The following is a 112,952-nucleotide window of genomic DNA, read 5'->3' on the forward strand; positions in this document are numbered from 1 at the left end:
GCCGGGAAGATTTCGACCGTGTCGCCACGCACCCGGAAGGTGCCGCGCACGAAGCCGGTATCGCCGCGCTTGTATTGCAGGGCCACGAGCTTGGCGAGCAACTGGCGCTGGTCGATCTTTTCACCCTTCTGCACGTCGATGGTCATGGCGGTGTAATCTTCCACCGAGCCGATGCCGTAGATGCAGGAGACCGAGGCGACGATGATCACGTCATCGCGTTCAAGGATCGCGCGCGTCGCCGAGTGGCGCATGCGGTCGATCTGCTCGTTGATGGTGGATTCCTTCTCGATATAGGTGTCGGTGCGCGGGACGTAGGCCTCGGGCTGGTAATAGTCGTAGTAGGAGACGAAATATTCGACCGCATTGTCGGGGAAGAAGCCCTTGAACTCCGAATAGAGCTGGGCGGCCAGGGTCTTGTTGGGGGCCAGGATCAGCGCCGGGCGCTGGGTCTGGGCGATGACCTGGGCGGCGGTGAAGGTCTTGCCGGAACCGGTGACGCCGAGCAGCACCTGGTCGGTCTCGCCGTTTTCAACGCCTTCAATGAGCTCGGCAATGGCGGTGGGCTGATCGCCGGCTGGGGTGTAGCTCGTATCGAGGCGGAAGGGGCGCGAGGCACCGCTCTTGGTCGGGCGCTCCGGGCGATGCGGCACCCAGGGGGCGGAGCCTTCCACTTCCTTGCGGCCGTGCAGGATGATCTGCTCGAGCGCCTTGACCGTGGCGGTGACGCCGACAGTGGTGGCGCCGGAAACATCCTCGCCCTTCTTGGCCTTGTTCTTCCTGACCGAGGCATCGAGCGCCTCGCGCAGCTTGGCCTGGGTCTCGGGATCGGCAGCGGCGGCGCGGGAAATGTCGCGTGCGGTCATGGCCTTGGAGGGCATGTGGCCGAACCCGGCCTGCGGCGCCTCGCCCATGCCGTCGAAATCGACGCGATCGACCGAGTTGATCTTGGTCTTGCCGGTCTTTTTCGACATGCCGGTGGCGGTGTCGTTGTTCGACTTGGTGGTCCGGCGCTTTTCCAGTGCGGTTTTGGGTTCAGCTTTCTCAGCCGCCTCGGCGCGGTCGAGGGCCCGCTTGTTCTTCATCCGCTCGGCATAGAGCGGCTTGGACGCGGCAATATCCTCGGCCTTTTCGATTTCGGCAAAGAACTCGTCGATGGAGAATTCGGCCTTGCCGGGGCGAGTGGATTTGGGGGCCATGGCGCTGATCTCGGGGGCTGGGGAAGCGACTCACATGGGGAACGAGGCGCGCAGATGCAATGTTCCTGATCACACTAGCAAAGCCTGAACGGAGAGGGAACGGGGGCTACTGACAGCGCGAGTCAGGAACGTTCCGTCTCCGCCGTCGCCCTGTGCGGGGAGGCGCCTTTTGGTTCAGCGGCCCGGCTTGGTGGCGAACCAGATCAGGTGCCGTCCGCCCTTGCCATTGCTGCGTTCGCGGACCGGCACTTCTTCGACGGCCATGCCGGATTGGCGGAGGCGTTTGGTGAAGGGGGCGTCTGTATAGGCGGACCAGACCGCCAGGTGACCGCCGGGCGTGAGGGCGGCCTTGGCGGCGGCGAGACCAGTAGCGCTATAGAGGCGGTCGTTTTCGGGCCGGAACAGGCCATCGGGACCGTTGTCCACATCGAGCAGGATGGCGTCGAAGGGCTTGCCCGAGGTGATGGCGGTGGCAACGTCGCCGAGATGAATGGTGACACGCGGATCATCGAGGCTGGTGCCGTGAATGGGAGCCAGCGGGCCGCGGGCCCAGGCGACGACGGCCGGGACCAATTCGGCAATGACGATCTGGCAATCGGGGCCGAATGCCGCGAGGGCGGCGCGAAGGGTGAAACCCATACCCAATCCGCCGATGAGAATACGGGCCCTGGGGCGCTTGCCGATGCGGGCCGCCGAAAGGGTGGCCAATTGTTCCTCGGAGCCACTCATGCGGCTGTTCATCAGGCCGATATTGTTCGACATGATCGAAAACTCGGCGCCGCGCTGCATGAGTTTGAGCACACCGCCGCCCGGCATGGTGGCTTCATCGAGTTTTTGCCAGGGGATCATCATGGGTCCTGTGAGAAATGGCGGGCCAGCCTGACATAACTGCCGCGTGCCCCACCAGCAAGGCAGGCGGGCATCAAGCGATGAATGCGTCGCGATCAGGTGGGGCCAGGCGACGGCTTGTCCTGCTTGCCATCGATCAGCGCCGCAATGCCGTCGAGCAGGCGCGCCAGGCCAAATTCGAAAGCCAGGTGCGGGTCGCCCAGGCCGAAGAGTTCGCCGACTATGGGGCCGACCCGGTTGGCAACCCGAAAGGCCGAAAAATCCAGGGTCTCGAGGAAGGGGGCAATGGCGTACCACCATTCGTCGTCGCTCATGCCGGTCTGCTGCTTCACCATGCTGGCGCGGGCGGCGTCGCGGACGGCGCCAAAGACATAATTGGTGACGAGGGCGACGGTCATGTCCATTTCGACCTCGTCCAGACCCAGCCCATCCACGGCGCGCAGGATGGCCTCATAGGCGCGCATGGTCTTGGGGCCAAGGACCGGGCGATGGGTGGTCACCTGCAGGGTCCAGGGATGGGCCAGATAGAAGTCGCGCAAGCTCCGGGCAATGAAGCTGATATTGTCGCGCCACTGGGCCGGCTCGAACTCGGGGATGGGCGCATCGTCCGGGCCGCCGGAGACCATATCCAGCATCAGATCGATCAGCACCGCCTTGTCGGGGATGTAGGTGTAAAAGCTCATGGGCGAGATCCCCACGGCTTCCGCCACCCGCCGGGTCGACACGGAATCGATGCCTTCATCATCGGCAATGGCAATGGCCGCAGCGACCAGATCCGTCCAGGCGAGCCGGCTCTTCGGCCCTCGCTTTCCGGTTTCCGACCGGCCCCAGAGCAGGTTCAGGGACTTGAGCGGGTCGCCCTTGCCGGCAAATTCTTCGGCCATGCTGCCTTCCAAAAAATAACTCTTTACGCCGTACAAAGTTATGTTAAACGTTGTGCGGCGTATAGAGTTTAAGGCGCGCGGCAATAAATGTCGAGCGCGCCTGATCTGTCGCAATCGTCACAGGCAAGGGGAGCAAGGATGATACATGCACGGGATTTGACCCGCAGCTTCAAGACCAAGACCGGATTGGTGGAGGCCGTGCGGGGCCTGAGCCTTGACGTGGCTGAGGGGGAACTGGTGGCGTTTCTCGGACCCAACGGGGCGGGAAAATCGACGTCTGTGCGGATGCTGACGACATTGCTGCCCCCCAGCTCAGGCAGCGCCAGCGTGGCAGGCTCGGATATCGGAACCGACCCGGCCGGTGTGCGCCGAAAAATCGGTTATGTGGGCCAGGGGAGCGGCGCCGGACAGTATTACAAGCTGCGCGACGAGCTGCTGACCCAGGGTGCGGCCATGCGCATGGACCCGGCAGCGGCCCGGAGGCGGGCCGACGAACTGCTTGGCATGCTGGAACTGACGGGTATGGAAGATCGGATCGGCTCGACCCTCTCGGGCGGGCAGAAGCGGCGGCTCGACGTGGCGCTGGGGCTGATGCACAGCCCGAGCCTGTTGTTCCTGGATGAACCCTCAACCGGCCTTGATCCGCACAGTCGTGCCAATCTCTGGGAGCATGTGTTGCGGCTGCGGCGGGAAACCGGGATGACCATCTTTCTCACCACGCACTATCTGGACGAGGCCGACACCATGGCCGAGCGGGTCCTGGTCATGGATCACGGCCAACTCATCGCCGATGACACCCCTGCCCGTCTCAAGGCCAATCTGGCCGGCGACCGGATCAGTATAGGGTTGGCCAATAGCGACAAGGCCCTGGCCGCCGAGCTGGCGCAGAACCTGCCCCAGGCCCGGGATGTGGTGGTGGAGGATTGCAAGATCCTGGTCACGGTTCGCGAGGGCGAGGCGCTGCTGCCCGAATTCATCCGGCGGCTGCACGAAAAGGGCGTCGATGTCGCCACCGCCTCGGTACGCCGTCCGACGCTGGATGACGTGTTTCTGGGCCTGACCGGCCGGTCGCTGCGCGAAGCGCAGGCGGCAGCGGCCTGAGAGGAGAAGCAAGATGGACTTTCTTTATGACGTGAAGACCTCCTTCGTGCGGGAAATGAAACCGCTGATCTCCGGATGGGTCTGGCTGGCCTTCGGACTGGTGCAGCCGCTGCTCTATATCGGGCTGTTCGTGCCCCTGCTGGGCGATGTGGGCGGCGACGGCGTTTCGGCATTGCAATGGTTCATCCCCGGCATGATGGTCATGCTGACCCTGTTCGGGACCGCCATGGTGGGCTGGAGTCTGACCGAGGAATTGCTCTCGGGCGTACTCGAGCGCTTCCTCGCCACCCCGATGAGCCGACCGGCGATCCTGATGGGCCGGGCGCTCAAGGAGATGTTCCCGCTCTTCTTCCAGGCGGTGGTGATGATCGTGATCGCCGTGCCATTCGGGCTGCGGCTGTTTCCGGTCGAAATGCTCTATGGCCTGGTCCTGCTTGGACTGTTCGGCGTCGGCGTGGCAGCTTTGTCCTATGCACTGGCCATAGCCGCCAAGAACAACACCTCGCTGTTCTACATGGTCAGCCAGTCGGTGGCGCTGCCGCTGATGCTGCTGGGCGGGGTGCTGCTGCCGCTCGACGGCGGTCCGGATTGGCTGTACATCGCCTCGCGTTTCAATCCGCTGACCTATCTGATCGAAGCCGAGCGGGCCCTGTTCGTGGGTGAGCTTTTCAACGTGACGGTTCTATACGGCACGGTGGTGGTCGGCGTAACGCTGGTCGTCGGACTGGCCGTGGGCGCCACCGCGATACGCCGGGCCAGCCTATGACGGCCTTGAGAAAAGTCGCGCCGGGGTTTGTCGAAATCCCGGCCGGTGCTTCGTCATCTGGGCAGCGGGCAGCAATGGGCTGGCCCAAAGGGGGAATGAAAGATGAAAATTGCTGGTTGGGTTCTGACCGGGCTGATCGCCCTGTTCATGCTGGGTGCTTCGGTCGCGCCCAAACTCCTGCAGATGGACGTCGCCTATGACGCCATGGAGGTCATTGGCTGGCCGCCGAAATACCTGCTGCTGATCGGCGCGATCGAACTGGCCTGCGTGCTGCTGTTCGTCATTCCGCGCACGGCGCTGCTCGGGGCGGTCTTGTTCACCGGCTTGCTCGGGGCCTCGCTGGCGGCGAACCTGCGGGTCGACAATCCGATGTTCAGCCACACGCTGTTCTCGATCTATCTGGGTACGGCCACCTGGGTCGCGCTGTGGCTGCGGGACGAGCGGGTGCGGCGGGTCTTTCCGCTATTGAGCTGAACCCGCCGAAACGCAAACGGCGCCGCTCGAAAGCGGCGCCGGACTGACCAGGAAGCACTGACCTCAGAAGGTCTGATAGCTGGTAATCGTGTTGTTGTAGAAGCCCAGATTGGGGCGATCGGTCGAGACCGTCGCGCAACTTCCGGCATACCAGGCATTGGTGCAGACCGTGACCTGGGCGCCGCCATAGACGCGGATGGACGAGATGGAATTGTTCCAGCCACCGGCAATGGCAGGCTCGTTGACGCCGGCCGCGACGCAGAACTGGGCGCCGGTAAAATTGCTGTTCTTCCAGAAGCACACCTTGGGCGTGGGGGCCGGCGGCGGCGGGGGCGGCGGTGCGTCACCGATGCCGAAGGAGAAGCTGGGGCCACCCGGGCCGACGGTTACCCCGAAATTGAACGGGATATCGGACGACGAGCTGCCGCCGCCGCCACCGCCGGAGGTCGCAGCCAGGTAGTTCTTGGACACCCAGCCATCGGTGCCGCCGCTGCGGTCGACGAAACACCAGTTGCCCTGGCACTGCTTGACGTCGACAGCTTCGCCGGTGGAGAGCGTGCCGACCTTGGCATAGCCGGTGCCGGGACCGGTGCGGACATTGACATTGCCGGTGGCGACACCGGGGACGGCCCAGGCGGCCGAAGTGGAGATGATGGACACGAGCGCGACGGCGGTGCCCAGAGTGATGCGTTTGACGGACATTGTGGTTCCCTCTGTTTCTGCGCGGTGATTGTCCACCGCGTTTCTGAGGGGATTAGGCGCCTTTGGCCCTGAACTGGCGCTGAATGCACCATTTAGGCAGGGCGCCCGAAAGCGGCCGGAATCCGGCCACACCTATGAACAGATGCCCTGTTCTCAATAGACGCGGATCGAGGACAGGGACCGGCGCAGATATTGGTCGAGCACCGGCTGGTCGCTGATGATGCGCTCGCAATAGGATTGGAACTTGCGGTCGCGGCAGGCCGCGGCGGAGACATCGCCGGTGATGCGCACCGAGGAAAACACGTTGTCGAGCCCCCACAGCGCCAGGTCGTTGAACACCTCGCCCGGCCCGGCGCAGAGGGCGCGACCGCTAAAATGAGTGCCGGTATAGAAGCAGACTTCGCCCGGCCCGCCGGCCCCATAGTTGAGGCGCGGGCCGGTCCGCGGCCAGGCCGGGGTCTGGCCAAAGCCGATATGGTAGCGGTCGGCCCAGCCGCGGCCGCCCGGGCCATCGACCAGGCACCACAATTCCTGGCAGCGCAGGATATGGATGGCGACCTTGCCTTCGATCTCGCCGGAGCGGTCATAGGCCGGCCCCGGGCCGCTGCGCAATTCTAGCGTCTTGCGGCTCCAGCCATGGCTGCCCGGCGCGTCGTCGGCCTGCGCCGGAGCCATCAGGGCAGTGAAGAGGCTGGCGAGCAGCACGACAAAGGCAGCAAAGCGCATGGAGGCACCCGAATTTCTGGACCGGCAACAGGTTAGCCCGCCGCGCCGGGCATTGCAAAGCAAAGTGCCGCCCTTTTGGGGCGGCACCGAAGGTCTGTCTGTCGCGCGTGTTAGCGGATGCGGATCGACTGGATGTAGTCGTCAAAATCACCCAGCGAATAGGCGCTGGTCGCATAGGTGCGGCAATTGCGGAAATCGGGCTCGGTGCACACTTCCACGGCCAGGCGATTGTCATTGCCGATCGAAGAGATCCGGTCGTTCCAGCCGCCCAGATTGCGGACACGGTCACCCTGCTTGAGGCAGAAGCTGATGCCGCGCAGGTTCTGGTTGTCATAGAAGCAGGCCTGGGCAACCGGCTCGGGTTCCGGACGCGGCGGGCGCGGCGGCTGGGGTTGCGGCTGCGGCTGCGGTTGGTTGCCGACGCCGATATTGAACGAGGGACCATTGGGTCCAATGGTGAAGCCGAAGCTCAGGCCCGGCTGCTGCGGATTGACCGGGCGGCCATCGGCAGCCAGGTAATTGGCCGAAACCCAGCCATCGGGGCCCGAACGCACCACATAGCACCACGAACCCTGGCAGCGCTGCACATCGACGCGTTCGCCACGGGCTGCGGTATCGACGACCTGGAAGCCCGTGCCCGGACCGGTGCGCACGTTGACATGGGTGGTCACCGTGCCGGGAGCCGCCTGGGCGGCCGGCAGGAACACCACCACGGCAGCGGCCGCAACGGCGATACCGGTGACGACATTCAGCAGTTTCTTGCGCATTTGACGATGCATTTCTACGCTCCCTCTGCGGCGTTGGTCCGGCTCCGAACATTCGGAGCGACGCGATCGGCCACGCCGGCCTTTTGAAAATCTATGCCCAGGAACGGGGAAAGCAGACAAATAGTTCCTCGCACCAGGCGACGAACACAGGCTGCAGAGCCGCAGGGCAGTTCACATGAACAAAATCATCGTGAAGATGAATGCAGGCTGAACGGCCTCAGCCGGCTGGCGCGCCGCCAATGACCCGCTTGCGGCCCTGCTCGTCCAGCGCCACATAGACGAACCGCGCCTCGGTCACCTTCTGGCGGTCGTCCAGCCGATTGCGGCGAACCCAGGCCTCCAGGCCAACCGTGACCGATGTGGTCCCCAGCCGTTCGATCCTGGTATAGACGCACAGCACATCGCCAACCTTGACCGGGGCGATAAAGGTCATGGCCTCTACAGCCACCGTGACCACGCGGCCCTGCACCTTTTCGACAGCGGCAATGGCGCCGGCAATGTCCATCTGGCTCATCACCCAGCCGCCAAAGATATCCCCGGCCGGATTGGTATCGGCCGGCATGGCCAGAGTGCGGATGGTCAGCGTACCGGTCGGCTCGGCGGCATTAGGCTGCATGATCAGGGTCCTTTCACCGGCCAGCGGCCAACAGCTTCTTCCCAATGCTTGCGGCACAGGGACAGATAGACCGATTTTTCGATGGCGACCTGGTCGCCGTCGGTCAGCACGCGGCCGCTCAAGTCCTGGCGCACCACCATGGTCGCCTTGGCGCCACAGGTGCAGATGGTGCGGATTTCGCGCATGATGTCGGCCACGGCGAGCAGTTCCATCGATCCGGGAAACAGCTTGCCCTGGAAATCGGTGCGCAGGCCATAGCACATGACCGGGATCTTGAGCCGATCCGCCACCCGCGCCAGTTCCCATACCTGCTCGCGCGTCAGAAACTGCGCCTCATCGACAAAGACGCAATCGACCTGGGATTGCTCGTGCTCGTCGCGGATGACATTGTAGAGGTCGTCGCCGGCCGCATAGAGCTCGGCCTCCTCGGAAATGCCGATGCGCGAGGAAATCAGCCCGACGCCGCCCTCGGCATAGAGGGCCGAGGTGAACAGCAGCGGCCGCATGCCCCGTTCGCGATAGTTATAGGCCGCCTGCAGCAGCAAGGTGGACTTGCCGGCATTCATCGCCGCATAGGAAAAGTAGAGCTTGGCCATGGGTCCGCCTTCGTCCCTGGTGTTGTGACGCAGGCTGGCCCCCGGTGCGAGCCAAATTGTCGGCCGCTCCACAAAAAAGAGGCCGCCCTCGGGCGGCCAGGACCGACTTGTCGGTCGCGATGTTGCCTTGGCGGGGGAACATCGCATGGCCCTGCGGCGTTGGGGGACGCGGCTCGGGCGGTCCGGGCCAATGGGGACAGCCGGGACATGCCCAACCTATTGCCAGCATATGACGGGGCCGTGACGATCGTGTTCAGCCTGCGTTCATCCGTGCTAGAACAGGGTGCGCGCCACGGTGATCCGAGGAGTATTTCATGAACCGACTGAGCAAATGGGCCCTGGCGATGGTCGTCGGGCTGACCACGATCGCCCCGGCTTTCGCATCCCCGGCAGGAACCTGGGAAATCGAATATCGCGATTCCCGCTATGACGTGACCCTGTGCGGTGACGGCACCGAATTGTGCGCCAAGCTGATCTGGCTGGGCAACGGGGCCGATACCGAAGAGAACCTGCCCTATCTCAACACCTTCCTGATCAACCAGGCCAAGCCCGATGGCGAAGGCCGCTGGAAGGGCGACCTGCACCTTTATGGCCAGACCGCCTCCGGCACCATCGAGCAGGTTTCGGACGATGAGATGACCATCACCGGATGCCTCTTCCTCGTCGCCTGCCGTACTTTCCGCATGTACCGCATGGACTGACGCTTCGGCTCAGTTTGTGATCCGGGGCGCATGGGCCCGCCGCCGCTGCCAGAGCGGCGGCAGCGCCTCGACCAGGATGATGGCGGCAAAAATCAGCGTCGCCCCGGCATAACCGATGAGCGGCAGCCGCTCACCCAGCACCAGCGCGCCACCCAATGCCGCAAAGAGGCTTTCCGCCGACAAAACGATCGCCGCATTGGCGGGCGGCACATGCTGCTGCGCCACGGCCTGCAGGGTAAAGCCGACCGCAGTCGAGAGCACCGCAGCATAGGCGATTTCCACCCAGCCTGCCGAAATGGCCGCAAAAGTCGGGGCCTCGGTGCCCAGGGCAATGGCCGATGCCAGCCCGCCCGCAACGAGAAAACTGATGCAGGACACGAAGATCGGCAGGCCCGTGGCCCTGGCAACGTGCCCCAGAAGGATCACGTGCATGGCCCAGAAGACGGCGCTGCCAACGATCAGCCAATCACCGGAATTGAAGCTCTCGAGCCCGCCGCCATTGAGATAGTAGATGCCGATCAGGGCCAGCGGCACGCCGGCAAAGACGATCGGATGCGGGCGGGTGCGGAACAGCAGAAATCCCAAGAGCGGCACGAAGAACACGTAGAGCCCGGTGAGAAAACCGCCATTGGTTGCCGTGGTGGTGGCAAGGCCCGCCTGCTGCAGCCAGGAGCCCAGAAAGAACACCATGCTCATGCCGGCAATGAACAGCCAATGCGTTCGCGTCAGCGCGATGGGCCGGCGGCGGCGCTCGTGCAGGGCCAGTGGCAGCACCAGCAAACCGCCCAGGAGATAGCGCACACCCGCAAAGCTCAGTGGCCCCATGCTGTCCATGGCCGATTTCTGGGCAATGAAGGCAAAGCCCCAGAACATGGTGCAGATCAACAGAAGGAGGGTAGCAAGGGGACGCGGCATGGGACTTCCAGCTTTGGGACGCCATGCCATATCCTCCGACCCCCACGGCGCACAAGACATCTCGGCAGGAATGGCCTGCATTCCGGCGGACCAGACGCGGCGGATGCACGCCAAGGGATCACCTCGCAAATAAACGGGAGCGCCTTGCATTTGCCGTATGTGGGATGGAGGACAGACAAGCCCGAAGCGGAGAAGCCCATGCCTCGCTACAGTCTCGCCATGATCGCCCTGCTGGCCATGAGCCAGGCCGCGCTGGCCCAGCCGACCGCGCGGGCGAGCGGCACGGTCAATGTCCATGCCGGACCGGATAATCGCTATGAGGTCATCGGCCAACTTGCCGATGGCACCGAGGTGACACTCGAATATTGCACGCAGACCGACAGCGATTCCGATCGCGGCGGCATCGGCATGGGCGGGCATGTCCTATGGCCCGCCGGCTCGACCCAATGGTGCAAGATCACCGACTATGGCTGGGTGACCTATGGCTCGATCGTCGGCGAAGCCGCAAAAATCCACGTCACCCCGCCCGATTTCGCCGGGCCGGGCTGGTAGTTACAGCCAGCCCGAGAGCTCGCGGCGCACCATGGCCTCAATCATGTCCATGCCCGGCGCGCTGTCGTTGAGACAGGGAATATAGGCGAACTTCTCGCCACCCGCCTCGAGGAACGTGTCGCGACCGCCCATGGCGATCTCTTCCAGGGTCTCGATGCAATCGGCGGAAAACGCCGGGGCCAGGATCGCCACCTTCTTGATGCCCTTGCCGGGCAGCGCTTCCAGCGTCTTGTCCGTATAGGGCTGCAGCCACTCCGTCGGCCCGAACCGGCTCTGGAAGGTGACCATCAGCTTGTGCTTGGGCCAACCCAGATAGTCGCCGACCAGCCGCGTGGTCTTGAAGCACTGGCAGTGATACGGGTCGCCGCGCTTGAGATACTCCACCGGCATGCCGTGATAGGAGGTGATCACCAGGTCCGGTTCGAAATCGAGCGCCGCCACGCCATCGCGGATCGAATTGCCCAGCGTCTCGATATATTTCCGGTCCTCGAAATAGGCCGGGGCGGTGCGCACGGCCGGCTGCCAGCGCATCTTGCGCAGCGCATCGAACGCCTTGTCATTGGCGGTGGCCGTGGTCGTCGCTGAATATTGCGGGTAGAGCGGCACGAGCAGAATCTTCCGGCACCCGGCCTGCTGCATCCGCTCGAGCACCGATTGCGTCGACGGATTGCCGTAGCGCATGGCGAAATCGACCATGATGCCGTCGCCGGCCAAGCGGTCCGCCAGCTTTTCGGTCTGGGCTTTGGTGATCAGCCGCAGCGGGCTGTCATTGTGCTGCTTGTCCCAGATCTGCGCGTAGGCATGGCCGCTTTTCTGCGGGCGGAAACTCAGGATGGCGAGATTGAGAATCGGCCACCACAGCCATTTGGGGGTCTCGATGACGCGCGGATCGGACAGGAATTCCTTGAGGTAGCGGCGAACGCTCCAATAGTCGGTTGCGTCCGGCGTGCCCAGATTCAAAAGGACCACACCGATCTTCTGCTCGGTGACGGCGGGATGTTGGGCAGGCAGGTGTTGCGACATGGGGCCAGATTGGAAGCGTTCCAGAATGGCGCGCACCTTACCCATTTGCGCCCCGACCGCAAGGCGGCGATGGGTCGCGCCGCCTCCTGGGCTCAGAGGCTGGCGATCAGCAGCAGCACACCGAAGGCCAGGACCAGGACGGCGCCCAACAGTTCGGCCCACCAGACGATGGCATGGGCCGTGGCACTGTCCGCACCGCCGATGCGTCGCGCCAGCCCCTTGGCGCCGACGGCGATGCTGGCCAGGCTCGCCACCGTGATCGCCGTGCCCAGGGCCATCAGCAGCACCGAGACCACGCCCGCGGCCAGCAGGCCCTGCGACAGCGCGAACACCATGACCACCAGCGCGCCCGAACAGGGCCGCAGCCCTACCGCGAGCACCACGCCGAGTTTTTCGCGCCATCCACCCCGCAGGTCGGCAGGCGCAACGGCATGGTGCATGTGGTCATGGCCGTGGTCGTGGTCGTGGTCATGCTCATGGCTATGGCCATGCTCATGGTGGTCGTGGTGGTGATGGTGTTCGCCCTCATAGAGATGCGCATGGGCCTTGTCGGCCGCATGGTGATGGCCGTGATCGTGATGATGGTGATGCCCCCATCCGAACAGCTTGCGCAGCACCAGCCACAGACCCAGCAGCGCCACAAGGCCATAGGACAGGACGCCCACCCAGTGGGCTGCCTCGCCGATGGCAATGCTGGTCAGGTTGAGCGCGCCGGCCAGCACCAGCACGAAGCCGATGGCCACCAGCGCCTGGAGCAGCGCCGAAAGCGCGCTGAGGGCGATGCCCTGGCGCAATTGCTGCTCATTGGCCAGCACATAGGAGGAGATGACCACCTTGCCGTGGCCCGGCCCCGCCGCGTGGAAAATGCCATAGAGGAAACTCAACCCGCCCAGCAGCCAGAAGGCGGTCCAGTCGGTCCGCAATGCATCGAGCGAGGCGGTGATGGCGGCATAGAAATCGCGCTGCTGGTTCTGCAGCCAGCCGAAAAACCCGGTGCGCGGCAGGTTGAGACCCACCTCCGGCGGCGGACCGCCAAACGGCGCGGTCGTGCGTTGCTGGGCCATCTGCGTCACCGCTTCGACGGCAGTGGCGGCGGCGGGCTGGTCGCCGCAATTGATCACCACCATGCCCTGGGTGCCACGCATGGCGGCGGCCAGATCGGGCGGCAGTTCGAGCACTTCCGGTCCAAGGGCATAGAGCCGCTGCTCCACCTCCGGGCTCATCGGCACCGGCGGCTCCAGATGCGCCGAGCAATCGGCAGGGGCGTTTTCGAGGGTGACATCGGCTATGTCGGCCGTGGTGATGGCGACGTAATATTCGGGGTCATAGACCGCCAGTTCAAACCGCTCGCCCGGCGCCTCGGGCGTCACCGCGTCGATGGTAAAATCCAGCGTCACGCGATTATCCGCATAGACCATGTGCTGGTCGCCCGCCGGGGTGAATGCCATGTCGTCGCCGGCATAGGTGTAGAAGGCGAAATCGGCGAGGCCGAGCATGTTCTCGTCGGCGAGATCCTGCATTTCGGCGGACGTCACAGTGCCGTCGCCATCGGTATCGAGCCCCTGCACCATCCACACCGAAAAGGCGGTGTCGAAGGTCCAGCTATGGCTGAGCCGGGCCACGCGCCCTTCCGCGTCGAAACCGACGGTCACCTTGGCGTCGATCATGATATGGGGATGCGCCAGCGCCGGCTGTGCGCCGGCCAGAACGCACAGAGCCAAACCGGCCAACCCGCCGCGCCAAGCCGAATGTGCCAAGGATTGCCCCTAGGAGATGGGATGGGTGGAGAACCACGCCACCAGGTGATCGATCAAGGCCCGCACCTTTCCGGCCAGATGGCGGCGATGCGGATAGACAGCCTGCAGCGTCTGTCCGGTCGGCAGGAAATCCTGCAGCACCGGCACCAGTTCGCCGCTCGCCACCTTCGGATCGGCGAGATAGGACGGCAATACGACAAAACCGAGGCCCATCACCGCAGCCGTACGCGCCGCCAGCGGCGAATTGACCCGCAAGGGACCATTGACCGGCACCGAAATGGTCTTGCCATCTTCGATGAAGCGCCAGTTCGACTGTCCCTGCAGGTTGACGTCGACAATGCAGGGCAGATGCCGCAGGTCCTCGGGATGCTTGGGTGTGCCCACCGTCTTGAGCAGGGCCGGCGAGGCGCCCGCAATCACATGCATGTCGGCGATCTTGCGGGCGATCAGCGAGGAATCGGTGAGCGTGGAAATGCGCAGTGCGACATCCACGCCTTCATCCACCAGGTCCACGTAGCGATCCTCAAGCCTCAGATCGAGCGCGACCTTGGGGTGCTGGCGCAGAAACTCGAAGATCGCCGGCGCCAGCGTCGTTTCCCCGAAATTGCGTGGCGCGGAAACGCGCAGCAGGCCACGCGGCTCGGTGGTCTGGTCGGAGATCGAGGCATCGAGATCGTCGAGCTGCTGCAACAGCGCCGAGGATTCGCGGTAATAGGTCTCCCCGGCCTCGGTCAGGCTGAGCTTGCGGGTGGTGCGGTTCATGAGCCGCACGCCGAGATAGTCTTCGAGATCGGTCACATATTTGCTGAGCAGGGCTTTTGAGCGCCCATGCTGGCGTGCTGCCGCAGAAAAGCCACCGGAGTCAAAGACCTGTACGAAGGCACGGATGCGGGCAAGGTCCTGCGTCATCGGCGTCCTGGTTCGGGAAATGTCAGCCCCAGACGCATAACTCATCTGCGTAGGGTGAACAATAACGGGGCTTGGTCGGCGCCCGATTAACGATAGGATGCGAGCTGGATCGACGCATGCCCGGAGTTCGGACTATTTTCCCGCCTATGTCCAGACCTAGTTCCCGCTCGGCACTCTACCGGCTCATCGAAGCCGGACAACTGGCGCACAAGGCGCTGCTCGTGCCGGTTCTCGACAAGGGTCTGGAGCCGGGCGACGACGCCATCCTGTTCGTTCTGGGCCGCTCCGGCACCACCGAGACCGAACTTGCCGCCGAACTCGGGCTGGACGTGGAAGCGCTGGCCGGACGCCTCGACCGGCTGGCCGGGCGCGACTTCATCACCCGCCAGGCCGTTGGGCCCGAACTCGAACCGGGCCTGGCCCTGACCGAGCGCGGCGCCCGCATCCGCAATGCCCTGTCCGACCATTGGGAACAACTCGAAGAGGCGCTATTGGGCGAACTGAAACCCAAGCAGCGCAAGAAATTCTCCAAAACCCTGGGGCGTTTCGTCGAGCTGTTGCGCAGCTAACGCCCCCGCACAACCCTTAACAAAACGTTCAGCTTGGGTTCATCCAGGATCGGCTTAACTCTGCGCAAGTGTCGCAGAATGTGACCACGCCGATCGAAGGAGAACGCCCATGGCTTTCAACCGAAAAATCCTCACCGCCGCCCTGGCTGCGGCGACCGTCGTCGTCGGTACGGTTGCCGCCGCGGCGGCTCCTGCCGTCGCCACCACCAGTGTCAATGTGCGCTCGGGCCCGGGCACGGGCTATCGCGTCGTCGATACGCTCTATCGCGGCCAGCAGGTCGATGTTCAATACTGTCGCGGCAGCTGGTGCTTTGTCGAAAAGCGCGGCCCGGATGGCTGGGTTTCCGCCAATTACCTGCGCTCCGGCCGGCCCGGCTGGAATGATGACGACTGGACCCCGCGTCCGCCTCCGCGCCCGCCGCACTGGAACCCGCGCCCGCCGCATTGGGATCCTTATCCCCCGCGTCCGCCGGTCTATCCGCGGCCACCGCGCCCGCCCGTCTATCCCTATCCGCTGCCGGATGGCCCGGGCGCCAGCTTCTGCTTCAACGGCCCCAACGGCTACTTCTGCGTCAACAGCTAAAACGTAGCTCGCTCATCGCGCCGCCCCAACGGGCGGCGCTTTTCTTTTGGCTATTCCACGGTCAGCCTATCGACATCGATGCCGTCCCGCTCCAGCGGCGCGCGCATCCGCCGATCAAGAAACTCATTGGTGCCATAGGCGACGATAGCGCCGACGGCGGCGGCTATGGCGAAGCCGATCCAGCCCTCCTGGCTGCCGATCATGGAGGCAACGATCAGGCTGCCGGCGCCGATGGCCAACAGGGTCCAATGCTTCTTCTGCTCGGCAGCCTTGAGGTTGCGGGCGCCCGAATGCAGCAGGTCGCGCAATTCGGTATCGCTCATCGCTACCAGGGCCGGATTGGTGCGTTCGCGCCTGATGGTCTCGATATAGGCGTCGACCCGCCGCAGCGTCAGCGCCTCGCGCTTGTCCTTGTGGCGATTGCGGTTGAACATGGTCCACCCGCCGCCCACCAGCAGCAATACGAGCGCGATTTCCAGCAGCACGATCATGCCTGTCCCTCCCTGATCGTGTGAGACATGCCCTTTGCCTCCCCCGACTTCAACCGCCAAGTGTCGATTTTTGATCGCCGGAGTGATCCTGCGCGGCGATTCCGCCGTATCTCATCATGAGCCCTGAACGGAGACACGCCATGGCCAAGTACCTGATCCTCTATCTCGCCTGCGTCCTCGTGTTCTTCCCGCTCGACTTCATCTGGCTCAGCACCATGGGCAAGTCGTTCTATTTCCGCGAACTCGACGGCCTGTTGCTGGACCAGCCCAATCTGGTGATCGCGGGTCTGTTCTACCTGGCCTATGTCGCGGGGATCGTCATCCTGGTGGCGGCTCCAGCCGAGGGCGATGTGCTCAAGGCGCTGCTCATGGGCGCCGTGCTGGGCCTTGTCGCCTATGGCACCTATGACCTGACGAACCTCTCCACCGTGAAGGGATTTTCGCCGCTGGTGGCCGCCGTCGACATGGCCTGGGGCACCGCCTTGACGGCCGTCAGCGCCGCTGGCGGCGTCTGGATCGCCCGCTTTTTCGCCTGACCCTATTCGTGCCCGGCCGGTGGCGTATCGGTGACGATCGCCACCTTGCGCACCCGCTCGCGCGCCATGACCACCAGACCCGCAGCGACGATGACAGCGGCACCGAGGAGCGAAATCGCATCGATCCAGTGGCCGAAAACCACGATGCTGAGCACGATCGCCCAGGGCAGCGAGAAATAGTTGAACGGCTGCAACACGCTGGCCGGGGCCATGCCGAGCGCGAAGACCATGAGGCCATGGCCAGCGCAGGTGGTGACCATGATCACCGCGACAAGGGCAAAATCGCCCCAGGCCATGGGCTGCCAGAAGAACACCCCCACCGCGCTCGACAGCACCAATCCTACAAGGGCCGCATAGGCAAGGCTCGTCGCAGGCCGGTCCACGCCGGAGACCTTCCGGGTGATGACGATATAGAGCGCGTAGAACGCCGCCGACCCCAGCGCATAGACCACGCCCCAATCGAGCGGAATGCCACCCGGCCGCATGATGATCAGCGCGCCCAAAAACCCGGCCGCCACGGCGCCGAACCGGAATATGCCCACCTGTTCCCCCAGAACCGGAATGGCAAACAGCGTGACGAGCAGCGGATAGACGATGACGATGGCCTGCAATTCGCCGAGCGGCACGCTTTGCAGCGCCAGGGCAAAGCACCAGATATCGGCGATCAGCAGCACGCCGCGCAGCACCTGCCAGCGCGCCGCGCGGGACGCCAGGGCCTGGCGCAGCGGCGCCTGGCGCATGACCATGATCAGTGCGAACAGGGCAAAGCCCCAATAGCGCATCATGGTGATGTGGAAGGGCGAATAGTCCTGCACCAAAAGCTTGGCGATGGCGTCCTGAACGCCGAAGACCACGATGGTGAGGAGAGTCAGCGCGATACCGCGCCCGATCTGGTCCGCGCGCGGAGCGGCATTGGCAGTCGACATGGAGAGGGTTACCGGACAGGAAAACGCCCCGCGACCGGTGGTCGCGAGACGTTGATGTGTGAACCGAAAATCAGGATTTCGCCATGGCCGACTTGATCAGCCCGGCAATCGCGGTCAGCACGCCGCCGCCCACGAGACCAGAGACGCCCTGCCCGGCAAGCGCGCCGATATCGAGCGATCCGGCGGCACCCATGCCGCCCACCAATGTATCAAGCCCTGGAATCATGCCGGCCAGCCAGGTGCCCGCCAGGCCACCGATCGCACCAACGATAGAATTGCCCGCCGTTCCCAGGCTGAGTTTCTTGGCCAATTGGCCAATCACATTGCCGCCGGCACCGCCGCCGATAAGCTGCACGAGCAGCGAAACGACCATTTCCATGAGTATCCCCCTCTACATGAGTGCAGATTCTGCCTGCACATCATCACGCTACGCCTGAATTGGCGGAGACGGAAGTACAGCCCTGCTGCCATAATCTGGCGCCGCGACACCGCACATCTTGAGGCCCCGGCCTGATTGCAGTCAGGCGCCGATCCGGCCTAAGGTCCGGCCATTCCAGCCCGAATTTTTTGCGATAGTCATGCCGCCAGAATCCGCCCCACACGCCCAGAATATCGACCCGGTCGCCCTTGTGACCGGTGCCGGGGACCGAATCGGCGCGGCCATCGCCATGGCGCTGGCCCTGGAAGGCTATGCCGTCGTTATCCACTATCGCTCCGATATCGAGGGCGCCAAGGCCCTCAAGGCCCGCATCCGCAGCGAAGGCGGCCGGGCCCAGATCATTCGGGCCGATCTGGCAAAGCGCCAGCAGCGGGCAAGCCTGGTTGCAAAGTCTGCCGCCTTTTTTGGCCCGCTGACCGTCTTGGTCAACAATGCCTCGATCTTCGAGCCGGACAGCGCCACCGATGTCGACGAGGAATTGTGGGACGCCCATTTCGCCGTTCATGCCGAGGCGCCGGTGTTTCTCGCGCGCGATTTTTCCGCCCAGCTGCCCTCCGGGGTCGAGGGCAATATCATCAACCTTATCGACGAGCGCGTCCTGCATCAGACCCCGGCCTTTTTCAGTTATTCGCTCTCGAAGTCGGTGCTGTGGACGGCCACCCGCACCCTGGCGCAATCGCTGGCGCCGGCCGTGCGCGTCAATGCCATCGGCCCGGGCCCGGTCCTGCCGCACAAGGGGCAGACCCAGGCCGAGTTCGAGCAATCGGTGGAAGAACTGCCCCTGCAGCGCCATGCCGGCCCCGAAGCCATTGCCCGGGGCGTGCTGGCGATCCTCGCCATGCCCTCCTATACCGGCCAGATGCTGGCCCTTGATGGCGGCCGGCACCTCGAATACCTGCCCAAGCGCGGCCCGACGCCCAGACCATGACCGAGCAACCCGCCCCGCCCTCCGGACCCGACGTCATCCGGGCCTTCGTGCGCACCCTGCCCGCGGCGCCCGGCGTCTATCGCATGCTCGATGCCGCGGGCGAGGTCATGTATGTCGGCAAGGCCCGCAACCTCAAGGCGCGGGTGACCAATTACACCCGGCCCGACGGGCTCGAACTGCGCCTGCAGCGCATGATTGCGGCGACTGTCAGTATGGAATTCGTGCGGACCGAGACAGAGTCCGAGGCGCTGCTGCTCGAAGCCAACATGATCAAGCGGCTGAAACCCCGCTTCAACGTGCTGCTGCGCGACGACAAGAGTTTTCCCTATATCCTGATCGCCACCGATCACGAGGCGCCCGAACTCACCAAGCATCGCGGCACAAGGCGCCGGCAGGGCCACTATTTCGGCCCCTTTGCTTCGGCCACGGCGGTGGGGCGCACCATTGCCAGCCTGCAAAAGGCGTTTTTGCTGCGCAATTGCTCCGACAGTTTTTACGCCGCACGCACCCGGCCGTGCCTGCAATACCAGATCAAGCGCTGCGCCGGGCCCTGCACCCGCGAGATCAGCCTCGAGGCCTATGGCGAACTGGTCGAGGATGCCCGCCAGTTCCTTTCGGGCAAGTCCGATGCCGTGCGCGGGCATCTGCAGGCCGATATGAACCAGGCCGCCGAAGACCTTGATTTCGAACGTGCTGCGCTTATCCGCGACCGGCTTTCGGCTTTGGCACTCATTCAGAGCCAGGGCGACGCCACGGCCCGTTCGGTGGAAGAAGCCGATGTCTTCGCCATCCACCACGAGGGCGGCCAGTTCTGCGTGCAGGTGTTCTTCTTCCGCGCCTACCAGAACTGGGGCAATTATCCCTATCGCCCGCGCGCCGATGCCAGCCTTACCGATGCCGAAGTGCTCGAGGCCTTTGTCGGCCAGTTCTACGAGAACCGCACCCCGGCGCGGCTGGTGCTGATCAGCCATGACCTGTCCGAACACGGCCTGATGGAGGAGGCCCTGTCCTCCCGCGCCGGACGCCGCGTCTATATCGAGCAGCCCAAGCGCGGCGAGAAGCGCGACCTGGTCAACCACGCCCTCAACAATGCGCGAGAAGCACTGGGCCGCCAACTGGCCGAAGGCGCCTCCAATCGGGCGCTGCTGGAAGGTGTGGCCGAAACGTTCGGGCTCGAGGACATGCCCCGGCGCATCGAAGTCTATGACAACTCCCACATTTCGGGCACCAACCAGGTCGGCGCCATGGTCGTTGCGGGCGAGGAGGGCTTTTCCAAGAAGCACTACCGCACCTTCAACATCAAATCCGACATCGCCGCCGGCGATGACTTCGGCATGATGCGCGAGGTGCTGACCCGCCGCTTCACGCGCCTCGCCAATGAAACCGAAGACGAGGTCGAGGACGATGCCTCCGCCATGCCGGACTGGCCCGATGTCGTCTTCATCGATGGTGGCGCCGGCCAGCTCAATGCCGTGCGCGAGGTGATCGCGGCGCTCAACCTGCCGCGCGAAGTGACATTCATCGGCATCGCCAAGGGCGAAGAGCGCGATGCCGGGCGCGAAAAATTCTTCATGGAAGGCCGGGACGCCTTCATGCTGCCGCACCGCGACCCGGTGCTCTATTATGTCCAGCGCCTGCGCGATGAAGCCCACCGCTTCGCCATCGGCACCCATCGGGCCCGCCGCAAGAAGGATCAGGTGAAAAACCCGCTCGACGAGATCGAGGGCATCGGCCCCACCCGCAAACGCGCCCTCCTCAACCATTTCGGTTCCGCCAAAGCCGTCGGCCGCGCCTCACTCACCGATCTCGAAGCCGTCCCCGGCATTTCCAGCGCCATGGCCCAGCTGATCTACGATCACTTCAATCGCACGGACTGACGCCAGATCTACCCTGGAGCATTGGACGCGTTTTCGGTCCTCGGTTCGATGCCCGAAGCGTGGTGTCCACTTTTTCTGAAAACGCTCCCGGATAGTCCTCCTGCCCTGACGCCGCAGATGCTTGCGCATTTTGTCACACTTATTTATCTTGATGATCAAGATTATTGACGGTGTAGATATTTGAACCAGTCCCAGTCCCTTGCCGACGCTGTCACCGTCGCGCTCGTTCACATGATCCAGCGAGCCGAGGACGCCACCGAACGCGCTGCGCGCCAGGGCGGACTTCATCCGACAGACTTTCGCTGCATCGGCTTTCTGTATCGCTCAGATGGCCCCGCGAGCCCAAAGGACATCATTGCCTTTCTCGGCCTGACATCGGGTTCCGGCACGGCCCTGCTCGACCGGCTTGAACAGGCCGGATACATCTCGCGCATCCCCAATCCCGATGACCGGCGCGGCGTGCTGATCGTGCTCAATGCCGATAAGGCCGCAGACATAATCGCCCTGCACCTGCGCATCAGCGATCGCTACGTCGCAGCGACTGCCGACCTTTCGGATGAAAATCTAAGGGCAATCGCGACCTACCTCAGAAGCATTGAAGCGCTTTCCGAGGAGGTCAACCACGACCTCTACGACACCGCGCCCGCCGCGCAGAACGGCGTCGCGACACAAACTTCAACAAGACCAAACTCGGGGGAGAGAAAATGACCCAGGACCTGGGCGGCAGAAGGCCGCACGTGATCGAAAAGGGCCTGATGTGGCTGTTCGCAGTCGTATTGGGCATCATGGCGCTGATCTTTGTCGGCGCCGGCGGCTATCTGGCGGCGCTGGGCGGCTCGCTCTACTACGTCGTTGCCGGCCTGCTCTTCCTGGGCGCAGCCATTCTGCTCGGCATGGGCCGGCGCACCGGCGCCTGGCTGTTTGCCCTCGCCCTGGCCATCTCGGTCGTCTGGGCCCTGTGGGAGGTCGGCTTCGACGGCTGGGCGCTCATGCCCCGCCTGATGATCCCGGTAGCCTTCGGCATTTGGCTGCTGCTGCCCTGGAGCCAGCACGCTCTCAGCGGCAGGCTCGGCCTCGCGTCCAAAGTTCCTGCAGGCGGGCTTGGACTGCTCGTCGCGGGCACGGTCGTCTCTGTCGGCCTGGGCGCCGGCCTATACGCCGTGAATGCCCCGAACTTGCCCACCGACCCGCGATTCCAGACCGGCTTCGGCACCTTCCCCGAACCGAATGGCGCCACTCCGGCAGGGCAGACCGGCGCCGACTGGCCTTATTTCGGGGGCGATCAGGGCGGTCAGAAATTCTCGCCGCTCGACCAGATCACCCTCGACAATGTGCAGAACCTGGAAGTCGCCTGGTCCGTGGATGTCGGCCGCATTCCGGCCAACAATTCCACGCCCCTCAAGATCGGCGACGCCATCTATATGTGCAACCAGTTCAGCCAGGTCTTCGCGCTGGATGCGGCCACCGGCGCTGAACGCTGGATGTACGACGCTTCCGAAGGCCACGGCGGCACCTGCCGGGGTGTTGCCTTCCACGCTGAACCGGGTTTGACCAGCGAGTGCGCCGAGCGCGTCATTGCCGGCACCGGCACTGCCAAGCTCGTGGCCGTCAATGCCGCCACCGGGCAGCTTTGTCCCGATTTTGGCACTGGCGGCATGGTGGACCTGTCTGCCGGCATGGCCGATCACGAGGGCATGCTGATCGACGGCTACTACAAGATCACGTCCGCTCCCACGTATGTGCGCGGCAAGGTCGTCGTTGGCGGCTGGATCACCGATGGCCAATACTGGGGCGAACCCTCGGGCGTTATTCGCGCCTTCGATGCCGTCACCGGCGAACTGTCCTGGGCCTGGGACATGGGCCGCCCGAGCCAGACCGGCGTCCCGCCCGAGGGCGAGTTCTACACCACCTCGACACCGAACAATTGGGCTCCGGCATCAGCCGACGAGCAACTGGGCCTTGTTTACCTGCCTCTGGGCAATCCCGGTGGCGTCGACTTCTTCGGCGGCCAGCGCCGCGAATTCGACGAAGAATTCGGCTCCTCCGTCGTTGCCCTGGATGCGGAAACCGGTCGCCTGCGCTGGTCATTCCAAACCAAGCACCACGACCTGTGGGACCACGACGTCGCCTCCCCGCCCACCCTGCTGGACCTGCCCGACGCGACTGGCACCATGCGCCAGGCGCTGATCCAGCCCACCAAGGCCGGTGAGATTTTCGTGCTGGACCGGACCACCGGCGAGCCGATCTTCCCGGTCACGGAAACGCCGATGCCGCAGAGCGGAGCAGTACCCGAGGAACGGCCATCGCCGACCCAGCCGCTCTCCAACAGCCTGCCGTCCTTCCGCAATGCCGACCTCACCGAGGCCGACATGTGGGGTGTCTCCCCCTTCGACCAGCTCTACTGCCGCATTCAGTTCAAGCAGGCGCGCTATGAGGGCACGAACACCCTACCGGGCCTGACCCCGTCGATCCAGACCCCGAGCACCTTCGGCTCGATCAACTGGGGCGGCGTTTCGGTTGACCCCACGCGCGGCGTCATGCTGGTCAATTCCAATCGCTTTGCCAGCTATGTCGAGCTGTTGACGCGCGAAGAGGCCGACGCCAAGGGTGCAACGCCGCAGGGCGAATGGGGCGATCCGCGCGAAGTCGGCGGCCTTGTGGCGCAGGCCAACGTACCCTATGCCGCCGAGCCCTATTTCTGGCTCACCGCCCTCAACGTGCCCTGCATTGACCCGCCCTATGGTTATATCAGCGCCGTGGACCTCAACAGCGGCAAGCTCTTGTGGACCCACCCCTTCGGCTCGTCCAAGGGCAGCGGGGCCCTGGGCATCTCGGTGCCGTGGGAATTCCCCATGGGCACGCCGACCCATGGCGGCTCGATGATCACTGCCTCCGGCATCGGCTTCATCTCGGCAGCCAAGGACAGCATCCTGAGGGCCTATGATCTCGCCACCGGCGAAGTCGTCTGGCAGTACGAGCTGCCCGCGGCAGGCGGCACGCCGATCAGCTATACGCTCGACGGCGAGCAATATATTGCCATCGTCGCCGGTGGTCAGGGCGCCATCCAGTCGCGCTTCTCCACCAAGGTGGTGGCGTTCAAGCTGCCGGGCTAAATGCAGCCGGCCTCGCTCCGATCGGGCGAGACCACCATATTCGGGGGAGATCGGAGCGATCCGGACTCCCCCTTTTTCGTGCAAGAGGCGTAAGGTGTCGAAACCGCCATGCCCCGCCCGTCGCTCCGGCATCACCTTAGAGCATCTCTCGTTCTGATAGAATCAGAACGAATGCTCTAACTCTTTGATTGGTCGCGTTTTCGAACCAGAAAAGTGGCGTCCACTTTTCTTGAAAACGCTCTAGGAGACATCCGATGAAATTCCTCACCATGGTCACGACGCTCAACCCCGAAATTGCGACCAATCCGCCTCCGGCGCTGATGGGCGCGATCATGCAGCTGGGCATGGAAGCCGGCGCGAAAATGATCGAGACAGGCGGCATGGCGCTGGCTGGCAAGGTCACCACCCGCAGCGGCAAGATGACCACCGATGGTCCCTATGCCGAAGCCAAGGAAGTGCTTGGCGGCTATGCCATCTATCAGCTCGAAACCGAGGCCGAGGCGGTGCAATGGTCGGAACGCTTCATCGACCTGCACCGGCAGCACTGGCCGGAATGGGACGGGGAAGTCACCATTCTCGACCTGCAGCAATTCAACATGGGCGGCTGACTACTCTGGATCGACCCAGTTGTAGAACTCCTCGTGATAGCCCACGCCGCGATCGAGGCAATGGGCGATCATGAGCATGCCATCCGGCCGCCGCCGCGTGCGGATTTCGGCGTCCACCTGCGGTTTCATCGCGGCCAGCCGCGCCAGCATCTCCTCGCCATTGAGGCCCAGGTCGAGACCATGGCGGGCGGCGATATTGCCCAGCGACTGCATCCCCTCTTCCAGCGCCGAGCGGTATTCGCGCCGGGTTTCCGACCCCAGAACCCTTTCGAGGCCGGCCAGGCACCAGACGGCGTCATCGAATTCGGCCTCAGCGGTGGCGCGCAGGTCGGGCGCCACGTCGCCAAACATGCTGGTGAAGTCGACCCCGATATTGGTGCAGAAGCCATAGCCATAGGTCAGCGGCCGTTCCGCCCCCTCCTCGACGGGCCAGGAGAACTCGAAGGCGGCATCGTGATAGGCCTCGACTTCCATCTCCGCGACCTGCTCGGCGCTGAGGCCCAGTGTGGTGCCTTCCGCGCTCAACAGGTCATGAATGGTGCCGATCATCGCCTCTGCATCGTCCGGCGCGACCGTGGTTCCGGCCACGCTGCCCTCGGCCACCTGGTGCATGGCGCCATAGCACCAGGCATTGAAGCGGAAATCGAAGCTGAGCGGATAGTCCCATCCCGAGGCGATCTGCGCCGGCCGCTGCGGCGGAAAGGCTGGAATATCGATCCGGAACACGGGAGGAGTCAGCTCTTCCATCGGAAAGCAGATTTCGTAATCCTGCTCGAAACTGCCCTTGTCGCCTTGGGAAAACTGGAAGGCGTCCACCTGCACCAGCGAGCGGAAATAGTAGCCGTTTTCCAGCACGTCGCGGTCGGCATCGGCGATGGCGATATATTTGAATTCATGGCCCAGCCACGTATCCAGCGCCTCGAGGGCCCGCTGCGCCCGCGCCACCCGCTCGGGCCCGCCGCCGATCATCTGGCGCTGGTTGAAAATGGCCAAGGTGCTGGCGCACCAGATCTTGTCATGCAGGCCCTCCACCGGCGCGACGTGGAGCTCGGCATAGCGCACGCCGCGCACGCCCTTGGCACGGCATGCATCGTAAAGCGCAGTCTCCTCGGCGCTCGCTGTGCCGGTCGCAAGCCGTTCGGCCACGGCAATCGTGTTGTCGAACATGGCCTTGTCATAGGTCTCGCGCATGGCCGCGTCATAGCCGGCATCGGTGCTCAGCCGCAGGATGCGCTGGCTGGCATCGGCCATGGCAAAGCCGGCGAGATCGCGGCTATGCGTATCGGGAAAGCCATGCCGGACCCCGAAATTGGACAGGGTGTTGAAGCACCAGGAATTAAAGCCCATAGGGTCGGACGGCAGGCCAACCGGGACGGTGATGGGCGCCTGGGGTGGCGCCGCCGGTTCGTCCACACCGAGCAGCGGGATCGGCTCGAATGCGGTATAGGGCGCGTTGTCTTCCAGCGTCCGGTCGATATCCTCGATCATGCCATCGATGATCTCGAGATCGGCGTCATAGTCCCTTTCGCGCTGTTCGAGCTGTTCGATCTGCTGGTCATATTGCTCCAGCAACTGCTCGAGTTCCTCCACACTCATGCCATCCAGCGGGTTCTGCGCCCGGGGCGCGGAGACCGCGACCAGGGTTGCGATGATGAGGGTGAGCAGATGGCGCATCAGGACTCCAGATCGTGACAGGCATCGGGTTTGGCCGGCAAACACGCCCTGCGCCCTGCCGCGGCCAATTTCTTATCGGGTCGTGGGCCGGCAATTTCACCCCCCATAAGGGGGCAGAGATGACGGGTTCGCGTGCGGGCAGAATCGGCTAGCCTGCCGCGCCGGGGAGCCAGAGCCATGACCGCAATCATCGCCGCCGACGCCGTCTGCAAGACTTTCCATCAACTCAAGCGCCAGACCGGTTTGGGCGGAGCCATCCGCAGCCTGCTCTCTCGGCAATACACCGATATCCGGGCCGTGGACGGAATCTCCTTTACCATCCAGCCCGGCGAGGCGGTGGGTTATCTGGGGCCCAACGGCGCCGGCAAGTCCACCATGATCAAGATGATGACCGGCATCCTGGTCCCATCCTCGGGCACCCTATCGGTGCTCGGCCGCGAGCCCCATGCCAATCGCATGGTCAATGCCGCCGAAATCGGCGTGGTCTTCGGCCAGCGCAGCCAATTGTGGTGGGACCTGCCGGTGCGCGACAGCTTCGCGCTCAACCGCCATATCTACGATATCGCCGAAACCCGCTTTGCCGAAAACCTGGCCTATCTGACCCGGATGCTCGACATGGCGTCCTATCTCGACCGCCCGGTGCGCCAGCTCAGCCTGGGCCAGCGGATGCGCGCCGAGATTGCCATGGCGCTGCTGCACGATCCGAAAATCCTGTTCCTGGACGAGCCGACCATCGGCCTGGATGTCGTCGCCAAGGATGCGGTGCGCAAATTCTTGGCCGAGATCAACCACAAGCGCGGCACCACCATCATCCTCACCACCCATGACCTGGTCGATATCGAGGAAATCTGCCCGCGCCTGATCATGGTCGATGATGGCAAGCTGCTGTTCGATGGCGAGCTGACGCGCCTGCGCGCCACCCTGGGCTCGCGCCGCCGGCTGACCCTCGAATTCGACACCGATCCAGGCCCCTTGGCGCTGACCACCGCCACGCTCACCACCGATCTCGGCGCTGCCAAGCACTACCTGCTCGAGCGCGAGGAAACCTCGCTGCTCGACGTGCTCAACGAGGTGGGCCGTGGCCGCGGGCTCAAGGACGTCAAGCTCGAAGAGCCCGATATCGAGGAGGTCATCCGCACCTTTTATCAGAACAAGCCGGGCCTGGCCGGCACCGCGCCATGAGGGCCTTGTCCTATCCCGCCTTCACCGCCACCGCCTTCCAGTCGCGCCTGGCCTATCGCAACCAGGTCTGGGCCAATGCCTTTGGCGACCTGGTCAATATCTTTGCCCGCATCGCCCTGTGGACGGCCGCCTATGCCGGCATGGCGACGGTCGATGGTGTCACGCTGCCCGAGATGGTGACCTATGCCGTCCTCGTCGGTTCGCTCCTGCGCTGGGACCACTCCCAGTTGCTGCACGATATCGGCGACGCCGTGCGCACCGGCGATGTGTCCATCTACCTGCTGCGCCCCCTGCACTATCCGCTGGCGGTCATGGCCAGCCATGTCGGCCATTATGTATTCGAGCTGGTCACGATCGTGCTGCCCGTGGTCATCATCGTCGGGCTCACCGTTGGCGTTCTGCCACCGGCGAGCCTGTTTCACGGCGTCATGTTCGTGGCCTACTGGATCAATTCCTGGCTGATCATGTTCTGCCTGGCCGCGATCTGCGGGCTTCTGGCCTTCTGGCTGCTGACGGCATTTTCGCTGGAATGGTTCCTCACCGGCATCCTGCTCTTGGCCTCGGGCCTGGTGGTGCCGATGTGGTTCCTGCCGCCGGCACTGGCAGCGTCCTTCAGCTACCTGCCCTTTGCCTGGGGATTCTATTATCCGGCCGCCGTCTATCTGGGCAAACTCGATCCCATGGCGAGCGTGCTGCACCTCGGCATCGGCATCGGCTGGCTCGCCATTCTCGCGCTGTGCCTGGCCTGGCTGTGGTCGAAGGCGCGGCACCGCATGATCGTACAGGGAGGCTGACCGCATGACCCGCGCTCTGGTCGTCATCCCCCACCTGGTCCGCATGTTCGTGCGCACCCGCATGGAATATCGCGGCGCCACCATCCTGGGCTGGTTCTCGCAGATCGTCGCCTATGCCGCCATCTACTCGGCCATCGCCCTCATCCTCCTGCGCTTTGGCAATCTGGGGGGCTGGATCTGGCCGGAAATGGCGCTGCTGCTGGCCTTCCATCTGCTCGCCTATTCCCTCGGCGCGTCGCTCAGCTTCACCCAGTTCCGCGACATGGAAGAAAAGGTGCGCCTGGGCACCTTCGATGCCGTCCTGGTCAAGCCCATCGGGCCCTGGACCTATCTGGTCTTTTCGGGGATCAATATCGGCTATACCGGCCATGTGCTGCTGGCGCTCGGCCTGATGATCTGGGCCATTCCCAGCGTCGAAGCCGACTGGAGCCTGGGCACCGCGCTGTTCTTCGTCGCCGCGCTGGTGAGTTCGGCTTCCATGATCTGCGCCCTCATGACCATGATCGGCGCCACCGCGCTGGTGTGGGTCAAGTCCAATCACCTCTATTCGGTATTCTTCGGCTTCTGGGAGCTGGCGCGCTATCCGCTCAACATCTTCCCCCTGCCCCTGCAAATTCTCATGCTGACCTTTGCGCCCATGGCCTTTCTGGCCTTCGTGCCGGTCGCCGTGGTCCTCGGCAAGCCGGTGCCGCTCCTGGGCGATTGGGCCGGCGCGGCCTGCCTCGCGGTCGGGCCCCTCTTCGTGCTGATCGCCATGGCGCACTGGCGCTGGTGCCTGCGCAACTATCAGGGTGCCGGCGGCTGACCCCTACGAAAGTGGGGACTCGACAGCCCCGATTTCCTCGGCTAGCTTCCCCGCCATGATCAACGCAGCGACCTTTTATTGGTACTTTAGCTATCCGCTCCCGGCGGAGGCTATTGCGCGCGCGTCCTGATCCAAAAAAGACCAGACCCAAATCGCAAGCCAGCCGCCCGACTTCCGAGGCGGCTTTTTTCTTGGCCCCTCGACAACCAAGCGCTTCCAGAAAAAGTGGACACCGGTTTTTCGGTTCGGAAGCGCGACAAAGAGACCCCGAGGACCACGAAAATGCTCAAATCCACCGATGACCTGCGCATCACCGCAATCAAGCCGCTGACCACGCCCATCGAGGTCATGCGAACCCATCCGCGCACCGACGCCGCAACCCGCACTGTCATCGCCGCGCGCCATGACCTGCACAATATTCTCACCGGCCAGGATGACCGGCTGGCGGTCATCGTCGGCCCCTGCTCCATCCACGATCCCAAGGCCGCCATGGACTACGCCAATCGGCTGGCGGGCCTGCGCGCGGAACTCGGGGATCGGCTGGAAATCATCATGCGCGTCTATTTCGAAAAGCCGCGCACCACGGTGGGCTGGAAGGGCCTCATCAACGATCCGGATCTCGACGGCAGCTTCAATATCGACCACGGCTTGCACACCGCCCGGACTCTGCTGCTCGACATTGCCAATCTCGGCCTGCCGGCGGCCTGCGAATTCCTCGACATGACCACCCCGCAATACATCGCCGATCTCGTCAGCTGGGCCGCCATCGGCGCGCGCACCACCGAAAGCCAGATTCACCGCGAACTGGCCTCGGGCCTGTCCTGCCCCGTGGGCTTCAAGAACGGCACCGATGGCAATGTGAAGATCGCGCTCGACGCGGTGCTCTCCGCTGCCCAGCCGCATCATTTCATGGCCGTGACCAAGGATGGGCGCTCGGCCATCGCCACCACCACCGGCAATGAGGACTGCCACGTCATCCTGCGCGGCGGCAAGACCACCAATTACGATGCCCAAAGCGTCGATGCCGCCGCCCAGGCTGCCCGCAAAGCCGGTCTCAACGCCGCCATCATGATCGATGCCAGCCACGCCAATTCGTCCAAGAAGCCCGAGAACCAGCCGGCCGTCCTGGCCGAGATCGGCGCACAGGTGGCCAGTGGCGACCGCCGGATCATCGGGGTCATGATCGAGTCCAATATCGTTGCCGGGCGCCAGGACCTCGTGCCCGGACAGGACCTGGTCTATGGCCAGTCAATCACCGATGGCTGCATCGATTGGGACACCACGGTGAATACATTGCGAGCCCTCGCCGACACGGTGCAGCAGCGCCGCGCCGTCACCAATCAGGCCGTCGCGTGAGTTTGCCCTGAGGTCATCTCGCCTCGCCCTTGAGGGGAGGGATCAAGGGAGGGGTGAGAGCCCCGATATCGGGGCTCTCACCCCTCCCGGCCTCCCCCTTCAAGGGGGAGGTGTGCATCGTGCAACTCAAACCACCTTGACCCTCCGCCTGCCTTGCTGTTCTCTCCGGCCATGTCACGCAACCCGCTGCTGCTCGTCCCCAATATCATCACCATCATCCGCATCCTGGCGGTGCTGCCCATTGCCTGGATGATCATGCAGGGTGACCTCGTCCTGCGGCTGGTGGCGCTCATTTTATACATCCTCGCCGCCGCTTCGGACTGGCTCGACGGCTATCTCGCCCGCGCCTGGAACCAGTATTCCGATCTCGGCCGCATGCTCGACCCCATTGCCGACAAGCTGCTTGTCGGCATCCTGTTCGCCGTTCTCGCCTGGGACGGCAGTCTTTCCGGCGTCGACATGGTGCCGGTCATCGCCATCCTGTTCCGCGAGTTCTTCGTCTCCGGCCTGCGTGAGTTCCTGGGCAAGACATCGGTGGTCCTGCCCGTGACCCTGCTCGCCAAGTGGAAGACCACGCTGCAGATGGTGGCCCTGGTCGTCATCCTGCTCGAAGGCATCGTGCCCGGCCTGCGGCTTGTGTCCGATGTGGTGCTCTGGGCAGCCGGCGCCGTGACCCTGTGGACCGGCTGGCAATATCTCGCCGCCTCCTGGCCGCACCTGTCCGGCGCGAACCCCAAATGAAGGTGCTCTACTTCGCCTGGCTGCGCGAGCGGCTCAATCGCGCAAGCGACGAGGTCGATCCGCCCGCTTCCGTCGTCACCCTGGCCGATCTGGTCGCCTGGCTGCGCAGCCGCGACGAAGCGCTGGACCTGGCCATGGCAGTTCCGGCCATGTTCAAGCTGTCGCGCGACGCCCGCATCATGCCGCCAGAGACGCCGATCGCCGGGGCCAGAGAAGTCGCCATCCTGCCGCCGATGACCGGCGGCTGACCCACTCGCATAAGGTCAACTGGAGGCCGCGCATGCTTGTCATCTCCGACGCCCCCTTCGACCCCGGCGCCCTGGCCACCGCCTTTCAGGCCGATCACCCCCAAGCTGGCGCCGCCGTCACCTTTACCGGCATCGTGCGCTCGACTCCCGAGCGGCCCATCACCGCCCTGGTTCTCGAATGCTATCCCGAACTCGCCCGGAACGAGATCGCCGCCATGCGCGCCGCCGCCATCGCCCGTTTCGAGCTGATCGATGCCGCGGTGCTCCATCGCCATGGCCGGCTTGTGCCGGGCGAGCCGATCATGCAGGTGATGACCCTCGCCGCCCACCGCCAGGCCGCCTTCGACGGCGCCCAATATCTCATGGATTACCTCAAGACCGACGCGCCCTTCTGGAAACAGGAGGAAACCGCGTCCGGCACACAGTGGGTAGAGGCTAAGCCAGCGGATGACGCGGCGCGGGAGCGGTGGGGCAGATAGGGCCCCTCACCCGTCTCGCCCTTCGGGCGATCCACCCTCTCCCCAAGTGGGAGAGGAACAGTAGGGCATCCCTTATTCTTCTCCCACTCGGGGAGAAGAGCCTGCCCCGGACTTGATCCGGGGTGGCGCGCAGCGCCGGATGAGGGGGATACCTCCCCCCAACAGAAAAAAGCCGGGCATCACTGCCCGGCCTTCTCAATTTCAAATCCGCAATGCTTACTCGGCTGCGGCCTGTTTCGGGGTCACGGCCCGTGCATAGGCGTCGATCAGCGTGCGGCAGGCTTCGGCAGGAGCAAACTTGTACTCGCCAATCAGCGACACCGGCGTCACTTCCGCCGCCGTGCCGGTCAGGAAGCACTCGTCGAACTGGCTGAGTTCTTCCGGCTTGATATGGCGCTCGGTGACCGTATAGCCGTTTTCCTTGGCCAACCCGATCAGCGTCTGCCGCGTGATGCCGTTGAGGATGCAATCGGGGATCGGCGTGGTAATGTCCTTGCCCTTGACGAAGAACACATTGGCGCCGGTCGCCTCGGCCACATAGCCGCGATAGTCCAGCATCAGCGCGTCGGCATAGCCATTGGCCATGGCCGCGTCCTTGCTGAGCGTGCAGATCATGTAGAGGCCCGCAGCCTTGGCCGAAGACGGGATGGTCTCGGGCGACGGGCGCTTCCACTTGCTCCATTCGAGGCGAATGCCCTTGAGCTTTTCCTCGACGGAGAAATAACTCGGCCACACCCAGGCGGCGATGGCCACATGCACGGTGTTCTTGCGGGCCGGCACCGAAAGCTCTTCCGAGCCGCGCCAGGCGACCGGGCGCACATAGGCGTCGACCAGGCCGTTCTTTTCGAGCACGAGCTGCTTGGCGGCTTCGATTTCATCCACCGAATAGGGGAAGGGCATGTCGAGCGTTGCGGCCGAGCGGATCAGGCGCTCGGTGTGTTCGCGGGATTTGAAAATCTCCCCGCCATAGGCGCGCTCGCCCTCGAATACGGAACTGGCATAGTGAAGCCCGTGCGTCAGCACGTGGACCTTCGCGTCCTTCCAGGGTTTGAGTTCGCCATCAAACCAGATCCAGCCATCGCGCTGGTCCATCGGCAGGCCTGCCATGATTCCTCTCCAGAAACTTATTTACGCCGCATCGTCGCGGCTGCTTGCGCCAATCATGCATCAGCGCCAAACCCTTGGCAAACCAGAACGCCTTTGGGATAAGTCCTGAAGCTGTAGCGATGGGGTGACAATGCCAGCAGACGAAAAAAATGTCAACAAGGCTGACATAAATTCCGCCATCGCGGATCACGCCCATTTGCCGCTCGACATCATGGGCCTGTTTTTCTTCGCCTATCGCGACTTTACCGGCGACGCCGATGCCCTGCTCGACCGCCAGGGCTTCGGCCGGGCCCATCACCGCGTGCTCTATTTCGTCAATCTGCGGCCCGGAATGCCGGTGGCCGACCTGCTCGATATCCTGAAAATCACCAAGCAAAGCCTGGCCCGCGTGCTGCGCCAGTTGATCGATCACGGCTATGTCGAACAGAAAACCGGCCGCACCGACCGGAGGCAGCGCCTGCTCTATGCAACCGAAAAGGGCCGGTCCTTCTTTGCCAACCTGTCCGTGACCCAGGCCAGCCGCATCAATGCCTCGATGGCCGCCCTGCCACCGGAGGCCGCCGCCCAGGTGCGCCGGTTCCTCGTCGGCATGGTCGACCCCGCCGACCACGCCGTCCTCGATCGCCTGCGCCTGACAGATAAGCTGTAGAGCGTATCACCCTCAAACCGAACCATCACCTCCATCGCCCCCTCTCCCCTCAGGGGAGAGGATGGGGTGAGGGGTGAAAACCTCTCGGCAAGAACGCGAGTGTGAACCCCTCATCCGGCGCTTCGCGCCACCTTCTCCCCTCAGGGGAGAAGGGAAAGGCTCCGCCGTTTCAGTCCTATCCTGAGCGGCCTAACCCTGCCCCAGTTCCTCGCTGCGCTTGCGCGCGGCGGCCACGGCCCGCTCCATCAGCGGTGTCAGGCCATCGGGCGCCATCAGGACGTCGAGCGCCGCCGCGGTCGTCCCATTGGGCGAGGTCACGTTCTGCCGCAACACGCTGGCCGGGGCCGGATCGGCCTCCATCAGGGCCGCCGCCCCGATCACCGTCTGCCGCGCCAGTTGCATGGCGACATGCTCGGGCAGACCCTGCGCCACGCCGGCCGCCGCCATCGCCTCGACCAGGTTGAACACATAGGCCGGGCCAGACCCGGACACGGCCGTTACCGCGTCGAGATCGCCTTCCGCCTCGAACCACACCACCGGTCCAGCCGCCGACAACAGCGCCTCGGCCACGGCACGGTCCGCCTGCCCCACATCGGCTCCGGCCACCGCCCCGGTAATGCCCTTGCCGATCTGGGCGGGCGTATTGGGCATGGTGCGCACCACGCGCCCGGTCCCCAGGCCTTCGGACAGACGCTTCAGCGAAATGCCGGCGGCAATCGACAGGATAAGGGTTTGCGCCCCCAGTGCCGGCGCCAGCGTCTCCATCACCGGGCCGATGATCTGCGGCTTCACCGCCAGAACCAGCACATTGGGCTGCAGCCCGGCTGCCTCGGCATTGATGACCAGGTCGAAATCGGCGGCGAGGTGGCGGGCGGCATCGCCGGGCGAAGGGTCCACCAGGACCAGGCTCGTCGGCGGCAGGCCCGCCTCGAGCCAGCCGCGTGCCAGGGCCACGCCCATCTTGCCGGCGCCCACCAGCATGACAGGACCGATCGAACGCAGATTTGCCATCAGAAAAAGCCTTCCGGGAGTGTCGGGGACTTCGCGCCCCTGTTCACGCCAGCATGAAGACTGCACGCGGTGAAGGCAAGGCCCGCTCAGGCCTCGCCGACGGTCTCGAACATCACGTGGCTCAGCGCATCGGCTGCCGATTTTCCGGCCCAGACGACGAACTGGAAGGCCTGGTAATAGAGATCGCAGCTATCGGTCGCCGAACGCAGCAGCGCCTCGCATTGCTGCGGCGACACATCGGCGCCGCCGGTCAGCAGGTGCGAATTGCGGAACAGCACCACGCCTTCCTTGTTCCAGATATCGAAATGGCCGATCCACAATTGCTCATTGATCAGGCTGATCAACTGCTTGATTTCGGCCCGCCGCCCATCGGGCACCTTGAGGTCGAAGGCGCAGGCGATATGCAGGCTTTCCAGGTCCGCCATCCAGTTGAACGACACGTGATAGTCGCTCCAGCCGCCACGCACCGAAATCGAGATTTCGTCGGCATCCTGGCGCTCGAACGTCCAGTCGTTGATCGCGGCAATGTGTTCCACGAGGTCAACCGGATGGGAGCTGCGGTCGGGCTCGAATTCAATCAGAGACATGAACGGTTCCGTGCCTTTTGGGCGCTGGGAGAGTGCAGCGGCCGAGCCGCCAATACCGATGGAAACACGCACGAGCCGCCGTGGCGGCTTACGAATCGTCCTCCTGGTTGAACCGTACACCGCACCACTGATTCAGGGGACGCGACCGGCGCGGAGAACATCATTCTCTTGTGGAAGATGGTCGGCCCGACATGGTTAACGAAGTGTTAAGGCGACGCGCCTTGTCCACACCTGCCGTCTCGTTCCGGCACAGGGTTCCTGAAAGCGCAACCGCGCTAGACCACAGCGTCACTCCCGCGAAAGCGGGAGCCTATGGTTTCAGCAAAACAGGAGGTTCCCGCTTTCGCGGGAATGACACTGTGAAGGGTCACCGGCCCGGTCCATCAGTGAACCGAACTCGCGCCTCCATCGCCCCCTCGCCCGTCCGGGGAGAGGGCCGGGGTGAGGGGAGCAAACCTCTCGGCCACCACTCGCCCCCCATCTGACCAAAAAAGCGACCTAAAACAGCCCCTCGGCGTCGGTCCAGCCGGTCAGCAGCGCCTCGCGCCAGGCCGGAAATCCATTGGCCACCGCCATCCCGGCCGCGGCGGCGTGGTCATAGGGCACTGATCGCAGGCTGACGGCAAAGTTCCCGCCCCGCTGCTCGATCAGGCCATAGCGCGCATCGGGCGAGCCGTGGCCGAATTGCAGCCCGACACTGCCCGGATTGACCACCTGCCGCCCGTCGCGCAGCCGCACCGATCGCGGCAGATGCGTGTGCCCGCAGACGATGACCGGAAAATCGACGCCCTCGGCCTCGCGGGTCACCGTCTCTTCGTCGGGCAGCACCGTCTGCCGGTCATAGGAATAGCCATCGAGCCACATCTGCACATCGCTATTTGGCGTGCCGTGGCAAAGGAACACGTCACGCCCGAAACTGGCCGTGGCCGGCATGGCCGCCAGCCAGTCGATATGGGCCGGGCTCAGCCGGGCCCTGGCAAACCGGTCCACCGGGTCGAGCTCTTCTGGCCCAAGCTCCGTCAGCCAGCGATCGTGATTGCCGGCGATGATCGGGCCATCCAGCGCCATCAGCAGATCCGCCGTCGCCGCCGGATCGATGGGCCCGCTCACATGGTCGCCCAGGCACAGGACCGCATCGACATTTTCGCGTGCGATATCGGCCAGCACCGCCTCGAGCGCCGGCGCATTGCCATGCACATCGGAGATGACGGCGAGCTTCACCGCTGCTTACGGCTTGGCACCGCGCAACGCGGCGAGTTCCTTGCGCAAGGCCTCGATTTCTTCGCCCTGGACCTGCACCAGCTCGCGCAGCGCGTCAAAATCCTCGCGCTTGACCAGGTCCATGTCATTGACGATCCGCTGGGCCTGCGACTTGACCACGGTCTCGACCTCGCGGCGCACCCCATCGGCCACCCCCGCCGCGCCGTTCATCAGGCGTCCCAGATCGTCGAAAATCTTGTTGCTCTGGTTCATGGTCCGTCCGTTTCCGAAATCTCTGTTTGTGTTCGATATGTAGGCCAGTCGGCCCATGTTGACCAGTGCGGCGGATTGGCGGCGCAGACAGAACCGGCCCGGCCCTGTCGAACCGGGACCGGCCGGCTCGTCGCAGCATGGGAGCCGGCAAGGCTCCGGCTCAGGAGGATCAACATGCTTTTGAACAACAAGGTCGCCGTCGTCTATGGGGGCAGCGGGGCGGTCGGCAGCGCCGTCGCCAGGGCATTTGCCCGCGAAGGCGCCGTGGTTCATCTCGCGGCCCGCCGCGCCGAAGGCCTGCAGGCGGTTGCCGAAAATATCCGGGCCGCGGGCGGCCGCGCGCATATCGCGACGGTCGATGCCATGGACCGCGCGGCGGTGGCGGCGCATCTCAACGAGGTTGCCGCCGCGTCCGGTCCCATCGGCATCGTCTTTGCCGCCATTGATTGGGGCGATGCGCAGGGCAACGACCTCGTCGACCTAGACTATGAGCGCTTCGTGCAGCCGGTGCAAAACGGTCTCAAGTCCTGGTTCAACATCGGCACCGAAGCGGCCCGGCTGATGGGCGAGACCGGTGGCGGCGCCATTATCGGCTTCACCGCCAATGCCGCCCGCCAGGCCTATAACCAGATGGGCGGTTTTGGGGTCGCCGGTGCGGCAGTCGAGCATTTTCTGCGCCACCTGGCCGTCGAAGCGGGGCCGAAAGGCGTGCGCTGCTGCTGGGTACGCTCGCCGGGATCGCCCGACACACCCGGCATACGCGAGGTCTGGACCCTTCACGCCAAGGAGCGCGGCATGACCTTCGACGAACTCCATGCCGAGTTTGCCAAGGACACACCGCTGCGCCACATCGCATCGCTTTCCCAGGTCGCCGACGCCGCGGTACTGCTGGCCAGCGATCTGGCATCGAGCATGACCGCCACCCTCGCCAACACCACCGGCGGCGGACAACTGGATTGACCCGGGGCGCGGCGGCCATCCCGCACAAAAAGAGGAGAACGCGATGTTCAACGACATCACCATCGTGCCGGTGCGGACCGACCGCAAGGCCGCCTATCTCGCCTTTTCGGCCCGCATTGCCGAAATCTATCGCGAATACGGGGCCACGCGCATCACCGATTGCTGGCAGTGCCTGGAAGCCAGCAATGAGGCCGATTTCCATGCCGCAGACGCCATGGACACCTACGCCCCGGGCGACCTCCCCGACATGCGCAGGCTCGCCGGCGCCGCCCCCGACGAAACCGTCGTCATTTCCATCACCGAATGGCCCAGCCAGGCCGTACGCGACCGCGCCATCAAGGCAGTCCTCGTCGACCCGCGCATCCAGGCGACCATGAACGAGGACCCCGTATTCGACGGCAAACGCCTGATCGCGGCCGGCTTCGACGTCGAATACGATCTGCATTGAAATGGCGCTGGCGATCGCCGCGGCACGAGAATGCGGAAGCGCTGCGCCCTGGGCCTTTCAATCGGCCCCCAATGGAGCAAACTCGGCAGATATCCAGCGAATAGTCCGATTTACCGGTCCGCCGGCACCGTCTTGTGTAGCCCAGGACATGAACAGGTACTCACCTGAGCTCAACGGGCCTCGCCAAACTTCAACCAGCCGACCAGACCGGACTTCGTCGGCGACAAAGTAGTCGGGCGCGATTGCGACGCCGTGCCCGTTGATAGCAGCATCCAGGGCCAGAGCTGACCGATCGAAGTTCAGTAGGCTCATCTTCGCTTTTTGTCCTGCTGTCCCGCTCAGTCGTTCCCATCGACGGTGCGCGTCCTGCAACAGCGGCAGCAACAACAGAGCCTCTAACTTGAGCGGGCCATCTGGCCGGGCCAGTTCCGGACTGCACACGGCAACCAGTTGAAGTTCGGTCAGGCGATGCACGTGCTGACCCGGAGCGTTTTGAGACGTTCTTGCAGGCCAGATCGCTATTTCGTTTCGACCTAGCCGGCGCCGAAGAAGTTCCTCATGAACTTCTGTCGCGATCGAGACGTCTGGAACTTTGGCGGCAAAGCGCCTCATTCGAGGCATCAGCCACCGCGTCGCAAAGGATGCCCCCAGATGCAGGGTCACCTGATCGTCCCTGCGCTCAAGATCAGCCTGGGCGGTAGCGAGTATCGAAAGCGCCTGGTTGACAGCATCACGGTATTTTTCGCCGTTCGGCGTCAGACGGACGCCGCGAGCTTGCCGCTCGAACAATGCAACGCCAAGTTCTTCCTCAAGCTGCTTCATGCGCTGGGAAACCGCTCCATGCGATAGCCCCAGGCCCTCTGCCGCGCGTTGGAAATTGCCGTGTAGTGCGGCAGCGGCGAAGATACGCACAGAGTTGAGATTGACTGTCCGCGCCAAGACACCCTCAGACGTTAGATTTTCTATTGTCTCATGCAATTTTTCTGCTTTGTCAATTGCTTCTGGCACTGCGATCAACGCTTGAAGAAGGAGGGCTCATCGAAATGCCAGCCGAGGTGTTGGACACGACTGTAACTGTCAGGCCCGCGGGTCCACAGGACGTTGCGGCGATCGCAAATATTCTTCTGCTCGACGCCGGGGAGCGATGTGCGGCGGACCCGGGGCTATGGGGTCTTGTTGGCAACGCTCAAGAAAAAGTGGTGTCCAGCATCCGGTCAGCGATGAAGGCGGAAACACCGCCATTGCGTCAGCAGTGGCTCGTGGCCGAAGCCGAAGGACAGATCGTGGGAGTGACCCATTCGATTCTACTCCCGGTTCCACCAATTTACGCCGGTGAACTCGGGCCGCCGGGACTGATCATGGAAGACTGTCATGTTTCACCCGTGGCGCCTCCGTCCACTCGAGAGAAACTCTTTCAAGCCACACAAGCCGATTTGATCGGTGTCGGTGCCAGGCTGCTGCTGGCCTCCAGTGTTGCCGGTGGCAGCTGGGAAAGTGAGTATGTCGCCCAAGGCTTCGAACCAGTTACACTATACTATGCCAAGACCGGCCTTTGCCTATCGGCCGGACACGCCGACACACGACCGGCCACAGAAACGGACGTGACCAAAATCGTCGCATCGAGTGCATTGAACCGGCGAATCCTGCAGGACCTGCACCCCACTTTCTGGAAAACCCACAAGAACGCAGATGCACACTTCGAAGGTTGGATGAAGCACAGCTTATCCCTCATCGATCGGGACATGTTCGTGGCCGAAACCGGCAACAGATTCGAGGGCTACGCAATCTCGCAGCCGGCAACCTGGCTGCATTTCCCAAGTGCGCACGACATATCCGACATCGGTGTAATCGATGACTTTTTTCACGTTGACCTCATGAATCCTCCAGGCGCCAGCTCTGGCAATGCGTCGTCCATGGCGCTGCTGGTCGAGGCAGAGGCTGCTCGCCAGGAGCGCGGAGATCGGTCCGTCCTGGTCGTTTGCCCTGCCGCCTGGCGCGCGAAAATCGACCTGCTCGAGAAGGCCGGATATCGCAAGGCGATCACATGGCTCATCAAGATCATCGGGCAATAGCGGGTCGAACAATGCTAGCCGACAAGAACCGCATCTTTACCAATCTCTATGGCCGGCTTGATTGGACACTCGCCGGAGCCCGTGAGCGCGGCGCGTGGGACGGAACACAAGATTTCGTGCGAGCCGGTCGAGAGTGGATTACCAATGAGGTCAAGGTCTCCGGGCTTCGCGGGCGCGGTGGCGGCGGTTTTCCGACGGGCCTGAAATGGACTTTCATGCCGCCTGAGAGTAGTGGCCGGCCAAACTATCTCCTGGTCAATGCGGACGAGTCCGAACCCGGCACCTGCAAAGACCGGGAGATCCTGCGTCACGACCCCCACCATCTCGTTGAAGGTTGCCTGTTGGCCGGTCGTGCCATCGATGCGCACATGGCCTTTGTCTACATTCGCGGCGAGTTCGTCCGTGAGCGGCAACGCTTTGAGGCTGCTGTTCAGCAGGCCTATGACGCAAGGCTTATCGGCAGGAACAATATCCATGGATGGGACTTCGACATTCTCGTACATCACGGCGCGGGTGCCTATATCTGCGGCGAAGAAACCGCATTGATGGAATCCTTGGAGGGCAAGAAGGGTCAGCCACGTTTGCGCCCGCCATTCCCCGCAAACGCTGGCGTCTACGGCAATCCCACAACGATCAACAATGCTGAATCGATAGCGGTTGTACCGGAAATCTTGCGTCGATCTGGCGCCTGGTTCAACGCGCTTGGACGTCCCAATAATGCCGGAACCAAACTGTTCTGCGTCTCAGGACATGTGGAACGACCAGCCGTATTCGAAGAGGAAATGGGCGCGCCGTTTGAGGAAATGATCGAAAAACACTGCGGTGGAGTCCGTGGCGGTTGGGGCAATCTACTCGCAGTCATCCCCGGGGGCGGGTCCATGCCCTGTGTCCCAGCAGATAGAATTCGCCATGCCCGGATGGACTATGATGGAGTTCGTGAAGTCGGCTCATCGCTCGGCAGCGCCGCGATCATAGTGATGGACAAATCCACCGACATAATCCGGGCAATCTGGCGGCTGAGTGCGTTTTACAGGCACGAAAGCTGCGGGCAATGCACGCCATGCCGTGAAGGAACTGGCTGGATTGAGCGCATTATGGCCCGAATGGTGGAAGGCCGCGCACAGAAGTGTGAGATCGACATGTTGTTCGAACTCACAAAGCAGATCGAGGGACATACGATCTGCGGACTTGGTGAAGCGGCATCCTGGCCCGTCCAAGGCCTGATCAGAAACTTCCGGCACGTGATCGAGGACCGAATAGACAGTTACACCTATAGAGCTGACAACGACCTGACTTTCGCCAACTGACCTGCTTCTCCTCCGCTCCTGGACCCGCAGTTTCTCTGGGGCGGGTTATCCCGCACACGAAGACCTTTGGCGCTTGGTACGTTGTCACCGGATATCGGTTGGACTTCGAGCCTGTGGTCCAGAAACGAACCACTGCCCCCTCCCCTTTCTTCACCCGCCCCCTTGAGAGACGCGCGGCATCGGGTTACGGCACTCATGAAGCTGCCGTATTGTTTCGGCACTGCCGGTCGAACACTCGGAGCGCCCATTGCCCTTCCCCAATATCGACCCCGTCGCCATCGCCATCGGGCCCATCGCCATCCGCTGGTATGCCCTGGCCTATCTGTTCGGCGTGCTACTCGGCGCCGCCTATGGCTATCTGCTGCTGCGCAATGAGCGGCTCTGGCATCGCGGTGCGCCGCCCTTTGCGGCCAAGGACATCTGGGATTTCGCCTTCTGGGCCATGCTGGCCATCGTCATCGGCGGTCGCGCCGGCTATGTGCTGTTCTACAACCTGCCCTTCTACCTCGCCAATCCGGGCCAGATCATCAACACGCTCGATGGCGGCATGTCCTATCACGGCGGCATGCTGGGCCTGATGCTGGCCGCCATCCTGTTCACCCGGTCCAGGGGCGGCAATTGGCTGTCGAGCCTCGACCTTCTCGGGGCGGTCGCCACCATCGGCATCTTCCTCGGGCGCCTGGCCAATTTCATCAATTCCGAACTCTATGGCGCGCCGACCGACCTGCCCTGGGGTGTCGTCTTCCCCACCGATCCGCTGCAGGTCGCCCGGCATCCGAGCCAGCTTTACGAAGGCCTGCTCGAGGGCCTCCTGCTGTTCCTGGTGATCCGCGTCGCCACCCATGTCTTTTATGCCCTGCGGCGGCCCGGGCTGGTCGCCGGCATCTTTGCCATCGGCTATGCCCTGTCGCGCATGGCGGTCGAATTCGTCCGGCTGCCCGATGAGCAACTGGGCTACCTCTATTTCGGCTGGGTCACCATGGGGCAGATTCTGAGCCTGCCGATCCTTGTTGGCGGCCTTGTCCTTGTCGCCTATGCGGCATCCCGGCGCGAAAGCCCGCTGCGGACGTAATGCTAACAATGCGCTAGCCATTCGGCGCCCAAGTGAGACAGCCTGCATGACCCAATCGCTGACGCTCGAACAGCAGATCGACCTGCACATCACCACCAACGGCCCCATGTCCGTGGCGACCTATATGGGCCTCTGCCTCACGCATCCGTCACGCGGCTACTACCGGGCCGGCGAGCCGATCGGCCGCGCCGGCGACTTCATCACCGCACCCGAAATTTCCCAGATGTTCGGGGAACTTATCGGTTTCTGGCTGGTCAATCTCTGGCAGCAGATGGGCGAGCCGAAGGCCTTTACCCTGCTCGAACTGGGCCCCGGCCGCGGCACGCTGATGGCCGATATCCTGCGCGTCGCCTGCCGCGCCCCCGGCTTCCGCGACGCCCTAAATCTCCGCCTCTTCGAAACCAGTCCGCCGCTGATGGCCGAACAGAAGGCGCGGCTGGACGTCTATGACCCCAAGTGGCTGGAAAACTTCGAGAATTTCGAGGATGGTCCAGTGCTCGTCGTCGCCAACGAGTTCTTCGACGCCCTCCCCATCCGCCAGTTCATCCGCAAGTCCGACGGCTGGCACGAACGCCAGGTCGGCCTCCTCGACGGCAAGCGCGCCTTCGGCCTGTCGCCGACACCCATCCCGCCCCAATCCATGCCCGACGCGGTGCAGGACGCAGCGCCGGACACCATCTTCGAGGCCTGTCTGGCCGGTGGCGAAGTCATGTCGCGCCTGGCAAAAATCGTTGCCGTACAAGGCGGTAGCCTACTTGTCGTAGACTATGGCTACGCCGCGACGCAGACCGGCGAAACCCTCCAGGGCGTCCGCCGCCATGCCTATGCCGATGTGCTCGATGCGCCGGGCGAAACCGACATTTCCGCCCATGTCGATTTCGGCGCCCTGGCCAATGTCGCGCGTCAGGCCGGCCTTGCCGTCCAACCCCTTGCGACGCAAGGCCAATTTCTGACACGGCTGGGCATCGGCGAGCGCGCCGCCGCCCTGGCCGGCGCCAATCCGGCCTCCGCCGCTGATGTCCGCGCCGCCCATGACCGGCTGGTGGGGGACGCGCAGATGGGCACCCTGTTCAAGGTCTTCTGCGCCCATAGTCCGGGCCTGCAACCACCCGGATTTGCCGCATGACGGGCTTTGAGACCTCGCCGCTGCTCAGCACTGACCCGTCCATCCGCCACGGCTTCTTCGGCCGGTCCGGCGGGGTGTCCGAGGGCGATTTTGCGGGCCTCAATGTCTCCTGGTCCGTTGGCGATGATCCTGATATCGTTGATAAAAACCGGACTTTGGTGCGGAACGCCATCGGCGCCGGTCCATTGGTCATCGTCCGGCAAACCCATTCGACCGACGTCGCCACCGTGACCGGGCCGATCGAGCCATCCTCTATCGAAGCCGATGCGCTGGTGACCGCCACGCCGGGCCTGGCCCTTGCCATCCTCACCGCAGATTGCACACCCATCCTGTTCCACGATCCCGAGGCCGGCGTGATCGGCGCGGCCCATGCCGGCTGGCGCGGGGCCGTGGATGGCATAGTCGGCCGGACGGTGGCCGCCATGGCCGACCTTGGCGCCGATCCCGCGCGCATCCGCGCCGCCATCGGTCCGACCATATCGGCGCCCAATTACGAGGTCGGTCCGCAATTCATGCGCGACTTCCTGGCACTGCACCCCGATGGGGGCCGCTACTTTCATGTTCCGGCCGGCCGCAAGGAGCATTTCGACCTGCCCGGCTTCGTTCGGGATCAGCTGGCCAGCGCGGGCATTACCCGGATCGATCCGCTTGCGATCTGCACCTATGCCCGGCCCGACCGGTATTTTTCGCATCGCTACGCGACCCATCAAGGCACCAGAACCGGCCGCCAGGTGTCTGTCATCGCCCTGACATGAGCTTTATTTACCGATCAGCCGAAAGTGGCGTTGCGAGTCCGTTTTCGACTCTATAAAGCTGCCCGCGAAACTGGAAGGTCCCGTCCCCAAGGACCGGTTGAGACAGGATCGCGCCCATGAAGCTGGTGACCGGCAACTCGAACCGACCGCTGGCGCAGGCCATTGCCAGCTATCTCGAACTTCCCCTGACCGACTGCACGGTCAAGCGCTTCGCCGACAAGGAAGTCTATGTCGAGGTGCATGAAAATGTCCGCGGCGAGGATGCTTTCATCATCCAGTCGACCAGCTTTCCGGCCAACGACAATCTGATGGAACTGCTGATCCTGACCGACGCGCTGCGCCGGTCTTCGGCGCGCCGCATCACCGCGGTCATCCCCTATTTCGGTTACGCCCGCCAGGACCGGAAATCTGCCCCCCGCACGCCGATTTCGGCCAAGCTGGTGGCCAATCTGATCACCGAGGCCGGTGCCAACCGCGTGCTGATGCTGGATCTGCACGCCGCCCAGATCCAGGGCTTTTTCGATATACCGAGCGACAACCTCACGGCAGCGCCGGTCATGGTGCGCGACATCCGCAACAATTATGACGTCAAGAATGTCATGATCGTCTCCCCCGACGTGGGCGGCGTGGTGCGGGCCCGCAATGTCGCCAGCCGCATCGGCGCCAACCTGGCCATTGTCGACAAGCGGCGCCCGCGCGCCGGGGTGTCGGAAGTCATGAACATCATCGGCGATGTGTCGGGCCAGACCTGCATCCTGATCGACGACATCGTCGATTCGGGTGGCACGCTGGTCAATGCGGCCGAGGCCCTGCTTAAGGCCGGGGCCAAGGAAGTTTCGGCCTATATCACCCACGGCGTGCTTTCCGAAGGCGCCTCCGAGCGCATCGCGGCCAGCAAGCTCAAGGAACTGGTGGTCACCGATTCCATCCTCGAGACCGAGGCCACCAAGGCCGCCGGCAATATCCGCCGCATGTCCATCGCTTCCCTGATCGGCGAGGCCGTCGCCCGCACCGCCAGCGAACAGAGCGTGTCGAGCCTGTTCGACTAAACCCGCGCTCAAGCGTTAGAATATTCCATTGCGCTATCGTCTTCATCGCCCCCTCGCCCCTCAGGGGAGAGGGATGGGGTGAGGGGTGAAAGCCTCTCGGCAAGAACGCGAGTGTGAACCCCTCATCCGGCGCTTCGCGCCACCTTCTCCCCTCAGGGGAGAAGGGAAAGGCTCCGGCGCTTCAGTCCTATCGTGATGTGGTCTAGTCTCTTCCGGCCGACCATGGCAGCCCGGGAGAATGACATGCCACGCTATCTCGCCATCTATACCGGCACGCTGGATTCCGAGGTCCAGAGGGCCTGGGACGACCTGCCGGAAGCGGAAAAGGCCGATCGCTCGGAGCGGGCCATGCGCGGCTGGGGGCAATGGGCGGAAACCTATCGCGATGCGATCCGCGACCCGGGCGCCCCGCTGGGCAAGACGCTCCTCGCCAATCCCGCCGGCATCAGCAGCATCAGGAACACCATGGCTGCCTATGTGATCGTCGAGGCGGACAGCCATGAAGCGGCGGCGCGCATGTTCGAGAACCACCCCCATTTCGCGCTGTTTCCGGGCACCGGCGTCGAGATCATGGAATGCCTGCCCATGCCGGGCGCCTGAATCTGCGGGCAATGCCGGGAATCCCTTGCCGGTTCATCGCCTTTCCTCTATATCCCGCCGCCATGAAGCGCTCGTCACCCCTGGAGGACGGGCGCGTATGTTGTTGTGGTAATGACATACACCAACCCAGAATGGATGATTTCCATGGCTGCCAACAAGGTGCTCAAGGCACAGGCGCGTGAGGGAGTGGGCAAGGGGGCCGCTCGCGAAGTGCGTCGTCAGGGACGTGTTCCCGCTGTTATTTATGGTGACAAGAAGCCCCCCGTCACCGTCTCCGTTGAATTCAAGGACGCGCTGAAGTTCATCTATGCCGGTGGCTTCAAGTCGCACGTGCTCGACCTCGATGTCGACGGCACCGTGCATCAGGTTATTCCGCGCGACTACCAGCTCGACGTGGTCAAGGACGAGCCGCTGCACATCGACTTCCTGCGTGTGTCCGGCAACTCGACGCTGCATGTTGAAGTGCACGTGTCCTTCATCAATGAAGAAAAGAGCCCCGGCCTCAAGCGCGGCGGCACGCTCAACATCGTGCGCCACACGGTTGAAGTGATCGCTCCGGCCAGCAAGATCCCGGAAGCCATCACCGTGGACCTGACCGGTCTGGACATCGGTGACTCCGTCCACATCTCGGCCGTGACCCTGCCCAAGGGCGTGACCGCTGCCATCACCGACCGCGATTTCACCATCGCGACCGTGGTTGCCCCGTCGGGCCTCAAGTCCGCCGAAGCTGCTGAAGGCGGCGCGGACGATGCCGAAGACGAAGCCGAAGAAAAAGAAGCTGCCGACGAGGAATAATTCCCGTTGCAGCGTCAAAGCTCGTGAGGCGGCCAATGGCCGCCTCATTCATTTGCAAGGGTCGATGCCATGAAACTGCTTGTTGGACTGGGCAATCCTGGCGCCCAATATGAAGGCAACCGGCACAATATCGGCTTCATGGCCGTGGACGCCATTGCCGAGGCCCATGGCATTTCCACCTGGAAGTCCAAGCATTCCGGCCTTCTGGCCGAGGGCAGCGTGGCGGGCGAGCGGGTATTGCTGCTCAAGCCGCAGACCTTCATGAACAAGTCCGGCGGCAGCCTTCAGCAGGTGGCCCGCTTCTATAAGATCGGCAATGAAGACATCGTGGTATTCTACGACGAGCTCGATCTGGCGCCCGGAAAAGTCCGCGTCAAGGTCGGCGGCGGCAATGGCGGGCACAATGGGCTGCGCTCCATCGATCCGCAGATCGGCACCGACTACAAGCGGGTTCGGCTGGGCATCGGCCATCCGGGCAAGGAATTCGTCACCCACCATGTGCTGGGCGATTTCGCCAAGGCCGACAAGGACTGGCTCGACCCGCTGCTCGACGAACTGGCGCGGCAGGCGCCGCTGCTGCTCAAGGGCGACGATTCCGGCTTCATGAACAAGCTGGCCCTGGCCCTGCGGACAGACGAACCCAAGACGTCTCCCGCCGCGAAGTCCGCCCCCGTCCCCAAAGCCCAAAGCCACATCCGCCAGGCGCGCCCGGCAAAGCCGCAGACCGAATTGCCCAAGTCGGGCCCCATGGCGGACATGCTCAGCAAACTGTTTGGAAACAAGGGCGAATAGGCCGGGCGAAGGCTGATAGGCGTCGGTCGCGTGGATGCGGGAAGATGCGGCAGGCCCTTCAATCTCGTCGCCCGGCTCCGATGACTTGACCACCCACTGGCCGTCACCCTCGGGCTTGACCCGAGGGTGCCCGAGGGCTCTTCACTGTGCGATGCCGTCACACGGAGCGCTTATCGGCAAAAAAGCAGGCAAAGCCGCCCTACCCAATATCCTGAAGTACAGGGCCCTCGGGTCAAGCCCGAGGGTGACGCACAGTGGGCGAAAAAAATCGTCGCCAATCAACTGTCGGGTTTCCACCCCACTCAAGTCATTCGCCAGTCATTTGCGTTGACCAAAAACCGGACAATAGCAACGACTGGACTAAGGGCCGCTGCACCGGTATCAAGCCGATATGACCTTGTGCGTTCACTTCCATACCGACGAACGAATTATTCACCCGACCTGATACGTCGGGTCGGGTTCGTCCGTGTGAACACCATCGCGCCACTGGCGCATTTCAGGGTCTCAAATCATGTCATTGAACGTTGCTACGCTGCACCTCGTGTGCGGCAAGATTGCCGCTGGGAAGTCTACTCTCGTTTCTGAACTGGGCCGATCGCCCAATACCATCATCGTAAGAGAAGACCCATGGCTCGCGGAGCTCTACCCGGACGAGCTTCACAGTTTGGCCGATTACGCTCGATGTTCGGCACGGCTCCGCCGCGCGATTGGCCCACATCTGATTGAGGTCCTTCGAGGCGGGCTTTCAGTAGTGCTCGACTTCCCGGCAAACACCGTGAACACTCGGGCCTGGATGCGTGGGCTGTTTGAAGGTGCGCAATGCGCTCATCGACTGCACTACATCGAAGTGTCAGACGAGGTGTGCAAGGCCCGCCTTCGCCAACGAAACGAGGGCGGTAAACACGAATTCTCTGTCAGCGATGAGCAGTTCGACGTCTTTACCAGTCATTTCGTCCCACCCTCACCTGAAGAAATGTTCAACGTGACAGTGCACCGTCCCTGACTGTCGGCAGGTCTGCTATTTTAAAAGGCCTCTCAATAGGAGGCAGGCAGCTTCCCACCCCATTCCCGCAAAAAAACCACCCGGCCTTGCGCCGGGTGGTTCCAGATCACGCGATGATCAAGCCGCTTACGCCACGCGCTGTTTGCGGGGGCCGCGGGCCCATTCGGGGAGCATGGAGCCGTGGGCGTCGAGCAGGTCATCCACCAGGTTCCAGATCTGGTCGAGATCGAGTTCGGCCGCCGTATGCGGGTCCATCATTGCCGCGTGGTAGATGTGCTCGCGGTTCTCTTCGATCAGGGCCCGCACGGTCAGCTCCTGCACATTGATATTGGTGCGGATGAGCGCCGTCAGCTGCGGCGGCAGATCACCGATATAGGTCGGCTGCAACCCGTTGTCGTCGACCAGGCACGGCACTTCCACGGCTGCATTGTTGGGCAATGAGGTGATCACCCCGTTGTTGCGCAGATTGCCGTAGATCACCGAAGGCTCGCCGGTCCATACCGAGTTGACGATGGAGGACGCATATTCCTTGGACGGCTTGACCTCGATGCGGTCGGCCTTCTTGTAGTCCTCGGAGGTCTGCTTCCAGCGCGCGATCTGCTCGACGCAGCGCTTGGGATATTCGTCGAGTGGAATGCCGAATTTCTCGATGATGTCCTCGCGCCCTTCCTTGATGAAATAAGGCGTGTACTCGGCAAAGTGCTCGGAGCTTTCGGTGACGAAATAGCCCAGCCGGGTCATCATCTCGTAGCGCACCTTGTTCGGGCAGCGCGGGTTCCAGCCCGGCTTGGGCGCGCGGCCCTCGCGATAGGCCCGGTGCAGGTCCGGATAGAGGTTCTTGTAGGTGCCATCGGCCTGGCGGTGCTCGAAATTGAGGAAGAAGGCCATGTGGTTGATGCCGGCCGAGCGATAGCGGATTTCCTCGTAGGGAATGTCGAGATCGTGCGCCAGCTCATGCGCCGTGCCCTGCACCGAGTGGCAGAGGCCGACCTGCTTGATCGTCGGATATTTTTCCGAGATCGCCCAGGTATTGATCGCCATCGGATTGACGTATTGCAGCATGATCGCATCGGGCGCGACGGCGAGCATGTCCTCGCAGATGCTCCACAGATGCGGCACCGTGCGGATGCCGCGCATGATGCCGCCGACGCCCAGCGTATCGGCAATGGTCTGGCGCAGGTTGTACTTCTTGGGTACGTCGAAATCGACGACCGTGGATGGCTCGAACCCGCCGATCTGGAAACAGACGACGACGAAATTGGTGCCGTCGAGCGCCTTGCGCTGATCCGAATAGGTCTCCACCACCGCCGGCACGCCCAGCGTCTTGATGAGTTTGGAGGCGATGATCTCGCTTTCCGCGAGGCGGGTCGGATTGATGTCCATGAGCCGGATCGTGGCTCCGGCCAGCGCCGGACGCTGCAGGATATCGCCGACAATGTTCTTCATGAACACGGACGAGCCGGCACCGATGAAAGTGATCTTGGGATTTGCCATTTGGGGAATGCTCCGGGAGTTAGGCGGCAATTTCGAACGCGGCGCGGACTAGCCGACGCGTATATTCGGTTTGGGGGTTGATGAGAACTTCATTGACCGGCCCCTGCTCCACGATCTTGCCGTGCTGCATGACCATCACCCGATGGCAGAGGGCCCGCACCACCTTGAGGTCGTGCGAAATGAAGAGATAGGAGAGGCCCTTCTCGTTCTGCAGCTTGCGCAGCAGATCGATGATCTGGGCCTGGACGCTGAGATCGAGCGCCGATGTCGGCTCGTCGAGCAGGATGAACTCGGGCTCCAGCGCAATGGCCCGCGCGATGGCGATGCGCTGGCGCTGGCCGCCGGAAAATTCATGCGGGAAGCGCTGGAGGATGGTGTCGGGCATACCGGAATCGCGCAGGGCCTGCCGCACCCGTTCGACCCTCTCGCCCGAATTGGCGCCGATCCTGTTGACGATCAGCCCTTCCTCGATGATCTGGCGGATCGACATGCGCGGATTGAGCGATGCGAACGGATCCTGGAACACGATCTGCATCCGGCTGCGCAGCGGCCGCATGGCCTTGCGGTCCTTGGTGTCGATGCGTTCGCCGTCGAACAGAATCTGCCCGCCCTGATTGCCGATGAGCCGGATCAGCGCCTGCCCGAACGTGGTCTTGCCCGAACCGCTCTCGCCCACGATGCCGAGCGTCTCGTGGCGCATCAGCCTGATATCGAGATTGTCGACGGCCTTGAGCTCGAAGAAATCCGGCTTGAAGAAGCCGCCGCGCTTGAGGGTGAAGGCCACCTTGACCTCCTTGCCCTCCAGCACGGTGTCATGCGCCCCATCATCCAGCGGCAGCGCCGTGCCCTTGGGTTCGGAGGCCAGAAGGTGCCTCGTATAGGCGTGCTGCGGATTGGCAAACAGCGCAGCGGTTTCGTTGTGCTCCTGCACAGCCCCGTTCTGCATGACATAAACATATTCGGAGAACTGCCGGACGATGGTCAGGTCATGGGTGATCAGGATCACCGCCATGCCGTACTTGTCTTTGAGGTCCTTGATCAGGTTGAGGATCTGCGCCTGCACCGTCACGTCCAGCGCCGTGGTCGGCTCGTCGGCGATCAGCACATCCGGCCGGTTGGCAAGGGCCATGGCGATCATCACGCGCTGCCGCTGCCCACCCGAAAGCTGATGCGGATAGTTGTTGAGGCGGGCGCGCGGCTCGGGAATCTGCACCTCTTCGAGCAGCTTTTCCGCGCGCTTCATCGCCTCCTCGCGGGAAACCCGATTGTGCAGGTGGATGATCTCGCAAATTTGCTGGCCGATCGTATAGACCGGGTTCAGCGAACTCATCGGCTCCTGGAAGATCATGGCGATGTCGTTGCCGCGCATCTTGCGCATGTCGCGGTCGCTCATCTTGACCACATCCTTGCCCGCGAGCGTGATCCGCGTCTCGGGCAGTATGGTGGCGCGCTTGGTCAACAGCTTCATGATGGTGCGCGCGGTGACGGACTTGCCCGAGCCGCTTTCGCCCACAAGCGCAATGGTCTCGCCCTTGTGCAACTGGAAGGACACGTCGCGCACGGCGTGAACCACGCCGCCCTCGACCTTGAAGTCCACCCCGATATTGCGGGCGTCCAGGATCAGCTCGCGCTCATGCGTGCCCAGATCGTGCCGCTCGGCGGGCGCCAGATTGTTGGTGGTCATCGCCCGCTCCTCAATAGGGGTCCACGGCGTCGCGCAATCCATCGCCCAGGGCGTTGAATGCGAACACGGTTATCAGCACGAAGATCACCGGCGTCAGGATCCACGGATAGGACCCGATCACCGAGAAGGTGCCGGTATCCTGCAGCATCAGGCCCCAGGAGATCAGTGGCGGCTTCACCGCAAAGCCAAGGAACCCGAGGAAGCTTTCGAGCAGCACCACAGCCGGGATGGCCAGCGAGATGGCCACGATGATGTGGCTGAGCACATTGGGCAGGATATGCCGCACGATGATGCGCCGGTCGGTCGCCCCCACCGCAATCGCCGCCCGCACATATTCGATGCGCGCCAGCGACAGCGTCTTGGAGCGGACCTCGCGGCTGAGTTGTGCCCAGCCCAGCGCCGCCATCACGAAAATCACGAAGGTGAGGAACACATTCGATGGTGCCGTCACCGGGATCAGCGAGGTCAGCGCCAGATAGAGCGGCAATTGCGGGAAGGCCAAAACGAACTCCACGAACCGCTGCACCCAGGCATCGAGTGGCCCGCCGATATAGCCCGAGCCGATGCCGACAAGCGTGCCGACCACGGTCGTCATGGTCACCACCGCCAGGGCGATCATCAGCGAAATCCGTGAGCCGATAATGCCGCGGGAGAGAATGTCGCGTCCGAACTTGTCGGTGCCCAGCAATTGCAGCGGCCGTCCATCGGTCGAGCCGAAGAAGTGGATATTGGCCGGGATCACCCAGAGGATCTGGTAGCTGTAGCCCTGAACGAAGAACCCGACGGGGGTTGGATCGTCCATGACCGGACCGGTGAGGGGCTGGAAGGTAATGGGGTCGAACTCGCCGGTGTCCCCGATCGGATAGACATGGGGGATGAGGCTGAAATTACCTTCGGGGTCCGTGAAGGCCACCATGTCCGGCGGCGCGAAAGGCAGATTGGTCTGCTTTGGGTCCATGGGCGCAAAAAAGTCGGCGAAGATCGACATGATCAGGAGGGCCACCACGAGAACGAGGCCGATCATGCCCATGGTCGAGCGACGGAAGCGCCGCCAGACCAGGCTCGCATAGGTTTCGTTCCCCGACCCGTGGCGCGACACCACGGGCGCGACATCGGCCTCTTCGGCAGGTGTCGGAGTGGGACCTGCCGCCGCATCGGTGGGCAGGGGAATGGATGAATGGGTATCGTTGCGGCTCATTCCTTGTTCCCTCCCAGGCGGATACGCGGATCGAGCGCTGCCAGCAGCATGTCGGCAATGATGTTGCCGATGATCAGCGTCGTGGCGAGCACGAGCATGAATGAAGCGGTGACGAAGACGTCTCCGACCGCCATGGAGCCCACAATGGCGGGTCCGACCGTGGCCAGACCAAAGACGATGGCCACCTCGATTTCGCCGGTGAGCATGTAGGGCAGGACCACGCCCTGATAGGCGATCAGGGGGTGCAGGGCGTTAGGCACGGCGTGACGCATAATCACCGCCCCTTCCGGCAGGCCCTTGGCCCGCGCGGTTTCGACATATTGGGAATTGAGCACGTCCAGCAGATTGGCGCGCATCACCCGCATGTTGTAGGCGAGCCCGCCGAACGTGGCGATGAACACAACCGGCCAGACATGGGCGACCAGGTCCACGAAACGCCCCCAGCCCCAGGGCTGGCCGCCCCAATAGGCCGAGTTGAAGCTGCCGATCTCGTTCACGCCGATGCGAAAGACCAGCACATACATGATGATGATGGCGAGCAGGAAGCGCGGGATGGTCATGCCCAGAAAGGAGATGATGCCCAGGAGCGTATCGGCCCAGGAATACTGACGCGTCGCCGCGATGATGCCGAGGCCGATGCCCAGGAGCGACGCCAGGATATGGCACACCAGCGCCAGGGCGATGGTGGCCGGCAAGCGCTCGGCAATCACATTGCCCACCGGCTTGTTGTAGTAGAGCGAATGACCGAAATCGAAGCGGGTGACGATGCCGGTGATCCAGCGGAAATACTGCACGATAATCGGGTCGTTGAGACCATTCGCCTGCCGATAGGCCTCCGCCTGCGCCTCCGCCAGGTCCGGCCGCACGCCACCCTGATTGATCAGCATGGAACGGATGTAGTCGGCATAGTCGCCGGGCGGTGCCTGGATGATGGCGAAGGTCACCACGCTGAGTAGAAACAGCAGCGGGATGGCGCCAAGAATTCGAAATGTCAGAAAGCGAAGCATTTGGGCCTCATCGATCGTATTTGCGCGGACCCGCCGGTCCCTGCGTCCCCTCGCCCCTCAGGGGAGAGGGTCAGGGTGAGGGGTGAAAGCCTCGCGGCCAAAAACCGGCGCTGAACCCCTCATCCGGCCCTGGCGGGCCACCTTCTCCCCTCAGGGGAGAAGGGAACCACACAGCAAGAGTGAAACTGACGGCGAACCGCCAGTTTCAGGCTTGGGATCACGCAGGCCCTGCACCGCCCGGTTCGCCCGGGAGGGTTTCGGGATGCAGCTCATAACCACCCTGGGCATCTTCCGGAACGAACACGCGTTCGCGGATGATGTTGTCTTCTGCCCAGTTGAACATGAAGATCGGGGCACCCGCCGGGATATTGGCGAAGCGCTTGTTGATGATCAGCGCGCCCGGATACTGGGTCAGGCCCACCGAGTAGACGTTTTCGGTGAAGATGCGCTGATACTGCTTCATGATCTCGGCACGTTCGGCATTGTCGCTGGTGGTGACGAACTCGTTCACCAGTGCCACCAGTTCTTCCTCGAAGGGCAGCAGATCGAGCTCACCCTCCGCATTGGCGCGGTGGAATGCATGAATGCGCGGACCGGTCGGAGCAAGCGCCCCGGTGCCCTGCACCACCGACACCATTTCAGCGCCCTGGCGATTGACGTGCCAGTCGAATTGACCCGCCTGGGCCATGTCGTCGCGAGCCGTGCCCTGCTGGAAGTTGGCGATGACCCGCAGTCCAAGCGGTTCAAGCTGTGCCATCACGCCTTCGGCCAGATTGGTGTCGGTCGCATAGTCCGAATTGGCCAGCAGCGTGATTTCCACATCGGCGCCGCCAGCGGTGCCTTCGGGGAAGTTGCGCACGCCATTGCCGTCGGTATCCACCAGGCCCATGTCGTCCAGGATCGCATTCGCTGCGTCCAGATTGTACGGGTAATAGACCGTCGACGCCTTGTCGTAATAGGTGGTGCCGGCATAGAGCCCGCCCGGATAGATGGCGGTGAACGGACCACGGACAAGTGACTCCCCGAGCCGCTGACGATCGAGCGTCATGGAAATGGCCTTGCGGAAGTCTGTGTTCCGGCTGAGTTCACGCACCGCCTGGGCACGCTCGTCAGGTTCGCCCCAGCCGTTGCCCGACAGGTTCATCTGCAATGCATAACCGATGGTACGGGCGCCGAACTGCAGGCGGGCCGGAGCCGTATCTTCAGCGGAGCGGCGCAGCGCCTCGACATAGCTTTCAGCCTGTTCGAGGTTCGAGAAGTCACCGGAACCGGCAACAGCCTGCACGTCGCGGTCAGCCCAGGTCGAGAGGCGATAGTGCATCTCGTTGAGATAGGGCAACTGATTGCCGTTCTCGTCGACTTTCCAGTAATAGGGGTTCCGTCGCATGACGATGATGTCATCGGGACGATATTCCACCGGCACCCAGGCGCCCATGACCGGGATATTCATGTATTCCGGCGGGAAGGCGTTCTTGTACTGCTCGTAGGTGTTGTCCGAATAGTTCGGGTGCGCGGGCTTGAGAATATGGCTCGGGCCCGGGCAGAAGGTGCCATAGGCCATCGTATAGAGATATTGCGTCGGGAAGGCTTCCTGGAACGTCCACTTGATGGTGTAGGCGTCGATCGCCTCCAGCGTCGTGCCAACACCAAAGGATTCCGGCGTCGCCCCGTTCAGCGGAGAGACGTTGGCGTCCATGACGTTGTCGTTCCAGTAGAACATGACGTCGTCGCTGTCGAACGGGTCGCCGTCAGACCATTTTGCACCCTCGATCAGGTGCATGGTCAGTTCCTTGCCATCCTCCGACCATTCCCAGCTCTTGGCCAGGTTCGGCATGGGCTGAAGCTCGTCGGCCTTGACCATGAAGAGCGGCCCGGTACGCGTCAGGCATTCGGAAAGGCCGATATCGATGCCGCCCCAGCCCTGGCTCTGGCCGCCGATATAGTTCCAGCCTTCCGGACGTCCGCCGATCACGTGGCGCATGGTATCGCCATAGACGCCGACGCCATCGGGCATATTGGCGGTCTTGTAAACCAGCGGCTCCGCCGGCAGGCGCTCCGCCACCGGAGGCAGGCTGCCCGCATCGACATATTTCGAGGTGACCCAGTCGGGCTCGTGATATTCAGGCAGCGCCTTGTATTCGAGAATGTCGCTGACCGAGACGAATACCGGCTCGCTCTGCGCTGCAAACTCAGGCGGATCGGGCAATTCGCCGGCCAGTTCCTGGGCCGGAATGGCCAGCATGGAAACGGACAGCAGTAGTCCTGCCCCGCCAAGGGCATAGATTGGCTTTCTCAATAGAACCTCCCATTTCTGCCGGGGCTCGAGGCAGCGTTAAGCCGGGCCGTTCTCCACCGACCCACCCCGCGCATGAGGAAAGCCTACGCCTTGCCAAAGCGGAAACAATCCGGAATGATAGAGACTAATTCCGGATTTCTAAGATATGGGGCAAAAGTATGATTGATGGGTCAACCCTGCTGCCGCAAGGCCAGCGGGAAAAGCCGCCCCGGCCCACGCCACGCCCCGACCGGCGGTTCTATGCCACCGGCAAGGCCTTCGGCCGCTTCGGCATCCGGGCCTTCCCGCCCCAGGTCATGCCGCAACCCCACACACATGGGCATGTCGAATTCAACTGGCTGACGCGCGGCAGCATGGACTATGTGTTCGATGGCGGCCCCCTCACCGTCGGACCAAACCGGCTGGTCGCCTTCTGGGCCGGCATTCCCCACCAGATGACCGGCCTGCGCGATGTCGGAACAGACGGGCGGCAGCTCAATATCTACCTGCCCATGGATGCATTTCTCGAAATGCCGCAACTGGGCCGGCTGACTGAAACCCTGATGGGCGGCGGGGTCATCCAGCTGCTGCCCGATTGCATCGGGCTCGAAACCCTTGAGCGCTGGCACGGCGACTATCGCAGCGGCAATTCCATGCGCACCGACCTGGTGCGCACCGAAATCGCCACCATGTTCCGCCGCGCCGCCATCACCGGCTGGGATACGCTGCTGCCGGCCTGGGTCGAAAAATCCGGCGCGCGGACCCGAACGGCGACCCCCGTGCGATATGTCGTGCGCATGGTGCGCCATATCGTGGAAAACATCACCGACTCGCTCTCGGCCGAAGAGATCGCCAAGGTCGTTGGCCTGCATCCCAATTACGCGACAAACCTGTTCACCAAGGTCATGCACATCTCGGTGCAGAAATTCGTCACCCGGATGCGGCTGATCCGGGCCCGCAGCCTGCTCTTCGATGGCAGCCTGTCCATCGCCAATGTCGCCTTCCAGTCCGGCTTTGTCAGCCAGACCCAGTTTTACGAACATTTCCGCAAGGCCTATGGCATGACCCCGAGCCAGATGCGCAAGGACACGATTTCCTAGCCGCGATCCTCACGCGCCCGGAACTGTTGCGGCGACAAGCCCATGATTTTGCGAAACCGCTGCGAGAAATAGAACTGGCTCTCGAAGCCGGTCGAGGCGGCCACCTGCTTGACCGGGAAACTGGTGCGGCGCAGCAGGTCGGCGGCCATCTGCATCCGGCGCAGTTCTATGTGCCGCTGCAGGGTCGTGCCGGTCTCGGCCCGAAACAGATGCGCCAGGCGCGAGGCGGACATGCCCACGACGCTGGCAATGTCCTCGATCAGCAGCTTTTGCGTCAGCTTGTCCTCGATATGGTGCAGCGCCCGCCGGATACGGTGGTCGAGCAGCGGCTGCCGCTTCTCCAGGCCGGCATCGCAGCCCAGGAGCAAGGCTTCGAGCGCATTGAACGCCAATGCCTCCCGCCGCCTTTCCGCACTGCTGCTGAGCGCGTGCACAGCCAGGAACTGTTGCCGCAGCTGCGCGCCCAGCGCGCCATCTGGCCTCAGATGCATCAGCCCGTCGGCGACGGCTGGCCAGGCGAGCCAATCCATCCAGTCGGCGCGCGGCTGGAAGTGCGCCCAGAGCAGGTCCCAGCGCTCCAGCCCCGCTTCGACGCCATAGTCGTGCGGCGTCCCCGGCCGGACCAGCACCCAGTCGCCGTCCTCGACAACGAGGTCGCCACCGGCATGTCCGAACCGCCCGCGACCGCCTGTCGTCAGCACCAGCAGCCAGTCTGCCACGCCACCCCTGCGGACGGCGCGATAGCCTGATATCTCATGGAAATGCCCGGTCAGCAGCCGCTGACGCGGTTGATAAGGGGTGCCTTCGTCAATGATCATAGCAGGATATTACATGCGTTCGGCAGCATGTTCCATGGCGTTCCGTCGGCCTCCCGCCTAGCCTCATATCCATTGGAGGCCCACATGACCTATGCCAGTCTCACCCCTGAACAGGCCGAATGCTTCGAGCGCGATGGCTTCCTCGCCATCCGCGGCCTCGTGACCCCGGACGAAATTGCAGAGATCCGGGAAGCCTTCATGCAGCAGGCTGCTGACGGTCCGGTGCCCGGATTGTCAGACACGCCCCGTGGCAGTTCAGCCAATGACCCGCTCAGCCGCTATCCGCGCATGATGCATCCGCACAAGCATGCCGACAAAGCCGTTGGCCGGCTCGCCATGCGCTACATGCTCGACCCGCGGTTCCGGCCCATCCTTGCCGACCTCTTCGGCGAGGAACCGCTGGCCTGCCAGTCGATGTTCTATTTCAAGCCACCCGGCGCGCGCGGCCAGGATCTGCACCAGGACAATTTCTACCTGCGCGTCAAACCGGGAACCTGCATGGCCGCGTGGATCGCAGTTGACGACGCCGACGCCGGCAATGGCGGCATGATGTGCGTGCCCCAGACCGCCATGCTCGACATCGCCTGTCCCGAACAGGCCGACCCGGCCCTGTTCTTCACCACCGAGCATGTCGAACCACCACCCGGTCTCGAACCGCAGATGATGCAACTGAAGGCAGGCGACGTGCTGTTCTTCAACGGCAGCGTCATTCACGGATCGACACCCAATACCAGCGCCGACCGCTTCCGCCGGTCGCTGATTTTCCACTATGTGCCCGCCAGCACCGCCGAAATCAGCCACTGGTATGAGGCCCTCAGCTTTGACGGCGCGCGGCAGGACATCGCCATCAACATGGACGGCGGTCCCTGCGGCACGACGCAGGCGCTACCGGCCGGGCCACACTAGTAGCCCAAACACGGATCGTCGCCCTCGGGCTTGACCCGAGGGACCTTCTCCCCCGGGTGAGGCCGGAGCGTGACGGCCGGTGAGTGTTGCCAGCCATTCGACCGTAGGTCTCATGGCCTTAGGACCTAAAATCGCTCCACTGGAGCGATTTTTCCGCGAAGCGGCCGGTCCTAAGTATTAAACTTGAACAGCATCACGTCGCCGTCCTTGACGACATATTCCTTGCCTTCATCGCGGGCCTTGCCGGCTTCCTTGGCGGGCACTTCGCCACCCAGCGTCACGAAATCCTCGTAGCCGATGGTCTGGGCCCGGATGAATCCGCGCTCGAAATCGGTGTGGATGACGCCGGCCGCCTGCGGAGCCTTGTCGCCGCGATGAATGGTCCAGGCGCGGGTTTCCTTGGGGCCGACGGTGAAATAGGTCTGCAGGCTCAAAAGGTCATAGGCCGCGCGGATGAGCCGGTTCAGCCCCGGCTGGTCAAGTCCGAGCGTCTCGAGATATTCGGCCTGCTCTTCATCGGAGAGTTGCGCCATCTGGCTTTCGATCTCCGCCGAGATGATCACCACCCCGGCATCATTGGCCTTGGCATAGTCCTCGACCCGCGCCGACAGCGCATTGCCGGTCGACGCCGATCCCTCGTCGACATTGCAAACGTAGAGAACCGGCTTGCTGGTCAGCAATTGCAGTTCGGTGAAGGCCTTTTCTTCCTCGGCCTCCCGCTTGACGAAACGCGCCGATTTGCCCTCGCGCAGCACGGCCAGCGAGCGGTCGATCAGGTCCAGCGTCAGCTTGGCGTCCTTGTCATTGCCCTTGGCTTTCTTCTCGACGCCGGCGCGGCGTTTCTCGAGGCTTTCGAGGTCGGCCAGCATCAGTTCGGTTTCCACCACCTCCGCATCGGCCAGCGGGTCGACGCGGTTGGACACGTGAATGACATTGGAATCTTCAAAGCATCGCAGCACATAGGCGATGGCGTCGGTTTCGCGGATATTAGCCAGGAACTGATTACCCAGGCCCTCTCCCTGCGAGGCCCCTTTCACCAGGCCCGCAATATCGACGAAGCTCATGCGGGCCGGCAGGATTTGCGCCGACTTGCCGATGGCAGCGAGCTTTTCCAGGCGCGGATCAGGCACCGACACCTCGCCCACATTGGGTTCGATCGTGCAGAACGGAAAATTGGCGGCCTGCGCGGCGGCAGTCCGGGTCAAAGCGTTAAAAAGTGTCGACTTGCCGACATTCGGCAGGCCGACAATGCCCATCTTGAAGCCCATGGGTATCTCCAGGAAATTGTTGGGCTCCAATTGGGTGGTATCGGCCGCGATGTCAATCCAGCACGGCCCCTGCGCCCTCCGCGCTACCCGTCAATCCATGCCTTGCACGATGTCCAGAAACTGCCGGTGCCCCAGCGCCTGCCGGGCGGCGGCGCGGTATTCGGTCACCAGCCCGTCAAAAGTCTTTTGGGCAAATCGGCGAAGGGCCGGATCGGCCTCCATTTCGCGCCGGGCCACCTGCTGGTCGAGCAGGCCCAGGCCATTGAGCACCGGATAGTGCAATTGCGTTTCGATATGCGGCAGGCCGCCGAGATAACTGGGAAAATGCTCGTGGCGTGGCATTTCGGTTTTCCAGCGCTCAAGCCGTTGGCGCGTCTCGGGATGGATGCGATTGGCCCGCACTTCCCGCCAGAACGGCGTGTCGTCGCGCTCGGTCACGTAATGCGTGTTGACGAAGGTGCGGAAATCATCGACCTGCCGGCCGACCCGGGCATTGTAGTCATCACGCGCCGCCGGGGTGATCCGCCCCGGCATGTCCATATAGCGCTGGGCGAACAACATCATCTGCACGATGGTGCCGTGAATAGACGTGGATTCGAGCGGCTCGAGGAAACTCGAACTCAGGCCGACCGCCACGCAATTGCCGATCCAGGCCTTTTCCAGCCGGCCGATCTGGAAACGGATATCGCCCCGGACTTCGATCTCGTGCCCCAGCACGCGTTCGACCTCCTCCTTGGCCTGTTCGGGCGTCGAAAATTCGTCGGAATAGACATAGCCGCAGCCATAGCGTGTCCGCGTCGGGATCTGCCACATCCAACCCGCGCTCTGCGCCCAGGCCCGGGTGTAAATGGCCAGTTCCTCGCCGGGCTTCACATCCACCCAGAACGGCAATGCCCGGTTGACCGGCAATTCATGGGCATAGGACACCCAGGGCGCCTCCAGCGCCTTGACGATGATCTGCTTGCGAAAGCCCGTCGCATCGATGAAGAAATCGCCCTCGAGCCTTTGATTGTCATCGAGCACCAAAGCCGCGATATCGCCGGTCTCCCCGTCCCTTTCGACGCCGGCAACCATCGCATCGACCTTTTCGACGCCGCGGGACTTGGACGCGAAGAACTTGCCCACCAGGGCCTGGTCGAAGTGATAGGCGTGGTGAAACGGCCCGAGCGGGATCAGCGAGCCGTCCGGCTTTTGGGCATAGGGCGCCTTCTTCTGCTCCAGAAGGTGCTGGAACAGATGCATCTCCTGAACCGGCCTTCCGGCCGCCACCGCATAGACGTTGAGATAGTCGCTCGGCGCGCCGGGCGGCGCCTGCACCACCTGGTGCGGATCGTCGATCGGCCCGTAATAGGTAAAGCCCTTGCGGCGCCAGTCCTCGTGCCGGATCCCGAGCTTGAAACTGGCATCGGTCTTGCGGAAGAATTCGAACTCGTCGATGCCGAAATGCTTGAGCAGGACGCGGAACGCCGCCGTCGTCGCTTCGCCCACGCCAACAGTAGGAATACGCGAGCTTTCAACGACGGAAATACGGATGTTCAGCCCGCGGCGCCGGGCCTCATCCTGAATAATGAACGCCGCAATCCATCCGGCAGTCCCCCCGCCGACGATGACGAAATGCGCAGGTTTGTCCACACGCCAGTCCTCCCCAAGGCCACGCTATTTGGCAGAAGGAGCGCCGACAAGACTATCTGTGAAAACCGGAAGAAATGCCTGGACAGCCGAATGACGGCGCGCGCCGAGCCGCCAAGCAGGGCGGCGCAAGGGCCGCACAAGGAAAACGGCCCCAGCTTTCGCCGGGGCCGCAGGTGACGCTCGGGAGGTCGCGTCGGATTAGATGGGCCTAGTGGTGGGCATTGCCCAATTCGCGCAGTTCTTCGACCGGGCGCACGCGCTTGCGGGCGGCGCCTTCCCACTCGCGGGTCTTGACCGTGGACTTGGCCAGCCGCTCCTTGGCGGCCGGGACGGCGTCGGCATATTGCGGCAGCCACTGCGCCTGGGCGACAACCATCTCATCCACCAGCGCCCAGACCTCGTCCGGCGTGCAGATGGCCCCAACCAGCGGATCATGCAACACCGCGAGTTTCAGCATGTCGATATCGCCGGCCATGGCGGCTTCGACGGACATCCGCTGCACTGAAACCGACACCGAACAGGTCGCGGCGCAGGCCGTGGGCAGGGTGATGCCCTCGATCATGTTGATGCCGAAGCGATCGACATAGCCGGGGCTCTCGATGATCGCGTCGTCGGGCAGGTTGGTGATGATCCCGTTATTGCGGGTGTTGAAATGGCCGCGATAGACCCGGCCGGTCTCGATGGCCTCGATGATGTAGCTGGCATGTTCGCTGGTGCGCTTGTATTCGCTCAACGGCTTGGCCGCTTCCTCGCGGAACACGGGGAAATCCGTCTCGAACCAGTTCCGGCGCTCGGTCGAGTAGCGCAGGTAACCGCCGGTCTCGCCGTGGATCCAGTGGCTCATGTCGATCCAGCGATTGATCTCGTCAGGACGCTTGCGATACCAGGGCAGGTACTCGCTCAGGTGTCCATTGCTCTCGGTCGAATAGACGCCGAAACGCTTGAGCACATCGATGCGGACCTTCTCGGTCTTTGAATAGACCGGGTGCGCCTCGAAGCCGGCGATCAACTCTTCCTTCTCGATCCTGCGGCCCTTGGCGCGGATGTCGATATACCAGGTCTGGTGATTGATGCCCGAGCAGACATAGTCGAGCTCGTCGTCGGTGACCCCCAGCACTTCGGCGATCTGGTGCGCGCCGTGCTGCACGCCGTGGCAGAGGCCCACGACATTGACCCCACCATATTTCTGGGCGGCCCAGGTATTCATAGCCATGGGGTTGGCATAGTTGAGGAACAAGGCGCCCGGCTCGGCCACTTCCCTGATATCCTTGCAGAAATCGAGGATCACCGGAATGTTGCGCTGGCCATACATGATGCCGCCGGCGCAGATGGTGTCGCCGACGCACTGGTCGACACCGTATTTCAGCGGAATGTTCACATCGGTGGCAAAAGCCTCGAGCCCCCCGACGCGAACGCAGGACATGATGTAGCGCGCACCGGTAAGGGCGGCGCGGCGATCGGTGGTCGCGGTGACCTTGGCCGGCAGCTTGTTCACCGAGACAATGGTCTCGATGATCTGCTTCACCATGTCGAGATTGTGCGCGTTGATATCGGTCAACGCGAACTCGCAATCGGCGAATTCGGGCACTTTCAACAGATCGGAAATCAGGGTCTTGGTGAACCCGACCGATCCGGCGCCGATGACTGTAACCTTGAAGGACATCTGTTTCTCCCCAGCCGCATGGGCCGATTTCGTTAGCACATTGCTAGCGTTTTCGCTCTGGCGGGTGTAGAGAAAGCTTGTGCCAATGTGGGTAATTTTGTGCTCAGTCAGCTTCTCCAGCACGGTCACGACATCCGGCGGCTCACCCTGTCGCGCAGCGCCGCGCCACTGCACTGCATGGCCGTGAGCGCCGGCTACGAACAGCGCATGAACGAGGTCTATTCCTGGGACGGCACCAAGCGCGGCTCGGCCCCGTTCCTAGTTATCCAGCACACCACGTTCGGCGAGGGGCGGCTCGATTATGGCGGCGCCCAATACAGGCTGTCGCCCGGCCAGACCATGATCGTCACCACGCCCCACGCCCATCGCTACTGGCTGGAACGGGGTGGGCACTGGGAGTATTTCTGGCTGCTGCTCAATGGCCGTGAGGCCCTGCGGCTGGCCCGGGAAATCCTCGACGGCGCCGGACCGGTCGTGACGCTGGAAGCCGACCTTGTCGACCGCCTCGCCGCAGCTTGCCTGTCGGTTCTGACCGGCGCGGAGCTGACACCGGGCGCGGCATCGGTCGCCGCCTATTCGGCCATGACCGCGCTCCATGACGGCACCTTCGGCACGAAACCGGCGCCGGAAACGCCCGTGCCCGCCGCCCTGGCGCGCGTCGTCGCCCACATCGAGGCGCACCTTGCCGGCAATCTGCAAGTGGGGCATCTGGCCGACATTGCCGAGATGAGCCGCGCCCACTTCGTTCGCAGCTTCTCGGCGGCAATGGGCACAAGCCCCTCCGAATTCGTCATGACCCGTCGGCTGGAACGGGTCGAGCGCCTGCTATTGGCGACGGAGATGACGGTGGGCGACATTGCCGGGCTGACCGGCTTTGCCGATGGCAATTACCTCGCCAAGAGCTTTCGCCGCCAGCGCGGGCTGGCGCCGCTGGCCTTTCGCGCCACGCGGTTGGAATCGGGTTGATCCTGGACAAGGCCGGCGGCATCTCTGGCCGATGCAAACTTGCCCGGATGGACAAGGCATGCGAGAAGCAGGTTGACGTATAGGGCAAGCAAATGACCAATCCAGTCACCAAGGACCGTCGCCATTTTGAGGATCTCGCCGTCGGCGAGACCATCGACCTGGGCCACACCACCGTCAGCAAGGACATGATCGTCACCTTCGCACGCGAATTCGATCCGTTCCCGTTTCACCTCGATGAGAAAGCCGCCAAGGAGAGCCTGCTCGGCGGCCTGGCCTCCTCGGGCTGGCAAACCGGCGCGCTGAGCCTGCGGATGCTGGTCGACAGGTTCCTGTCCACGATAGCGTCCTGTGGCGGCCTCGGCTTCCGCGATCTCAAATGGAAAACCCCGGTCATGGTCGGCGACACAATCGGCGGCACCGTGACCATTGCAGAGTTGCGGCGATCCTCCAGCCATCCGCACTGGGGCATTGTCACGCTCGATTTCGATGTCCGCAATCAGAAGAACCAGCCGGTGCTGACCATGCGCCTGGCCAATCTGGTCGAGTGCCGCCACGCGGAGGACGCCGCATGACCCGCTGGTTCGAAGACATCATCATCGACGAGGCCTTTCCCCTGGGAAGCCACACTTTTACCGAAGCGGAAATCATCCGCTTCGCCACGCTCTATGATCCGCAATATTTCCACACCGATCCGGAACTGGCCCGCCAGAGCCACTTTGGCGGCCTGATCGCTTCGGGCTGGCACACGGTCAGCGTTGGTCACCGCAAGATGGTGGATGCCCTCTTTGCCGAGGAAGAACGCCTGCGCGGCCTGGGCCAGGAACCGGGCGTCTCCGGTCCCTCCCCCGGGGTCAACTCCATGGACTTCAAGGCGCCGGTTCGCCCGGGCGATACCGTGACCTACGAATTGGTGGTCACCGGCAAGCGGCCTTCCAATTCCATTCCGGGCTGGGGCCTGCTGTTCAACCGCCTGACGGCCGTCAATCAGCATGGTGAACTCGTCTATCGGTCAGACCTGGTCGGCTTCTCGAAATTGCGGGACTACCGCATGCCGCTGAAGCTCCGGCTGTTGCTCGCGCTCACCAGACTGCCGCTGATCGGTCCGCGCATCGCTGGCAAGGCTTGAAACCGCGCAAGGGGCCCGGCACTCTGCATTCATGCGCCGATTCGCCCTTTGCCTTGCCCTGACCGTCCTTTCCGCCACGCCGGGCTTTGCCCAGGCTTTTCAGGGCAATTGGAGTTGCCGCGACGCGACCACCAATCGCGCCGGCATCCTGACCATATATGGCCAGGTCTATGGCTGGGCTTCGCGCGCGTCCAATGATCCCAATTCCGGCACGGGCACCATCACGCCCTACCAGGACGGCGTCGGTTTCAACGACGGCAATTTCCGCGCCAATGGAGGCATCCAGGCCGGCCGGCTGATCAACGACCAGACCTATGGCATGGCCATGCAACTGGAAACCGCCGACGCCATCGTCATGCTGTGCAATCCGCGGTGAGGGTGCTTGTCCGGGTGGAGTGACTGACCCCCGAACCCTTTCAGCCATGACCTGACCGATCGGCTCCATCGCCCCCTCGCCCCTCAGGGGAGAGGGCTGGGGTGAGGGGTGAAAGCTTCTCGGCAAGAACGCGACGGTGAACCCCTCATCCGGCGCTTCGCGCCACCCCGGATCAAGTCCGGGGCAGGCTCTTCTCCCCTCAGGGGAGAAGGGAAAGGCTCCGCCGTTTCCCTCCAATCGTGAAGCGCGACTAGCGCTTGAGGTCCGGCAAGAACGCGGCAATTTCCGGCGCGTCGAACACCGACCGAGCCGCTTCTGCTGCCGCTTCATATTCCGGAAACGCGCCCAGGTCTTCCGGCGGCAGCACCAGCGCGCCATCGCAGAACAGATAGAAATCCGTCTCCTTGCGCACCAGCGCCGAGCCTTCGAGGTAGATCGGCACCGAATAGACATAGCGGGTCTGGGTCACGCCATAGGCCGCCGGTGACTGAACCACGAGTTGCGTTTCCTGGCGGCCCATTTCGCCATAGTCGATGCGCGCCACCAGCCGGGCCCGGCCCTGCTTGTGCCACACCTGCCACTCCCCGCCTTCGGTCGACTGGATGTCCAAAGTCTCGATGGTCTCGTCCGGGTCGGACGGCAGGGACTGCTCAAGCCGGCTGTAAAGCTCGGGCGTGCAGGCCACGGCCGGCGAAACGAGGGCCAGTGACATGAGGGATGCGGTGGTGGCGGCGCGAAGCGTGCACATGGGCGGACGCTAGATCACTGCGCAGACCGGAGCAATCCCTCCAGATTTGACCGGTTGAAGCCGCCTCAGCCCAATGTTCAATGCGGACCAAACAGGCGGGGGCTTGAATTTCTCCGCAGTTTCGCGCATTTTCATGGGGCAGTGCCGGGCCCCTCTGGTCGTAGCCCCTTGCTACGGCGATGTCGGAACTGCTCCAAAACTCACATGGAGAAGGTCCGGCGATGGAATCGCTTCTTGCCGCCCTATCGGGCGATTTTCTTGGTACACCCATCTATTTCTGGGTCGCGTTTATCGCGATCGTTATCGGCCTGCTTGTTTTCGACCTCGGCATCCTGCACCGCGATGAGCACGAGATCGAAGCCAAGGAGAGCCTGCTGCTCTATGGCTTCTATGTGCTGATTGCCCTGGCCTTCGGTACCTGGGTCTGGTTCAGCCGCGGCGCCGAGTCGGGGCTGGAATTTTTCACCGGCTACCTGATCGAGCAATCCCTGGCGATGGACAACATGTTCGTCATCGCCACCATCTTCGGCTTCCTGGGCATCCCCCGGCTCTATCAGCACCGGGTGCTGTTCTGGGGCATTCTCGGCGTGATCCTGTTCCGGGCAGTGCTGATCGGCGTGGGCGCGGCTCTCGTCAACAACTTCAACTGGATCCTGTTCCTGTTCGGCGCCTTCCTGGTGTTCACCGGCATCCGCATGTTCTCCCATTCCGACGACGAGCCGGACATGGAGAGCAACAAGATCCTGATCTTCCTGCGCAAGCACTTCCGCATCACCAACAAGCTGCATGGCCGCAATTTTACGGTCAAGGAGCCTGATCCCAAGACCGGCAAGATCGTCACCTGGCTGACGCCGCTGGCCGTGGCCCTGATCATGGTCGAGATCGTCGACCTGATCTTTGCGGTGGATTCGGTGCCGGCCGTCTTCGCGGTGACGCAGGACACCTTCATCGTCTATACCTCCAATATCTTCGCCATCCTGGGCCTGCGCGCGCTCTACTTCGCACTGGCGGCTGCCATGAACCGCTTCCGCTACCTGCAGATCTCCCTGGCGATCATCCTGGTGCTGATCGGCATCAAGATCTTCCTCGTGCCGCTGCATATCCACATCGACACCCTGCTCTCGCTGGTGGTGACCATCTCCATCCTGGCCGGCGGCGTGTTGTACTCGCTGTGGAAGACCCGCAACGAGCCCAATATCAGCGCCGAAGACAAGCCCGAGACCGGCCAGCTCGAGCCGTAATCGGAACGCCTCAAATCGAACGCGGAAAGGCCGGCGGTTGACGCCGGCCTTTCTTTTTGCCTATCTTCCGGCACCAAACCGGAGGTTTCGCACCCGAAATGATCTGAGAACTCGCACAGGACGCCGCAACCCCTTCCGCTCCACGCCAGGCGTGTGACCGGATCGTGCTGGCTGCGTGGTTTGGCGAGATCGATCGATCAGTGGTGTGCCCGAACTAGCTTCGGCCCTCCTGGCTCCCCCGCATCCCGGCGTCCTACCCAAAACCGCTTCATCGCGCGGCCGCGCCGCGCATTGCCCGTTCCAGCCAGCCCGCGCCATCCGCGCCGGGCGGAGAGGATGTCTCATGCCCAAAAATCAGTTCCAGCGCCCGACCCAGGTCAAGCACACAAGCAACGTGCCTCGCCATGGCGCGCCCCAACCCGAACCGAGGAAGGACCCGCGAAAAGGCCCCCAACCTGTGCCGGGCGCCGCGCCCCTGCCCTCCCTTGATGCGTTGATGGCCAAGCTGCAGCGCAACTGAACCAGGCGGCCCCGGCTCCGGCCGGGGCCAGAAATGGAGTACAAATGCAAGATCTGATCTACCACGTCGCAACCACCATGGACGGCTACATCGCCAAGCCCGACGGCACGGTTCCTGGCTTTGCCATGACCGGAGACCACGCGGACGCCTATCAGGCGCAGCTCGCCGCCTACAGCACCATCGTGATGGGCCGGGCCACCTATGAAATCGGCTATGCCTACGGCATGAAGCCGGGCGACCTGCCCTATGGCGACAGGCCCCACCACGTTGTTTCCCGCAATATCGCCTTGCCGGATCGCGCCAATCTGCATGTCGTGCGGAACGATGCACTGGCCACCATCGACCGCCTCAAGGCGGAGGTGGATGGGCCGATCTATCTCTGCGGTGGCGGCAAGCTCGCGGGTTTCCTGCTCGCCGAAGGGCGCATCGACGCCATCCGGCTCAAGGTCTCGCCCCTTGTCTATGGCCAGGGTATCCGCCTGTTCGAGGACTTCGACGGCGTGGGCAGCTTTACCCTGACCAGCACCGAAACCTACGAGAGCGGCGTGGTCCTGCTCGACTACAGGAAATCATGACACGGGCAGGGTCCGATGCCCGCACCGGACCCTGCACCTTTCTTGCCGCAATTGCCCGTTAACGAAATGTCAAAGGACAAAGGAGACAGGCCATGGGCGCCATCCACGAGATCGTCTTTGACTGTGCGGAACCAGCAAAACTGGCCCCGTTCTGGGCCGAACTGCTCGAAGGCTACGAAGTTCGCGGCACCGATCCCACCAATGACGCGATCAGCGCCGCGCTTGGCCTCGACACCGAGCTGCCCGGCACCGTGATGATCGATGGACCGGGCCCCTCGATCTGCTTCCAGAATGTCGATGGCCAGCGGCCCGACAATAACCGCGTCCATTTCGACGTGCAGGTTCTCGATCGCGCCGGTGAGGTCCAGCGGCTGACCGATGCTGGCGCCAGCGTCGACCGCGTCCTGCCCACCTATACGGTGATGCGCGATCCGGAAGGCAACCAGTTCTGCCTGGTGGACAAGCGCGAGGCGCTGGCCGCCTAACCCTGTACAGGGGTGGCCCCTGGTGCTGACACAGCCTGTCAGCGCCCCGGTGGCATGATCCGGATGAGAAACCGGAGACCGATGCCATGACGCTGACTGCGACCTGCCACTGTGGCGCCACCAGGATCGCCCTGCCCGCCCCGCCGACGCACGCAAAATCCTGCAATTGCAGCTTCTGTGCCCGCACCGGCGCGATCTGGGCCTATTACAAGCCGGGCGAGCTGACCTTTCTGTCGCTTGCGGGCGACAGCACCTATTCCCCTAGCGGCATGAACCACCATCACTTCTGCAGCACCTGCGGCATGCAGACCTGGGGCGATTCTCCCGATTGGGCCTCGCTTTACAACAATGATGGCACGCCCAAGAATGGCGACGCCAATGCCATGCCGACCGAGCGCACCTATGCGGTCAACCTCAACCTGATCGACGATCTCGATTGGGCCGCGGTCACGGTGGAAAAAGTGGATGGCCGCAGCGCCTGGTGAGGGCTCAGTGCCCCTCGAACGCCATCAATGAGCTGACGGCGACGCCTTCGGCCTTGAGCTTGGCCGCGCCGCCGATATCGGGCAGATCGATGGCGAAGGCGGCGTGGTCGCAGGCGGCGCCGGTGCGCCGGATCAGGCCGACGGCGGCAATGGCCGTGCCGCCGGTGGCGATCAGATCATCGACCAGCAGAACCTTGTGGTGTTCATTGAGCACGTCGGCGTGGATCTCGATGGTATCGACGCCGTATTCGAGCACATAGTTCTGCCCGATGGTGATGCCCGGCAGCTTGCCGCGCTTGCGCACCGGCACGAAGCCGACGCCCATGGCGATGGCAACGCCCGCGCCGAAAATGAAGCCCCGCGCCTCGATCCCCGCCACATGGGTGAAGCCGCCATCGCGATACTGAGCGGCAATGCGCTCGACACTTTCCCGAAAGCCTTCGGGATGCTCGATCAGCGTGGTGATGTCCCGGAACAGGATCCCCTTCTTGGGATAGTCGGGGATCGTGCGGACGAGCGACTTCAGGTCGAGCGACATCGATGAGCCTATGCTGGAAAAGTCAGGACTTGTTGCGGCCGAGCAGATGCCGGGCGATGACGCCCGCATTATAGGCCACGTTGCGCGTTGTGGAGATCGCGGTCTCGCGCGTCTTGGGATTGTTGACCACGGCCTGCACGCCGGCGCGCACCACGGGGTGGCGGCTGACCGCAATGGCCGTGCTGACCACGGTGACGGCAAGGCGAACGGCGGACATCGCAGCTCCTCGAACAACCCGGAACAGCCCCAATATCGCGGCTGCGGGTGGCAAAGGCAAGGGCGGACCCGCCGGAGGCGGCGCAAATTGGGGTGACCAAAAGCAACAGGGCCCGAACGGGCCCTGTCAAATCAGTTCAGTGGGGCGATTTTGCCGCGGAGCGGCCGGACGTCAGTGCTCGATGCCGGCCCAGAGCTTGCGCTTGGTGCCATACATCAGGCCCGCGAACAGCACGAGGAACAGCAGCACCACGAAACCGGTCTGCTTGCGGCTGACCAGGTGCGGTTCGGCCATCCACATCATGAAGGCCGAAACGTCGGTGGCGTACTGCTCGAGCGTCTGCGGCACTTCAACGCCGTCTTCACCCGGAACATAGGTCACCGAGCCATCCGCCAGCGGCGGCGCCATGCCAATGGCGTGACCCGGGAAGTAGTCGTTGTAATACTTGCCCTCAGGCAGTTCGAAGCCTTCCGGAGCGGTTTCCGGCACTTCCTCGTGATAACCGGTCAGCAGGGCGTTGATATAGTCCGCGCCGCCTTCCTGGTATGCAGTGAAGTAGTTGAACACCCAGGTCGGGAACGGGTCCTTGACGCCGCGGGCCTTGGCCAGAACCGAGAAGTCCGGGGGCAACGCGCCGCCATTGGCGTCACGGGCCTCCTGGTCATTGGCAAAGGGCGAGGGCCAGCGGTCCGCCGGTATGCCCGGGCGGACGCCGCCTTCGACGGTGGCGTCTGCAATCTGATACTCGGCTGCGAGAGCCTTGACCTGTTCCTCGGAGAATCCCGGGCCGCCCTCTTCCTCAAGGTTGCGGAAGGAAACCAGCTTGGCACCATGGCAGCTCGAGCAGACCTCACGGAAAACCTGGAAGCCGCGCTGCAGCTGGTTTTCGTCATAGGTGCCGAAGATGCCGGCAAACGACCAGCTTTGACGTTCCACCGGCACTCCGGTGGCTTCCGCCGAGAGTGCCGGGCCGGAAGCGAGGCCCGCCAGTACAAACGCGGCGGCCAGGAAGAACTTGTTCTTGCGCATGTTGCTTGCCCCGATCACGCGTGTGCCTTGCCGAGAACGCTCTCGGAAATGCTCGTCGGCAGCGGCCTGGGCGTCTCAATGCGGGACAACACAGGCAGCACGACGAGGAAGTAGATGAAGTAGAACGCGGTGCAGACCTTGGCGAGGGTGACATAGATGCCTTCAGCCGGCTGTGCGCCCAGATACATCAGGCCGATGAAGTTGATCACGAACAGCGCGAAGAACCACTTGAACATCGGACGGAACGAACCCGAACGCACCTTGGACGTATCCAGCCACGGCACGATCAGGAGCATCAGCATCGAGCCGCCCATGGCAATCACGCCGCCCAGCTTGCTGTCGATGAAGAGCACGTTGAAGTCGATGGCGCGCAGGATGGTGTAGAACGGCAACAGGTACCATTCCGGGACAATTTCCGCGGGCGTCACCATGCTGTTGGCCATGATGTAGTTGTCCGGATGACCAAGAATGTCCGGAGCGAAGAACACGAACCATGCGAAGGGGATCATGAAGAGCACCATCGCGAACAGGTCCTTCATCGTGTAGTAGGGATGGAAGGGGACGGTATCGCGGCTATCCTTGACCTCTACGCCAATCGGGTTGTTGTTGCCCGGCACGTGCAGCGCCCAGATATGCAGCCCCACCACGGCCGCGATGATGAACGGCAGCAGGTAATGCAGCGAGAAGAAGCGGTTGAGCGTCGGGTTGCCGACGGCGAAGCCGCCCAGCACCAGCTGCTTGATATTCTCGCCGACCAGCGGAATGGCGGAGAAAATGTTCGAGATCACGGTGGCGCCCCAGAAGGACATCTGCCCCCAGGGCAGGATGTAACCCATGAAGGCGGTCGCCATGGTCAGCACGAAAATCAGGACGCCCAGAATCCAGATGATCTCGCGCGGCGCCTTGTAGGAGCCGTAGAACAGGCCGCGGAAAATGTGGATGTAGAGGGCGACGAAGAACATGGAAGCCCCCACGGCGTGGGTGGCCTGGATAATGCGCCCGCCATTGACGTCGCGCTTGATGAATTCGACCGAATTGAACGCCATGCCCACATTCGGCGTGTAGTGCATCGCCAGGATGACGCCGGTGACGATCTGAACGCCAAGGCACATGACCAGGATGGCGCCGAAGGTCCACCAGTAGTTGAGGTTCTTCGGCGTGGGGAAATCCATCAGGTGCTCTTTGGCGAAGCGCACCACCGGCAGGCGGTCATCGAGCCACTTCTCGACGGCATTTCCGGGAGTATAGGTAGAATGTTCGGACATCGGAAAAGCCCCCACTAACCGATCTGGATCAGCGTATCGCTGACGAATTCATAAGGCGGCACGACCAGGTTCTTGGGTGCGGGACCGCGACGGATGCGACCGGCCGAGTCGTAGTGCGAACCATGGCATGGGCAGAACCAGCCATCGAAGTCACCGGACTCGCCGACGGGAATGCAACCCAGATGCGTGCAGTTGGCAATCATCACCAGCCACTGCTCGTAGCCTTCCTTGGTGCGCTGCTCGTCGGTCTCGGGATCCTTGAGGTCGCTCAGTGGAACGGCCTTGGCCTCTTCGATCTCGACAGCCGTGCGGTGGCGCACGAACACCGGCAGGCCGCGCCAGGTGATGGTCACCGACTGGCCTTCGGGGATGGCGCTGACGTCGAATTCGATGCTGGCCAGGGCCAGGGTCGAGGCGTCGGGATTGAGCTGATTGATCAGCGGCCAGACCACGGCGGCTGCGCCGACCGCGCCGACAGCGCCGGTAGCGACATAGAGAAAGTCGCGCCGGTTGGTGGAAGAATGTTCTACTTGCGTGGCCAAGGTCCGTATCCCCGTAACATGCATATTCGACGGAGCCGGCCTCGGCCAGGTCGTCCGCGTAAGCAGAATCGACCGCCGTGCGCCCTCAAGCGGCCCGTCAGGTATGGTCCTTTTTGCACTGTCATTGGCACTTGTCCAGAGTGCCGGGCATGACAGCTGACAACTGCGACACTATACCCAAGCCAACCACCCGGCCGCCACCATTCCCACACCCTGCCCGCGCATGACCATCGACCTCGCTCTCTATCAGCCAGACATCGCCGCCAATACCGGCACCCTGCTGCGGCTCGGTGCCTGCCTGGGGGTGCGGGTCCACGTCATCCACCCCGCCGGCTTTGCCCTCACGGATCGCAATCTGGCCCGCGCCGGTATGGATTACCTCGACAAAGCGGTGCTCGTCGAACACGTGTCCTACGGCGCTTTCCGCATTTGGCAGGCCGAAGCGGGCCGTCGGCTCGTCCTCTTGACCACCAGGGGGTCGGATTCGGCCTACGATGCTGAATACCGCCCCGGCGATGTCCTCATGCTGGGCCGGGAAAGCGCCGGGGTGCCCGATTCTGTGGCCCAGGACGCCGATTTGCGCCTGCGCATTCCCATGCAGCCCGGTTTGCGCTCGATCAATGTGGCCGTTGCCGGCGCCATGATAGTGGGAGAGGCCCTGAGACAGACTGGCCACTTTACACACGCTACCGATAGGTCCATTTCCCCGCCATGACCCTGCCCGCCGATATCGAAAACAAGAAAACCCTTGCCAGCGCCTGGTTTCGCACCCTGCGCGATCGCATTCATGCTGCATTCGAGACCATCGAGGACGAAGGCGGCGCCCACCACGCCGACCTGCCACCCGGCCGCTTCGAGCGCACCCCCTGGGATCGCCAGGCTGGTGGCGGCGGCGAAATGGGCATGTTGCATGGGCGCGTCTTCGAGAAGGCAGGCGTCCACATCTCCACCGTCCATGGCCACTTTTCCGAAGATTTCGCCCGCCAGATGCCGGGAACCGAGGCCGGTACGGCCTTCTGGAGCTCGGGCATTTCGCTGATCGTCCATCCCTGGAATCCCAATATTCCGGCGGTCCACATGAACACGCGCATGATCGTCACCGGCAAGCAGTGGTGGGGCGGCGGCGCCGATTTGACGCCGGTTCTGGATGCCCGTCGCAGCCAGGAAGACCGGGACACGGTGGATTTCCACGCCGCCATGCGCGCCGCCTGCGCCGACCGGCCGGGCGTCGACTACGACCGCTTCAAGGCCTGGTGCGACGACTATTTCTTCCTGCCCCACCGCAACGAGCCGCGCGGCACCGGCGGCATCTTCTACGATCACTTCAATTCCGGTGACTGGGACGCCGACTTCGCCTTCACCCAGGCGGTCGGGGAAGCCTTCCTCGCCATCTATTCTGAACTCGTCCGTCGCAATTACGACACGCCCTGGACCGAGGCACAGCGCGACGAGCAGCTCGTACGGCGCGGCCGCTATGTGGAATTCAACCTGCTCTACGACCGGGGCACCACCTTCGGGCTCAAGACCGGAGGCAATGTGAATTCCATCCTCTCCTCCATGCCGCCCGCGGTGAAGTGGCCCTAATTAAAGGGTATTCGCCGGGTCATTCCGGCGCAGGCCGGAATCCATGCGTGGAACAGGGCAAACCACCCGGCGGATGGTGCAGTGTGGGGGAAGTCCGTATGGCATAGCCCGTCTCGTCCTGCTTAAACTCCGCCCATGTCCCTGACCGATATCGACATCAGCTTCTATCGTTCGATCCGCTCGATCCGCCTGCCATTGCGGCAGCTGACGGTGCTGGTCGGCGGCAACGGGGTCGGCAAGACCAATCTCTATCGCGCCCTCGAACTCGTCCGCGCCGCCGCTTCCGGCGACATAGCCCATGCCCTGGCGCGCGAGGGGGGCCTCGCATCTGTGCTTTGGGCGGGTGAGCGAAAGCAGGGTGACCGGCCAAGGCTGACGCTTGAGGTGGGGATCGATACCGTCCGCCCCGATGACGAGGAGGCGGGCCTCACGCCCCGCTATTGCGTCGAGGTGGGCTTCGGCGACTCCCGCTTTGAAGCGGTTTTCGAGCAGGAGCCGCAGATCAAGTCGGAAAGCCTAATTCTGCCGGGGCGGCGGCCCGTGACCTTACTGGAGCGGAAGGGGCCGGCCGCCTGGTATCGGGACGAGACCGGCGCCCGGCGCCAGCTCGACATGCCGCTCCTGGCCAGCGAGACCGCCCTGTCGGCCCTGCGCGGCACCCTCCCCGAACTGGATGCGGTGCGCCATCTCCTCCTCGGCTGGCGCTTCTACCATGGCTTTCGCACCGATCCGGAATCGGTCCTGCGCCGGCCTTCGCTGGCGGTGACCGCCCCGACGCTGGATGCCGATGGCGGCAATCTTGGCGCGGTGCTGGCAACGCTGGTGCATATCCGACAGGACACGACCGATCTCGACGCCATTCTGCAGCAGGCTTTTCCCGGGTGCCGGCTCGACGTGCCGCCGCCCGAGCGTACGGCCGGTTTCACCATGACCTTTGCCGAGACGCCGAAACGCGCCTTCGGGCCGGCGGAACTGTCGGACGGCACATTGCAGTTTCTGGCGCTGCTGGGCGCCCTCCTCTCGTACCGATTGCCACCCTTCATCGCGCTCAACGAGCCCGAGGCGTCTCTCCATCCCGATCTCTTTCCGGCGCTCGCCACCGCCATTGCCCGGGCGGCGCAACGCAGCCAGATCTGGGTCGTCACCCATTCGACCACGCTCGCGCAGCTGATTGCCGACCAGACGGGCATCGAACCGCGCCGGGTCATCCGCAAGGATGGCGGCACCTGGATCGAAGGCCTCTCCCAGATCGGCATCTTTTCGGACGAATAAGCGGAACCAAATCCCGTCCCAGGAGTTTCCTAAGACGCGCCACTGGCGCGCGAGCAAGGAGGTTCAGCAATGAAACGCTTTGATTCCGGCACGTTGATCCCAGGGTCCACCTGGCGTGCAGAGGCCGAGACCGAGGCCGAAGTGGTCCGTCGCGCCGTCGAAAACATGAGAAACCTCAATGGCGAGACTGAGGTGCGCCCCGATATGGTCGAGCGCATCAAGGAACGCATTGTCGATGTCGACGACATGGGCAGCAAGACCAGACACTGACCTGAAAAGCCCCGGTTCGCCGGGGCTTTTGTTTGGGTTCAATGAAAAATCCGGTCGAGCAGCGCGTCCTTGTCGAGCAAAAACCCGCTCTCCACCCAGGCGCGCTCAAGAATGGCCAGCGCCGCACCCATTTCGGGACCGGCCTTCATGCCGCGCGCGACCAGGTCGGAGCCGTTGACCGGCAGGGGCGCGACCGGCAGGCGGCCAAGGTCGCGCGCCGTTTCCGCCAGCCGGTCGCGGGACCAGCCTTCCTCGGCCGCCGCGACCGCGAGACCTTCCACCGCATCCTCGCCAAACCTGTAGGCAGCCCAACCCACGTCTCCGGCGCGCAGCATGGCAGCGGCGTCGGCAATATTTTGCGCATGGCTGACCGCGCCATTGCTCAGGCGCCAATCCGCCTGGCGGGTTTCAAGGCTTTCCCGGCCCAGCAGGGCCAGTCGCGCCATGGGCGAGGCGCCGCCAAGGGCCTCGTAGCGCAACAAGGCTTCGCCCGCGCCCGGCGCAATGCGAACGAGGCCGAATTGATCCATCACACCCAGCGTGCGGGCAATGCGCGGCAGGCCCAGCATCCGCATCATTTCCGAGCCGATCCGCTCGCGCGAAATGTGGTCGAGATCATCGGCGGCATCCTGGCAGGCGGCCAGCCCCTCGGCATCGAACTGCTCGCCACCGTGGCTGGCCGAAAAGCGGAAGAACCGGAAAACTCGGAGGCCGTCCTCGGCAATGCGGCGCGCCGCCTCTCCGATAAACCGGACCCGGCCATTGATGAGGTCTCCCGCCCCGCCCAGTGGGTCATAGAGACGGCCATCGGCATGGCAGTAAAGGGCGTTGATGGTGAAGTCGCGCCGCGCCGCATCGGCCGCCCAGTCGCTGCCGAACACGACTTCCGCATGGCGCCCATCGGTGCGCACATCCTGACGCAGCGTGGTCACCTCGACACTGGTGGCGCCCAGCCTCAGCGTCACCGTGCCGTGCTCGATGCCGGTGGGATATGTGGCAATGCCCGCGGCCTTGGCCTTCTGCATCACCGCCACCGGCAGAAGTTCGGTGGCCATGTCGATATCGGCACCGTCGCGACTGGCCCCGATCAGGCTGTCGCGCACGATGCCGCCGACGGCCCGCGTCCGCCCGGCGTCACCCTCCAGCACTGCAAAAATGGTCTGCACCTCCGGGCGCGCGAGCCATTCGGCCGCCGTCAGGCGCTCCGGGATCACGCCGCGACCTCATCGAGCGCCATATCGCGAAACAGCCGCGTCAGATTGGCGGTAATGCCCCAGATAGTGTGGCCGTCGTGATCGATCTGCCAGGTGGAATGCTCGCGGCCATTGCGCGAAATCCGGAACCGGCCATAGGTGCTCTTGTCCAGAATCCGCCGCAGCGGCACCTCGAACACCGAGTGGACTTCCGCAGGGTTGGGCACGAAGGGGGCGCTGGGCACCACTTCCGCCACGACCGGGGTGATGAGGTAATTGGTGCCGGTGAAATAGATCGGCATATAGCCAAGGATCGTCGCGTCTCCCGGCGCCATGCCCACTTCCTCCTGCGCCTCGCGCAGGGCGGTGGCTGCGATATCGGCATCGGCGCCGTCCACCTTGCCGCCGGGAAAGGCCACCTGGCCCGAATGCGCCCGGAGGTCTGGCGAGCGCTCGGTATAGAGTATGGTGTGCCCCTCCGGCCGCCGCACCAGGGCGATCAGGACCGCGGCAGGCACCGGCGGGCGCTCGAAGGGTTTTGGCGGCTGCCAGTCCGGCACCAGGTTTTCGGCGCTGCCACGCACCGGCGGGGCGCTCAAGAGGCGCGCCGCCAGCTGGCTTGCTATATCGCTGTCAATACTCACGGCGGGTTCCGAGGGCACGGGAAGTGGCGGATCGACTGTAGTCAAGCCGCCGCCCGCCCGCATCCCTTTTTGCGTGGCATCTATTTGCCGGCGTCGAAAGCCGCGATCGAGCCGGCCAGCGACTTGGCAAGGCTCTTGTCCTCGGCCAGCAGCAGCACGCGGCTGGTATCCACCGGGCCGGGGAACTTGATGGCGCCCGGCGTGGTGATTTCCCAGCCCAGCGGGCAATAATAGTCCTGGTCGCCGACCAGCAGCACGAAATGCCCCTCGCCGCGCGCCAGGGCGCGTTCGGAAACTTCCCGCGCCAGCAATTTGCCGGCGCCGCGCTTGCGGAAATTGGGGTGAGTGGCCAATGGTCCCAAGAGATAACCCTTGATGCCGCCAACGCTGATCGGGGTCATCCATACCGAGCCGCACGGCGTGCCATCGACTTCGGCAATCAGGCTCAGGCCCGGATCGATGGCGAACCGCTCCCGCACGCGAAACGCGGTACGGGCAAACCGGCCCGGGCCAAAGGCAATTGCCTGCAGGTCTTCGACGAACACATCGTCGTCGGCGGTGGCAGGCCGTACCGTGGGCTGGCCGGAAAGCGGGGAAGCAGCGGCCTTGGCCGCGAGGGGCGTGGTCATGTCTCAGGTATCCGCGAAAGTGTGCACAGCAAGTTGCAGTCGGCCCGAAGCCCACTGCGCTAAACGACCAACTAGGGTCGTCGGTTCACCTGCAATACCTTCACCATCCTGGACGCCTCCACGTCTGGTTCCGCATTAGCACCCGCGAAACATCGCGTAAATGGGATTGTTCTGCCCATCGCACCAGTTTCCTCCACGCTCTGCCGCTATGCCCCGAATGCATAACGCACTGTTGCGCCATCGCGGCCTTTTCCCCCGCATCCATCCTGCCTAGGTTTTGGGGAACGACAGGGCTCGGGCCGAATTGGTCTAGTCCGGCAAGCCGACAGCAAGATGACCGAAAGAGGCCCGACATGGGACAATTGATCGACGGAACCTGGTCCACCCAATGGTATGACACCTCCAAATCCGACGGCAAATTCGTGCGCAGCCAGTCCGGCTACCGCAACTGGATCACCCCCGATGGCCAGCCGGGGCCCAGCGGCACCGGCGGTTTCGCCGCCGAGGCCGGCCGCTACCATCTCTATGTGTCGCTCGCCTGCCCCTGGGCCCACCGCACCCTGATCTTCCGCAAGCTCAAGAACCTCGAAGAGCTCGTCTCCGTCTCCGTCGTTTCACCGAAAATGCCCGACGAGACCGGCTGGAGTTTCAACAAGGAAGAAGGGTCGACCGGCGATGCCCTATTGGGCAAGGACACGCTCTGGCAGGTCTATACCGAGGCCGATCCGCACTATACCGGCCGCGTGACCGTGCCGGTGCTCTGGGACAAGAAAACCGGCACCATCGTTTCCAACGAGAGCAGCGAAATCATCCGCATGTTCAATTCGGCCTTCGATGAATTGACCGGCAATACCGACGACTACTATCCCGAAGCCCTGCGGCCGCAAATCGACGCCATCAATGCGCGCGTCTATGACGACATCAACAATGGGGTCTACAAGGCCGGCTTCGCGACGAGGCAGGATGCCTATGACGAGGCAGTCTTCAAACTCTTTGAAGCGCTCGATTGGGTCGAGGGCCTGCTGGGCGAGACAGCCTATCTCACCGGTGACAGCATCACCGAGGCCGACTGGCGGCTGTTCACCACGCTCGTGCGCTTCGATGCGGTCTATGTCGGCCACTTCAAGTGCAACCGGAAGCGCATCGCCGACTATCCGAATCTCAGCCACTATCTCAAGGCGCTCTATGAAGTGCCCGGCATCAAGGAAACGGTCGACCTCGACCATATCCGCACGCACTACTACTGGAGCCACACCACCATCAACCCGCACCGGATCATCCCGATCGGCCCCGAACTGCCTTACCTGGACTGACCGCAAACCGCGCGCCAACCACCGGGTCATTCCCGCGAAAGCGGGAACCTCTGGTTTCCGGCAAAAACGGTCCGCCCTAATACCCCCAGATGGTGCGCTTTTCCGCGCCATCGAAATACTCGTCGATCCGCTGCGAGGTGGCAGGCGTCACCTCGCTCGGCAGCGACCGCCGGTCGAACCAGCCCACTTCGGCGATTTCGAAGCTGTGGCTCATGTCCGAGACTTTTTCGAACCTCTTGCAGACGAAGAAGGCCACGTGGTCGCGGTTCGTGACCGTGCTCGAATTATGATAGAGGCCGAAAAGCTGCATCGGGCCCACGGGCTTGAACCCGGTCTCCTCTTCACATTCGCGCGCGCCGGCCTCCTCGAATGTCTCGCCCGGCCCCACGCCACCGCCCGGAAACTGCCAGCCGGGAATGTGGCGATGGCGGATGAGCAGCACCTTGTCGCCATCCACCACCATCACCCGCGCGCCAACCGTCATGCGCAGCCACAGGCCCTTGAGGGTGAGAAAGATGCGGGCGCGCACCCGCTGGAAGCGATTCATCATGGGCCGAACTCCTGCCTTTGGGTTCCATGGCTAGGCAATTTCGGCGCCGCGGCCAACTGTCTTTCGCGCCGCATCGGCCCCCTGGGCACCCAATTGCACGCATGAATTTCAAGCTTGCGCCGTTTTGCCCGTTTTCTTGCCGGCGCGCTTCTCGTAAAACCCCACGCAATGATCACGCTCGCCCATATTTCCGACATCCACCTGTCCCCCCTGCCACAGGTGGCTTTCACAGACCTTCTGGGCAAGCGCCTGACCGGGTTCATGAACTGGAAGCTCAAGCGTCATGGCGAGCTCAACAGCGAGACCCTGGGCCGGCTGATCGCGCATATGCAGGGCCAGAATGCCGATTTCACCGCCGTGACCGGCGACCTGGTCAATCTGGCGCTCGATGCCGAAGTCGAACGCGCCGGCGATTGGCTCAAGGCCCTTGGCCATAGCGACAAGGTCGCGGTCTGCCCGGGCAATCACGATGCCTATGTGCCCGGCGCGCTCGACCACGCCCAGGAAAACTGGGGGCCCTATCTGCGCGGCGAGACCCTTGAGGGTCAGGCCTTTCCCTTCGTGCGCCGGATCGGTGACGTCGCCGTCATTTCCTGCTCCAGCGCCGTGCCGACGCCCCCGTTCATGGCCGTGGGCCGGTTCGAGGAAAAACAGGCGGCGCGCCTGTCCCGCATGCTCAAGCTACTCGGCGATGCCGATTATTTCCGCGTCGTGCTGATCCACCATCCGCCCAATGCCGAACTGCAGCACCCCTCCTTCGGGCTCAAGGGCCACCGGCTGTTCCGCCAGGTCATCGCCAGCGAAGGGGCCGAACTGGTCCTGCATGGCCACACCCATCGCTCCTCGATCCACCACATTTCCGGCAAGGGCCAGGAAGTGCCGGTGATCGGCGTCGCCGCCGCCAGCGCCGCCCAGGGCGGCACGCTGGACGATCCCGCGCGCTACAATCTCTTTCGCATCGAGCGCGAGAATGGCGCCTGGCGCTGCACCATGCGCGAATTCGGTTTCCAGCGCCTCGGCCAGGACATCGTCATGCGCATGCAGATGCGCATCTACTAGCCCCGTTCGCGCCAGGGACTTTTTGGCCGAAGCACCGCGAGGCCCGTCCCGCGCGTCGCCCCACTCCCGCCACGGCCGCAAATCACCTATATGATGACCATAGCCAGTGAGTTGCCCGTGACCGAATCGTTCCGCATCGAGCACCCGACTTTCGACCCGGCAACGGGGCAAGCGCGGTTCTCCTATCGCCTCAGTGACCTGTCCTTCACCGAGGAGCTGACCCTGCCGGCCGGGGCCAGCGCCGATGCCGTGCAGTCCGAAAGCTTCCGCAAACTGCTGGGCCTGACGGCTCTCGTGCTCGGCGTCAGCTATTTCAAGCTGCGCGCCCCCTTCACCATTGCAGCGCCCGACATTGCCCTGACCGAGGCCGAGCGGGCCTTTGTCATCGATGTCTATGAAAACGGGCTCGGCGAGTTCTACGCCCGCAACAATCTGTCCCGCTTCGGCAAGCTGATCCTGGAAACGCCGGCCGATCCGGTCACGCGAAAACCTGCCCCCATTCTGCCCGAACGGACGCTTCTGCCCATCGGGGGCGGCAAGGATTCGCTGGTCAGCGTCGACCTTCTGACCCATACCGGAGTGCCGTTCACACCCTTCGCGGTCAATCCGAAAGGCCCGATCCTCACCTCGGTCGAGGCCATCGGCACCGAACCGGTTTATGTGACCCGCACGCTCGATGCCGAGATGATCCGGCTCGGCAAGGAGCCCGGCTTCTACAACGGCCACGTCCCCTCGACCGCGATCAATTCGATGATCGCCAGCCTCTGCGCCCTGCTCTATGGCTACGACCAGATCGTGCTGTCCAACGAGCGCTCGGCCAGCGAGGGCAATGTCATGTTCGACGGCCGCGAAACCAATCACCAATATTCCAAGTCGCTCGGCTTCGAACTGCTGATCGCCGATACCCTGGCCAATGCCACCGGCGGCGCGCTGAAATATTTCTCGCTGCTCCGGCCCTATTCGGAGGCGCGGATCGCCTCGCTATTCACCCATGGCAAGCGGTTCGACACCGTGTTCTCCAGCTGCAACCGCAATTTCCGCCTCACCGGCAATGACGGCCATCTGTGGTGCGGCGAGTGTCCGAAATGCCATTTCGTCTTCCTGATCTTCGCGCCCTTCATGGCCAAGGATCGGCTGCTGGCCATTTTCGGCAAAAACCTTCTGGCCGAACCCGCCAACGAACATTCCTTCCGCGAACTGGCCGGGCTGACCGGCCAGAAGCCCTGGGAATGTGTCGGGGAAATTCTCGAGGCCGCCGCCTGCTTCTACACCCTCACCCGCCATGCCGATTGGCACGAGGATGCGATCGTCAGGGCCATCAAGCCGGACCTGTTCGCCCAATATGGCGAAGAGAAGCTGCAACTGGCCATGGCCGAGTGCCTGACCGACAGCCACGACCACCATATTCCCCCGGCCCTTGCCGCCAAGGTCGCCGCCTATGCGGTTTGACGAGCCGGTCCTGCTCTATGGCGCCGGCCGGGAAGCGGTCTCCACCCGCGCCTTCCTCAAGGCGCGCCAGCCTGATCTTATGGTCTATGTGACGGTCGACAGCGGCGATGCCGATATTGCCGACACGCGGGCGATTGCGCCTGAGGAACTGCCTGCGGCCATCGCGGCGCGTCGCTTCGGCCTGATCGTCAAGAGCCCCGGCGTCTCCCGCTACAAGCCGGTGTTCGATCTGGCCCGGGCCGCCGGCATTGCGGTGACCTCCAACCTCAACCTGTGGAACAGCGCCTATCGCGACGGCCGCACCGTCATCGCCATCACCGGCACTAAGGGCAAGTCCACCACGGCCACGCTCACCCATCTCATGCTCACCCGCTCCGGCATTGATGCCGGACTCGCCGGCAATGTGGGCCTCGCGCCGCTGGATATCGCCGGCAAGCATCCCCTGGTGATCTTCGAGCTCTCGTCCTACCAGACGGCGGACATGAATTTCCTGCCCGACGTGGCGGCGGTCACCAATCTTTATCCCGAACATGTCGACTGGCACGGCTCGGTCGAGCGCTACTATGCCGACAAGCTGCACCTGATCGACCGGGATGGCGGTTTCGCCGTGGCCCTGGGCGCAGCCGCCAAGGGCAATGCGCTGGTGGCCCGGGCCGTCCGCGACCACCGCCGCCTCCTCCCCGACCTCACTGCAGAGCAGGCCTTGCTCATCGAAAGGGCGGTGTCCCATTCCCGGCTGCGCGGCGCCCACAATCTCGACAATGCGATCCTCGCCGCAACCATTGCCCTGGCAACGGGCGGCACGATCGAGGGCATCCTCGCCGGCATCGCCGCATTCCGGCCCCTGCCCCATCGCCTCGAAGATCACGTCTTCGGCGCCATAACCGCCGTCAACGACTCCATCTCTACGACGCCCGAAGCCACCAAGGCCGCTCTGGCCTCCTATCCGGGCCGGCGCATCGCCCTCATTGCCGGCGGGCACGAGCGGCAACAGGATTATGGTGAACTTGCGGGCCTCTTGGCCCAGCGCGGCGTGACCACGCTGGTTACCCTGCCCGTCACCGGCTCGCGCCTGGCCAGCGCCGCACGGCAGGTGGCGCCTGGTATCGACGTCATCGAGGCCCCCGATCTCAACGCAGCCGTGGCCGCGCTGGCCAAGCGGACGGCCCGCTTCGACACCATCATCCTTTCCCCCGGCGCCCCCTCCTACAACCAGTTCAAGAATTTCGAGGCCCGCGGCACCGCCTTCGTGGCGCTCTGCAGGGCCCATTTCGGCGGCGCGTAAGTCGTCCGCAGAAAAGCGGACACAGCTCTGATTCACTTGGATCGGGTACGCCTATGCCCGCCAGTTACCGCGCTTCACGTCGGCCATGAATTATTCGCACGCCCGGTGGTCACCCAGGCGAACGCCTAGGCCCCAAGACCACTTCACGATAGGACTGAAACGACGGAACCCTTCCCTTCTCCCCTGAGGGGAGAAGAGCCTGCCCCGGACTTGATCCGGGGTGGCGCGAAGCGCCGGATGAGGGGTTCACACTTACGGTTTTGCCGAGAGGCTTTCACCCCTCACCCCATCCCTCTCCCCTGAGGGGAAAGGGGGCGATGAAGGCGATGGTTCAGTTCACGGGTGAAAAGCTCTAAAAAGGCAAAACCCTAAAATGGCTGCGTCATTGCGCTGGGCGGCAGGCCAGCACCTTCGAGCGACAGGCCGATCAATTCGATCAGGCCCGGATCGTCGATGGACTGGCGCAAGCGGGTCAGCACGCCCTCGGCGCGAAAGGCCGGCGCCTCCATGATCCGCGCCAGATAGGCATTGACCACGGCCATGTCGCCCAGGCGCTGCCCCGCGATCACCGCCAGAACCGGCCCCAGTTCCCGATCGGCCTCGGCATAGAGCCGCGCATAGGCAATGGCATCGGCATCGCGGCTGTCGCGCAGCGCCAGCAGCGTTGGCACGCTCATGTACCAGCCCGGAATATCGGTTGCGGCGGCCATGGCTGCCTCTGAAAGACCCGCCGCCCTGTCCAGGTCACCGCCGAGCGCCAGGTGCCGCGCCCATCCGGCCATGATGTCGATATTGGCCGGGTTGAGTTGCAGTGCCGAGACATAGGCCGCCTCGGCCGCCGTGCCCTGTTGCGCCAGATCGTAGAGCCAGGCCCGCTGCCCCCAGACAAAGCCGCTGAGCGGCGCCGTCTGAATGGCCTGGGCAATAGCGGTTTCGGCGCTGGAGACCGCCACCATGCCGGCTCCCGCGTCCGGCCCGAACTCGGCCAGCAGCACCGCGCGGGCGGCCAGCGCATCGCCGCCATTGCGCTCGCGCAACGGCAGGGCATCGAGACAATCGAGCGCCCTTGCCGCATTGGCGGCATTGGCGGTTTCGCGAAAATATTCGAACGTCATGCGGCAGAGATAGGCGTTTTCGCCACCAGCCAACGCCCGGCCGGTCAGCAGCAGCGACCTGGCTCTTGCGTGAAGCGGGCCGCGCAGCGTCCCCAGGGCCCGGCTCAGTTCACCCGAAACATCGTCCAGCACGCTTCCGGCTTGCTCTCCGGGCAGGCTCACCATCTTGTTCCAGACCACGGAGCCGGTGACGGCCTCGGTCAGGATGGCGCTGTATTGCAACGCCTCCCCCTCGCGCCGCACGATCCCGCTCAGCACGAAATCGACACTATCCGGCGCCGCGCTTGAGTCATCGCCGCCATAGGCCACGTCGAGCGTTCCGAACTGGTCGAGGTCGGTGACCAGTTCCACTGCAAGGCCCGACGACACCATGGTGTCCGTCCGCTCTCCGGAAAGGTTCTGGAATTCGGTGACAAGCACTCTCGGACGCTGCAGCAGGGCCCTGGACGCCTGGGCCTGCTCGACCCGGGGCTCCCAGGTTGCTACGGCATAGGCCAGTGCCAGCCCCCCGATGGCCAGCACCGCCAGGACGAACCACGAGGTGGTGACATGGCCCTTGCGTCTCGGGGTCGAGACAAATTCCGGCTCCGGCGCCACCGGCGAACCCATCTCGCCTGCCGCAGCCCCGTCTTGAAAACCGAACTCGGGAACATAGCGCCCGGTGGGCAGCGAAATGCGCACCGGATCGCTCAGTCCCGGTCCGGCATAATATTGCTCGATCAATTGTCGAAGGCGGCGCGCCTGCACCCGCACGATCGGATCGGTCTGGGGGTCGAAATCAAGTGGCCGGCCCAATACGTCCACGGCAATCGAATAGGCCTTGATGGCCTGGGCATCGCCATTGAGCTTGCGTTCGACGATATAGTCGAGAAAGCGTGCCAGTTGCGGAGAGCGCGAAATCTCCGGCCAGGCCTGCAGGTTCTGCAGCGCCAGTCGGACATCATCCCTGCCCGGTTCGCCCGCGGCCACGCTTTTCTCCCCTCATCTGCTCCGATTAGCGCTGCTTTACATGTAAAACACAAGGCCGAATTACCCCGGTTTACCCAAGCTAGCCTGTTCGCCGGGCCCGCGATGCGTCATTAGCCGCCCCGTCGATGTCATGGACTCGACATATTCCCGGTGGCTAGGCCCCGCCGGAACTCATCTGGAAAGTGTCGGAACGTCATAGGTGCCATTTGGCGCGGCGTGACGTGTTTGCTGTGTGTGGTCCGCGTGAAGCGGAAAACAGAGGGTGTTGCTTTGCTTGAGGCTGTGGACGAAACGCCATTCATTGCGCTTGTCGACGACGACGCGCATTCGGCCAATCTGCTGATCCGTGCGCTGACCGCGCAGGGCGCCCCCCGCGTGCGCCCGCTCTTCGGCGATGCCGAAGGGATCGAATCGCTCCTGGCCATGATCGGTGATGTCGAAAACACCTGGCCCGACATCGTGGTCATCGACCTCAAGGCCCATAGCGGCGCCAATGCCGATTTCCTTGCGCAGTACCATCCGCTGCTGCGCCAGAAGGGTATTCCGGTGGCCGTGATGGCCGCGCCGACTGGCCGCGATGGCCGCCAGGATCTTCTCGATTCCGGCGCATCTGCGGTGTTCTTCCGGCAGGCCGAACGCGAAGCCTATCTCAACGAGGCCGCTGCCATAGTCAGTTTCTGGGCGCGTCAGCAGCGCCTTGATGCAGTTGGCATGTAACACCTGCGTCCACAGGTTGCATGCCATAGGTGGGGAGCGGCGCTGCATGTGATCTTCGGGTCATCCTGCATTCCCAAGCGCCCTCTCCACCACTGAACCCGACCGGCGGTCTGCACCACCGCCGTCGATGCGCCGTCCACTGTCTTGGCCGGTGCTGGGCACGGATACGACACCTCCCGGTCGTGTCCGTACGGGGGGAGAAGCAAATTGCGTTCTAGGCGCCTGGTCCCTCGGCGCCATGGATGCGCTTCTCCCCGCGGCCCGTCGCCGGAGCCTCACCCTTTTCATCGTCTCGCCCAACGACGCGATGCGCGAACGCCCTGAGCGCCGCCATGACAATGACCGCCAATAGCGCCGATCCGGCCGCAATCACGTAAAAGCCAAGGGCGGTGGCGACGCCCACCGCGCCCGCCAGCCACATGCCGGCACCAGTCGTCAGCCCATGAACACCCGCGCCGCTGCGGAAGATCGCACCAGCCCCGAGAAAGGCTATGCCTGCCGTCACCGCCTCGACCGCGCGGATGGGATCGGCCTGGCTAGAGCCGCCGGTCCCGATCGTGTGGTAGATTTCAAAGGCCAGAATGGTGAACAACGACGCGGCCACTGCGATCAACATGTGGGTCCTGAGCCCGGCGCCATTGGAATGCGCCTCGCGTTCAAAACCGATCACCGCCCCGAACAGGGCCGCCAGAGCCAGTCGTATGGCGATGATGTGCAATTCGAGGTGGGTATCGACCAGGCCGAAACTGTTGCCGCTATCCATGTGCTGACCCTTGTGACGCTTCTGTCTCAACACGTCCCAGGGCAGCCGGTTCCCTAAACCGTTTTCAGCCACCCGCCATCGACGAAATAGGTGCTGCCGGTCGAATAACTGGCCATGTCCGAGCACAGGAACGCCACGAACCGCGCGACTTCCTCAGGCGCGGCAAAGCGCTTCATGCCGCCTGCCTCGTCAGCCACCGCCTGCAGATGCGCCTCATATCCGTCCTCGCCGGCAATCTGTTTGGCCGTCTTGATCCAGTCCGGCGTCAGCACCAGCCCCGGATTGACCGTATTGACGCGGATATTGTCGCCGACCACCTCGTTGGCCAGGGTCTTGGAGAACATCATCAGCGCCGCCTTGGTGGTGTTGTAGATCGGCTCATACCAAAGCGGCTGCACCGCGCAAATCGAGGCATTGTGCACGATGGCGCCGCCGCCGCGACGCTTCATGCCCGGCACCAGGCCTCGCGCCAGCCGCACCGCCGCCATGACATGCAGGTCCCAGTAGTACTGCCATTTGGCATCTTCGGCCTCGGCGATGGTCTCGTTGGAGCCGGTCCCGGCATTGTTGATCAGGATGTCGATATCGCCGGCCGCCGCAATCACCGCCTCGCAGCCCGCCGCCGTCGCCACGTCAGCCGCAATGGCGCTCGCCTTGACCCCGAACTGGCCGGCAATCCGCCTTGCCTCGGCTTCACCGCGACTACCATCGCGCCCGATGAGGAACAGATTGCACCCCTCGGCCGCCAGCGCCTCGGCAATGGCCAGCCCGATGCCGACAGTGCCGCCGGTGATGACCGCGGTCTTGTTGGAAAGATTGAGTTCCACGTTGGCCTCCCTGCCAATTGCGACCGCGTGGTGAGCGCGTCTGCCTGCCTATTCCGCCGTCACCCTGATCTGCAGCTTCACGTCCGTCGGCCGCGCCTCCACGGCCCGATCGAATGCCGCCTTTGAATCCGCGAAGGCAAATGTCTCGGAAATCAGCGGCTTGAGATCGACGCGACCCGATGCGATCAGCGCAATGGCGCGGTCATATTGATGCGCATAGCGAAACACGTTCTCGATCCGCAATTCCCGCACCGAGGCCATGGCGATATCCAGCCGCACCGGCTCGACCGGCAGGCCGACCACGACGATACAGCCCCCCGGACGCGGCAGGTCCATCACGCTCTCCCAGGCCTTGGGCGAGCCGGAACACTCAAAGACCACATCGACGCCCCAACCCTCGGTCAATTCGCCGATGACCTCCGCCAGGTTGCGCTCGCGGATATTGACCGGAATGACGCCCTGGTATTGCGCGGCGATATCGAGCTTGGGCTGGGCCAGGTCGGCAACGATGACGCGGGCGCAGCCCCCGGCCAGCGCCGCCAGGGCCACCATGGTGCCGATCGGCCCGGCACCGAGCACCAGCGCCGTGTCGCCAGGCGTGATGCGGGCCTTGCTCGCCGCCTGCATGCCCACGGCAAAGGGCTCGACCATGGCGCCCTCGGCAAAACTCACATGGTCGGGCAGCTTGAACGTGTAATTGGCTGGGTGCACGACTTGAGGCGTCAGCACGCCGTGAACCGGCGGCGTCGCCCAGAACTGGACGGCCGGGTCGACATTGTACATGCCCAGCCGGCTGGCCCGCGAATTGGCGTCAGGAATTCCCGGCTCCATGCACACGCGATCGCCCACCTTGAGATGGGTTACCCCCTCCCCGACCTCGACAATCGTTCCGGCGGCTTCATGGCCGAGAATCATCGGCGCTTCGACCACGAAGGGGCCGATGCGGCCATGGGTATAGTAGTGCACATCCGAGCCGCACACGCCCACCGTGTGAATGGCGATCCTCACCATTCCGGGCCCCGTGTGCAGCGGCACCTCGATGTCACGCAAGTTCAGGTCGTGCTGCTTTTCCAGCACTAGCGCAGGCTGCAAGGCCATGATGTCCTCCCGGCAAGTTACTGAGCAATAGCTCACAAATTGCGCATTTGCCAATCCACTCCCGCATTCCTTGGGGAATTACGGTTTTTGAACCTGCGTGGTAACGTGTCCCTAATTCCGCCAACCTAGACTGGCGACAACCGAAAACGCGCAGCGTCAATGCCGGCCATCGAGAAAAACGAGACACGACAATCCTATACTAGGACACTCCTGTTACCAGCAATCGCCCTGCTGGTCATTGCGGGCGTAACCGTGACCGCCTTTCTCCTCATCGCCGCAGGCAGCGCAGACCGGCGCGCCCTTGAGCGGCAAACCCAGGCCATCGCGCTCGGCCTTGAAGACACCCGCATGGAACTGACCCTCGAGCAGAACCATGCCGGATATGATGCCGCCACGTCCCCATCCCCGCAACAGGCCAGCCAATCCCTGGTCATATCTCTCCTCGAGCAATTGGGATATCGCGCGGTCGCCTTCGTGGACGCGCAGGATCAGGTCCAGATCATGCCGCCCGATGCGGCGCCGGCTTTCTCCACCAGCGAATACGCGGCGATCGGCAGCCAACTCCGTGCCACGCTGCCAACCGGCCCGAGCCGGACGTTGCACCCCGGCATCACGCGCTATGCCTCCCTCGATGGCTCTCCCGCATTGCTCGTGGCCACCCCCATGCCGCAAACCGCCGGAACGGCAGTTGTTGGCCTGGTGGCACTCGATGAGCGCATGGCGCGCGAGATCGCACGCAGCGGCATGGCCGAATCCGGCCGGTTCGCGGCAACCAGAACCACCGATTTGCAATGGTCATCGCTGCCACTCAATGGGGCCGATGGCAGCCCGGTCGGCTATTTCGAATGGCAGCCGGATCGCCCGGGCACCGCGCTCCTGGCGCACGCTACTCCAGCGCTGCTGGCCGCTTTTCTCGTCTGCGGCCTCCTGGTCGCCGCCCTGGTCGGGCGTCTGGTACAGGCTGCCCGCGTGACCGAAGACAGCCACGCCCGCGCCCTGTTCGCCGCCCGGCATGACGACCTGACCGGCCTGCCCAACCGCGCTGCGCTGACCGCGCATCTGGGGGATCTGCTGGTCCAGCGTGGCAACCGCCCCCTGCCGATCAATGTGCTGCTGCTGGATCTCGATCGCTTCAAGCAAATCAACGACACCCAGGGCCATCAGGCCGGCGACGACCTGCTCGTGGCGGTGTCACAGCGCCTGCGTGGCGCCATCGACAAGGGTCAGTTCCTGGCCCGCATCGGCGGCGACGAATTTGCCATCGTGGCCGCGCTGGGTACCGACAATGTCGGCGCCCCCTTCCTGTCGCGGGCCATCTTCGATGCCTTCGCCGATCCCCTGGTCATCGGCAAGAGCGCCATGCATATCGGCACCAGCATCGGCATTGTGTCCGACACGGCGGGCGAAGCCACGCCAGGGGACCTGCTGCGCAAGGCCGATATTGCCCTGCATCAGGCCAAGGCCGCAGGCCGAAACCGGTCCGTGGTTTATGAGGAGCAGATGAACGAGCTCTTGCAGCTCGAACGCACCATCGAAGCGGAACTGCGCGATGCCCTGCGGCTGGGCGAACAGTTGAGCGTTCAGTTCCAGCCCCTCGTTGACCAGAAGACCCGCAAAGTGGTGGGCGCCGAGGCGCTTGCGCGCTGGCACCATCCGCGTTTCGGCCAGATATCGCCGGGCCGGTTCATTCCGGTTGCCGAAGCCACGGGCCTTATCGAGGCGCTGGGCCTGTTCGTGCTGCGCGAGGCCTGCCGGGTCGGCGCGGCCGCCAAGGGGCGCACCATCGCCGTCAATATCTCGACCACCCAATTGCGCAATGCCGGCTTTGCCGAACAGGTCCTCGACATCCTGCACGAGACCCGCATGCGGGCCGAGGACCTCGAAATCGAGATCACCGAATCCATCCTTCTCGACGAGGAGCATGTCTCCTCGCACAACCTGATGACCCTGCGCGCCGCCGGCATCCACGTCGCGCTGGACGATTTCGGCACCGGCTATTCCTCGCTGAGCTATCTCCACCGCTATCCGGTGGATCGCATCAAGATCGACCGCTCATTCGTCAGTCCGCTGGCGGAGGGCGAACAGAGCGTCGCCGTGGCGCGGGCCCTGGTCACGGTCGCCCATGCGATGAACCTCGAAGTCACCGCCGAAGGGGTGGAAACCGAAGAACAGGCCAATATCCTCGCCGGATTGGGCTGCAATACTTTTCAGGGCTTCCTGTTCTCGCCCAGCGTGGAAGCCGTTCGCATCCTCGAAATCTTCCGCCGCGACGGCAAGGCCCCAGCGCGGAGCGCGCTTTAACAGGTTTCGTCAATGAACTGATCCACCCAGTTCCAGCCCCTCACCTCTCCCTTGATCGGGCTTTGAAGCGGCCGGAGGCAAGATCGCTCCAGTGGAGCGATCTTAGCGGAAAAGGCCATGAGAGCTGCGCTCGAATGGCAAGTACCGCCGCTAGGCCCGCAGGGCCGTATCAAAGGTAGGTGGGGGTGCTTCCGGCGCCGTTACGACTGCATCGCGCCCCAGATCAGATAGATCAGGCCGAAGACCACGACGATCCCGACCAGCGACATCACCAATACCCGCAGGTTCATTCGTCTCGGATTGGCCTGTCGCGCTTCCGTGGCACTCTTTTCCGGGTCATAGGTCTGCATCAAACTCTCCTGCTTGGTTGTCGGGGAAACGTTGCCTGCCCCCCTTCGTTCCCGACACTTCCCATGCGTTCACAGGGACTTGACGACGGCGGCCGCGCGTCCGAGTCTCCGGCATGACCCTCTCGGAGACAGCCCTGATGACTGATGCGACCCTGCTGACCAGAATGATCATGGCCGGCCAGGGCAAGGAACAGGCCGACCTCGTCATCCGCGATATCGGCCTGCTCGATGTCATCACCGGCGCCGTCACCCTCACCGATATCGCCGTGGTCGCAGACCGGATCGTCGGCACCCATGGCAGTTACGATGGCAAGGTCGTAATCGACGGCAAGGGGCGCTTCGCCGTGCCGGGCTTCATCGATACCCACCTCCACATCGAATCGAGCCTTGTCACCCCCCTCGAATTCGACCGCTGCGTGCTGCCCCATGGCGTCACCACGGTGCTGTGCGATCCCCACGAAATCGCCAATGTTCTGGGCGCCGAGGGCATCCGCTACTTCCTCGACAGCGCCGAGCGCACCATCATGGATGTGCGGGTCAACCTCTCCTCCTGCGTTCCCGCCACCCCGTTCGAAACCGCCGGCGCCCAACTCGAAATCGGCGACCTCCTGCCTTTCCGCGACCACCCCAAGGTGGTGGGCCTCGCAGAAATGATGAATTTCCCCGGCGTGCTCAATGCCGATCCCGGCATTCTTGCCAAGCTCGTCGCCTTTCAGGACGGTCACATCGATGGCCACGCGCCTCTGCTGCTGGGCCAGGCCCTCAACGGTTATCTCGCCGCCGGCATCCGCACCGACCACGAGGCGACCAGCGCCGCCGAAGCGCGCGAAAAGCTCGCCAAGGGCATGGCCATCCTCATCCGCGAGGGCTCCGTTTCCAAGGATCTTGAGGCCCTGGCCGAAATCCTCGACGACAATACGTCGAGCTTCGTTGCCCTGTGTACAGATGATCGCAATCCGCTCGACATTGCCGAGGAGGGGCATCTTGACAGCTCCATCCGCCGGCTGATCGCCATGGGCCGGCCGCTGCACCACGTCTATCGCGCCGCCAGCCACTCGGCCGCCCGCATCTTCGGGCTCAGGGATCGCGGCCTGGTTGCGCCGGGCTGGCGCGCCGACATTGCCATTCTTGACAGTCTCGAGGGGTGCCGCGTGTCCGATGTCATCTCGGCCGGGCGCCTCGTGACGCCGGAGCTGTTCGCCGCCCGCACCCCCGTCGCCCCCGTCGGCCTCTCCTCGATGAAGGCGCAGCCGGTCACGCCAGAGGCCTTTGTCACCGAACCCAAGCCGGGCCAGAACAGCGTGCCGGTGATCGGCGTGCGCCCCGGCCTCATTCTCACCTTCCGCGAGGAAGCGACCCTCGCCGTGGGTGAAACCGGCTTGCAGCCTGACCTCGTCGAAGACGTCATCAAGGTCGCGGTGATCGAGCGCCACGGCAAGAACGGCAATATCGGCCGCTCCTTCGTCAAGGGTTTTGGGCTGAAACGGGGCGCCATCGCCTCATCGGTCGGCCATGACAGCCACAATATCACCGTGGTCGGTGCCAGCGACGAAGACATGGCCGCCGCCGTCAACCGGCTCATCGCGCTGGGCGGCGGCTTCACGGTCGCCGATGGCGGCAAGGTCACCGCCGAACTCGCCCTGCCCCTTGCGGGCCTCATGAGCCTCAAGAGTTTTGAAGAGGTCGCCCACGATCTCCATCACCTGCGCGATGCCGCCCGGGCCCTCGATTGCGTCCTGCCCGAACCCTTCCTCCAGGTCGCCTTCCTCGCCCTGCCCGTCATCCCGCACCTCAAGATGACCGATCGCGGCCTGTTCGATGTCGACAAGTTCGATTTCGTGACCTGAATTGAGCATTTCCTCGCTCTATCTCGCCTGGGTCGAAGACCTCCCGCCCCGCCTCAATGCGGTCAAGGCCACGCGCGGCATTGGCCTGGTCATGTCCGACGGCATCGTGCTCAAGACCGATCACTATGCCCCGCGCTCCCCCGGCCCCCATCCGACCATCCTCATGCGCCTGCCCTATGGAAGGCGCGGCTTCGGCCCCATCGCCGAGGCCTATGCCGAACGCGGCTTTCACGTGGTCATCCAGGCCTGCCGGGGCACCGAAAAATCCGGCGGCAGCTTCGATCCCTTCGCCAATGAGCGCGCCGATGGCCTGGCGACGCTTGACTGGATCAAGGCGCAACCCTGGTTCGATGGCAGCATCGGGCTCACCGGCCCGTCCTATCTCGGCTACGCGCAATGGGCCATTTCCGATGCCCTGCCCGAAAAGGCCGCCATGGCCACAAAGGTTACCACGGCCGATTTCCGGCCTGTCGTGTTTCCCGCCGGCGCCTTTCACCTCAATCTCTGGCTGAGTTGGGTGCAGGTCATCGAGGGCCTGCGCAACAGCCCGCTGGCCACCGCCGCCCGCATGTTTTCCGGCGATATCGAGCGGCGTACCGAAAAGGCCGCCGCCATCCTGCCGCTGGTCGAGGCCGACAAGGCCGTGGTCGGCCACAAGGTGCCGTTCTGGCGCCACTGGTTCGAGCACGCCATCGGCAATGACGCCTTCTGGCACGATCTCGATCACCGCCACCGTCTCACCGAAAAGACCCCGCCGGTGCATTTCATCTCCGGCTGGTACGATTTCATGCTCGATCCGCTCCTGGCCGATTATCGCCGGCTGGTCGAACTGGGCCACCGCCCCTATCTCACCATCGGCACCTGGTTTCACATCGCCGAGGAATTGCAGCGCGACAACTTGCGGGAAACCCTGGTCTGGATGCGCGCCAAGCTCATGGACGATGACACCGGCCTCCGGCGCAATCCGGTCCGCATCCATATTTCCGGCCGCGAGGAATGGCACGAATTCGACGCCTACCCGCCCGGCCCGGCCAGTCCCTCCACCTGGCATGTCGCCCCCGACGGCACGCTTGCCACCCACGGGCCGCGCAGCCACGGCACCAGCCACTATCGGTACGATCCGGCCGAGCCCACGCCCAATCTGGGCGGCGCCGTCTTCGCCTTTACCGGAGCCGGTGCTGTCGACAATGCCCCATTGGAAGCCCGCCCCGACGTGCTGACCTTTACCAGCCCGGTGCTGACGCGCGACCTGACCCTGATCGGCCGCTGCCGGGTCAACCTGGCCGCCCGGGCCAGCCATCCCGATGTTGATTTCTTCGTGCGCCTCAACGATGTCGGCCCCGATGGCACCTCGATCAATATCTGCGACGGCCTCGTCCGTGTCACGCCCGAGACGCCCGCCACAGATGGCGCCTGGCAACTGGCCATCGACCTGCACGCCATGGCCCACAGCTTCCGGCCCGGCCATCGCCTGCGCCTGCTGATCGCCTCCGGCGCCCATCCCCGCTATGCGCGCAATCCGGGCACCGGCGAACATATCGGCACAGCCACGCACATGGTGGCCAATGACGTGGAAATCCTCCACACCGGCACCAGCCTGTCCCTGCCCGCCTACACGCTGCCCTGACCGGCGTTGAATCCGCCAGACGCTCGATTGTCACCCCGGCGCAGGCCGGGGCCCATCCCGAGATGTGGCGAGTGATCCCTTCCTGCGCCGCGATCACATCACAGTTTGGACGCCATCTTGCTCCACAACCAACGCGATCTAGCGCATTGAAATCCCACTGGTTTCCCGCGCACTCACGTCAATTGTACCGAACCGTACATACCCTATTGCCAATTTAGTTATTCTACATAACTATATTCCGGCATCATTCAGGGAGGATGAGATGCTGACTTATTGGAGGAGCCCCATCGCGATCGGCGCCTTGCTGGCCACTACGGCCTGGGCCGGTCCCGCCATGGCCGAAAGCCTCGATTGCGCTTCCGTCGCCGGGCATGATTTCGGTATCGAGGGCCTGGTGATCGCCTCGGCCGAAGCCCTGCCAGTGGGCGAAAACGCGCCGGTTGCCCATTGCATGGTCAAGGGCCATGTCGGCGAACGCACCGGTGTCGACGGCAACACCTATCGCGTCAGTTTCGACCTGCGCCTGCCGGACGACTGGAATGGCCGCTTTGTCCACCAGTTCAACGGTGGCAATGACGGCGCCGTTGTCCCGGCCATGGGCGACCTGCGCAATGGCGACCCGGCCGACAATGCCCTGTCGCGCAATTATGCCGTCGTCTCGAGCGATGCCGGCCACGATGGCGCGGCACACCCCGAGGCAGGTCTGGCCGGCGGCGCTCAGTTCGGCTTTGATCCCGAAGCGCGCAGCGACTACGGCTACAGCGCCGTCGCCAAGCTCAACCCGGTCGCCACCGACCTCGTCGAAGCCTATTATGGCGAACCGATTGCCTATAGCTATGGCGTTGGCGGTTCCAATGGCGGACGCCATGGCCTTGTTCAGGCCACACGCCTGCCCGACGCCTTCGACGGTATTCTCGCCGCGTATCCCGGTTTCAACCTGCCGCGCGCCGCCGTTCAGCACGCCTGGGACGTACAGGCCTTCAAGGCCATCAATGGCGATATCCGCACCGCCTTCACCCAGGAAGACCTGACCCTGGTTGCCGATGCGGTCCTGGCAGCCTGTGACGGCCTGGACGATCTCGAAGACGGCATCATCGCCGATTATCCGGCCTGCCAGGCCAGCTTCGATGTCACCACGCTCACCTGCGCGGCCGGCAGCACCAATGCCTGCCTGGCTCCGGCACAGGTGGAAGCCCTGCAGAAAATTCACGCCGGCCCGACCAATTCCGCCGGCGAGCAGCTCTACAGCAACTGGGCCTGGGATCGCGGCATTGCCAGCGGCAACTGGCGGTTCTGGAAACTGGAAAGCGGCGTCCCGCCCTGGGATTCAATGCCCCTGATCGCCACCATGGGCGCGGCCTCACTGGCCACCATTTTCTCCAACCCGCCGGTTGATGTGGGCGGCGATCCCGCCGCGCTCGAACAGTTCCTGCTCGACTATGATTTCGATACCGATGTCACTGTCGCCGCGACCACCGACGCCTTCGCCGAATCCCCCATGGATTTCATGACCCCCACCGATATCGGCAATCCGGAAATGGCAGAATTCCGCGACGCCGGTGGCAAGATGATTGTCTTTCACGGCATCAGCGATCCGGTGTTTTCGGTGATGGACACCATCAGTTGGTACGAAAAGCTCGACGCCAATGCTGACGGCAAGGCCGCCGATTTCGTCAAGTTCTACGCCGTGCCCGGCATGGGCCATGGCTCGGGCAGCCCGGCAACCGACAAGTTCGACGCCTTCTCGGCTCTGGTCGATTGGGTCGAGAACGGCAATGAGCCGGACTTCCTCGTGGCCACGGCGACCCCGGACAATGAATACGTTCCGGAAATGGCCAACATCACCCGCAAGCTGTGCCCCTATCCGACCATCGCCCGCTTTACGGGCGGCGTGGAAGCCAGCTACGAAAGCTTCGCCTGCAAATAAAATCAAAAAGCCCGCCGGAAGGCGGGCTTTTTTCCATGAACAGACCCACGCACCGGGTTTCGCCTTCCCCTGCCCATTCAGGGAAGTATGCACCTCACGCGTACTGACATCTGAACTTTCCCAATGTCATCCCCGCGAAACACCATGTCATCCCCGCGAAAGCGGGGATCTCCGTTCCCGCCAGAACAGATTCCCGCTTTCGCGGGAATGACCCAGTGGTACGGTCAAATCACGACAGGCAGGCCTGTTTGCTTGGAAACCGATCCCCCGGCCCCCATCGCCCCCTCGCCCCTTCGGGGAGAGGGCCGGGGTGAGGGGTCATAGCCCCCAGCGACCACCAGAGCCGCAGAAAACCCTCGCAGCTACTTCCCGTCGCGCGCTTTCACCTTGCGCCGGGCCGCGTGCAGCAGCGGCTCGGTATAGCCCGAAGGCTGGTCGGCGCCATGCAGGGCCAGGTCGAGCGCCGCCCGGAAGGCCACCGATTGGAAATTGTCCGCCATCGGCCGGTAGAGCGGATCATCCTTGTTCTGGTCATCAACCACGCTCGCCATGCGCTCGAAAACCGAGGTCACCTCGTCACGGCTCACCAGCCCATGACGCAGCCAGTTGGCGACCGCCTGGCTGGAAATCCGGCAGGTGGCGCGGTCTTCCATAAGCCCCACATTGTTGATGTCCGGCACCTTGGAACAGCCCACGCCCTGCTGCACCCAGCGCACCACATAGCCCAGAATGCCCTGGGCATTGTTTTCGAGTTCGCGGGTGATCTCCTCCCGGCTGAGCGCAAAGGGCTCCTGCACCGGCATTGAAAACAGGTCAGCCAGCGGCGGCACGGCCTGGTTGTGGCGGCGCTGCTGGGCTGCCAGCACATCGACCTGGTGATAGTGCAGCGCATGCAGCGTCGCCGCCGTCGGCGACGGCACCCAGGCGGTATTGGCGCCGGCATTGGGATGGCCGACCTTGGCCTCCATCATGGCCGCCATGTCGTCGGGGCGCGCCCACATGCCCTTGCCGATCTGCGCCTTGCCGGAAAATCCTGCAGCGAGCCCGATCAGCACATTGCGGTCCTCATAGGAGGCAATCCACTGTTCGCTCTTGATCTCGTCCTTGCGCAGCACCGCGCCCGCTTCCATCGAGGTGTGGATTTCATCGCCGGTCCGGTCGAGGAAGCCGGTATTGATGAAGAACACCCGCGCGCGCGCCTCGTAGATGGCCGCCTTGAGATTAGCCGAGGTGCGGCGCTCCTCATCCATGATGCCGATCTTGATCGTGTTCGGCTTAAGGCCCAGCATGGTTTCGACCGAGGCGAAGATGGCGCAGGCAAAAGCCACTTCTTCGGGCCCATGCATCTTGGGCTTGACCACATAGATGGCGCCATTGCGGGCATTGTTGCCCTTGTCGTGCATGGCACAAAGCGCGGTCACCGCCGCATCCATGAGCCCCTCGCCGACAGGCTTGCCATCGAGCAGCACGGCATCGGTGGTCATCAGGTGCCCGACATTGCGCACCAGCAGCAGCGAGCGTCCCTTGAGCACCAGTTCGCCGCCATTGGCGCCCTTGTAAACCCGGTCGGCCTTGAGCTTGCGGGTAATGGTCTTGCCGCCCTTCTCGAAGGTGTCTTCGAGGTTGCCCTGCATCAGCCCGAGCCAGTTGCCATAGACCTCGACCTTGTCCTCGGCATCGACGGCGGCCACCGAGTCCTCGCAATCCTGGATCGTGGTCAGCGCCGCCTCGACCACCACATCGGCGAGACCGGCCGCATGGGTCGCCCCGATAGCATTGGCCGGATCGATGACCAGGATGGCGTGCAATCCGTGATGCACCAGCACAATCTCGGCCGTCTGGCCCTCGCCCTTGTAGCCCACAAAAGCAGATTGGTCCTTGAGCGTCGCCGGGCCGGCCTTGGTGTCGATGACCAAGGTCGCGACGCCTCCCTGCTCGGCCACCACATAGGCGGTCACATCGGCATGGCTGCCCTGGGTCAGCGGAAAGGCGTCGTCGAGAAACTGGGCCGCCCGCGCCACCACGGCCGCGCCGCGCGCGGGATTATAGCCCTTGCCCGGCGCCAGCTCGCCGTCGCGGCTGACGACATCGGTGCCGTACAGCGCGTCATAGAGGCTCCCCCAGCGCGCATTGGCAGCATTGAGCGCATAGCGGGCATTGGAGACCGGCACCACCAGCTGCGGGCCGCAGATGCTGGAGATTTCCGGATCGAGCCCTTCGGTTTCGATCTGGAAATCACCCGGCTCGGCGACCAGGTAGCCGATCTCCTTGAGGAAGAAATCATAGCCCTGCGGGTTCTTGGCCACCGGCCCGTATTTGTGGTGCCACTCATCGATCTGGCTCTGGATCGTGTCGCGCCTGGCCAGCAGCCGCGCATTGGTGGGCACATGCTCCTTGAGCATTGTGGCAAAGCCGTCCCAGAACTGCTCGGCCGAAACAGGTGTCCCGGGTAGGGCCTTGCCCTCGACGAAATCCACCAGCAGCGGATGCACGGAAAGGCCGGATTTCGTCACATATTCGGTCATGGATAAGCCTCTGAGGACAGCATTGCGACAGCTTTAGGCCATCCCCGCAGGCCTCACAACCCGCCTAAAGTCGACTTCGCCCTTGCGCCAGCGACATAGACTTCAGCCACCGAACGGTCATCGCCCAGCGTCTGCAGCAGGAACAATTCTTCCACCAGACTGCTCACCGTTGCCATGCGCATCCGCATGGTGGGCGTCGCCCCCGCATCGAGTACGATCAGGTCTGCGGCCATGCCCGGAGCGATCGCGCCGATCGTGCCCTCCAGCCCCAGCGCCTCGGCATTGCCGCGCGTCGCCATGTGGAATGAGGCGAGCGGATTGAGCCGCTGCCCGCGCAATTGCAGGATCTTGTAGCCTTCGTCGAGCGTGCGCAGCATGGAGACGTTTGTGCCTCCGCCGATATCGGTCGCCACCCCGATCCGCACGCCATTGTTGATCAGCCGCTCGCGGTCGAACAGGCCCGATCCCAGGAACAGGTTCGATGTCGGGCAGAACACCGCCACCGCTCCGGTTTCCGCCAGCACCCCGGCCTCGCGATGGTTGAGATGGATGCAGTGCCCCAGAAGCGTCTTGCGCCCAAGCAGCCCGTAGTATTCGTAGATCCCGGTATAGTCCGGGCTCTGCGGATAAAGCTCCATCGAATAGGAAATCTCGGCGTCGTTCTCGCTGAGATGGGTCTGCACGTAGCAGTCGGGAAATTCCCCCACCAGCGCCCGCGCCGCGTCCATCTGCGCCGGGGTCGAGGTGATGGCGAAGCGCGGCGAGATGGCATAGAGCGCCCGCCCCCGCCCATGCCAGCGCGCAATCAGCGCCTCGGTGTCGTCATAGCTCGATTGCGCCGTATCGCAGAGCCCCTCGGGCGCATTGCGATCCATCATCACCTTGCCGCCGACCATCAGCATATTGCGCCGCTGCGCCTCGGCGAAAAACGCATCGACGCTGCGCGGATGGCTCGAGCAATAAGCCACGGCGGTCGTCGTCCCGTGCCGGATCAGCGCATCGTAGAAATCCACCGCCACCGCATCGGCATGGCCCTGCTGGGAAAACTTCTGTTCCTCGATGAAGGTATAGGTGTTGAGCCATTCCAGGAGCGAACCAGCATAGGCCGCCATCATCTGGCTCTGCACATAATGCAGGTGCAGGTCGATGAACCCCGGCAGGATCAGGTGCGGCCGGTGATCGATGATGACGGCGCCAACGGCATCGGCCTCGGAAAAATCGCCGACCGCCACCACCTTGCCGTCCTCGATGCTGACCGCGCCATCCTCGATATAGAGATAGCTCGCCTCGTCATCGATTCCCTCGGGCGCCCGATGAAAGCTCAGCACCCGCCCGCGCAGGATGGTCCGGCTCACGACCCGGACCCTTCGCGATACCATTCGACCAGGAGGGCCCGCTCGGCATCGGTCATTTCGGTGACATTGCCCGGCGGCATGGCATGGCTCCACCCGGCCTGGATGGCAATCTCATGGGCGTGGTTGGCGATGGCGACATCATTGTCGAGAATGACGTTCTTGGGCGCCTGATAGATCCCCTCCCACACCGGCTCTGCCGTGTGGCACATGCCGCAGCGGGCCTGCACCGCCTGGCTGGCTGCCGCGAAATGCGCTGTCGCCATGAACTTTTCCGCCGTGGCCGTGGCCAGCGGTTCGCCGTCGCCCGCCGGCAGTTTCGGCGAGGTCGAAAGCCAGGCGATCACCAGCATGATCACCACCGCCACCGCCCAGGTCCAGTGCGGATTGCCCTTGCGGGCATGGCGGGTGTTGAAATAGTGCCGGATGACCACGCCGACGAGGAAGATCAGCGACGCGATCACCCAGTTCCACTGCGTCGCAAAAGCCAGCGGGTAGTGGCTCGACAGCATGAAGAAGATCACCGGCAGGGTGAGGTAATTGTTGTGCAGCGAACGCTGCTTGGCAATCTTGCCATATTTGGCGTCCGGCGTGCGCCCGGCCTTGAGATCGGCCACCACGATCTTCTGGTTGGGAATGATGATCATCGCCACATTGGCCGTCATGATCGTCGCCGTGAACGCACCCATATGCAGCATTGCCGCGCGTCCGGTGAACAGCTGCGTATAGCCCCAGCTCATGGCGACAAGGATCGCGAACAGCACCAGCATCAGCCCGGTGGTCGATTGCCCGATGGGCGATTTGCACAGCGCATCGTAGAGCAGCCAGCCCAGCACGATCGACCCGGCCGAAAGCAGGATCGCCACCCAGCTGGGCACATCGAGCACATTGCGGTCGACGAGGAAAATGTCGGCGCCGACATAGTAGAGCAGCACCAGCAGCATCGCGCCCGATAGCCAGGTCGCGTAGCTCTCCCATTTGAACCAGGTCAGGTGCTCGGGCAGGAATTCGGGCGCCACCAGATATTTCTGGATGTGATAAAAGCCCCCGCCATGCACCTGCCACTCTTCGCCATGCGCCAGCGGCGGCAGGCTCGGCGTCTTGCGCAGGCCCAGGTCCAGCGCGATGAAATAAAAGGACGAGCCGATCCACGCAATGGCCGTCACCACATGCAGCCAGCGCACGGCAAACATCGCCCATTCGTAGAAAATTGCGTAATCGGGCATCTTCTTCTCCGTCCCGCAGGGCAAATCGCTCCGGTGGAGCGATTTGAGGTGAGAAGGCCACGAGAGCTACGCTCGAGTGGCACGAACTCACAGCACCCACCGACCCACCTCCCCTCGCCCCTTGTGGGAGAGGGACAGATTTTCTGCGTCCAGCAGAAAATCAGGGTGAGGGGTTCTGAGCTATCCACACGCCCTACGCAGCCTGATAGCTCAGAACCCCTCATCCGCCCCTTCGGGGCACCTTCTCCCACAAGGGGAGAAGGAAGGGCGGTCGAAGCCGCCCCTCCGTTGCATTCGATCAGGCCGGCGGGTTCACGCCTTCGACATACCAGTCCATGCCCAGCAGTTCGGCATCGGTCAGGGTCACGCCGGCGGCGACCTTTTCGGCGCCGGTATGGTCGTTGATCGGGCCGCTGAAGATGTTGAACGAGCCATCGATCTGGCCCTGCTTCACCGCTTCGGCGGCGGCCACGACGTCAGCGGGAATCGACTCATTATAGGGTCCGATCTCCACTTCGCCTTCAGCCAGGCCCGGCCAGCTGTCCTTGCTCTCCCAGGTGCCGTCGATCACAGCCTGGGCGGTCTTGACATAGTGCGGACCCCAATTGTCGATGATCGAGGTCAGCTGGGCCTTGGGCGCGAAAGCGCTCATGTCGGCACCCTGGCCGAAGCCACCGACGATGCCGCGTTCCTCGGCAACCTGCAGGGCAGCCGGGCCGTCGGTATGCTGGGCGATCACGTCGATGCCCTGGTCGATCATGGCGCGGGCGGCGTCGGCTTCCTTGGCCGGATCGTTCCAGCTGGAGATGAACACCGGGGTGATGGTGAAATCGGGGTTCACCTTGCGGGCCGCCAGCACGAAGGCGTTGATGCCCATCACCACTTCGGGGATCGGGAAGGAGCCGATATAGCCGGCCTTGCCGGTCTTGGAGAGATGGCCGGCAATGGTGCCGCAAACGGCGCGGCCTTCGTGGAAGCGGGCATTGTAGGTGCCCACATTGGCGGCGCGCATATAGCCGGTGGCGTGCTCGAAGGTGATGTCGGGGAACTGTTCGGCAACCTTGATCACCGAGTCACCGAAGCCGAAGCTGGTGGCGAAGATCAGCTTGCAGCCCTGCTGGGCCAGTTCGCGCAGCACGCGCTCGCAGTCCGGGCCTTCCGGCACGTTCTCGACATAGACGGTTTCCACCGCGTCGCCGAGCTGTTCTTCCAGCATCAGCCGGCCCTGGTTGTGGGCATAGTTCCAGCCATTGTCGTTGATGGTGCCGACGAGCACGAAGCCGACCTTGAGCGGCTCGCCCTGGGCAAAAGCCCTGGAGCCGAGCAGCGGCAGGGCAGCGGCGGCGACACCGGCCTTGAGAATATTGCGACGATTAAGCGTCATGGGTGTTCTCCTGATTGACGTTGGTTCGTTGATCGAGACCATCTTTGGGCGTGGCCTCAATTGGCTGGCAGGAACGGCCTGCCGAGGCATGCCGGTGCGTTGGATGAAGCGTCGCGGCGGACCGAGATCAGCACCAGGACGACGACTGTAGCGAGATAGGGCATGGCTGCCCAGAGTTCGGCCGGGATCACCGAAAGCGGACCGCCGCTGGCCTTGGCATAAAGCTCCATGGTCATCACCAGCCCGAAGAGGTAGGCCCCGGCCAGCAGCCGGAACGGTTTCCAGCTGGCAAAGACCACCAGCGCCACGGCGATCCAGCCACGGCCGGCAGTCATGCGCTCGGCCCATTGCGGGGTCAGCAGCAGCGGGAAACAGGCCCCGGCAATGCCGGCCATGGCGCCGCCGAATGCGACCGCGGCGTAGCGGACCCCTATCACCGAATAGCCGATGGAATGGGCCGAAAGGTCGTTTTCGCCCACGGCCCGCAGGATCAGCCCGGCGCGCGTCTTCTTGAGGAAGAACCAGACCGCAAAGACCAGCGCGAAGGAGAAATAGACCAGCGCCGAATAGCCGAACAGCACCCGCCAGATCGGATGCGTGGCCAGTTCCGCCGGAAACAGCGGACCCAGGAGGGTCACCGGCCGCGCCGAATAGCCCTGCCCGGCCAGTGCGGAAAACCCGGTGCCGAAAATAGTCAGCGCCAGTCCGGTGGCGGTCTGGTTGGCCGAAAGGCTCAGCGTCAGGAAGCCGAAGATCAGCGAGGTCATCACCCCGGCCCCCGCTGCGCAGAGAATGGCCAGGTAGTGATTGCCCGTTGTGAACAGCACGATGAAGGAGATGATCGCCCCCACCAGCATCATGCCTTCGACGCCCAGGTTGAGGACGCCTGATTTTTCCACGACCAGTTCGCCCAGCGCCGCGATCAGGATCGGCGTCGAGGCCCCGACCACCGTCACGATGATGGCGATAATCAGTTCCACGGTCATGGATGCACCTCCCCTTGCGGCGACACCCGTTTGAGCCGGTAGCGGATCAGGATGTCACCGGCCAGAAGGAAGAACAGCATCATGGCCTGGAACACGCCGGTTGCCGCATTGGAGAGGCCGATCGTCGTCTGCGCCACCTCGCCACCGACAAAGGTGATGGCCATGACAATGCCGGCAAAGATCACGCCCAGCGGATTGAGCCGGCCGAGAAAGGCCACGATGATGGCGGTAAAGCCGTAATTGGTCGGAAAGCCGGGGACCATGCGCTGGAATGGCCCGGCCACTTCCAGCATCCCCGCCAGGCCCGCCAGCGCACCCGAAACCAGCAGCGCCAGCCAGATCGTCTTGTTCTCCGAAAATCCGCCATAGCGCGCGGCGTGCGGCGCCGCTCCGACAACCCGCATCTGATAGCCAAAGACTGAGCGGGTCATGATGAACCAGGCGATCAGCGCCACGATGATGGCGATCGGCACCCCGGCATGAACGATGGTCTGGGGGATGATATTGGGCAGGAGCGCATCGGCCGCGAACCGGCGCGTCTGCGGAAAGCCCATGCCCATCGGGTCCTTCCAGGGTGCGCGGACCAGATAATAGATCAACTGCACCGAGGCATAGGTCAGCATGAGCGAGGTCAGGATTTCGTTGACTCCCAGCCGCGTCCGGAACAGCGCCGGAATGGCCGCATAGGCCGCCCCGCCCAGCACGCCGGCAATGGCCATGGCCGGCAGAATCCACCAGCCCGTCATGTTATAGGTCGCCAGCGCCACCCAGGTGGCTGCGAGCCCGCCCATGATATACTGGCCCTCGGCACCGATATTCCAGACATTGGCCCGATAGGCGATGGACAGCCCCACGCCGATGATGATCAGCGGCGCCGCCTTCACCCCCAGGTCCTGCCACTTGTAGGGATTGGTCAGCGGCGTGAAGAAGATTTCCCGCACTGCGCCGAGCCCGTCGAAGCCGATCAGCGAAAAGATAATGGCGCCGAAAATCATGGTCAGCAGCACGGCCGCCACCGGCGTGGCGTAGAGCATGATCCGGGAGGGTTCGCGGCGCTTTTCAAGACGGAACTGCATCATGCCGCCTCCACCGTGCCATGGACCCCGCCCATGAGCAGGCCGATCTCGTCCACGCTGAAATCCTTGACCGGCCGCGCATCGCTGAGCCGGCCCATATTGATCACCGCAAGCGTGTCACTGAGGGCGCGCAACTCGTCGAGATCCTGGCTGATGACCACGATGGCCGAGCCGGCCGTGGAAAGATCGACCAGCGCCTGGTGAATCGCAGCGGCCGCCCCGGCATCGACGCCCCAGGTCGGCTGGCTCACCACCAGCACGCTCGGCTTCTGCAGGATTTCGCGGCCCATGATGTATTTCTGGAGGTTCCCGCCCGACAGCGACCCGGCGGTCGAAGCCGGCCCCAGCGCCTTGACGGCGAATTCGGCGATCACCTTGCCCGTATAGGTCTTGGCCGCACCCGAATTGATCAGGCCCATGACCACCATGCCCAGACGGTCGCGGGCGGTGAGCACCGAATTGTCGCTGAGCGTGAAGTCGCCGACCGCCGCATGGCCATTGCGTTCCTCGGGCACGGCGCACAGGCCCTGCCGCCGCCGCTCATTGGTGTCCATCAGCCCGATGCCCTTGCCGTCGATGGCGATCGCATCGCGCGTTGCAGCCCGCAATTCGCCCGACAGCGCATCGAGCAATGCGTTCTGTCCATTGCCCGCCACCCCGGCAATGCCCAGGATTTCACCAGCGCGTACCGAAAAGCTCACATTATCGACCGGAACGTCAAAATGGCCGGCGCGAAGTGTTGACAGTCCGCTAACCACAAGTTTGGTCGCGCCAAAGCTGCGGCCCTCGGGTTTGACGATATCCTTGAGCCCCGAACCGATCATTTTCTCGGCCATCGAGCGGCTGGTTTCCTGCTTTGGATCGCAGATATCCACCAGCTTGCCGCCCCGCAAGATCGTCGCCGTATCGCATAAGGCTTTGATTTCATGGAGCTTATGGGAAATGTAGAGGATCGAGCACCCCTCGCTGGCCAATTGCCGGAGCACGGTGAACAGTTGTTCCACCTCCTGCGGCGTCAGCACCGAAGTCGGCTCGTCCATGATCAGCAGCTTCGGGTTCAGGAGCAAAGCACGAACGATTTCAATACGTTGGCGTTCACCCACCGATAGCGTCGCCACGGTGCGGTGCGGGTCCAGCGTCAAGCCATAGGTCGCCATGACCTCCCGGATCCGCGCTTCCAGTTCCCGCGACGGGATTTTGGCATCCATGCCCAGCGCGATATTTTCGAGCACCGTCAGCGCCTCGAACAGCGAAAAGTGCTGGAAAACCATGCCGATACCGAGCTTTCGCGCGGCCTTCGGGTTGGCCACCGTCACCGGCGCCCCGTCCCAGCGCATCTCGCCGGCATCGGGCTGCATGATCCCGTAGATCATCTTCACCAGAGTGGACTTGCCGGCCCCGTTCTCGCCCAGCAGCGCATGAATTTCACCCGGCTTGACCGCGAACGACACATTGTCGTTGGCCAGAACCCCCGGAAACTGCTTGGTAATTCCGCTCAGCTCGAGCCGGTTCGGCATATCAGAATCCACTCGCCACCCCCAATTCGCTGGGGGCGGACACTTGCCCGGCAGATGCTTCCCGTTCCCCAATGTGGACCATAATTTCGGCCGCCGCCAGCGCCGCAATCACCGCCGGACGTTTATCCCCAAGCCCTTGCGCCCCAATGGGCAGGATCAGCTTGTCCAGCGCTTCCCCGGTCCCGCCCTGCCCGAGGAACCAGTTGGAAAACTTGGCCCTTTTGCTCTTCGACCCGACCATGCCGACATAGGCCGCATCGCCCCGGCGCAGCGCTTCATCGGCGATCAGGAAGTCGAGCGCATGGTCATGCGTCACGATGACAAAGGCGCTGCCGGCCGGCGCCGCCCGCACCACTGCCTCCGGCATGGCAACCAGCCGCTGCGCAACCCCCGGCGGCAGCAAACCGAGCTCGTCGCGGCGCGTGTCGATGACCTCGAGCCGCACCGGCATCAGCGCCATGATCTGCGCCAGTACCCGCCCCACATGCCCCGCCCCAAAGACATAGACATGCGGCGCGCCAGCATCTTCCGCCGCCAGCCGCTCCACCAGCTCCGCCCGCAAGTCCGCATCGGCAAATCGCAGCAACACCTCGACCCTGCCCCCGCAACACTGCCCGATTTCAGGCCCCAGCGGCACATCCATCACGCCTTCGCCCCGCCCCTGGCTGAGTAAGCGCCGGGCGTGGTCGATCACCATATATTCCAGCGCCCCGCCCCCGATGGTGCCGAAGTTGTCCCGCGGCCCCACCAGCATGAAGGTCCCCGCCTCCCGCGGCGAAGATCCGCGCACCGATGTGAGTTCGCAGGCGATTGCAGCGGGATTGGCGGCGAGGAAGGTGGCGAGTTGGTAGGAGGTCATGTCAAAATGCCCCCACAAACCCGGTGTCATTCCGGCGCAGGCCGGAATCCAGGCGCCTGAATTCTCGCCATGAGTGAAGCTGGAAACGTCTCAGGATGGATCCCGGCCTGCGCCGGGATGACATCGTGGACCGTTGAAACGCATATGCACGCAACGCGCTGCCAAATCGCCGCCAGAGCGGGGGAGCCTTGTCGATCGCGGGGGCACCATCATGCCACACGCTCGATATGCCTCCCTCCCCCTTGTGGGGAGGGATCGAGGGTGGGGGTATGAGAGCCACGAGACCCGTTTTCACCCCCGTCCCTCCCGTTTCATCCGGTCCACGCCCATCAACACCCGCTCGGGCGTCACCGGCGTATCGAGTTGCGGCGCGTGCCGGTAATCCGCGACGCTCGCCACCGCCATGCCGAGCGCTTCGACCACCGAAATGGCCAGCATGAACGGCGGCTCGCCCACGGCCTTGGAGCGGCCGATGGTCGGTTCGCGATTGACCGACCACTCCGCGAGCTTGACGTTGAAGATCGGCGGCAGGTCTGAAGCCAGCGGGATTTTGTAAGTCGAGGGCGCGTGCGTGCGCAATTGCCCCTTGGCATCCCAGACCAGTTCCTCGGTGGTCAGCCAGCCCATGCCCTGGATGAAGCCGCCTTCCACCTGGCCCATGTCCACGGCCGGGTTCAGCGATTTGCCGACATCGTGCAGGATGTCGACGCGATCCACCGTATATTCGCCAGTCAGCGTATCGATGGTCACCTCGCTGACCGAGGCCCCATAGGCGAAATAGTAGAAGGGATGGCCACGTCCCGTCGCCCGATCCCAGTGGATTTTCGGCGTCTTGTAGAACCCGGCAGCCGAGAGTTGCACGCGGTTCATATAGGCCGACGCCGCCAGTTCCGCGAAAGGCACGAATTTGTGCCCCGCATTGAGGCCGCCCTGCACCCACTGGCAGTCCGCTTCGTCGCATTCGTAAAGTTTTGCGGCATGGGCAATCAGTCGTGACTTGATCTGCTCGCAGGCATCATAGGCCGCCATGCCGTTGAGATCGGACCCCGACGAGGCCGCCGTGGCCGAGGTGTTGGGCACCTTTCCGGTCGAGGTCGCCATGATCTTGACGGTGTCGAGATTGACCCCGAAGGCATCGGCCACCACCTGCGCCACCTTGATATAGAGCCCCTGCCCCATCTCGGTGCCGCCATGGCTGAGATGGATCGAGCCATCCTTATAGACATGCACCAGCGCCCCGGCCTGATTGTACCAGGTCGCCGTGAACGAGATGCCGAATTTTACCGGCGTCAGCGCGATGCCCTTCTTGAGGACGGAACTGGTCTCGTTGAAGTCGATAACGCCCTGCCGCCGCGCCTGATAGTCGGACGAGGTTTCGAGTTCTTCGACCACCCGGTGGACGATATTGTCCTCCACCACCTGGTGATAGGGCGTCACATTGTCGGTATCGGTGCCATAGAAATTGGCCTTGCGGATATCGAGCGGGTCCTTGCCCAGCGCATAGGCGATGTCCTCGATCCAGCGCTCCGCCCCCATCATGCCCTGCGGTCCGCCAAAACCGCGAAAAGCCGTATTGGACACGGTATTGGTGTAGAGCGGCTCCGATCGCGCCCGCACCGCCGGATACCAATAGGCATTGTCGCAATGGAACAGTGCCCGGTCGGACACCGGGCCAGTGAGGTCCGACGAAAAGCCGCCCCGCGTGCCATAAACGGCGTCCACGGCGAGAATTTTTCCGTTCTCGTCATAGCCGACATCGTAATCGACCACGAAATCATGCCGCTTGCCGGTCGCCTGCATGTCGTCGTCGCGGTCCGGCCTGATCTTGCAGGCGCGGTTCCATTTCTTGGCGGCGAGGGCTGCCACGGCCGCAAAGAGATTGCCCTGCGTTTCCTTGCCACCGAAACCGCCGCCCATGCGGCGCACATTGATGGTCACCGCATTGTGCCGGATACCCAGGACCTGGGCGACCATGAGCTGCACCTCGCTCGGGTGCTGGGTCGAGGAATGGATCACCACATCCTCGTCCTCGCCCGGGATCGCCAACGCGATCTGGCCTTCAAGGTAGAAATGGTCCTGCCCGCCGATGGTGATGGCGCCCTTGGCGCGGCGCGGCGCGGCGGCAAGGCCCGCATCCACATTGCCGCGTTCGAGCTTCAATGGCTCGGTGACAAGCTTGCCACCGCTCTGCTGCGCCGACCGCACGTCCGGTATCCAGTCGAGGTCGCGATATTCGATTTTAGCCAGTTGCGCCGCCCGCCGCGCCTGGTCGCGCGTCTCGGCCACCACGGCAAATATCGGCTGCCCCCAGAACTGCACCTTGCCCACGGCAAAGATCGGCTCGTCATGCTTGTGGCTGGGCGACACGTCGTTTTCGCCGGGAATATCCTCAGGCCCAAGCACGCCGATCACACCCGGCGCGGCCTTGACGGCACTCAGATCGGCCGAGACGATTTCGGCATGCGGCCTGGTCGACAGGCCCAGATAGGCATGCATCGTGCCCACCGGCTCGATCATGTCGTCAATATATTCGGCCGTGCCCGTCACATGTTTCGGACCGCTGTCATGGCGGGTCTTGGTGTGGAGGACCGACAGGGAAACAGGCGCTTCGTGCTTGTTCATGGGCTAGTCCCCTCTCTTCCCCTCTCCCCTTGTGGGAGAGTGTGGATCGCGCACAGCGCGAGACGGGTGAGGGGTTTCAGCCGGATTGCGACGGCCATGGAGATAATGGGCAAGAACCCCTCATCCGCCCTTCGGGCACCTTCTCCCTCAAGGGGAGAAGGAAGAAGTGAGACATCCATCACGCCACCTCCCGCTTCAGCCGCTCACCTTGCCCCTGGGTTTCCAGCCAGAACCGCTTGAGCAGATTCTGCGCCGTGAGCAGCCGGTATTCGGCCGAAGCACGCATGTCCGAAATCGGCTGAAAATCCTCGCCGAAAGCCGTCAGAACCGCCTCGATGGTTTCCATGGTCCAGGGCTTGCCCACCAGCGCCGCCTCGACGGCCTTGGCGCGCTTGGGTGTCGCCGCCATGCCGCCAAAGGCGATGCGCGCCATCCCCACCATGCCCGCATCGTTGACGAAAACGCGGAACGCCCCGCACAGCGCCGAAATGTCCTCTTCGCGCCGCTTGGAAATCTTGTAGGTGGCAAACCGTTCGCCCGCCGGCAGCAGGGGAATGGTCACGCTTTCCACGAACTCGCCCGGCCGCCGGTCCTGTTTGCCATAGGCCAGGAAATAGTCTTCGAGCTTGATCTCCCGGCGGTGCTCCCCCTGCCGCAGGTGCAGCTTGGCCCCCAGCGCGATGAAGGGCGGCGGCGTGTCGCCGATGGGCGAACCATTGGCGATATTGCCGCCAATCGTGCCCATATTGCGCACCTGCTCGCCGGCAAA

The 112,952-nt window shown here is 63.6% G+C and carries 112 protein-coding genes (2 of these 112 cut by a window edge); 56 read left to right on the top strand and 56 right to left on the bottom strand.

Annotation, left to right across the window (positions count from 1 at the left end):
* The 3 genes from uvrB to KIT02_RS07205 all read right to left on the bottom strand — a co-directional run.
* Positions 1-1,196, bottom strand: partial view of an excinuclease ABC subunit UvrB gene (gene uvrB, locus KIT02_RS07195; RefSeq protein WP_297584169.1) — the start only. 1,405 nt of this gene lie to the left of the window's left edge; only the first 1,196 of its 2,601 coding nucleotides appear in the window; the start codon lies at positions 1,194-1,196; its stop codon lies off the left edge, out of view.
* 174 nt (positions 1,197-1,370) lie between these two features.
* Positions 1,371-2,045: a hypothetical protein gene (locus KIT02_RS07200; protein WP_297584171.1), complete on the bottom strand. Its 675-nt coding sequence runs from the start codon at positions 2,043-2,045 to the stop codon at positions 1,371-1,373.
* A gap of 95 nt (positions 2,046-2,140) precedes the next feature.
* Entirely contained in the window at positions 2,141-2,929 is a 789-nt protein-coding gene (locus tag KIT02_RS07205) for a TetR/AcrR family transcriptional regulator C-terminal domain-containing protein (RefSeq protein ID WP_297584173.1), read from the bottom strand.
* A gap of 138 nt (positions 2,930-3,067) precedes the next feature.
* Between KIT02_RS07205 and KIT02_RS07210 the strand changes: the two genes are divergently transcribed.
* From KIT02_RS07210 to KIT02_RS07220, 3 genes are all read left to right on the top strand, one after another.
* Complete coding sequence (locus KIT02_RS07210) at positions 3,068-4,030, top strand: ATP-binding cassette domain-containing protein (RefSeq protein ID WP_297584175.1); 963 nt, start codon at positions 3,068-3,070, stop codon at positions 4,028-4,030.
* Positions 4,031-4,043: 13 nt separating this feature from the next.
* Entirely contained in the window at positions 4,044-4,796 is a 753-nt protein-coding gene (locus tag KIT02_RS07215; protein ID WP_297584178.1) for an ABC transporter permease, read from the top strand.
* Between the two features lie 102 nt (positions 4,797-4,898).
* The gene (locus KIT02_RS07220) at positions 4,899-5,270 is read left to right on the top strand and encodes a DoxX family protein (RefSeq protein ID WP_297584180.1); all 372 of its coding nucleotides are present in this window, start codon (positions 4,899-4,901) and stop codon (positions 5,268-5,270) included.
* A gap of 63 nt (positions 5,271-5,333) precedes the next feature.
* Here the strand turns inward: KIT02_RS07220 and KIT02_RS07225 are convergent, their stop codons facing one another.
* From KIT02_RS07225 to KIT02_RS07245, 5 genes are all read right to left on the bottom strand, one after another.
* Positions 5,334-5,972 carry an SH3 domain-containing protein gene (locus KIT02_RS07225; RefSeq protein WP_297584182.1) on the bottom strand — a complete coding sequence of 213 codons (639 nt, stop codon included), beginning with the start codon at positions 5,970-5,972 and terminating at the stop codon, positions 5,334-5,336.
* Positions 5,973-6,125: 153 nt separating this feature from the next.
* Positions 6,126-6,698: a hypothetical protein gene (locus KIT02_RS07230; RefSeq protein WP_297584185.1), complete on the bottom strand. Its 573-nt coding sequence runs from the start codon at positions 6,696-6,698 to the stop codon at positions 6,126-6,128.
* A gap of 110 nt (positions 6,699-6,808) precedes the next feature.
* Entirely contained in the window at positions 6,809-7,477 is a 669-nt protein-coding gene (locus KIT02_RS07235; RefSeq protein WP_297584188.1) for an SH3 domain-containing protein, read from the bottom strand.
* Between the two features lie 205 nt (positions 7,478-7,682).
* Positions 7,683-8,081, bottom strand: coding sequence for an acyl-CoA thioesterase (locus KIT02_RS07240; protein WP_297584190.1), 399 nt, complete (start codon positions 8,079-8,081; stop codon positions 7,683-7,685).
* A 2-nt stretch (positions 8,082-8,083) separates the two neighbouring features.
* A complete protein-coding gene (locus tag KIT02_RS07245; protein ID WP_297584193.1) occupies positions 8,084-8,677 on the bottom strand; it encodes a thymidine kinase in 594 nt (197 codons plus the stop codon).
* A gap of 314 nt (positions 8,678-8,991) precedes the next feature.
* Between KIT02_RS07245 and KIT02_RS07250 the strand changes: the two genes are divergently transcribed.
* Positions 8,992-9,378: a DUF2147 domain-containing protein gene (locus KIT02_RS07250; protein WP_297584195.1), complete on the top strand. Its 387-nt coding sequence runs from the start codon at positions 8,992-8,994 to the stop codon at positions 9,376-9,378.
* A 9-nt stretch (positions 9,379-9,387) separates the two neighbouring features.
* Here the strand turns inward: KIT02_RS07250 and KIT02_RS07255 are convergent, their stop codons facing one another.
* The gene (locus tag KIT02_RS07255; RefSeq protein WP_297584197.1) at positions 9,388-10,293 is read right to left on the bottom strand and encodes a DMT family transporter; all 906 of its coding nucleotides are present in this window, start codon (positions 10,291-10,293) and stop codon (positions 9,388-9,390) included.
* 198 nt (positions 10,294-10,491) lie between these two features.
* On the opposite strand from KIT02_RS07255, the gene KIT02_RS07260 reads away from it, so the two are divergent.
* Positions 10,492-10,845 carry an SH3 domain-containing protein gene (locus KIT02_RS07260; protein ID WP_297584199.1) on the top strand — a complete coding sequence of 118 codons (354 nt, stop codon included), beginning with the start codon at positions 10,492-10,494 and terminating at the stop codon, positions 10,843-10,845.
* Here KIT02_RS07260 and hemH read toward each other — a convergent pair whose 3' ends face one another.
* Genes hemH through KIT02_RS07275 form a run of 3 tightly spaced genes read right to left on the bottom strand, consistent with a single transcriptional unit; the run spans position 10,846 to position 14,534 of the window.
* A complete protein-coding gene (gene hemH, locus KIT02_RS07265) occupies positions 10,846-11,913 on the bottom strand; it encodes a ferrochelatase (protein WP_297584203.1) in 1,068 nt (355 codons plus the stop codon). It lies immediately after the preceding gene.
* 47 nt (positions 11,914-11,960) lie between these two features.
* Positions 11,961-13,625: a DUF1007 family protein gene (locus tag KIT02_RS07270; RefSeq protein WP_297584205.1), complete on the bottom strand. Its 1,665-nt coding sequence runs from the start codon at positions 13,623-13,625 to the stop codon at positions 11,961-11,963.
* A gap of 9 nt (positions 13,626-13,634) precedes the next feature.
* Positions 13,635-14,534, bottom strand: a complete 900-nt coding sequence (locus KIT02_RS07275) for a LysR family transcriptional regulator (RefSeq protein ID WP_297584208.1) — start codon at positions 14,532-14,534, stop codon at positions 13,635-13,637.
* A gap of 146 nt (positions 14,535-14,680) precedes the next feature.
* On the opposite strand from KIT02_RS07275, the gene KIT02_RS07280 reads away from it, so the two are divergent.
* The gene (locus KIT02_RS07280; RefSeq protein ID WP_297584211.1) at positions 14,681-15,103 is read left to right on the top strand and encodes a MarR family winged helix-turn-helix transcriptional regulator; all 423 of its coding nucleotides are present in this window, start codon (positions 14,681-14,683) and stop codon (positions 15,101-15,103) included.
* Between the two features lie 109 nt (positions 15,104-15,212).
* The gene (locus KIT02_RS07285) at positions 15,213-15,686 is read left to right on the top strand and encodes an SH3 domain-containing protein (protein ID WP_297584213.1); all 474 of its coding nucleotides are present in this window, start codon (positions 15,213-15,215) and stop codon (positions 15,684-15,686) included.
* 50 nt (positions 15,687-15,736) lie between these two features.
* Here the strand turns inward: KIT02_RS07285 and KIT02_RS07290 are convergent, their stop codons facing one another.
* Entirely contained in the window at positions 15,737-16,177 is a 441-nt protein-coding gene (locus KIT02_RS07290) for a hypothetical protein (RefSeq protein ID WP_297584216.1), read from the bottom strand.
* A gap of 140 nt (positions 16,178-16,317) precedes the next feature.
* Between KIT02_RS07290 and KIT02_RS07295 the strand changes: the two genes are divergently transcribed.
* The gene (locus tag KIT02_RS07295) at positions 16,318-16,713 is read left to right on the top strand and encodes a DUF2177 family protein (protein WP_297584219.1); all 396 of its coding nucleotides are present in this window, start codon (positions 16,318-16,320) and stop codon (positions 16,711-16,713) included.
* A gap of 2 nt (positions 16,714-16,715) precedes the next feature.
* Here KIT02_RS07295 and KIT02_RS07300 read toward each other — a convergent pair whose 3' ends face one another.
* Both KIT02_RS07300 and KIT02_RS07305 read right to left on the bottom strand, forming a co-directional pair.
* Positions 16,716-17,639 (bottom strand): DMT family transporter, encoded by a 924-nt coding sequence (locus KIT02_RS07300; protein WP_297584221.1) that lies wholly within the window; start codon positions 17,637-17,639, stop codon positions 16,716-16,718.
* 70 nt (positions 17,640-17,709) lie between these two features.
* Entirely contained in the window at positions 17,710-18,018 is a 309-nt protein-coding gene (locus KIT02_RS07305) for a hypothetical protein (RefSeq protein WP_297584223.1), read from the bottom strand.
* A 199-nt stretch (positions 18,019-18,217) separates the two neighbouring features.
* Here KIT02_RS07305 and KIT02_RS07310 point away from each other — a divergent pair, with 199 nt between their 5' ends.
* The 5 genes from KIT02_RS07310 to KIT02_RS07330 all read left to right on the top strand — a co-directional run bounded on the left by KIT02_RS07310 (position 18,218) and on the right by KIT02_RS07330 (position 24,604).
* Complete coding sequence (locus tag KIT02_RS07310) at positions 18,218-19,006, top strand: SDR family oxidoreductase (protein ID WP_297584226.1); 789 nt, start codon at positions 18,218-18,220, stop codon at positions 19,004-19,006.
* The gene (uvrC, locus tag KIT02_RS07315) at positions 19,003-20,883 is read left to right on the top strand and encodes an excinuclease ABC subunit UvrC (protein WP_297584229.1); all 1,881 of its coding nucleotides are present in this window, start codon (positions 19,003-19,005) and stop codon (positions 20,881-20,883) included. The genes KIT02_RS07310 and uvrC overlap by 4 nt, the downstream gene beginning before the upstream one ends.
* A 180-nt stretch (positions 20,884-21,063) precedes the next feature.
* Positions 21,064-21,591 (top strand): MarR family transcriptional regulator, encoded by a 528-nt coding sequence (locus KIT02_RS07320; protein ID WP_297584232.1) that lies wholly within the window; start codon positions 21,064-21,066, stop codon positions 21,589-21,591.
* Entirely contained in the window at positions 21,588-23,996 is a 2,409-nt protein-coding gene (locus tag KIT02_RS07325) for a membrane-bound PQQ-dependent dehydrogenase, glucose/quinate/shikimate family (RefSeq protein ID WP_297584235.1), read from the top strand. Before KIT02_RS07320 ends, KIT02_RS07325 begins: the two co-directional genes overlap by 4 nt.
* A 254-nt stretch (positions 23,997-24,250) precedes the next feature.
* Positions 24,251-24,604 (top strand): YciI family protein, encoded by a 354-nt coding sequence (locus KIT02_RS07330; RefSeq protein ID WP_297584237.1) that lies wholly within the window; start codon positions 24,251-24,253, stop codon positions 24,602-24,604.
* On the opposite strand, the gene KIT02_RS07335 is transcribed toward KIT02_RS07330, so the two are convergent.
* Positions 24,605-26,278, bottom strand: a complete 1,674-nt coding sequence (locus KIT02_RS07335) for a hypothetical protein (protein ID WP_297584239.1) — start codon at positions 26,276-26,278, stop codon at positions 24,605-24,607.
* Between the two features lie 177 nt (positions 26,279-26,455).
* Here KIT02_RS07335 and KIT02_RS07340 point away from each other — a divergent pair, with 177 nt between their 5' ends.
* The 7 genes from KIT02_RS07340 (at position 26,456) to KIT02_RS07370 (ending at position 31,883) form a co-directional block, all read left to right on the top strand.
* Positions 26,456-27,460: an ATP-binding cassette domain-containing protein gene (locus KIT02_RS07340; protein WP_297584242.1), complete on the top strand. Its 1,005-nt coding sequence runs from the start codon at positions 26,456-26,458 to the stop codon at positions 27,458-27,460.
* Positions 27,457-28,254, top strand: a complete 798-nt coding sequence (locus tag KIT02_RS07345; protein WP_297584243.1) for an ABC-2 family transporter protein — start codon at positions 27,457-27,459, stop codon at positions 28,252-28,254. The genes KIT02_RS07340 and KIT02_RS07345 overlap by 4 nt, the downstream gene beginning before the upstream one ends.
* Before the next feature lie 4 nt (positions 28,255-28,258).
* Positions 28,259-29,059: an ABC-2 family transporter protein gene (locus KIT02_RS07350; protein ID WP_297584245.1), complete on the top strand. Its 801-nt coding sequence runs from the start codon at positions 28,259-28,261 to the stop codon at positions 29,057-29,059.
* Between the two features lie 282 nt (positions 29,060-29,341).
* Positions 29,342-30,415, top strand: a complete 1,074-nt coding sequence (locus tag KIT02_RS07355; RefSeq protein WP_297584247.1) for a 3-deoxy-7-phosphoheptulonate synthase — start codon at positions 29,342-29,344, stop codon at positions 30,413-30,415.
* 171 nt (positions 30,416-30,586) lie between these two features.
* Entirely contained in the window at positions 30,587-31,156 is a 570-nt protein-coding gene (pgsA, locus tag KIT02_RS07360; protein ID WP_297584250.1) for a CDP-diacylglycerol--glycerol-3-phosphate 3-phosphatidyltransferase, read from the top strand.
* A complete protein-coding gene (locus KIT02_RS07365; protein ID WP_297584252.1) occupies positions 31,153-31,404 on the top strand; it encodes a MoaD/ThiS family protein in 252 nt (83 codons plus the stop codon). Before pgsA ends, KIT02_RS07365 begins: the two co-directional genes overlap by 4 nt.
* A gap of 32 nt (positions 31,405-31,436) precedes the next feature.
* Positions 31,437-31,883 carry a molybdenum cofactor biosynthesis protein MoaE gene (locus tag KIT02_RS07370; protein WP_297584255.1) on the top strand — a complete coding sequence of 149 codons (447 nt, stop codon included), beginning with the start codon at positions 31,437-31,439 and terminating at the stop codon, positions 31,881-31,883.
* A 216-nt stretch (positions 31,884-32,099) separates the two neighbouring features.
* Here KIT02_RS07370 and KIT02_RS07375 read toward each other — a convergent pair whose 3' ends face one another.
* Positions 32,100-32,990 carry a branched-chain amino acid aminotransferase gene (locus KIT02_RS07375; RefSeq protein WP_297584258.1) on the bottom strand — a complete coding sequence of 297 codons (891 nt, stop codon included), beginning with the start codon at positions 32,988-32,990 and terminating at the stop codon, positions 32,100-32,102.
* 130 nt (positions 32,991-33,120) lie between these two features.
* On the opposite strand from KIT02_RS07375, the gene KIT02_RS07380 reads away from it, so the two are divergent.
* A complete protein-coding gene (locus KIT02_RS07380; RefSeq protein WP_297584261.1) occupies positions 33,121-33,639 on the top strand; it encodes a MarR family transcriptional regulator in 519 nt (172 codons plus the stop codon).
* A gap of 189 nt (positions 33,640-33,828) precedes the next feature.
* Here KIT02_RS07380 and proC read toward each other — a convergent pair whose 3' ends face one another.
* The 4 genes from proC to KIT02_RS07400 form a co-directional block, all read right to left on the bottom strand.
* Positions 33,829-34,650, bottom strand: coding sequence for a pyrroline-5-carboxylate reductase (gene proC, locus KIT02_RS07385; RefSeq protein ID WP_297584264.1), 822 nt, complete (start codon positions 34,648-34,650; stop codon positions 33,829-33,831).
* Positions 34,651-34,736: 86 nt separating this feature from the next.
* A complete protein-coding gene (locus tag KIT02_RS07390) occupies positions 34,737-35,237 on the bottom strand; it encodes a YbjN domain-containing protein (protein ID WP_297584267.1) in 501 nt (166 codons plus the stop codon).
* Between the two features lie 498 nt (positions 35,238-35,735).
* Positions 35,736-36,458 carry a metallophosphoesterase family protein gene (locus KIT02_RS07395; RefSeq protein WP_297584270.1) on the bottom strand — a complete coding sequence of 241 codons (723 nt, stop codon included), beginning with the start codon at positions 36,456-36,458 and terminating at the stop codon, positions 35,736-35,738.
* Between the two features lie 6 nt (positions 36,459-36,464).
* A complete protein-coding gene (locus KIT02_RS07400) occupies positions 36,465-36,710 on the bottom strand; it encodes an accessory factor UbiK family protein (protein WP_297584273.1) in 246 nt (81 codons plus the stop codon).
* 174 nt (positions 36,711-36,884) lie between these two features.
* Between KIT02_RS07400 and KIT02_RS07405 the strand changes: the two genes are divergently transcribed.
* Both KIT02_RS07405 and KIT02_RS07410 read left to right on the top strand, forming a co-directional pair.
* Positions 36,885-37,670, top strand: coding sequence for an SDR family oxidoreductase (locus tag KIT02_RS07405; RefSeq protein WP_297584275.1), 786 nt, complete (start codon positions 36,885-36,887; stop codon positions 37,668-37,670).
* 43 nt (positions 37,671-37,713) lie between these two features.
* The gene (locus KIT02_RS07410) at positions 37,714-38,118 is read left to right on the top strand and encodes a DUF1428 family protein (RefSeq protein WP_297584278.1); all 405 of its coding nucleotides are present in this window, start codon (positions 37,714-37,716) and stop codon (positions 38,116-38,118) included.
* A gap of 57 nt (positions 38,119-38,175) precedes the next feature.
* On the opposite strand, the gene KIT02_RS07415 is transcribed toward KIT02_RS07410, so the two are convergent.
* Positions 38,176-39,057: a LysR substrate-binding domain-containing protein gene (locus KIT02_RS07415; RefSeq protein ID WP_297584281.1), complete on the bottom strand. Its 882-nt coding sequence runs from the start codon at positions 39,055-39,057 to the stop codon at positions 38,176-38,178.
* Between the two features lie 104 nt (positions 39,058-39,161).
* Between KIT02_RS07415 and KIT02_RS07420 the strand changes: the two genes are divergently transcribed.
* The 10 genes from KIT02_RS07420 (at position 39,162) to KIT02_RS07465 (ending at position 48,689) form a co-directional block, all read left to right on the top strand.
* On the top strand, positions 39,162-40,190 hold the full coding sequence (locus KIT02_RS07420; protein ID WP_297584283.1) for a hypothetical protein: 1,029 nt from the start codon (positions 39,162-39,164) through the stop codon (positions 40,188-40,190).
* Between the two features lie 11 nt (positions 40,191-40,201).
* On the top strand, positions 40,202-41,497 hold the full coding sequence (gene nuoF / locus KIT02_RS07425; protein ID WP_297584291.1) for an NADH-quinone oxidoreductase subunit NuoF: 1,296 nt from the start codon (positions 40,202-40,204) through the stop codon (positions 41,495-41,497).
* A 247-nt stretch (positions 41,498-41,744) separates the two neighbouring features.
* Entirely contained in the window at positions 41,745-42,569 is an 825-nt protein-coding gene (gene lgt / locus KIT02_RS07430; protein WP_297584293.1) for a prolipoprotein diacylglyceryl transferase, read from the top strand.
* 46 nt (positions 42,570-42,615) lie between these two features.
* Complete coding sequence (locus KIT02_RS07435) at positions 42,616-43,695, top strand: SAM-dependent methyltransferase (protein WP_297584296.1); 1,080 nt, start codon at positions 42,616-42,618, stop codon at positions 43,693-43,695.
* The gene (gene pgeF, locus KIT02_RS07440; protein ID WP_297584300.1) at positions 43,692-44,450 is read left to right on the top strand and encodes a peptidoglycan editing factor PgeF; all 759 of its coding nucleotides are present in this window, start codon (positions 43,692-43,694) and stop codon (positions 44,448-44,450) included. Before KIT02_RS07435 ends, pgeF begins: the two co-directional genes overlap by 4 nt.
* 116 nt (positions 44,451-44,566) lie before the next feature.
* Positions 44,567-45,499 (top strand): ribose-phosphate pyrophosphokinase, encoded by a 933-nt coding sequence (locus tag KIT02_RS07445; RefSeq protein ID WP_297584302.1) that lies wholly within the window; start codon positions 44,567-44,569, stop codon positions 45,497-45,499.
* A gap of 243 nt (positions 45,500-45,742) precedes the next feature.
* Positions 45,743-46,099, top strand: coding sequence for a hypothetical protein (locus tag KIT02_RS07450; protein WP_297584304.1), 357 nt, complete (start codon positions 45,743-45,745; stop codon positions 46,097-46,099).
* Between the two features lie 144 nt (positions 46,100-46,243).
* On the top strand, positions 46,244-46,894 hold the full coding sequence (locus KIT02_RS07455; RefSeq protein ID WP_297584306.1) for a 50S ribosomal protein L25/general stress protein Ctc: 651 nt from the start codon (positions 46,244-46,246) through the stop codon (positions 46,892-46,894).
* 69 nt (positions 46,895-46,963) lie between these two features.
* Entirely contained in the window at positions 46,964-47,686 is a 723-nt protein-coding gene (gene pth / locus KIT02_RS07460) for an aminoacyl-tRNA hydrolase (protein ID WP_297584308.1), read from the top strand.
* A 511-nt stretch (positions 47,687-48,197) separates the two neighbouring features.
* Complete coding sequence (locus tag KIT02_RS07465; RefSeq protein WP_297584310.1) at positions 48,198-48,689, top strand: ATP-binding protein; 492 nt, start codon at positions 48,198-48,200, stop codon at positions 48,687-48,689.
* A gap of 126 nt (positions 48,690-48,815) precedes the next feature.
* On the opposite strand, the gene KIT02_RS07470 is transcribed toward KIT02_RS07465, so the two are convergent.
* The 5 genes from KIT02_RS07470 to KIT02_RS07490 form a co-directional block, all read right to left on the bottom strand.
* A complete protein-coding gene (locus KIT02_RS07470) occupies positions 48,816-50,183 on the bottom strand; it encodes an alpha-glucosidase/alpha-galactosidase (protein WP_297584312.1) in 1,368 nt (455 codons plus the stop codon).
* Between the two features lie 19 nt (positions 50,184-50,202).
* Positions 50,203-51,867, bottom strand: a complete 1,665-nt coding sequence (locus tag KIT02_RS07475) for an ABC transporter ATP-binding protein (RefSeq protein WP_297584314.1) — start codon at positions 51,865-51,867, stop codon at positions 50,203-50,205.
* A 10-nt stretch (positions 51,868-51,877) separates the two neighbouring features.
* On the bottom strand, positions 51,878-53,065 hold the full coding sequence (locus tag KIT02_RS07480) for an ABC transporter permease (RefSeq protein ID WP_297584317.1): 1,188 nt from the start codon (positions 53,063-53,065) through the stop codon (positions 51,878-51,880).
* Positions 53,062-54,072 (bottom strand): ABC transporter permease, encoded by a 1,011-nt coding sequence (locus KIT02_RS07485; RefSeq protein WP_297584319.1) that lies wholly within the window; start codon positions 54,070-54,072, stop codon positions 53,062-53,064. The genes KIT02_RS07480 and KIT02_RS07485 overlap by 4 nt, the downstream gene beginning before the upstream one ends.
* 217 nt (positions 54,073-54,289) lie before the next feature.
* Complete coding sequence (locus tag KIT02_RS07490) at positions 54,290-56,314, bottom strand: ABC transporter substrate-binding protein (protein ID WP_297585142.1); 2,025 nt, start codon at positions 56,312-56,314, stop codon at positions 54,290-54,292.
* Between the two features lie 212 nt (positions 56,315-56,526).
* Between KIT02_RS07490 and KIT02_RS07495 the strand changes: the two genes are divergently transcribed.
* Positions 56,527-57,447 (top strand): helix-turn-helix domain-containing protein, encoded by a 921-nt coding sequence (locus tag KIT02_RS07495; protein WP_297584321.1) that lies wholly within the window; start codon positions 56,527-56,529, stop codon positions 57,445-57,447.
* Here KIT02_RS07495 and KIT02_RS07500 read toward each other — a convergent pair.
* Positions 57,444-58,265 carry a helix-turn-helix domain-containing protein gene (locus KIT02_RS07500; protein ID WP_297584323.1) on the bottom strand — a complete coding sequence of 274 codons (822 nt, stop codon included), beginning with the start codon at positions 58,263-58,265 and terminating at the stop codon, positions 57,444-57,446. The genes KIT02_RS07495 and KIT02_RS07500 overlap by 4 nt on opposite strands.
* 84 nt (positions 58,266-58,349) lie before the next feature.
* Here KIT02_RS07500 and KIT02_RS07505 point away from each other — a divergent pair, with 84 nt between their 5' ends.
* Positions 58,350-59,171 (top strand): phytanoyl-CoA dioxygenase family protein, encoded by an 822-nt coding sequence (locus KIT02_RS07505; RefSeq protein ID WP_297584325.1) that lies wholly within the window; start codon positions 58,350-58,352, stop codon positions 59,169-59,171.
* Between the two features lie 170 nt (positions 59,172-59,341).
* Here the strand turns inward: KIT02_RS07505 and ychF are convergent, their stop codons facing one another.
* The 3 genes from ychF to KIT02_RS07520 all read right to left on the bottom strand — a co-directional run bounded on the left by ychF (position 59,342) and on the right by KIT02_RS07520 (position 63,734).
* Positions 59,342-60,439: a redox-regulated ATPase YchF gene (ychF, locus tag KIT02_RS07510; protein WP_297584327.1), complete on the bottom strand. Its 1,098-nt coding sequence runs from the start codon at positions 60,437-60,439 to the stop codon at positions 59,342-59,344.
* 90 nt (positions 60,440-60,529) lie between these two features.
* Positions 60,530-62,071 (bottom strand): tryptophan halogenase family protein, encoded by a 1,542-nt coding sequence (locus KIT02_RS07515; RefSeq protein ID WP_297584329.1) that lies wholly within the window; start codon positions 62,069-62,071, stop codon positions 60,530-60,532.
* Between the two features lie 208 nt (positions 62,072-62,279).
* Positions 62,280-63,734: an alpha-glucosidase/alpha-galactosidase gene (locus KIT02_RS07520; protein ID WP_297584331.1), complete on the bottom strand. Its 1,455-nt coding sequence runs from the start codon at positions 63,732-63,734 to the stop codon at positions 62,280-62,282.
* 99 nt (positions 63,735-63,833) lie between these two features.
* Here KIT02_RS07520 and KIT02_RS07525 point away from each other — a divergent pair, with 99 nt between their 5' ends.
* From KIT02_RS07525 to KIT02_RS07540, 4 genes are all read left to right on the top strand, one after another.
* Positions 63,834-64,700: an AraC family transcriptional regulator gene (locus KIT02_RS07525; protein WP_297584333.1), complete on the top strand. Its 867-nt coding sequence runs from the start codon at positions 63,834-63,836 to the stop codon at positions 64,698-64,700.
* Between the two features lie 92 nt (positions 64,701-64,792).
* On the top strand, positions 64,793-65,272 hold the full coding sequence (locus KIT02_RS07530) for a MaoC family dehydratase (RefSeq protein ID WP_297584335.1): 480 nt from the start codon (positions 64,793-64,795) through the stop codon (positions 65,270-65,272).
* The gene (locus KIT02_RS07535; protein ID WP_297584337.1) at positions 65,269-65,826 is read left to right on the top strand and encodes a MaoC family dehydratase; all 558 of its coding nucleotides are present in this window, start codon (positions 65,269-65,271) and stop codon (positions 65,824-65,826) included. The genes KIT02_RS07530 and KIT02_RS07535 overlap by 4 nt, the downstream gene beginning before the upstream one ends.
* 31 nt (positions 65,827-65,857) lie before the next feature.
* Complete coding sequence (locus tag KIT02_RS07540; protein ID WP_297584339.1) at positions 65,858-66,202, top strand: hypothetical protein; 345 nt, start codon at positions 65,858-65,860, stop codon at positions 66,200-66,202.
* 250 nt (positions 66,203-66,452) lie between these two features.
* Here the strand turns inward: KIT02_RS07540 and KIT02_RS07545 are convergent, their stop codons facing one another.
* Entirely contained in the window at positions 66,453-66,950 is a 498-nt protein-coding gene (locus KIT02_RS07545; protein WP_297584342.1) for a hypothetical protein, read from the bottom strand.
* A 221-nt stretch (positions 66,951-67,171) separates the two neighbouring features.
* Here KIT02_RS07545 and KIT02_RS07550 point away from each other — a divergent pair, with 221 nt between their 5' ends.
* From KIT02_RS07550 to KIT02_RS07565, 4 genes are all read left to right on the top strand, one after another.
* Complete coding sequence (locus KIT02_RS07550; RefSeq protein ID WP_297584345.1) at positions 67,172-68,191, top strand: TerC family protein; 1,020 nt, start codon at positions 67,172-67,174, stop codon at positions 68,189-68,191.
* Positions 68,192-68,755: 564 nt separating this feature from the next.
* Complete coding sequence (locus KIT02_RS07555) at positions 68,756-69,286, top strand: dihydrofolate reductase family protein (RefSeq protein ID WP_297584350.1); 531 nt, start codon at positions 68,756-68,758, stop codon at positions 69,284-69,286.
* 92 nt (positions 69,287-69,378) lie between these two features.
* Positions 69,379-69,771 carry a VOC family protein gene (locus tag KIT02_RS07560; protein ID WP_297584353.1) on the top strand — a complete coding sequence of 131 codons (393 nt, stop codon included), beginning with the start codon at positions 69,379-69,381 and terminating at the stop codon, positions 69,769-69,771.
* An 86-nt stretch (positions 69,772-69,857) separates the two neighbouring features.
* Positions 69,858-70,256 carry a GFA family protein gene (locus KIT02_RS07565; protein WP_297584356.1) on the top strand — a complete coding sequence of 133 codons (399 nt, stop codon included), beginning with the start codon at positions 69,858-69,860 and terminating at the stop codon, positions 70,254-70,256.
* A gap of 4 nt (positions 70,257-70,260) precedes the next feature.
* On the opposite strand, the gene KIT02_RS07570 is transcribed toward KIT02_RS07565, so the two are convergent.
* From KIT02_RS07570 to petA, 5 genes are all read right to left on the bottom strand, one after another.
* The gene (locus tag KIT02_RS07570; protein WP_297584359.1) at positions 70,261-70,794 is read right to left on the bottom strand and encodes an adenine phosphoribosyltransferase; all 534 of its coding nucleotides are present in this window, start codon (positions 70,792-70,794) and stop codon (positions 70,261-70,263) included.
* 22 nt (positions 70,795-70,816) lie between these two features.
* Positions 70,817-71,011 (bottom strand): hypothetical protein, encoded by a 195-nt coding sequence (locus KIT02_RS07575; RefSeq protein WP_297584362.1) that lies wholly within the window; start codon positions 71,009-71,011, stop codon positions 70,817-70,819.
* A gap of 171 nt (positions 71,012-71,182) precedes the next feature.
* Positions 71,183-72,040 (bottom strand): cytochrome c1, encoded by an 858-nt coding sequence (locus KIT02_RS07580; protein ID WP_297584365.1) that lies wholly within the window; start codon positions 72,038-72,040, stop codon positions 71,183-71,185.
* A gap of 14 nt (positions 72,041-72,054) precedes the next feature.
* On the bottom strand, positions 72,055-73,305 hold the full coding sequence (locus KIT02_RS07585) for a cytochrome b/b6 (protein ID WP_297584368.1): 1,251 nt from the start codon (positions 73,303-73,305) through the stop codon (positions 72,055-72,057).
* A 14-nt stretch (positions 73,306-73,319) separates the two neighbouring features.
* A complete protein-coding gene (gene petA, locus KIT02_RS07590) occupies positions 73,320-73,847 on the bottom strand; it encodes a ubiquinol-cytochrome c reductase iron-sulfur subunit (RefSeq protein ID WP_297584371.1) in 528 nt (175 codons plus the stop codon).
* A 229-nt stretch (positions 73,848-74,076) separates the two neighbouring features.
* On the opposite strand from petA, the gene KIT02_RS07595 reads away from it, so the two are divergent.
* From KIT02_RS07595 to KIT02_RS07610, 4 genes are all read left to right on the top strand, one after another.
* On the top strand, positions 74,077-74,562 hold the full coding sequence (locus KIT02_RS07595) for a tRNA (cytidine(34)-2'-O)-methyltransferase (RefSeq protein WP_297585145.1): 486 nt from the start codon (positions 74,077-74,079) through the stop codon (positions 74,560-74,562).
* The gene (gene hemF / locus KIT02_RS07600) at positions 74,559-75,431 is read left to right on the top strand and encodes an oxygen-dependent coproporphyrinogen oxidase (protein WP_297584374.1); all 873 of its coding nucleotides are present in this window, start codon (positions 74,559-74,561) and stop codon (positions 75,429-75,431) included. The genes KIT02_RS07595 and hemF overlap by 4 nt, the downstream gene beginning before the upstream one ends.
* A 135-nt stretch (positions 75,432-75,566) precedes the next feature.
* Positions 75,567-76,703, top strand: coding sequence for an AAA family ATPase (locus KIT02_RS07605; RefSeq protein ID WP_297584377.1), 1,137 nt, complete (start codon positions 75,567-75,569; stop codon positions 76,701-76,703).
* A 69-nt stretch (positions 76,704-76,772) separates the two neighbouring features.
* A complete protein-coding gene (locus tag KIT02_RS07610; RefSeq protein WP_297584381.1) occupies positions 76,773-76,973 on the top strand; it encodes a DUF1059 domain-containing protein in 201 nt (66 codons plus the stop codon).
* Positions 76,974-77,011: 38 nt separating this feature from the next.
* On the opposite strand, the gene KIT02_RS07615 is transcribed toward KIT02_RS07610, so the two are convergent.
* The 3 genes from KIT02_RS07615 to KIT02_RS07625 form a co-directional block, all read right to left on the bottom strand.
* A complete protein-coding gene (locus tag KIT02_RS07615; RefSeq protein WP_297584386.1) occupies positions 77,012-78,187 on the bottom strand; it encodes a CCA tRNA nucleotidyltransferase in 1,176 nt (391 codons plus the stop codon).
* Positions 78,184-78,810, bottom strand: coding sequence for a CoA pyrophosphatase (locus KIT02_RS07620; RefSeq protein WP_297584389.1), 627 nt, complete (start codon positions 78,808-78,810; stop codon positions 78,184-78,186). The genes KIT02_RS07615 and KIT02_RS07620 overlap by 4 nt, the downstream gene beginning before the upstream one ends.
* 80 nt (positions 78,811-78,890) lie before the next feature.
* Positions 78,891-79,439: an N-acetyltransferase gene (locus tag KIT02_RS07625; RefSeq protein ID WP_297584392.1), complete on the bottom strand. Its 549-nt coding sequence runs from the start codon at positions 79,437-79,439 to the stop codon at positions 78,891-78,893.
* A gap of 353 nt (positions 79,440-79,792) precedes the next feature.
* On the opposite strand from KIT02_RS07625, the gene KIT02_RS07630 reads away from it, so the two are divergent.
* Positions 79,793-80,752: a glutathione S-transferase family protein gene (locus KIT02_RS07630; protein WP_297584399.1), complete on the top strand. Its 960-nt coding sequence runs from the start codon at positions 79,793-79,795 to the stop codon at positions 80,750-80,752.
* 76 nt (positions 80,753-80,828) lie between these two features.
* On the opposite strand, the gene KIT02_RS07635 is transcribed toward KIT02_RS07630, so the two are convergent.
* Positions 80,829-81,302 (bottom strand): NUDIX domain-containing protein, encoded by a 474-nt coding sequence (locus KIT02_RS07635; RefSeq protein ID WP_297584410.1) that lies wholly within the window; start codon positions 81,300-81,302, stop codon positions 80,829-80,831.
* 168 nt (positions 81,303-81,470) lie between these two features.
* Here KIT02_RS07635 and KIT02_RS07640 point away from each other — a divergent pair, with 168 nt between their 5' ends.
* The 3 genes from KIT02_RS07640 to murD all read left to right on the top strand — a co-directional run bounded on the left by KIT02_RS07640 (position 81,471) and on the right by murD (position 85,095).
* On the top strand, positions 81,471-82,361 hold the full coding sequence (locus tag KIT02_RS07640; RefSeq protein ID WP_297584413.1) for a metallophosphoesterase: 891 nt from the start codon (positions 81,471-81,473) through the stop codon (positions 82,359-82,361).
* Positions 82,362-82,478: 117 nt separating this feature from the next.
* Positions 82,479-83,810, top strand: a complete 1,332-nt coding sequence (locus KIT02_RS07645) for a hypothetical protein (RefSeq protein WP_297584418.1) — start codon at positions 82,479-82,481, stop codon at positions 83,808-83,810.
* On the top strand, positions 83,800-85,095 hold the full coding sequence (gene murD / locus KIT02_RS07650; RefSeq protein ID WP_297584424.1) for a UDP-N-acetylmuramoyl-L-alanine--D-glutamate ligase: 1,296 nt from the start codon (positions 83,800-83,802) through the stop codon (positions 85,093-85,095). Before KIT02_RS07645 ends, murD begins: the two co-directional genes overlap by 11 nt.
* Before the next feature lie 368 nt (positions 85,096-85,463).
* Here murD and KIT02_RS07655 read toward each other — a convergent pair whose 3' ends face one another.
* Positions 85,464-87,179: a hypothetical protein gene (locus KIT02_RS07655; protein ID WP_297584427.1), complete on the bottom strand. Its 1,716-nt coding sequence runs from the start codon at positions 87,177-87,179 to the stop codon at positions 85,464-85,466.
* Between the two features lie 243 nt (positions 87,180-87,422).
* Between KIT02_RS07655 and KIT02_RS07660 the strand changes: the two genes are divergently transcribed.
* Positions 87,423-87,896, top strand: a complete 474-nt coding sequence (locus tag KIT02_RS07660; RefSeq protein WP_297584430.1) for a hypothetical protein — start codon at positions 87,423-87,425, stop codon at positions 87,894-87,896.
* A 214-nt stretch (positions 87,897-88,110) separates the two neighbouring features.
* On the opposite strand, the gene KIT02_RS07665 is transcribed toward KIT02_RS07660, so the two are convergent.
* Genes KIT02_RS07665 through KIT02_RS07675 form a run of 3 tightly spaced genes read right to left on the bottom strand, consistent with a single transcriptional unit; the run spans position 88,111 to position 90,584 of the window.
* Entirely contained in the window at positions 88,111-88,659 is a 549-nt protein-coding gene (locus KIT02_RS07665) for an MgtC/SapB family protein (RefSeq protein ID WP_297584433.1), read from the bottom strand.
* A 53-nt stretch (positions 88,660-88,712) separates the two neighbouring features.
* The gene (locus tag KIT02_RS07670; protein ID WP_297584437.1) at positions 88,713-89,486 is read right to left on the bottom strand and encodes an SDR family oxidoreductase; all 774 of its coding nucleotides are present in this window, start codon (positions 89,484-89,486) and stop codon (positions 88,713-88,715) included.
* A 48-nt stretch (positions 89,487-89,534) separates the two neighbouring features.
* Positions 89,535-90,584 carry an NAD(P)-dependent alcohol dehydrogenase gene (locus KIT02_RS07675; protein ID WP_297584440.1) on the bottom strand — a complete coding sequence of 350 codons (1,050 nt, stop codon included), beginning with the start codon at positions 90,582-90,584 and terminating at the stop codon, positions 89,535-89,537.
* Between the two features lie 159 nt (positions 90,585-90,743).
* Here KIT02_RS07675 and KIT02_RS07680 point away from each other — a divergent pair, with 159 nt between their 5' ends.
* The gene (locus KIT02_RS07680; protein WP_297584443.1) at positions 90,744-92,885 is read left to right on the top strand and encodes a bifunctional diguanylate cyclase/phosphodiesterase; all 2,142 of its coding nucleotides are present in this window, start codon (positions 90,744-90,746) and stop codon (positions 92,883-92,885) included.
* Between the two features lie 200 nt (positions 92,886-93,085).
* Here KIT02_RS07680 and KIT02_RS07685 read toward each other — a convergent pair whose 3' ends face one another.
* Positions 93,086-93,235, bottom strand: coding sequence for a hypothetical protein (locus KIT02_RS07685; protein WP_297584446.1), 150 nt, complete (start codon positions 93,233-93,235; stop codon positions 93,086-93,088).
* A gap of 137 nt (positions 93,236-93,372) precedes the next feature.
* On the opposite strand from KIT02_RS07685, the gene ade reads away from it, so the two are divergent.
* From ade to KIT02_RS07700, 3 genes are all read left to right on the top strand, one after another.
* Positions 93,373-95,082 carry an adenine deaminase gene (gene ade / locus KIT02_RS07690; RefSeq protein ID WP_297584448.1) on the top strand — a complete coding sequence of 570 codons (1,710 nt, stop codon included), beginning with the start codon at positions 93,373-93,375 and terminating at the stop codon, positions 95,080-95,082.
* 1 nt (position 95,083) lies between these two features.
* Positions 95,084-96,709 carry a CocE/NonD family hydrolase gene (locus KIT02_RS07695; protein WP_297584450.1) on the top strand — a complete coding sequence of 542 codons (1,626 nt, stop codon included), beginning with the start codon at positions 95,084-95,086 and terminating at the stop codon, positions 96,707-96,709.
* A 262-nt stretch (positions 96,710-96,971) separates the two neighbouring features.
* Positions 96,972-98,636 (top strand): tannase/feruloyl esterase family alpha/beta hydrolase, encoded by a 1,665-nt coding sequence (locus tag KIT02_RS07700; protein ID WP_297584453.1) that lies wholly within the window; start codon positions 96,972-96,974, stop codon positions 98,634-98,636.
* Between the two features lie 362 nt (positions 98,637-98,998).
* On the opposite strand, the gene KIT02_RS07705 is transcribed toward KIT02_RS07700, so the two are convergent.
* The 10 genes from KIT02_RS07705 to xdhA form a co-directional block, all read right to left on the bottom strand.
* A complete protein-coding gene (locus KIT02_RS07705) occupies positions 98,999-101,161 on the bottom strand; it encodes a malate synthase G (protein WP_297584456.1) in 2,163 nt (720 codons plus the stop codon).
* A gap of 53 nt (positions 101,162-101,214) precedes the next feature.
* Positions 101,215-102,516 carry a guanine deaminase gene (guaD, locus tag KIT02_RS07710; protein ID WP_297584459.1) on the bottom strand — a complete coding sequence of 434 codons (1,302 nt, stop codon included), beginning with the start codon at positions 102,514-102,516 and terminating at the stop codon, positions 101,215-101,217.
* A complete protein-coding gene (locus KIT02_RS07715) occupies positions 102,513-103,739 on the bottom strand; it encodes a urate hydroxylase PuuD (protein ID WP_297584462.1) in 1,227 nt (408 codons plus the stop codon). The genes guaD and KIT02_RS07715 overlap by 4 nt, the downstream gene beginning before the upstream one ends.
* A 298-nt stretch (positions 103,740-104,037) precedes the next feature.
* Complete coding sequence (locus tag KIT02_RS07720) at positions 104,038-105,123, bottom strand: BMP family ABC transporter substrate-binding protein (RefSeq protein ID WP_297584465.1); 1,086 nt, start codon at positions 105,121-105,123, stop codon at positions 104,038-104,040.
* A gap of 56 nt (positions 105,124-105,179) precedes the next feature.
* Positions 105,180-106,103, bottom strand: a complete 924-nt coding sequence (locus KIT02_RS07725; RefSeq protein WP_297585148.1) for an ABC transporter permease — start codon at positions 106,101-106,103, stop codon at positions 105,180-105,182.
* Positions 106,104-106,105: 2 nt separating this feature from the next.
* A complete protein-coding gene (locus KIT02_RS07730) occupies positions 106,106-107,188 on the bottom strand; it encodes an ABC transporter permease (RefSeq protein WP_297584469.1) in 1,083 nt (360 codons plus the stop codon).
* Entirely contained in the window at positions 107,185-108,714 is a 1,530-nt protein-coding gene (locus KIT02_RS07735; protein WP_366520595.1) for an ABC transporter ATP-binding protein, read from the bottom strand. Before KIT02_RS07735 ends, KIT02_RS07730 begins: the two co-directional genes overlap by 4 nt.
* A complete protein-coding gene (gene xdhC, locus KIT02_RS07740) occupies positions 108,704-109,561 on the bottom strand; it encodes a xanthine dehydrogenase accessory protein XdhC (protein WP_297584472.1) in 858 nt (285 codons plus the stop codon). Before xdhC ends, KIT02_RS07735 begins: the two co-directional genes overlap by 11 nt.
* A 291-nt stretch (positions 109,562-109,852) precedes the next feature.
* Positions 109,853-112,183 (bottom strand): xanthine dehydrogenase molybdopterin binding subunit, encoded by a 2,331-nt coding sequence (gene xdhB / locus KIT02_RS07745; protein WP_297584475.1) that lies wholly within the window; start codon positions 112,181-112,183, stop codon positions 109,853-109,855.
* Positions 112,184-112,361: 178 nt separating this feature from the next.
* Positions 112,362-112,952 carry the final stretch of a xanthine dehydrogenase small subunit gene (gene xdhA, locus KIT02_RS07750; protein WP_297584479.1) on the bottom strand. It continues 876 nt past the right edge of the window, so the window shows 591 of its 1,467 coding nt (coding positions 877-1,467); its start codon lies off the right edge, out of view; it ends in the stop codon at positions 112,362-112,364.

Origin of the sequence: Devosia sp., from assembly GCF_025809055.1 — a bacterium.
Classification (GTDB): domain Bacteria; phylum Pseudomonadota; class Alphaproteobacteria; order Rhizobiales; family Devosiaceae; genus Devosia.

What these genes read in the sequence shown, in the direction of transcription:
- KIT02_RS07200 (WP_297584171.1), bottom strand. Translation starts at nt 2,045, where the DNA reads ATGATCCCCTGGCAAAAACTCGATGAAGCCACCATGCCGGGCGGCGGT.
- KIT02_RS07205 (WP_297584173.1), bottom strand. Translation starts at nt 2,929, where the DNA reads ATGGCCGAAGAATTTGCCGGCAAGGGCGACCCGCTCAAGTCCCTGAAC.
- KIT02_RS07210 (WP_297584175.1), top strand. Translation starts at nt 3,068, where the DNA reads ATGATACATGCACGGGATTTGACCCGCAGCTTCAAGACCAAGACCGGA.
- KIT02_RS07215 (WP_297584178.1), top strand. Translation starts at nt 4,044, where the DNA reads ATGGACTTTCTTTATGACGTGAAGACCTCCTTCGTGCGGGAAATGAAA.
- KIT02_RS07220 (WP_297584180.1), top strand. Translation starts at nt 4,899, where the DNA reads ATGAAAATTGCTGGTTGGGTTCTGACCGGGCTGATCGCCCTGTTCATG.
- KIT02_RS07225 (WP_297584182.1), bottom strand. Translation starts at nt 5,972, where the DNA reads ATGTCCGTCAAACGCATCACTCTGGGCACCGCCGTCGCGCTCGTGTCC.
- KIT02_RS07230 (WP_297584185.1), bottom strand. Translation starts at nt 6,698, where the DNA reads ATGCGCTTTGCTGCCTTTGTCGTGCTGCTCGCCAGCCTCTTCACTGCC.
- KIT02_RS07235 (WP_297584188.1), bottom strand. Translation starts at nt 7,477, where the DNA reads ATGCATCGTCAAATGCGCAAGAAACTGCTGAATGTCGTCACCGGTATC.
- KIT02_RS07240 (WP_297584190.1), bottom strand. Translation starts at nt 8,081, where the DNA reads ATGCAGCCTAATGCCGCCGAGCCGACCGGTACGCTGACCATCCGCACT.
- KIT02_RS07245 (WP_297584193.1), bottom strand. Translation starts at nt 8,677, where the DNA reads ATGGCCAAGCTCTACTTTTCCTATGCGGCGATGAATGCCGGCAAGTCC.
- KIT02_RS07250 (WP_297584195.1), top strand. Translation starts at nt 8,992, where the DNA reads ATGAACCGACTGAGCAAATGGGCCCTGGCGATGGTCGTCGGGCTGACC.
- KIT02_RS07255 (WP_297584197.1), bottom strand. Translation starts at nt 10,293, where the DNA reads ATGCCGCGTCCCCTTGCTACCCTCCTTCTGTTGATCTGCACCATGTTC.
- KIT02_RS07260 (WP_297584199.1), top strand. Translation starts at nt 10,492, where the DNA reads ATGCCTCGCTACAGTCTCGCCATGATCGCCCTGCTGGCCATGAGCCAG.
- hemH (WP_297584203.1), bottom strand. Translation starts at nt 11,913, where the DNA reads ATGGGTAAGGTGCGCGCCATTCTGGAACGCTTCCAATCTGGCCCCATG.
- KIT02_RS07275 (WP_297584208.1), bottom strand. Translation starts at nt 14,534, where the DNA reads ATGACGCAGGACCTTGCCCGCATCCGTGCCTTCGTACAGGTCTTTGAC.
- KIT02_RS07280 (WP_297584211.1), top strand. Translation starts at nt 14,681, where the DNA reads ATGTCCAGACCTAGTTCCCGCTCGGCACTCTACCGGCTCATCGAAGCC.
- KIT02_RS07285 (WP_297584213.1), top strand. Translation starts at nt 15,213, where the DNA reads ATGGCTTTCAACCGAAAAATCCTCACCGCCGCCCTGGCTGCGGCGACC.
- KIT02_RS07290 (WP_297584216.1), bottom strand. Translation starts at nt 16,177, where the DNA reads ATGATCGTGCTGCTGGAAATCGCGCTCGTATTGCTGCTGGTGGGCGGC.
- KIT02_RS07295 (WP_297584219.1), top strand. Translation starts at nt 16,318, where the DNA reads ATGGCCAAGTACCTGATCCTCTATCTCGCCTGCGTCCTCGTGTTCTTC.
- KIT02_RS07300 (WP_297584221.1), bottom strand. Translation starts at nt 17,639, where the DNA reads ATGTCGACTGCCAATGCCGCTCCGCGCGCGGACCAGATCGGGCGCGGT.
- KIT02_RS07305 (WP_297584223.1), bottom strand. Translation starts at nt 18,018, where the DNA reads ATGGAAATGGTCGTTTCGCTGCTCGTGCAGCTTATCGGCGGCGGTGCC.
- KIT02_RS07310 (WP_297584226.1), top strand. Translation starts at nt 18,218, where the DNA reads ATGCCGCCAGAATCCGCCCCACACGCCCAGAATATCGACCCGGTCGCC.
- uvrC (WP_297584229.1), top strand. Translation starts at nt 19,003, where the DNA reads ATGACCGAGCAACCCGCCCCGCCCTCCGGACCCGACGTCATCCGGGCC.
- KIT02_RS07325 (WP_297584235.1), top strand. Translation starts at nt 21,588, where the DNA reads ATGACCCAGGACCTGGGCGGCAGAAGGCCGCACGTGATCGAAAAGGGC.
- KIT02_RS07330 (WP_297584237.1), top strand. Translation starts at nt 24,251, where the DNA reads ATGAAATTCCTCACCATGGTCACGACGCTCAACCCCGAAATTGCGACC.
- KIT02_RS07335 (WP_297584239.1), bottom strand. Translation starts at nt 26,278, where the DNA reads ATGCGCCATCTGCTCACCCTCATCATCGCAACCCTGGTCGCGGTCTCC.
- KIT02_RS07340 (WP_297584242.1), top strand. Translation starts at nt 26,456, where the DNA reads ATGACCGCAATCATCGCCGCCGACGCCGTCTGCAAGACTTTCCATCAA.
- KIT02_RS07345 (WP_297584243.1), top strand. Translation starts at nt 27,457, where the DNA reads ATGAGGGCCTTGTCCTATCCCGCCTTCACCGCCACCGCCTTCCAGTCG.
- KIT02_RS07350 (WP_297584245.1), top strand. Translation starts at nt 28,259, where the DNA reads ATGACCCGCGCTCTGGTCGTCATCCCCCACCTGGTCCGCATGTTCGTG.
- KIT02_RS07355 (WP_297584247.1), top strand. Translation starts at nt 29,342, where the DNA reads ATGCTCAAATCCACCGATGACCTGCGCATCACCGCAATCAAGCCGCTG.
- pgsA (WP_297584250.1), top strand. Translation starts at nt 30,587, where the DNA reads ATGTCACGCAACCCGCTGCTGCTCGTCCCCAATATCATCACCATCATC.
- KIT02_RS07365 (WP_297584252.1), top strand. Translation starts at nt 31,153, where the DNA reads ATGAAGGTGCTCTACTTCGCCTGGCTGCGCGAGCGGCTCAATCGCGCA.
- KIT02_RS07370 (WP_297584255.1), top strand. Translation starts at nt 31,437, where the DNA reads ATGCTTGTCATCTCCGACGCCCCCTTCGACCCCGGCGCCCTGGCCACC.
- KIT02_RS07375 (WP_297584258.1), bottom strand. Translation starts at nt 32,990, where the DNA reads ATGGCAGGCCTGCCGATGGACCAGCGCGATGGCTGGATCTGGTTTGAT.
- KIT02_RS07380 (WP_297584261.1), top strand. Translation starts at nt 33,121, where the DNA reads ATGCCAGCAGACGAAAAAAATGTCAACAAGGCTGACATAAATTCCGCC.
- proC (WP_297584264.1), bottom strand. Translation starts at nt 34,650, where the DNA reads ATGGCAAATCTGCGTTCGATCGGTCCTGTCATGCTGGTGGGCGCCGGC.
- KIT02_RS07390 (WP_297584267.1), bottom strand. Translation starts at nt 35,237, where the DNA reads ATGTCTCTGATTGAATTCGAGCCCGACCGCAGCTCCCATCCGGTTGAC.
- KIT02_RS07400 (WP_297584273.1), bottom strand. Translation starts at nt 36,710, where the DNA reads ATGAACCAGAGCAACAAGATTTTCGACGATCTGGGACGCCTGATGAAC.
- KIT02_RS07405 (WP_297584275.1), top strand. Translation starts at nt 36,885, where the DNA reads ATGCTTTTGAACAACAAGGTCGCCGTCGTCTATGGGGGCAGCGGGGCG.
- KIT02_RS07410 (WP_297584278.1), top strand. Translation starts at nt 37,714, where the DNA reads ATGTTCAACGACATCACCATCGTGCCGGTGCGGACCGACCGCAAGGCC.
- KIT02_RS07420 (WP_297584283.1), top strand. Translation starts at nt 39,162, where the DNA reads ATGCCAGCCGAGGTGTTGGACACGACTGTAACTGTCAGGCCCGCGGGT.
- nuoF (WP_297584291.1), top strand. Translation starts at nt 40,202, where the DNA reads ATGCTAGCCGACAAGAACCGCATCTTTACCAATCTCTATGGCCGGCTT.
- KIT02_RS07435 (WP_297584296.1), top strand. Translation starts at nt 42,616, where the DNA reads ATGACCCAATCGCTGACGCTCGAACAGCAGATCGACCTGCACATCACC.
- pgeF (WP_297584300.1), top strand. Translation starts at nt 43,692, where the DNA reads ATGACGGGCTTTGAGACCTCGCCGCTGCTCAGCACTGACCCGTCCATC.
- KIT02_RS07445 (WP_297584302.1), top strand. Translation starts at nt 44,567, where the DNA reads ATGAAGCTGGTGACCGGCAACTCGAACCGACCGCTGGCGCAGGCCATT.
- KIT02_RS07450 (WP_297584304.1), top strand. Translation starts at nt 45,743, where the DNA reads ATGCCACGCTATCTCGCCATCTATACCGGCACGCTGGATTCCGAGGTC.
- KIT02_RS07455 (WP_297584306.1), top strand. Translation starts at nt 46,244, where the DNA reads ATGGCTGCCAACAAGGTGCTCAAGGCACAGGCGCGTGAGGGAGTGGGC.
- pth (WP_297584308.1), top strand. Translation starts at nt 46,964, where the DNA reads ATGAAACTGCTTGTTGGACTGGGCAATCCTGGCGCCCAATATGAAGGC.
- KIT02_RS07465 (WP_297584310.1), top strand. Translation starts at nt 48,198, where the DNA reads ATGTCATTGAACGTTGCTACGCTGCACCTCGTGTGCGGCAAGATTGCC.
- KIT02_RS07470 (WP_297584312.1), bottom strand. Translation starts at nt 50,183, where the DNA reads ATGGCAAATCCCAAGATCACTTTCATCGGTGCCGGCTCGTCCGTGTTC.
- KIT02_RS07475 (WP_297584314.1), bottom strand. Translation starts at nt 51,867, where the DNA reads ATGACCACCAACAATCTGGCGCCCGCCGAGCGGCACGATCTGGGCACG.
- KIT02_RS07480 (WP_297584317.1), bottom strand. Translation starts at nt 53,065, where the DNA reads ATGAGCCGCAACGATACCCATTCATCCATTCCCCTGCCCACCGATGCG.
- KIT02_RS07485 (WP_297584319.1), bottom strand. Translation starts at nt 54,072, where the DNA reads ATGCTTCGCTTTCTGACATTTCGAATTCTTGGCGCCATCCCGCTGCTG.
- KIT02_RS07490 (WP_297585142.1), bottom strand. Translation starts at nt 56,314, where the DNA reads ATGCTGGCCATTCCGGCCCAGGAACTGGCCGGCGAATTGCCCGATCCG.
- KIT02_RS07495 (WP_297584321.1), top strand. Translation starts at nt 56,527, where the DNA reads ATGATTGATGGGTCAACCCTGCTGCCGCAAGGCCAGCGGGAAAAGCCG.
- KIT02_RS07500 (WP_297584323.1), bottom strand. Translation starts at nt 58,265, where the DNA reads ATGATCATTGACGAAGGCACCCCTTATCAACCGCGTCAGCGGCTGCTG.
- KIT02_RS07505 (WP_297584325.1), top strand. Translation starts at nt 58,350, where the DNA reads ATGACCTATGCCAGTCTCACCCCTGAACAGGCCGAATGCTTCGAGCGC.
- ychF (WP_297584327.1), bottom strand. Translation starts at nt 60,439, where the DNA reads ATGGGCTTCAAGATGGGCATTGTCGGCCTGCCGAATGTCGGCAAGTCG.
- KIT02_RS07520 (WP_297584331.1), bottom strand. Translation starts at nt 63,734, where the DNA reads ATGTCCTTCAAGGTTACAGTCATCGGCGCCGGATCGGTCGGGTTCACC.
- KIT02_RS07530 (WP_297584335.1), top strand. Translation starts at nt 64,793, where the DNA reads ATGACCAATCCAGTCACCAAGGACCGTCGCCATTTTGAGGATCTCGCC.
- KIT02_RS07535 (WP_297584337.1), top strand. Translation starts at nt 65,269, where the DNA reads ATGACCCGCTGGTTCGAAGACATCATCATCGACGAGGCCTTTCCCCTG.
- KIT02_RS07540 (WP_297584339.1), top strand. Translation starts at nt 65,858, where the DNA reads ATGCGCCGATTCGCCCTTTGCCTTGCCCTGACCGTCCTTTCCGCCACG.
- KIT02_RS07545 (WP_297584342.1), bottom strand. Translation starts at nt 66,950, where the DNA reads ATGTGCACGCTTCGCGCCGCCACCACCGCATCCCTCATGTCACTGGCC.
- KIT02_RS07550 (WP_297584345.1), top strand. Translation starts at nt 67,172, where the DNA reads ATGGAATCGCTTCTTGCCGCCCTATCGGGCGATTTTCTTGGTACACCC.
- KIT02_RS07555 (WP_297584350.1), top strand. Translation starts at nt 68,756, where the DNA reads ATGCAAGATCTGATCTACCACGTCGCAACCACCATGGACGGCTACATC.
- KIT02_RS07560 (WP_297584353.1), top strand. Translation starts at nt 69,379, where the DNA reads ATGGGCGCCATCCACGAGATCGTCTTTGACTGTGCGGAACCAGCAAAA.
- KIT02_RS07565 (WP_297584356.1), top strand. Translation starts at nt 69,858, where the DNA reads ATGACGCTGACTGCGACCTGCCACTGTGGCGCCACCAGGATCGCCCTG.
- KIT02_RS07570 (WP_297584359.1), bottom strand. Translation starts at nt 70,794, where the DNA reads ATGTCGCTCGACCTGAAGTCGCTCGTCCGCACGATCCCCGACTATCCC.
- KIT02_RS07575 (WP_297584362.1), bottom strand. Translation starts at nt 71,011, where the DNA reads ATGTCCGCCGTTCGCCTTGCCGTCACCGTGGTCAGCACGGCCATTGCG.
- KIT02_RS07580 (WP_297584365.1), bottom strand. Translation starts at nt 72,040, where the DNA reads ATGCGCAAGAACAAGTTCTTCCTGGCCGCCGCGTTTGTACTGGCGGGC.
- KIT02_RS07585 (WP_297584368.1), bottom strand. Translation starts at nt 73,305, where the DNA reads ATGTCCGAACATTCTACCTATACTCCCGGAAATGCCGTCGAGAAGTGG.
- hemF (WP_297584374.1), top strand. Translation starts at nt 74,559, where the DNA reads ATGACCCTGCCCGCCGATATCGAAAACAAGAAAACCCTTGCCAGCGCC.
- KIT02_RS07605 (WP_297584377.1), top strand. Translation starts at nt 75,567, where the DNA reads ATGTCCCTGACCGATATCGACATCAGCTTCTATCGTTCGATCCGCTCG.
- KIT02_RS07610 (WP_297584381.1), top strand. Translation starts at nt 76,773, where the DNA reads ATGAAACGCTTTGATTCCGGCACGTTGATCCCAGGGTCCACCTGGCGT.
- KIT02_RS07625 (WP_297584392.1), bottom strand. Translation starts at nt 79,439, where the DNA reads ATGACCACGCCCCTCGCGGCCAAGGCCGCTGCTTCCCCGCTTTCCGGC.
- KIT02_RS07630 (WP_297584399.1), top strand. Translation starts at nt 79,793, where the DNA reads ATGGGACAATTGATCGACGGAACCTGGTCCACCCAATGGTATGACACC.
- KIT02_RS07635 (WP_297584410.1), bottom strand. Translation starts at nt 81,302, where the DNA reads ATGATGAATCGCTTCCAGCGGGTGCGCGCCCGCATCTTTCTCACCCTC.
- KIT02_RS07640 (WP_297584413.1), top strand. Translation starts at nt 81,471, where the DNA reads ATGATCACGCTCGCCCATATTTCCGACATCCACCTGTCCCCCCTGCCA.
- murD (WP_297584424.1), top strand. Translation starts at nt 83,800, where the DNA reads ATGCGGTTTGACGAGCCGGTCCTGCTCTATGGCGCCGGCCGGGAAGCG.
- KIT02_RS07665 (WP_297584433.1), bottom strand. Translation starts at nt 88,659, where the DNA reads ATGGATAGCGGCAACAGTTTCGGCCTGGTCGATACCCACCTCGAATTG.
- KIT02_RS07675 (WP_297584440.1), bottom strand. Translation starts at nt 90,584, where the DNA reads ATGGCCTTGCAGCCTGCGCTAGTGCTGGAAAAGCAGCACGACCTGAAC.
- KIT02_RS07680 (WP_297584443.1), top strand. Translation starts at nt 90,744, where the DNA reads ATGCCGGCCATCGAGAAAAACGAGACACGACAATCCTATACTAGGACA.
- KIT02_RS07685 (WP_297584446.1), bottom strand. Translation starts at nt 93,235, where the DNA reads ATGCAGACCTATGACCCGGAAAAGAGTGCCACGGAAGCGCGACAGGCC.
- ade (WP_297584448.1), top strand. Translation starts at nt 93,373, where the DNA reads ATGACTGATGCGACCCTGCTGACCAGAATGATCATGGCCGGCCAGGGC.
- KIT02_RS07700 (WP_297584453.1), top strand. Translation starts at nt 96,972, where the DNA reads ATGCTGACTTATTGGAGGAGCCCCATCGCGATCGGCGCCTTGCTGGCC.
- KIT02_RS07705 (WP_297584456.1), bottom strand. Translation starts at nt 101,161, where the DNA reads ATGACCGAATATGTGACGAAATCCGGCCTTTCCGTGCATCCGCTGCTG.
- KIT02_RS07715 (WP_297584462.1), bottom strand. Translation starts at nt 103,739, where the DNA reads ATGCCCGATTACGCAATTTTCTACGAATGGGCGATGTTTGCCGTGCGC.
- KIT02_RS07720 (WP_297584465.1), bottom strand. Translation starts at nt 105,123, where the DNA reads ATGACGCTTAATCGTCGCAATATTCTCAAGGCCGGTGTCGCCGCCGCT.
- KIT02_RS07730 (WP_297584469.1), bottom strand. Translation starts at nt 107,188, where the DNA reads ATGATGCAGTTCCGTCTTGAAAAGCGCCGCGAACCCTCCCGGATCATG.
- xdhC (WP_297584472.1), bottom strand. Translation starts at nt 109,561, where the DNA reads ATGACCTCCTACCAACTCGCCACCTTCCTCGCCGCCAATCCCGCTGCA.
- xdhB (WP_297584475.1), bottom strand. Translation starts at nt 112,183, where the DNA reads ATGAACAAGCACGAAGCGCCTGTTTCCCTGTCGGTCCTCCACACCAAG.